General features: G+C 55.9%; 111 protein-coding genes, 3 tRNA genes and 1 pseudogene. 44 read left to right on the plus strand and 71 right to left on the minus strand.

Annotated elements, in window-relative coordinates; genetic code table 11:
• Positions 1–242 precede the first annotated feature (242 nt).
• The 12 genes from rpl18a to PHF39_RS05830 all read right to left on the minus strand — a co-directional run bounded on the left by rpl18a (position 243) and on the right by PHF39_RS05830 (position 6859).
• Positions 243–431, minus strand: coding sequence for a 50S ribosomal protein L18Ae (rpl18a, locus tag PHF39_RS05775; RefSeq protein WP_015285106.1), 189 nt, complete (start codon positions 429–431; stop codon positions 243–245).
• A 6-nt stretch (positions 432–437) separates the two neighbouring features.
• Entirely contained in the window at positions 438–1100 is a 663-nt protein-coding gene (locus PHF39_RS05780) for a translation initiation factor IF-6 (protein WP_300221430.1), read from the minus strand.
• A gap of 1 nt (position 1101) precedes the next feature.
• Positions 1102–1368, minus strand: a complete 267-nt coding sequence (locus tag PHF39_RS05785; protein ID WP_292415396.1) for a 50S ribosomal protein L31e — start codon at positions 1366–1368, stop codon at positions 1102–1104.
• Positions 1369–1371: 3 nt separating this feature from the next.
• On the minus strand, positions 1372–1524 hold the full coding sequence (locus PHF39_RS05790) for a 50S ribosomal protein L39e (RefSeq protein ID WP_300221435.1): 153 nt from the start codon (positions 1522–1524) through the stop codon (positions 1372–1374).
• Positions 1525–1536: 12 nt separating this feature from the next.
• Positions 1537–2127: an alpha hydrolase gene (locus PHF39_RS05795; RefSeq protein WP_300221438.1), complete on the minus strand. Its 591-nt coding sequence runs from the start codon at positions 2125–2127 to the stop codon at positions 1537–1539.
• Positions 2127–2465, minus strand: a complete 339-nt coding sequence (locus PHF39_RS05800; RefSeq protein WP_300221441.1) for a DNA-binding protein — start codon at positions 2463–2465, stop codon at positions 2127–2129. Before PHF39_RS05800 ends, PHF39_RS05795 begins: the two co-directional genes overlap by 1 nt.
• A gap of 8 nt (positions 2466–2473) precedes the next feature.
• A complete protein-coding gene (locus PHF39_RS05805; protein ID WP_300221444.1) occupies positions 2474–3067 on the minus strand; it encodes a 30S ribosomal protein S19e in 594 nt (197 codons plus the stop codon).
• A gap of 156 nt (positions 3068–3223) precedes the next feature.
• On the minus strand, positions 3224–3625 hold the full coding sequence (locus PHF39_RS13930; protein ID WP_366144185.1) for a YhbY family RNA-binding protein: 402 nt from the start codon (positions 3623–3625) through the stop codon (positions 3224–3226).
• The gene (locus PHF39_RS05815; protein ID WP_300221447.1) at positions 3609–3935 is read right to left on the minus strand and encodes a ribonuclease P protein component 4; all 327 of its coding nucleotides are present in this window, start codon (positions 3933–3935) and stop codon (positions 3609–3611) included. Before PHF39_RS05815 ends, PHF39_RS13930 begins: the two co-directional genes overlap by 17 nt.
• A 104-nt stretch (positions 3936–4039) precedes the next feature.
• A complete protein-coding gene (gene purN, locus PHF39_RS05820; RefSeq protein WP_300221450.1) occupies positions 4040–4648 on the minus strand; it encodes a phosphoribosylglycinamide formyltransferase in 609 nt (202 codons plus the stop codon).
• Positions 4645–5949 carry a hemolysin family protein gene (locus PHF39_RS05825; protein ID WP_300221453.1) on the minus strand — a complete coding sequence of 435 codons (1305 nt, stop codon included), beginning with the start codon at positions 5947–5949 and terminating at the stop codon, positions 4645–4647. The genes purN and PHF39_RS05825 overlap by 4 nt, the downstream gene beginning before the upstream one ends.
• Before the next feature lie 88 nt (positions 5950–6037).
• Positions 6038–6859, minus strand: coding sequence for a sugar phosphate isomerase/epimerase family protein (locus PHF39_RS05830; protein WP_300221455.1), 822 nt, complete (start codon positions 6857–6859; stop codon positions 6038–6040).
• Positions 6860–6901: 42 nt separating this feature from the next.
• Between PHF39_RS05830 and xseA the strand changes: the two genes are divergently transcribed.
• Positions 6902–8158 carry an exodeoxyribonuclease VII large subunit gene (xseA, locus tag PHF39_RS05835; protein WP_300221458.1) on the plus strand — a complete coding sequence of 419 codons (1257 nt, stop codon included), beginning with the start codon at positions 6902–6904 and terminating at the stop codon, positions 8156–8158.
• Positions 8142–8327 carry an exodeoxyribonuclease VII small subunit gene (gene xseB, locus PHF39_RS05840; RefSeq protein WP_300221461.1) on the plus strand — a complete coding sequence of 62 codons (186 nt, stop codon included), beginning with the start codon at positions 8142–8144 and terminating at the stop codon, positions 8325–8327. Before xseA ends, xseB begins: the two co-directional genes overlap by 17 nt.
• On the opposite strand, the gene PHF39_RS05845 is transcribed toward xseB, so the two are convergent.
• Positions 8302–8739 (minus strand): DUF371 domain-containing protein, encoded by a 438-nt coding sequence (locus PHF39_RS05845; RefSeq protein WP_300221464.1) that lies wholly within the window; start codon positions 8737–8739, stop codon positions 8302–8304. The two genes, xseB and PHF39_RS05845, sit on opposite strands and share 26 nt — an antisense overlap.
• A gap of 33 nt (positions 8740–8772) precedes the next feature.
• Here PHF39_RS05845 and PHF39_RS05850 point away from each other — a divergent pair, with 33 nt between their 5' ends.
• Positions 8773–9348: an HVO_0476 family zinc finger protein gene (locus tag PHF39_RS05850; RefSeq protein WP_015285091.1), complete on the plus strand. Its 576-nt coding sequence runs from the start codon at positions 8773–8775 to the stop codon at positions 9346–9348.
• A gap of 254 nt (positions 9349–9602) precedes the next feature.
• On the opposite strand, the gene PHF39_RS05855 is transcribed toward PHF39_RS05850, so the two are convergent.
• Positions 9603–10295, minus strand: a complete 693-nt coding sequence (locus PHF39_RS05855; RefSeq protein WP_300221468.1) for a hypothetical protein — start codon at positions 10293–10295, stop codon at positions 9603–9605.
• A gap of 143 nt (positions 10296–10438) precedes the next feature.
• Between PHF39_RS05855 and PHF39_RS05860 the strand changes: the two genes are divergently transcribed.
• The gene (locus PHF39_RS05860) at positions 10439–10912 is read left to right on the plus strand and encodes an Hsp20/alpha crystallin family protein (protein ID WP_300221469.1); all 474 of its coding nucleotides are present in this window, start codon (positions 10439–10441) and stop codon (positions 10910–10912) included.
• A gap of 79 nt (positions 10913–10991) precedes the next feature.
• Complete coding sequence (locus PHF39_RS05865) at positions 10992–11777, plus strand: CBS domain-containing protein (protein WP_300221472.1); 786 nt, start codon at positions 10992–10994, stop codon at positions 11775–11777.
• 258 nt (positions 11778–12035) lie between these two features.
• On the opposite strand, the gene PHF39_RS05870 is transcribed toward PHF39_RS05865, so the two are convergent.
• Positions 12036–13214 carry an NDP-sugar synthase gene (locus PHF39_RS05870; protein ID WP_300221475.1) on the minus strand — a complete coding sequence of 393 codons (1179 nt, stop codon included), beginning with the start codon at positions 13212–13214 and terminating at the stop codon, positions 12036–12038.
• 110 nt (positions 13215–13324) lie between these two features.
• Here PHF39_RS05870 and PHF39_RS05875 point away from each other — a divergent pair, with 110 nt between their 5' ends.
• Positions 13325–13591, plus strand: coding sequence for a hypothetical protein (locus tag PHF39_RS05875; protein WP_300221478.1), 267 nt, complete (start codon positions 13325–13327; stop codon positions 13589–13591).
• Positions 13592–13597: 6 nt separating this feature from the next.
• On the opposite strand, the gene PHF39_RS05880 is transcribed toward PHF39_RS05875, so the two are convergent.
• The gene (locus PHF39_RS05880) at positions 13598–15043 is read right to left on the minus strand and encodes a cobyric acid synthase (RefSeq protein ID WP_300221481.1); all 1446 of its coding nucleotides are present in this window, start codon (positions 15041–15043) and stop codon (positions 13598–13600) included.
• A 188-nt stretch (positions 15044–15231) separates the two neighbouring features.
• On the opposite strand from PHF39_RS05880, the gene yciH reads away from it, so the two are divergent.
• Positions 15232–15537: a stress response translation initiation inhibitor YciH gene (yciH, locus tag PHF39_RS05885; RefSeq protein ID WP_300221484.1), complete on the plus strand. Its 306-nt coding sequence runs from the start codon at positions 15232–15234 to the stop codon at positions 15535–15537.
• Between the two features lie 73 nt (positions 15538–15610).
• Here yciH and PHF39_RS05890 read toward each other — a convergent pair whose 3' ends face one another.
• The 5 genes from PHF39_RS05890 to PHF39_RS05910 all read right to left on the minus strand — a co-directional run bounded on the left by PHF39_RS05890 (position 15611) and on the right by PHF39_RS05910 (position 20823).
• Positions 15611–16645, minus strand: coding sequence for a type II secretion system F family protein (locus tag PHF39_RS05890; protein WP_300221487.1), 1035 nt, complete (start codon positions 16643–16645; stop codon positions 15611–15613).
• A 2-nt stretch (positions 16646–16647) separates the two neighbouring features.
• The gene (locus PHF39_RS05895; RefSeq protein ID WP_300221490.1) at positions 16648–17571 is read right to left on the minus strand and encodes a type II secretion system F family protein; all 924 of its coding nucleotides are present in this window, start codon (positions 17569–17571) and stop codon (positions 16648–16650) included.
• Positions 17564–19873 carry an ATPase, T2SS/T4P/T4SS family gene (locus tag PHF39_RS05900; RefSeq protein ID WP_300221493.1) on the minus strand — a complete coding sequence of 770 codons (2310 nt, stop codon included), beginning with the start codon at positions 19871–19873 and terminating at the stop codon, positions 17564–17566. The genes PHF39_RS05895 and PHF39_RS05900 overlap by 8 nt, the downstream gene beginning before the upstream one ends.
• 149 nt (positions 19874–20022) lie before the next feature.
• Positions 20023–20424 (minus strand): roadblock/LC7 domain-containing protein, encoded by a 402-nt coding sequence (locus PHF39_RS05905; protein WP_300221496.1) that lies wholly within the window; start codon positions 20422–20424, stop codon positions 20023–20025.
• 51 nt (positions 20425–20475) lie between these two features.
• Positions 20476–20823: a roadblock/LC7 domain-containing protein gene (locus PHF39_RS05910; RefSeq protein ID WP_300221499.1), complete on the minus strand. Its 348-nt coding sequence runs from the start codon at positions 20821–20823 to the stop codon at positions 20476–20478.
• Positions 20824–21085: 262 nt separating this feature from the next.
• On the opposite strand from PHF39_RS05910, the gene PHF39_RS05915 reads away from it, so the two are divergent.
• From PHF39_RS05915 to minD (PHF39_RS05925), 3 genes are all read left to right on the plus strand, one after another.
• The gene (locus PHF39_RS05915) at positions 21086–21772 is read left to right on the plus strand and encodes a hypothetical protein (protein WP_300221502.1); all 687 of its coding nucleotides are present in this window, start codon (positions 21086–21088) and stop codon (positions 21770–21772) included.
• A 212-nt stretch (positions 21773–21984) separates the two neighbouring features.
• Positions 21985–22383, plus strand: a complete 399-nt coding sequence (locus PHF39_RS05920; RefSeq protein WP_300221505.1) for a hypothetical protein — start codon at positions 21985–21987, stop codon at positions 22381–22383.
• A 71-nt stretch (positions 22384–22454) separates the two neighbouring features.
• Entirely contained in the window at positions 22455–23252 is a 798-nt protein-coding gene (gene minD, locus PHF39_RS05925; protein ID WP_300221507.1) for a cell division ATPase MinD, read from the plus strand.
• Between the two features lie 20 nt (positions 23253–23272).
• Here the strand turns inward: minD (PHF39_RS05925) and PHF39_RS05930 are convergent, their stop codons facing one another.
• The 3 genes from PHF39_RS05930 to PHF39_RS05940 all read right to left on the minus strand — a co-directional run bounded on the left by PHF39_RS05930 (position 23273) and on the right by PHF39_RS05940 (position 25944).
• Positions 23273–24073, minus strand: a complete 801-nt coding sequence (locus PHF39_RS05930; RefSeq protein ID WP_300221510.1) for a response regulator — start codon at positions 24071–24073, stop codon at positions 23273–23275.
• A gap of 52 nt (positions 24074–24125) precedes the next feature.
• Positions 24126–25232: a 4-vinyl reductase gene (locus PHF39_RS05935; protein WP_300221512.1), complete on the minus strand. Its 1107-nt coding sequence runs from the start codon at positions 25230–25232 to the stop codon at positions 24126–24128.
• A 100-nt stretch (positions 25233–25332) separates the two neighbouring features.
• On the minus strand, positions 25333–25944 hold the full coding sequence (locus tag PHF39_RS05940; RefSeq protein WP_300221515.1) for a hypothetical protein: 612 nt from the start codon (positions 25942–25944) through the stop codon (positions 25333–25335).
• 133 nt (positions 25945–26077) lie between these two features.
• Between PHF39_RS05940 and PHF39_RS05945 the strand changes: the two genes are divergently transcribed.
• The 3 genes from PHF39_RS05945 (at position 26078) to PHF39_RS05955 (ending at position 27945) form a co-directional block, all read left to right on the plus strand.
• On the plus strand, positions 26078–27289 hold the full coding sequence (locus PHF39_RS05945) for an A24 family peptidase C-terminal domain-containing protein (protein WP_300221518.1): 1212 nt from the start codon (positions 26078–26080) through the stop codon (positions 27287–27289).
• Position 27290: 1 nt separating this feature from the next.
• Positions 27291–27659, plus strand: coding sequence for a phosphoribosyl-AMP cyclohydrolase (hisI, locus tag PHF39_RS05950; RefSeq protein ID WP_300221521.1), 369 nt, complete (start codon positions 27291–27293; stop codon positions 27657–27659).
• 94 nt (positions 27660–27753) lie between these two features.
• Complete coding sequence (locus tag PHF39_RS05955; RefSeq protein WP_300221524.1) at positions 27754–27945, plus strand: hypothetical protein; 192 nt, start codon at positions 27754–27756, stop codon at positions 27943–27945.
• A gap of 176 nt (positions 27946–28121) precedes the next feature.
• On the opposite strand, the gene PHF39_RS05960 is transcribed toward PHF39_RS05955, so the two are convergent.
• The gene (locus tag PHF39_RS05960; RefSeq protein WP_300221527.1) at positions 28122–28784 is read right to left on the minus strand and encodes a DUF4013 domain-containing protein; all 663 of its coding nucleotides are present in this window, start codon (positions 28782–28784) and stop codon (positions 28122–28124) included.
• Between the two features lie 242 nt (positions 28785–29026).
• On the opposite strand from PHF39_RS05960, the gene PHF39_RS05965 reads away from it, so the two are divergent.
• A complete protein-coding gene (locus PHF39_RS05965) occupies positions 29027–29827 on the plus strand; it encodes a hypothetical protein (protein WP_300221530.1) in 801 nt (266 codons plus the stop codon).
• Positions 29828–29979: 152 nt separating this feature from the next.
• Here the strand turns inward: PHF39_RS05965 and PHF39_RS05970 are convergent, their stop codons facing one another.
• The 4 genes from PHF39_RS05970 to PHF39_RS05985 form a co-directional block, all read right to left on the minus strand.
• Positions 29980–30537, minus strand: a complete 558-nt coding sequence (locus tag PHF39_RS05970) for a hypothetical protein (RefSeq protein ID WP_300221533.1) — start codon at positions 30535–30537, stop codon at positions 29980–29982.
• A gap of 199 nt (positions 30538–30736) precedes the next feature.
• Positions 30737–31339, minus strand: coding sequence for a hypothetical protein (locus tag PHF39_RS05975; protein ID WP_300221535.1), 603 nt, complete (start codon positions 31337–31339; stop codon positions 30737–30739).
• A gap of 80 nt (positions 31340–31419) precedes the next feature.
• The gene (locus PHF39_RS05980; protein ID WP_300221538.1) at positions 31420–33045 is read right to left on the minus strand and encodes a putative manganese-dependent inorganic diphosphatase; all 1626 of its coding nucleotides are present in this window, start codon (positions 33043–33045) and stop codon (positions 31420–31422) included.
• A 139-nt stretch (positions 33046–33184) separates the two neighbouring features.
• On the minus strand, positions 33185–34675 hold the full coding sequence (locus tag PHF39_RS05985; RefSeq protein WP_300221541.1) for a DHA2 family efflux MFS transporter permease subunit: 1491 nt from the start codon (positions 34673–34675) through the stop codon (positions 33185–33187).
• Positions 34676–34802: 127 nt separating this feature from the next.
• On the opposite strand from PHF39_RS05985, the gene PHF39_RS05990 reads away from it, so the two are divergent.
• From PHF39_RS05990 to PHF39_RS13940, 8 genes and pseudogenes are all read left to right on the plus strand, one after another.
• Positions 34803–35321, plus strand: a complete 519-nt coding sequence (locus PHF39_RS05990; RefSeq protein ID WP_300221544.1) for a hypothetical protein — start codon at positions 34803–34805, stop codon at positions 35319–35321.
• 144 nt (positions 35322–35465) lie between these two features.
• Positions 35466–35795 (plus strand): hypothetical protein, encoded by a 330-nt coding sequence (locus PHF39_RS05995; RefSeq protein ID WP_300221547.1) that lies wholly within the window; start codon positions 35466–35468, stop codon positions 35793–35795.
• Between the two features lie 157 nt (positions 35796–35952).
• The gene (locus PHF39_RS06000) at positions 35953–36075 is read left to right on the plus strand and encodes a hypothetical protein (protein ID WP_300221550.1); all 123 of its coding nucleotides are present in this window, start codon (positions 35953–35955) and stop codon (positions 36073–36075) included.
• A gap of 290 nt (positions 36076–36365) precedes the next feature.
• Positions 36366–37475, plus strand: coding sequence for a hypothetical protein (locus PHF39_RS06005; protein ID WP_300221553.1), 1110 nt, complete (start codon positions 36366–36368; stop codon positions 37473–37475).
• 160 nt (positions 37476–37635) lie between these two features.
• Positions 37636–37926, plus strand: coding sequence for a hypothetical protein (locus PHF39_RS06010; protein WP_300221556.1), 291 nt, complete (start codon positions 37636–37638; stop codon positions 37924–37926).
• 107 nt (positions 37927–38033) lie between these two features.
• Positions 38034–39290, plus strand: a complete 1257-nt coding sequence (locus PHF39_RS06015) for a PQQ-binding-like beta-propeller repeat protein (RefSeq protein WP_300221559.1) — start codon at positions 38034–38036, stop codon at positions 39288–39290.
• Positions 39291–39457: 167 nt separating this feature from the next.
• Positions 39458–39646, plus strand: coding sequence for a DUF2683 family protein (locus PHF39_RS13935; protein ID WP_366144189.1), 189 nt, complete (start codon positions 39458–39460; stop codon positions 39644–39646).
• Between the two features lie 97 nt (positions 39647–39743).
• A pseudogene (locus PHF39_RS13940) lies at positions 39744–39905 on the plus strand (type II toxin-antitoxin system mRNA interferase toxin, RelE/StbE family); the annotation flags it as partial.
• Positions 39906–40341: 436 nt separating this feature from the next.
• On the opposite strand, the gene PHF39_RS06020 reads toward PHF39_RS13940, so the two are convergent.
• The 6 genes from PHF39_RS06020 to PHF39_RS06045 form a co-directional block, all read right to left on the minus strand.
• Positions 40342–40767: a hypothetical protein gene (locus tag PHF39_RS06020; RefSeq protein WP_300221592.1), complete on the minus strand. Its 426-nt coding sequence runs from the start codon at positions 40765–40767 to the stop codon at positions 40342–40344.
• Entirely contained in the window at positions 40767–41303 is a 537-nt protein-coding gene (locus PHF39_RS06025; RefSeq protein WP_300221595.1) for a winged helix-turn-helix domain-containing protein, read from the minus strand. Before PHF39_RS06025 ends, PHF39_RS06020 begins: the two co-directional genes overlap by 1 nt.
• Before the next feature lie 137 nt (positions 41304–41440).
• Positions 41441–41740 (minus strand): hypothetical protein, encoded by a 300-nt coding sequence (locus tag PHF39_RS06030; RefSeq protein WP_300221598.1) that lies wholly within the window; start codon positions 41738–41740, stop codon positions 41441–41443.
• Positions 41741–43006: 1266 nt separating this feature from the next.
• Entirely contained in the window at positions 43007–45007 is a 2001-nt protein-coding gene (locus PHF39_RS06035; RefSeq protein WP_300221601.1) for an ATP-binding protein, read from the minus strand.
• 281 nt (positions 45008–45288) lie between these two features.
• A complete protein-coding gene (locus PHF39_RS06040; RefSeq protein ID WP_300221604.1) occupies positions 45289–45975 on the minus strand; it encodes a DUF4276 family protein in 687 nt (228 codons plus the stop codon).
• Complete coding sequence (locus tag PHF39_RS06045) at positions 45972–47069, minus strand: AAA family ATPase (RefSeq protein WP_300221607.1); 1098 nt, start codon at positions 47067–47069, stop codon at positions 45972–45974. The genes PHF39_RS06040 and PHF39_RS06045 overlap by 4 nt, the downstream gene beginning before the upstream one ends.
• 369 nt (positions 47070–47438) lie before the next feature.
• Here PHF39_RS06045 and PHF39_RS06050 point away from each other — a divergent pair, with 369 nt between their 5' ends.
• The 3 genes from PHF39_RS06050 (at position 47439) to PHF39_RS06060 (ending at position 53567) form a co-directional block, all read left to right on the plus strand.
• Positions 47439–49394, plus strand: coding sequence for a PINc/VapC family ATPase (locus PHF39_RS06050; RefSeq protein WP_300221610.1), 1956 nt, complete (start codon positions 47439–47441; stop codon positions 49392–49394).
• A 22-nt stretch (positions 49395–49416) separates the two neighbouring features.
• Entirely contained in the window at positions 49417–52203 is a 2787-nt protein-coding gene (leuS, locus tag PHF39_RS06055) for a leucine--tRNA ligase (protein ID WP_300221613.1), read from the plus strand.
• A 95-nt stretch (positions 52204–52298) separates the two neighbouring features.
• Positions 52299–53567 (plus strand): WD40 repeat domain-containing protein, encoded by a 1269-nt coding sequence (locus PHF39_RS06060; protein ID WP_300221616.1) that lies wholly within the window; start codon positions 52299–52301, stop codon positions 53565–53567.
• A gap of 31 nt (positions 53568–53598) precedes the next feature.
• On the opposite strand, the gene PHF39_RS06065 is transcribed toward PHF39_RS06060, so the two are convergent.
• Positions 53599–54948, minus strand: coding sequence for a zinc ribbon domain-containing protein (locus PHF39_RS06065; RefSeq protein ID WP_300221619.1), 1350 nt, complete (start codon positions 54946–54948; stop codon positions 53599–53601).
• A 153-nt stretch (positions 54949–55101) separates the two neighbouring features.
• Positions 55102–55419 (minus strand): DUF5611 family protein, encoded by a 318-nt coding sequence (locus tag PHF39_RS06070; protein ID WP_300221622.1) that lies wholly within the window; start codon positions 55417–55419, stop codon positions 55102–55104.
• A gap of 34 nt (positions 55420–55453) precedes the next feature.
• On the opposite strand from PHF39_RS06070, the gene PHF39_RS06075 reads away from it, so the two are divergent.
• On the plus strand, positions 55454–56260 hold the full coding sequence (locus PHF39_RS06075) for a proteasome assembly chaperone family protein (protein ID WP_300221625.1): 807 nt from the start codon (positions 55454–55456) through the stop codon (positions 56258–56260).
• A gap of 6 nt (positions 56261–56266) precedes the next feature.
• The gene (locus tag PHF39_RS06080) at positions 56267–56668 is read left to right on the plus strand and encodes a DUF473 domain-containing protein (RefSeq protein ID WP_300221628.1); all 402 of its coding nucleotides are present in this window, start codon (positions 56267–56269) and stop codon (positions 56666–56668) included.
• 182 nt (positions 56669–56850) lie between these two features.
• On the opposite strand, the gene PHF39_RS06085 is transcribed toward PHF39_RS06080, so the two are convergent.
• Positions 56851–57915, minus strand: a complete 1065-nt coding sequence (locus PHF39_RS06085; RefSeq protein WP_300221631.1) for a PEGA domain-containing protein — start codon at positions 57913–57915, stop codon at positions 56851–56853.
• A gap of 168 nt (positions 57916–58083) precedes the next feature.
• On the opposite strand from PHF39_RS06085, the gene PHF39_RS06090 reads away from it, so the two are divergent.
• Positions 58084–58158, plus strand: a tRNA-Arg gene (locus tag PHF39_RS06090).
• A gap of 119 nt (positions 58159–58277) precedes the next feature.
• Here the strand turns inward: PHF39_RS06090 and PHF39_RS06095 are convergent.
• From PHF39_RS06095 to PHF39_RS06150, 12 genes are all read right to left on the minus strand, one after another.
• Entirely contained in the window at positions 58278–58901 is a 624-nt protein-coding gene (locus tag PHF39_RS06095; RefSeq protein ID WP_300221633.1) for a hypothetical protein, read from the minus strand.
• A 65-nt stretch (positions 58902–58966) separates the two neighbouring features.
• On the minus strand, positions 58967–59443 hold the full coding sequence (locus tag PHF39_RS06100) for a NusA-like transcription termination signal-binding factor (RefSeq protein WP_300221636.1): 477 nt from the start codon (positions 59441–59443) through the stop codon (positions 58967–58969).
• 15 nt (positions 59444–59458) lie between these two features.
• Positions 59459–59749, minus strand: a complete 291-nt coding sequence (locus tag PHF39_RS06105; RefSeq protein ID WP_300221639.1) for a 50S ribosomal protein L30e — start codon at positions 59747–59749, stop codon at positions 59459–59461.
• A gap of 26 nt (positions 59750–59775) precedes the next feature.
• A complete protein-coding gene (gene rpoA2 / locus PHF39_RS06110; RefSeq protein ID WP_300221642.1) occupies positions 59776–60951 on the minus strand; it encodes a DNA-directed RNA polymerase subunit A'' in 1176 nt (391 codons plus the stop codon).
• A 2-nt stretch (positions 60952–60953) separates the two neighbouring features.
• Positions 60954–63593 (minus strand): DNA-directed RNA polymerase subunit A', encoded by a 2640-nt coding sequence (locus tag PHF39_RS06115; protein WP_300221644.1) that lies wholly within the window; start codon positions 63591–63593, stop codon positions 60954–60956.
• Between the two features lies 1 nt (position 63594).
• Positions 63595–65409, minus strand: coding sequence for a DNA-directed RNA polymerase subunit B (gene rpoB / locus PHF39_RS06120; RefSeq protein WP_300221648.1), 1815 nt, complete (start codon positions 65407–65409; stop codon positions 63595–63597).
• Positions 65406–66974: a DNA-directed RNA polymerase subunit B'' gene (locus tag PHF39_RS06125; protein WP_300221651.1), complete on the minus strand. Its 1569-nt coding sequence runs from the start codon at positions 66972–66974 to the stop codon at positions 65406–65408. The genes rpoB and PHF39_RS06125 overlap by 4 nt, the downstream gene beginning before the upstream one ends.
• A gap of 9 nt (positions 66975–66983) precedes the next feature.
• A complete protein-coding gene (locus PHF39_RS06130) occupies positions 66984–67235 on the minus strand; it encodes a DNA-directed RNA polymerase subunit H (protein WP_300221654.1) in 252 nt (83 codons plus the stop codon).
• A 76-nt stretch (positions 67236–67311) separates the two neighbouring features.
• A tRNA-Lys gene (locus tag PHF39_RS06135) sits at positions 67312–67385 on the minus strand.
• Between the two features lie 125 nt (positions 67386–67510).
• A complete protein-coding gene (locus PHF39_RS06140; protein ID WP_300221657.1) occupies positions 67511–68146 on the minus strand; it encodes a response regulator in 636 nt (211 codons plus the stop codon).
• Between the two features lie 136 nt (positions 68147–68282).
• Positions 68283–68918, minus strand: coding sequence for a response regulator (locus PHF39_RS06145; protein WP_300221660.1), 636 nt, complete (start codon positions 68916–68918; stop codon positions 68283–68285).
• Positions 68918–69277, minus strand: coding sequence for a roadblock/LC7 domain-containing protein (locus tag PHF39_RS06150; protein WP_300221663.1), 360 nt, complete (start codon positions 69275–69277; stop codon positions 68918–68920). The genes PHF39_RS06145 and PHF39_RS06150 overlap by 1 nt, the downstream gene beginning before the upstream one ends.
• Before the next feature lie 256 nt (positions 69278–69533).
• Here PHF39_RS06150 and minD (PHF39_RS06155) point away from each other — a divergent pair, with 256 nt between their 5' ends.
• From minD (PHF39_RS06155) to PHF39_RS06180, 6 genes are all read left to right on the plus strand, one after another.
• Complete coding sequence (gene minD / locus PHF39_RS06155; protein WP_300221665.1) at positions 69534–70316, plus strand: cell division ATPase MinD; 783 nt, start codon at positions 69534–69536, stop codon at positions 70314–70316.
• 12 nt (positions 70317–70328) lie between these two features.
• A complete protein-coding gene (locus PHF39_RS06160) occupies positions 70329–70526 on the plus strand; it encodes a hypothetical protein (RefSeq protein WP_300221668.1) in 198 nt (65 codons plus the stop codon).
• A gap of 58 nt (positions 70527–70584) precedes the next feature.
• Positions 70585–70658: transfer RNA gene (locus tag PHF39_RS06165), tRNA-Pro, on the plus strand.
• Between the two features lie 30 nt (positions 70659–70688).
• A complete protein-coding gene (locus tag PHF39_RS06170; protein ID WP_300221671.1) occupies positions 70689–71549 on the plus strand; it encodes an ARMT1-like domain-containing protein in 861 nt (286 codons plus the stop codon).
• Between the two features lie 139 nt (positions 71550–71688).
• A complete protein-coding gene (locus PHF39_RS06175) occupies positions 71689–72147 on the plus strand; it encodes an NfeD family protein (RefSeq protein WP_300221674.1) in 459 nt (152 codons plus the stop codon).
• A 1-nt stretch (position 72148) separates the two neighbouring features.
• Positions 72149–73231 carry an SPFH domain-containing protein gene (locus PHF39_RS06180; RefSeq protein ID WP_300221677.1) on the plus strand — a complete coding sequence of 361 codons (1083 nt, stop codon included), beginning with the start codon at positions 72149–72151 and terminating at the stop codon, positions 73229–73231.
• Positions 73232–73441: 210 nt separating this feature from the next.
• Here PHF39_RS06180 and PHF39_RS06185 read toward each other — a convergent pair whose 3' ends face one another.
• From PHF39_RS06185 to rnhB, 3 genes are all read right to left on the minus strand, one after another.
• Complete coding sequence (locus tag PHF39_RS06185) at positions 73442–74680, minus strand: hypothetical protein (RefSeq protein WP_300221680.1); 1239 nt, start codon at positions 74678–74680, stop codon at positions 73442–73444.
• 63 nt (positions 74681–74743) lie between these two features.
• Positions 74744–76150 (minus strand): site-2 protease family protein, encoded by a 1407-nt coding sequence (locus PHF39_RS06190; protein WP_300221683.1) that lies wholly within the window; start codon positions 76148–76150, stop codon positions 74744–74746.
• A gap of 25 nt (positions 76151–76175) precedes the next feature.
• Complete coding sequence (rnhB, locus tag PHF39_RS06195) at positions 76176–76817, minus strand: ribonuclease HII (RefSeq protein ID WP_300221686.1); 642 nt, start codon at positions 76815–76817, stop codon at positions 76176–76178.
• Between the two features lie 54 nt (positions 76818–76871).
• Here rnhB and PHF39_RS06200 point away from each other — a divergent pair, with 54 nt between their 5' ends.
• Positions 76872–77540 (plus strand): TrkA family potassium uptake protein, encoded by a 669-nt coding sequence (locus PHF39_RS06200; RefSeq protein ID WP_300221689.1) that lies wholly within the window; start codon positions 76872–76874, stop codon positions 77538–77540.
• Here PHF39_RS06200 and PHF39_RS06205 read toward each other — a convergent pair.
• Both PHF39_RS06205 and PHF39_RS06210 read right to left on the minus strand, forming a co-directional pair.
• Positions 77529–78725 carry an NAD(P)/FAD-dependent oxidoreductase gene (locus tag PHF39_RS06205; RefSeq protein ID WP_300221692.1) on the minus strand — a complete coding sequence of 399 codons (1197 nt, stop codon included), beginning with the start codon at positions 78723–78725 and terminating at the stop codon, positions 77529–77531. The genes PHF39_RS06200 and PHF39_RS06205 overlap by 12 nt on opposite strands.
• The gene (locus tag PHF39_RS06210) at positions 78709–78891 is read right to left on the minus strand and encodes a 4Fe-4S binding protein (protein ID WP_300221695.1); all 183 of its coding nucleotides are present in this window, start codon (positions 78889–78891) and stop codon (positions 78709–78711) included. Before PHF39_RS06210 ends, PHF39_RS06205 begins: the two co-directional genes overlap by 17 nt.
• Before the next feature lie 271 nt (positions 78892–79162).
• Here PHF39_RS06210 and ppcA point away from each other — a divergent pair, with 271 nt between their 5' ends.
• Entirely contained in the window at positions 79163–80629 is a 1467-nt protein-coding gene (gene ppcA, locus PHF39_RS06215) for a phosphoenolpyruvate carboxylase (protein WP_300221698.1), read from the plus strand.
• Positions 80630–80694: 65 nt separating this feature from the next.
• Here the strand turns inward: ppcA and PHF39_RS06220 are convergent, their stop codons facing one another.
• The 3 genes from PHF39_RS06220 to PHF39_RS06230 form a co-directional block, all read right to left on the minus strand.
• Complete coding sequence (locus tag PHF39_RS06220) at positions 80695–82713, minus strand: monovalent cation:proton antiporter family protein (protein WP_300221701.1); 2019 nt, start codon at positions 82711–82713, stop codon at positions 80695–80697.
• 120 nt (positions 82714–82833) lie between these two features.
• Entirely contained in the window at positions 82834–83955 is a 1122-nt protein-coding gene (locus tag PHF39_RS06225; protein ID WP_300221704.1) for a PHP-associated domain-containing protein, read from the minus strand.
• Positions 83956–84021: 66 nt separating this feature from the next.
• Positions 84022–84639 (minus strand): SIS domain-containing protein, encoded by a 618-nt coding sequence (locus PHF39_RS06230; RefSeq protein WP_300221707.1) that lies wholly within the window; start codon positions 84637–84639, stop codon positions 84022–84024.
• Positions 84640–85138: 499 nt separating this feature from the next.
• Between PHF39_RS06230 and PHF39_RS06235 the strand changes: the two genes are divergently transcribed.
• Positions 85139–85603 carry a redoxin domain-containing protein gene (locus PHF39_RS06235; protein ID WP_300221710.1) on the plus strand — a complete coding sequence of 155 codons (465 nt, stop codon included), beginning with the start codon at positions 85139–85141 and terminating at the stop codon, positions 85601–85603.
• Between the two features lie 58 nt (positions 85604–85661).
• Here PHF39_RS06235 and PHF39_RS06240 read toward each other — a convergent pair whose 3' ends face one another.
• The 9 genes from PHF39_RS06240 to PHF39_RS06280 are packed head-to-tail and all read right to left on the minus strand — an operon-like array spanning position 85662 to position 91645.
• Positions 85662–86420 (minus strand): proteasome assembly chaperone family protein, encoded by a 759-nt coding sequence (locus PHF39_RS06240; protein WP_300221713.1) that lies wholly within the window; start codon positions 86418–86420, stop codon positions 85662–85664.
• A complete protein-coding gene (locus PHF39_RS06245; RefSeq protein WP_300221716.1) occupies positions 86413–86568 on the minus strand; it encodes an RNA-protein complex protein Nop10 in 156 nt (51 codons plus the stop codon). The genes PHF39_RS06240 and PHF39_RS06245 overlap by 8 nt, the downstream gene beginning before the upstream one ends.
• A gap of 6 nt (positions 86569–86574) precedes the next feature.
• Positions 86575–87360, minus strand: coding sequence for a translation initiation factor IF-2 subunit alpha (locus tag PHF39_RS06250; protein ID WP_300221719.1), 786 nt, complete (start codon positions 87358–87360; stop codon positions 86575–86577).
• A gap of 8 nt (positions 87361–87368) precedes the next feature.
• The gene (locus tag PHF39_RS06255) at positions 87369–87557 is read right to left on the minus strand and encodes a 30S ribosomal protein S27e (RefSeq protein ID WP_300221722.1); all 189 of its coding nucleotides are present in this window, start codon (positions 87555–87557) and stop codon (positions 87369–87371) included.
• Positions 87558–87563: 6 nt separating this feature from the next.
• On the minus strand, positions 87564–87842 hold the full coding sequence (locus PHF39_RS06260) for a 50S ribosomal protein L44e (protein WP_300221725.1): 279 nt from the start codon (positions 87840–87842) through the stop codon (positions 87564–87566).
• Between the two features lie 38 nt (positions 87843–87880).
• A complete protein-coding gene (locus PHF39_RS06265; protein WP_300221727.1) occupies positions 87881–88621 on the minus strand; it encodes a hypothetical protein in 741 nt (246 codons plus the stop codon).
• 35 nt (positions 88622–88656) lie between these two features.
• Positions 88657–89787 carry a DNA primase small subunit PriS gene (locus PHF39_RS06270; RefSeq protein ID WP_300221730.1) on the minus strand — a complete coding sequence of 377 codons (1131 nt, stop codon included), beginning with the start codon at positions 89785–89787 and terminating at the stop codon, positions 88657–88659.
• Positions 89784–91370 carry a tRNA uridine(34) 5-carboxymethylaminomethyl modification radical SAM/GNAT enzyme Elp3 gene (locus tag PHF39_RS06275; protein ID WP_300221733.1) on the minus strand — a complete coding sequence of 529 codons (1587 nt, stop codon included), beginning with the start codon at positions 91368–91370 and terminating at the stop codon, positions 89784–89786. Before PHF39_RS06275 ends, PHF39_RS06270 begins: the two co-directional genes overlap by 4 nt.
• Positions 91371–91375: 5 nt before the next feature.
• Positions 91376–91645 (minus strand): UPF0058 family protein, encoded by a 270-nt coding sequence (locus tag PHF39_RS06280; protein ID WP_300221736.1) that lies wholly within the window; start codon positions 91643–91645, stop codon positions 91376–91378.
• 75 nt (positions 91646–91720) lie between these two features.
• Here PHF39_RS06280 and PHF39_RS06285 point away from each other — a divergent pair, with 75 nt between their 5' ends.
• On the plus strand, positions 91721–92596 hold the full coding sequence (locus PHF39_RS06285; protein ID WP_300221739.1) for an ADP-ribosylglycohydrolase family protein: 876 nt from the start codon (positions 91721–91723) through the stop codon (positions 92594–92596).
• A 97-nt stretch (positions 92597–92693) separates the two neighbouring features.
• Here the strand turns inward: PHF39_RS06285 and PHF39_RS06290 are convergent, their stop codons facing one another.
• Both PHF39_RS06290 and PHF39_RS06295 read right to left on the minus strand, forming a co-directional pair.
• The gene (locus PHF39_RS06290; protein WP_300221742.1) at positions 92694–93140 is read right to left on the minus strand and encodes a UPF0179 family protein; all 447 of its coding nucleotides are present in this window, start codon (positions 93138–93140) and stop codon (positions 92694–92696) included.
• A 10-nt stretch (positions 93141–93150) separates the two neighbouring features.
• Positions 93151–94230, minus strand: a complete 1080-nt coding sequence (locus PHF39_RS06295; protein WP_300221745.1) for an NAD(P)-dependent glycerol-1-phosphate dehydrogenase — start codon at positions 94228–94230, stop codon at positions 93151–93153.
• An 11-nt stretch (positions 94231–94241) separates the two neighbouring features.
• On the opposite strand from PHF39_RS06295, the gene PHF39_RS06300 reads away from it, so the two are divergent.
• From PHF39_RS06300 to proS, 3 genes are read left to right on the plus strand one after another with little or no spacing between them, the layout of a single operon-like run.
• Entirely contained in the window at positions 94242–95108 is an 867-nt protein-coding gene (locus PHF39_RS06300) for a DUF63 family protein (protein ID WP_300221748.1), read from the plus strand.
• The gene (locus tag PHF39_RS06305) at positions 95101–95667 is read left to right on the plus strand and encodes a stage II sporulation protein M (RefSeq protein WP_300221751.1); all 567 of its coding nucleotides are present in this window, start codon (positions 95101–95103) and stop codon (positions 95665–95667) included. The genes PHF39_RS06300 and PHF39_RS06305 overlap by 8 nt, the downstream gene beginning before the upstream one ends.
• A gap of 11 nt (positions 95668–95678) precedes the next feature.
• On the plus strand, positions 95679–97115 hold the full coding sequence (proS, locus tag PHF39_RS06310) for a proline--tRNA ligase (RefSeq protein WP_300221754.1): 1437 nt from the start codon (positions 95679–95681) through the stop codon (positions 97113–97115).
• 151 nt (positions 97116–97266) lie between these two features.
• Here the strand turns inward: proS and PHF39_RS06315 are convergent, their stop codons facing one another.
• A complete protein-coding gene (locus PHF39_RS06315; protein ID WP_300221757.1) occupies positions 97267–97809 on the minus strand; it encodes a hypothetical protein in 543 nt (180 codons plus the stop codon).
• 216 nt (positions 97810–98025) lie between these two features.
• On the opposite strand from PHF39_RS06315, the gene PHF39_RS06320 reads away from it, so the two are divergent.
• The 3 genes from PHF39_RS06320 (at position 98026) to PHF39_RS06330 (ending at position 100293) form a co-directional block, all read left to right on the plus strand.
• Entirely contained in the window at positions 98026–98301 is a 276-nt protein-coding gene (locus tag PHF39_RS06320) for an acylphosphatase (RefSeq protein ID WP_300221760.1), read from the plus strand.
• A gap of 185 nt (positions 98302–98486) precedes the next feature.
• Positions 98487–98810, plus strand: a complete 324-nt coding sequence (locus PHF39_RS06325; RefSeq protein WP_300221763.1) for a hypothetical protein — start codon at positions 98487–98489, stop codon at positions 98808–98810.
• A 121-nt stretch (positions 98811–98931) separates the two neighbouring features.
• Positions 98932–100293 carry a YcdB/YcdC domain-containing protein gene (locus PHF39_RS06330; protein WP_300221766.1) on the plus strand — a complete coding sequence of 454 codons (1362 nt, stop codon included), beginning with the start codon at positions 98932–98934 and terminating at the stop codon, positions 100291–100293.
• 18 nt (positions 100294–100311) lie between these two features.
• On the opposite strand, the gene PHF39_RS06335 is transcribed toward PHF39_RS06330, so the two are convergent.
• Positions 100312–100715, minus strand: a 404-nt coding sequence (locus PHF39_RS06335) for a hypothetical protein (protein ID WP_300221769.1), incomplete at its 5' end; no start/stop codon positions are given.

Here is a 100715-nt window from a genome sequence, read left to right on the forward strand (position 1 = left end):
AGACCAGGTCGCCGACAAAGAAGATGCCAAGGTGGTGCAGGTCGTGGAATGCCAGGTAGTGGACGGTCATCAGGAGCAGCGTCAGGGTGACAAGTGCAAGCCCCACGAGCACCTTCCAGCGGGTGTCTTCCTTCATGCCGGAGATATCCGGCACGATACGTGATAATGAATCCGGTACCGGTGACCGTCTGGTCAGGGCCACAGGAAAAGACCGGATAAAAGGAGAGAAAATGTGATGGATGTTATGCCTTGACCGGCTTGACGCCGTCGACCTTGATGTAGCGGCGTTTCAGCTTGTGCTTGCTGCCGATCGTCGCAAAGGTGCGTTCCTCGGCCTGCTTCTCGTTGGGTGCCTCGACAACTTTCGTGTAGGGCATCCAGTCCTCGCCCATCAAAAATGAGCCTTTCACTTCAAACTTCTGATCTGCCATGTTGAATCACTCCAGAAAACCAAATACGTCTTCAATCCTGCCCAGTTCAAACCCGCTCGTGGCATTGCCCGCGATGTATCCCAGTTCGTTGACAAGGAGGCCGGTGCCGACAAGCCCGCTGCCCATGTTGACGGACCCGGTGCCCACCGGGACCTGTGCAATCTTCTCGAGCTGCTCGAGCTGCCGGTCGGTTGCCCGCGGGTGCACGATCACGCCCTTGTTGGTCGCAACCCCTGCCATTCCCACGGTCTTGACGCCGCCAAGAACGAGTGCAATGGTCTCGACGCCGAGGAACTCTCCGATGGCTTCCCTCAGGTCGGACGGCATGTCCGGGTGGACTGCGGCAAAACTGTCGTTTGCCATGATCACGTTCCCCGCCGCGTTCATCGACTCCGTCAAAAGCAGGACCTCGCGGTGCTGCGAGAGGATATCGATCTCCTCTTCGGTTGCAAGCCCCGATACAACCATACCCCGGCTGTTGCCGGCAACAAGCGAGCCGATGATCGAGCTCCCCTGTACGGTTGTCTCGACAAGTGTCACGCCGAGCGCGGCCTTGATGGCTGCCTTGAAATCCTCCGGTGCTTCGGGGGGGATAATGGCGATGTCACCGAGCACCCGGGCAAAAACCCCGATGTTCGGGTCGCCGTCGAACGTGATCGTCCTTTCCATCTTATGATTCCGGTGCAAGTTCTGCCTGAACCTGCCCGTCCTCCATCTTCATGGCACGGACACGGATCTTTGACGGCGGCTTCGAGCTGCCCCGCGACCATACCTTCTCGTTGATACCCTGGTCGAGTTTTACATCCTCGCTCTTCATGTGCTTGGCCAGGTACTTCCGGATGTCCTTGATAGCGCCGTTCGAGCGCTTCCAGCGGGGCATGCGGCGTGCATCCCTTAGGGGGATGACGTAGACGTGCTCTTCCATATTTCCTGCCATTGTCTACACCTTCAGCGTGCTCTTGCGCCAGTTGCGCCTTCTTGGGTGGTTCACAACCCCCCGCTTTGTCCTGACCATGACCCACTGGGGCACGCGCCGGTTCTGGTCGCATGCCTTCGCGAGCCGGATTTTCCTACCCTTGCTTAACTTGCTCATCGTTGTTCACCTTTAATTGTTTTTCCTGCCGACAACGAGCGACTGCTCGTGGTGGGACGGGAAGAGGGGTGCCGGATCGAGCCCGCGGGCCCGGATCGCGTCCCGGATCTCTGCTTCGTAGTCACCGTTTGTGATCGTGCCGGTCTCCCCGTTGTTCACCACGAGGAGCTGGTCCGCCAGCCGGTCGACTTCGCGCCTGGGGATGCCGAGCAGGGGCCGCACGTACGAACACCCTGTCCTGCTCATCAGGCTCTGGACCGCATCGCGCTGGAGCATCGGGACCCGGTCATCAAACCGTGTGCCGTCCCCGACCACGTCGTACTCCTCTGCGAGCGATTCCACGGCGGCCCGGTGGACTGCGTTGATGGCATCGTTCGGATACCCCTTTGCAATCACCAGGTCGGCCATTTCTTCAATCATTCCTTCTTTGAATACCCTCTTTTTCAGGGGGTAGCCCAATGCACCTGCCGCAGCCTCCACGGACGGGATCTGGCGGAGCGGGTCGAACACGAACGTGTTGAGTTCGACCTCGTAATACGTACCCAGCAGGATCGCTGCAAGGGAACTGTCCTTTCCGCCGCTGTACAGCACTCCAGCTTTCATTATCGTCTGGTGATGGAGTAATCCCGCTTTGCAGGCGCGAGCTGCCGGAGCAGCTCCTTAAGCTGTGCATCGGTAATCTTCTTCTGGAGCCTGCCACTCTGGGCAAGCGCCACAAGCTGCTGCTCGACCGCCCCGGCAAAATCGGGTTTGGTCAGCTTGATGGTATTCAGCCGCTCTCTTGCTTCGGGCTCGAGAACCTGCATGAGTATTATCTGGATCTGGGATTTCATCTTCTGCTGTCGCTCGAGCTCTTCCTGCATTGCCTGCTGGTCGCCAGCCTGCTGCTGGAGTTGGGCCATTCTGCGTCTGCGGAGTTCTGCCAGCTCGTCGTCTCCCATAATACACCTCACTGGGGTGCTTCTGCTTTATCTGCCTTCTTCCTGGCAGGCTTCTTCTCGGCCTTGGTGCCTTCGGCACCGTCAGCAGCTGCTGCAGCCTTCTCGCCCTTTGCCTTGCCCTTCTTGCCTTCTGCCTTCTTGGGCTCCTCGGCAACAGGCTTGACACGCTTGGGTACCGGTGCGGGCGGGTTCTTTAAGACTTCCTGCGAAAGGTTGTCCAGGAACTTCATGCCTTCAGGAGATACCCGGCGCCCGGTCTTGTCGTGGATGACGAGGCCGGCAGCCTCGAGCTGCTGGAGGGACTTACGGAGGATGGAGCCGCTGCCCTTGCGGAACGCGTTGGGCTTGGATCCGCGGTTCTTGTTGCCGCCGTAGAAACTCCGCATCCGTTCAACGCCCAGCGGGCCGTCGACATAGACGCGTCTCAGTACTGCTGCTGCCCGGATGAACCACCAGTCGGGGTCTTCAGGGGGCATCTCTTTGTGGACACCCGTCTTGGCAAAGGCAGCCCATGCGGGGGGAACGATCTCCTTCCGCTTCTTGAGCTCCTCGGCGACCCTCCTGATGATGTGGTCAGCGGGAACATCGTATACAGTCGTCATGTAATACCTCTACTGTTGATAATGAAATAACAGTCTTAACTTATAGGGCAGGAGGGTTCTTATATATTTCCACCGGCGAAAATAACGACGGAGATAGATGATCGGCCGGAACGGAAACAATGAACGCAAAAAAGGCTGCTTTTCCGGGTGCAGGGATCACTTCTTCCGGGCCTTCAGGGCACCGGTCTGGCGCGGTTTTTTGGCCGGGCCTTCCGTTGCCGGGGGCCGGGCTGCCGGTGCCCGCTTCCCGGACTGGACGGCTGCCAACCGGCCCTGGGTCCGGGCAGTCGTGCGGGCGGCCTTCTTCACCGGTGTTTTTCCTGAAGCCTTTTCGGCAAGCACGAGCGTCCTTCCCCGGACCTCCACGAGCCGGGCCTTTGCCCGGGCAGCAATCTCCTCAGGCTCGACCTCCGCGCTCTGGAGCCACTTTACCTTGATCAGCTTCCGCTTCTTCAGCTGGGCGACAATCTCCTCGATCATCGTCTCTGAGCAGCCCTGTTTGCCGATCCATACGGTCGGCTTTAAGTCCTGCATGGATCGGTCATTTGGTTCCGGCATCTGGTCTCACCACACGGTATCGCATCTTTTTGTTGCAGGAGCCGCAGGTGACAACAACATTGCCGTCGTGCACCCGTACCCGCATGTTACTGCCCGGGACAAGGAAGGCATAGCAGTGATGGCAGTACTGCCTGCGTAACTCCCGGTCGATCCGGACCCGCTGGCGCATCGCGATCTTCCGGGCGAGCTCCACGTACCGGTTGCTCCGGTCCGGGTGTTCAGGAAAGGCCTGCTTTGCCTGCGCGAACAACGCGCTGATACGCTCCTTTGCGATCTTCTTTGTTGCCGGGTTCTTGGATTTTGGCTTCATTGTCCCTGGTGCGGCTCCCGGTTGTGGTAATCATTCGGTGTCCCGGGTAATAACCTTCCGGGTCAGAAAAGCAACGGCGGCAGGAGAAGAGCAGGAGCCGGACCCTATTTCCGGATCCTGACGTTCCTTCCCACGATCTCCAGCTTGTCCTCGCAGAAGAGCCGGATCGCTTCGGGGAACGCGATATGCTCCTGTTCGAGGATCCGTTCAGCAAGGACATCCTCGTCATCGTCATCCAACACAGGGACGACCCGCTGGAGGATAATGGGCCCGCCATCCAGGCTCTCGTCAACGAAATGGACGGTGCAGCCCGAGACCTTCACGCCATAGAGCCATGCCTGCCGCTGGGCATGAAGGCCCTGGAAACTGGGGAGCAGCGCCGGGTGTATGTTTACCATCTTCCCGGGAAATGCCCGCACGATCTCCGGGCCAACGATGCGCATGTAACCGGCAAGGACAAAGAGGTCGGCATGGCACTCCCGCATCGCGGCAAGGAGGGCTTGCTCGTACGCTTCCCGCGCGGGGAAGGATGCATAATCAACAACCTTCACCGGGATTCCTGCCGCTTCTGCCCGCCCGATTGCATAGGCCTTCGGGTTATCCGTGATGAGCGCAACGCAGGTTGCCGGGATTTCCCGTGCTGTTATGGCGTCGATCACGGCCTGGAAGTTCGATCCCCGGCCGGAGGCAAGAACGGCAATCCGCTTTGTCATGCTTTCTCCCTTGAAGGTTCATCGCCAGCCTGCATGTTCCCGTTCCCGTGCGCTGTATGGACGAGCACTTTCACTTTCACGATCCGGCGGCCGTGCATCTGCATCACCGAGAGCGTGATATTCTGTTCCGGGAGCTCGGCTTTCTCCCCGGGATGGAGCGGCAGGTGGCCAAGCCGGTCAATAAGCAGGCCCCCGATCGTCTCATAGGACTCGTCTTCGGGGAGGCTGATCGCCATTCGTTCGTTGGCATCGTCGATCCACATCTGGGCGTCAACAACAAAAACACCCGGGGCAATCTCCTGGACATCGGGGTCCTCCTTGTCATACTCGTCCAGGATATCCCCGACGAGTTCCTCAAGGATGTCCTCGACCGTGACAATGCCGACGAAACTGCTGTATTCGTCGATGACGACCGCCATCTGGACGCGGTGAACCTGCAGTTCCTTTAACAGGTCGTCGATCTTCTTGGTCTCGGGAACGAAGATGGGGTCGTACATCACTTCGCTGAGGGTGGCGTCCTTCCTCCGCGAGACCATAGCGGCAAAGACGTCCTTGACATTCAGGATACCGGTGATGTTGTCGATCTGGTCATGGTAGACCGGTATCCGGGAGAAGCCCGTCTCATTGAAGATCCGGATGGCGTCGTCGAACGAGACCGTGTCCTCCATCAGGGTGATATCGACCCGGGGCGTCATGATCTCGCGGGCGGTGGTGTCGCCGAACTCGAGCACTGAATAGAGCATCTCCTGCTCGTCCTTTTCGATGGTCCCCTCTTCCTTGCCCACATCGATCCATTCCTTGATCTCCTCTTCCGTTACCGAGGGCTCTGCCGCGTCCTTGCCAAGCCCCAGCTTCGGGGTTACCCGGTCGACAATCCAGATGATGGGAGCGAACAACCGGGAAAGGAAGAGGATGATCGGGGCAACGGTAAGGGCAAATGTATCGGGAGCGCGCGTTGCATAGATCTTCGGGCCGATCTCGCCGAAAACAAGGAGGATGATAACGACAATCCCGGTTGCAATCCCGACCCCGATATCACCAAACCACTGGATGGCAATCGCGGTTGCCAGGGATGCTGCGGAGATATTGACGATATTATTGCCGATGAGGATCGTTGTCAGGAGGTGCTCAGGGTACTCTTTTAACGCCATGAGGGCATGCGACCCGACACGGTTCTCGTTGTCGAGGGTCCGGACCTTTGCCCGGGTCATCGAGATGAGCGCGACTTCCGAACTCGAAAAAAATGCGGAGAGGATGACGCAGATGATGAAAAGGAAGATTTCAAGTGCGTTTTCAATCATTGTCTTTCACAACGTGCGGGTGCACGATATACGACTTCGCCTGAAAGTGTACCAGTATATTCGAAAGCGAATTTAATAAAACCAGCGATTACTCCATACATTCCTGCATGAAGATGCGGTCGCGGGAAAGGATGGCAATCTTCTCTTCCGCTGAAAGAGGCCTCCCAAAGTTCAGGTCATCGATCTCGAGTGTCAGCGGGCCCCGGTACCCGATCTCCCGGAGAGCCTTCATGACCCCGGCCATGACCGGGCTCCGGTCAAGCGGCATATGGAGTGTCTTTCCGTCCTTGCGGCTGATATGCACGTTTGCAAGCCGGTCGCCGCACAGCTCGATATAGCGCAGCGGTTCCTCATCGTCTTTCGAGAGCGCGTGGGCAACGTCGAGGGTGAAATACAGCCAGGGCTCATCATCGAGCAGTTTCCGCATCCGTTCCGGCGTGCAGAGAAGCGAATTGACGATGGGCTCCATGTTCTCCATGCTCACCTTTATGCTGTCTTTTTGGGCAGTCTCGCGGACAACCGCGATGTACCGGGCAAAGCGGGCAAAGTCCGCCTCACCGGGGGGACGTTTTGCCGTGCGCCGCCCGGGATGGAGGGTAATGACGCGGGCCCCCATCTGCCCGGCCATCTCTATGGACCGTGCCGCATATTCCAGGGAGACCTCGGCAACATCGGGATTGATCGAGCACGGGTTCAGGTCCAGGATCGGGGCGTGAACGGTGAGCGTCTTGATCTCCGGATGGTTTTTGTGCTCGGTAACAACTTCGTGGACAGGGAGGTCCCGGAGCCAGAAATGCGGGGTCTCGATCCAGTACTCGATCGCGTCGAGCCCGGCCCGCGACACAGAGGAGAAGATCTCCGGGGTCGTGTACTCGTGGAAGACCATGCTGGATACGCCGAGCGGCACCATAACACTACTATTTGATATGCGGTTTTACCCTAATAGTTGTTGATGGACTGGTTCAACACCCCTGATGAGCCGGAAAAGAAGGCTGCACCGGCAGCCCCATTGCTCGTCTCCGAGCTCTCGGCCATCATCAGCGACCTGCTCGATGACCCCCGGCTCCAGAATGTCCGGGTCCGGGGCGAGGTGACCAACTACAAGCACCATGGCAGCGGGCACCGGTACTTCTCCCTCTCGGAGAAAGGTGGTGGAAGCACGGCAGCCGTGATCAAGTGCGTGATGTGGCGCTCGGATGCGGACCGGCTTGCCTTCCGGCCGGAAGAGGGAATGGAAGTCGTTGTAACGGGATCGGTCTCTCTGTATGCCCCGCATGGCGCGTACCAGCTCCGGGTGCGGTCCATGGAAAAGGCAGGGCTCGGTGAGAAGTACCTGCTTCTTGAGAAGTGGAAGAAGGAACTCGCGGCAGAGGGACTTTTCTCCCAGGAGCGCAAGCGGGATCTGCCCGCATTCCCGTTGCGGGTTGGGGTGGTCACTTCCGAGACCGGGGCCGTGGTCCATGACATCCGCAATGTCATCACCCGGCGTTACCCGGTCGAAATCATCATCTCCCCGACAGCCGTGCAGGGTGAGGAGGCGCACGGGGAGATTGCTGCAGCGATCCGGCGGCTCTCCGGGATTGCGGATGTCGTGATTGTTGCACGGGGCGGGGGGAGCTTTGAGGATCTCTTTCCCTTCAACCACCCGGATGTTGTCCGGGCAATCGCATCCTGCCCGGTCCCGGTGGTCAGCGCCATCGGCCACGAGGTGGATATCACGCTCGCAGACCTTGCTGCGGATATCCGGGCACCGACACCTTCTGCTGCCGCCGAACTGGTTGTCCCGGACCGGAACACCCTCCTCCTGCAGCTTGCAGAACTGAGGGACCTGATGGGATCGGCCCTCCTTGGCAGGCTGTCCTGGGCAAAGGAGGAACTTCTTGGCTTCCGCGACCGGCTCCGCCCCCGCCGGTTAGCGCAGAAGATCGAAGAGCGCCAGCAGTTTACAGCCGATCTCTCGGACCGGCTGGAACGGGCGTTTGCTACCCGGCTCGAACGGGAACGCCTCCTCCTTTCGGGGATGAAAACTGCCCTTGAGGGGCGAAGTCCCCGTGCCGTCCTCGCCCGGGGCTATTGCGTTGCGGAGAAAGACGGGACTATTGTGAAGAGCACCGGAAGGCTTGCAGAGAAGGACCGGCTCCGGCTCCGGTTTTATGATGGCAGCAGCCAGGTGATCGTGGAGAGGGTAGACCATGACGGAAACGTATGAAAAGAAGATTGAGCAGCTGAAGAAGATCATCGAGAAGATAGAAGACGGGAACACGAGCCTTGACGAGAGCATGAAACTCTATGAGCAGGGTGCGGCGCTCGTCAGGCAGTGCGAGACGATGCTTGCCGAGGCCGAGGTGAAGATCACGACCCTTGGCCGGGATGCGTGACGATCAGGGTAACAACCATCTCTTTTCCCGCTGCAAGGTTTTTTACCAGGTCCCTTGGGAGCGTGAGCGCCACCCGGTCGGAGAGGATGCCAATCGTCCTCCCGCAGACAAACGTGCTCTTTCTCCAGACCATATCTGTTGGGTGATCGAGTGTCATCTTCGCCGATCCCCGCGAGACCACTTCCGCGACAACGCCGTCACACGCAAGCCGCGTGTAAAGCACTGCGTCATCCCGGGCAAGCGCTTTTTTGAACTCGGGCGAGAGGCCGGCACACCCTTTGTCTGCCGCCACCCCGATGATACAGTTGCCGTTTTCCGTCAGGTGCTCCTCCACCGTGACCTCGAACGTTGTCGGGTGGGTGGAAAGGACAAGGGGGTGTCCCCGGCACCGTACATGTTCCTGCGCCGCCATGCTTTATCATGTGAGGGTTGCCATTGATATTCAATGTTTATCACCGCCCAATGCCCCGAATGCAAGGACGAGACCGAGCACGAGGTCTTATCAGAGTCCCGCGACCTGCTCGTGCGGTGCACAGCCTGCGGAAACCACCACCGGATCCCCAAGGAGAAAGAACCGCAGGTCCTCCTGGTCAAGGCGATCGTGTCCCGCGAAGGCACCTCGAAGAACTGCGGGATCGAGCTTGCAGAAGATGATGAGTGCAGTGTCGAAGACCATCTCGTTGCCGAATGCGGGGACGATGCGTTTGGCGTAGAGGTGACGGCAATCGAGTGCGGGGAGAAGCGGGTGAAACGGGCAAAAGCGGGAAAAATCACCACGCTCTGGACCCGTGCCATCGAGAATGTCGTTGTCAAGGTCTCCATCCACGACGGCTGGAAAACGATCCCCCTCTACATGGAATGCGACGGCGAACAGCCGTTTGTTGTCAATGAAGTCTACACGGCATCAGGAAAGCGGTTCCGGGTCTCGCACATCAAGCTCCGCGACGGCCCCCTCATGCGAAAAGAGGGATGGAAGACCGTGGCTCACCGGATCAAGAGGATGTACGGTACCCGCGTCTGACTGTTCCGGGGGAAACGGGGATATCCACAGCGACCGGGGGACTCCCGGGCATCCCGCGCGCTGAAGTCTTTTTTGCTTCTTTTTGAATCCTTGGCGATGGGTTTTGAGCTGCCTGATCGCCATCTCTTCTGACAGGGCAGAGGAAAACAGGAACGAAACCCGCTTCACCGGCTCATACAATTAAACAACCGCAACGGACCGCATTGTCCATTCATGGATACCCGCGGACAAGTGTCAGATAAAAAAGGTGATGATTACTGGTGGGAGGACTGGACTACGGTGACATCGACTGACGGGTAGCCGAAATCAACGACAACCCCGGCATCCGAGACCCGGACAACCTGTGCGAGCCGGACATACGAAACTGCTGAGGTGTTTCCAGCCATTGACTCGGGATTTTCCGATACGCCAAGGAGCAGCGAGTCGCCGGTTTCCAGGGACTTTATATCGATCTGGGTCTTTTCCAGGTCTTCCTGAGAGAGAAGTGTGGTCATGGTGCCGGATGTGGGTAAGATGACCTTTTTCTTCTCATTCGTCTTCATACCGACAACTGCATTGCTGATTGCAGTAAACTCGGGGTTGTACAGGGCGAACTCCTGGTAACTCCCGCCATTTACGGGCGAGTAGACCATGACCGGGTAGAGTGCCTGCCGGAAGGACTGGTTGGCAGTCAGGGTGAGCTGCTTTGCAAAGAGGAGCGAGGCCCCCTTGGCTACCTGTTCCTTATACACCTGCTGGTCGGTTGTCAGGAATGGTCTTCCGGTCGAGTCATAGATGGTATAGTCGACCAGGACCGAGTCCCCTGCTTTGACCGGCGCAATACCGGAGATCCAGTTCGTTCCCATGGAGGAGACCACCATGACAACGATAAAAAGGATGGCAGCGGCGACAAAGAGCGCTTTCTTCCAGGTCTTCACGGTCGCCTCTTTTCTTTTCTTTTCTCCCATGAAACTAATCCTCCTTACTACATCGCAACTGCACAGTATAAACTATTCCGAACCGGTTGGAATGACAACAATATTTATTAATAATAAATACTAACTTTAAGTTATCCCCACACCAGAAAAAGGGGAACAAAGGAGGCATGACCATGGTTTGGAGAAGGTATCCCATCGACTCCATCTGGCATGAGATGGACGAGATGCGGGCGGAACTTGACAGCCTGTTCCGCCAGATGTCGGAGGGAAACAGGCTCCTTCCTGCAGGAGGGATGAGCGACCGTATGCTTCCCGCGATCCGCGGGGAGTTCCGCGTAGACGTCCGCGACCATGACAATGACGTGATCGTTGTCGCAGACCTCCCGGGCGTTGACAAAGAAGCCGTATCGCTGCAGCTGGTTAATCCCCGGGCACTTGAGATCTCCTGCGAGAAGAGCGATGAGCGTGAGGAGAAAGACAAGGGCTTCTACATGCGGGAGCGGATGTCCGGCTCGATGAGAAGGATCGTCGCACTGCCGGCCGACGTAACGGACAAGGACGCACGCGCAAGTTTCCGGAACGGCGTTCTCGAGGTGACCTTAAAAAAGACAAAAGATGCAAAAAGATCACGGATCGCAATCGAGTGAATGTACCGAAAAAAATACCCTCTCAATCCTGCCTTTTTTACCGATGTGTTAAAGTGCCGGGCGCAGTAAAGCTGTACTGATGGACAAGAAAAAGGTCAGGGACTACATGACCTATGACGTCATCAGCGTGGACTTAAACGGAGCGGTAAGAGACGTCATTGACAAGATCCAGAAGACGAACCACGACGGATTTCCTGTTGTCGATGGCACCCGGGTTGTCGGGTATATCTCTGCCCGCGACCTTTTGTTTATCCAGGCTGACGCGCCCATTGACCAGGTTATGTCCAAGAACCTCATTGTCGCGGACCCGGACATGGATATCAATGATGCAGCCCGGGTCATATTCCGGAGCGGGATCCAGAAGCTCCCCGTGGTGGACGAGAAGAACAACCTGCTGGGGATCATCTCCAACGCCGATGTGATCCGTTCCCAGATCGAGCACGTCTCCCCGGAAAAGGTCTTCAATTTCATGTCCACGCTCAAGAAGCTGTACAACGTCGATCCGAGCCTTGACCGCGGGACACTTCCCGTAAAAGACCTCCTGCCCACCCAGTCCAAAGTGTACGAGGACGAACTGGAAGGCCGGATTTACGAGATCCGTAAGGGACTAGCCGAACCGATCATCGTTGTCCGGCGCCCGGGCAGGACTATCCTCGTAGACGGGCACCACCGGGCCATCGCGGCTAAAAAACTCGGGATAACAGCCCTCGATTCGTACATCATCGACATCAAGGAGGACATCGAGCTTGGCCTTGAACGTACTGCACAGGCCATGAAACTGAGAACACTCGATGATGTGCAGGTACTCGACTATGCACGGCACCCGCTTGTTGCGATCACGCACCGCATCGTTAAACGCGATTGAAATCGCGTTTCACCACTCGGAGGCCTGATGACCTCCTCGTTCGTTAAGCGTGATTGACATCACGCTTAACAACTCACAGGTCTGATGACCTGTTCGTTAGCGAAGAGAGACTGACATCTCTCTTCTTCACTCTCAGGTCTGATGAACTCCTCGTTCATTAACCGCGATTGAGATTGCATTTAACAGCTCGCATGCCTGAGGGCATTCATCGTCCATTTTACAGGAAAAGGGAGAGAGAAAGGATACTATTCCGGACACTTACGACCCGTTGCACCGCAGGTCGTACTTGTCGTTGAGCACATGCTCTTTCACAACAGTCTCTTCCGGCACGACAACCTCCGGCCAGAGGCGGGTCTTAGAGTGGACGACAACTTTGTTCCGGAGGACAACGCGGGGGCCGATCACGGTGTCGTTCTCAATGCTGCAGTGATCCCCGATATGCGTGTCGTTGTCCATGATGCTGCCGGAGACCGTGCTGTTTGCACCCACGATGACACGATTATAGAGTGATGACGAGAAGATCTTGGCATTGTTCCGGATGATGCACTTCTCGCCTATCGTAGTATACGGCCCGATCAGGACATTATCGCCAATCGTCGTTCCCGACCCGATGGCCACCGGGCCGATCACCCGGGTGTTCTTCCCGAGCGTGATGGACCCGCCAAGGTGGACGGGGCCCTGCACCTGTGCCCCGTGCATGGAGAGGTCGCCGATGATATCGGTGAAGTCGATACCCTGGAGCTTCCAGCGCTCTGCCTGCCGGAGGGAGTGGGGGCTGCCGACATCGGTCCAGTTCCCTCGTGCCAGCCATCCTTTCAGGGACTTGTTCTCTTCCATCAGCCGGGGGAAGAGGTCGCGGGCAAAATCATACTTGATGCCTGCCGGAATGTAATCAAAGACCTCGGGGCTGCAGACATACATGCCGGTGCTTGCGAGGTTGCTGAAGATCTCTCCCGGCCCCGGCTTCTCCTTGAACCGTTTTATCTCGTAGCTGGCATCGATCTCCGCAATCCCGTACTCACCCGGGTCATCAATGGAGATGAGACCGATGCTCACCGTTGCCTTCTCTTTCTGGTGGGCCCGGTAGAACTCGAGCACGTTTAAGTCCGTGACATGATCGCCGCCGACAATAAGGAAGTCCTGCCCGTCAAGGTGTTCCTGGGCGTTTTTCACGCTGCCGGCGGTTCCGAGCTTGGTCTCCTCGTGAACGTAGGTGATCTCGGCACCAAAGAGCGACCCGTCGCCCAGCGCTTCTTCGATCGCCTCACCCATATACCCAAGGGTAAGGACCACTTCCCGGAACCCGAGGTTTGTCAGGTGTGCAACAAGGTGCTGGATGGAGGGGCGGTTGACGATAGGGATACAGGGCTTGGGCCGTTCGAATGTAAGAGGGCGGAGACGGGTGCCTTCTCCCCCGCACATGATACACACCTTCATGGTACAACAGGTTTCGTTCCGGAATGGTTTAAGGCTGATGCTTTCCTGCTCCGTTCTCCATTTTTATATGCAATGGCGGGGAATAGCTGGTAAACAGTGACGGTGAACTCATGGCTGACGAGGAGTACCGGTTGTTACCGGCAATCAATGGTAAAGTCCAGTGCCTTCCGGAAAAGAAGGAGCCGCTGGAAAACTGCGGATTCTGCATCCATTGCCGGGAGTTCCGGGTGGGCAGGACGTTTGTCAAATCGCCGTCGCTGGCGTACTGCATGAAGTGCCGGGTCACCGAACGCGTGGACTATGCCAAAGCCGATGCCGTGAGATGCGCTGACCGCAGGGGCGAGGGCTTCCACAGCATCACGAATATTATCAGCTGATCTTTTTCAGGAGCCCCTGAGGAGGGCCACCACCCGTTCCATGTCCACATGCTTTTCAAAGTGGTCCGCGAGAGCATCATACGGGTCGCCTGCCGGTCCCCGGACCGGCTCAAACGGGATCCCTCTCCGTTCATGCAGGAATCCGAGCAGGGCGTTTACCGCAGACGGGTTCTGGAAGAGCCCGTGCATGTAGGTGCCAAAGACCAGACCATCGTCGCTCACCCTCCCGTCACCATAGAATGCCTCCCGGCTGCTGCCCTGTCCCGTGACTCCCATGTGGATCTCGTATCCTGTCACGGTGCCCATTGCCGAGAGGATGGGGGGAACGGGACTTGCCGTCCGGGTAACCTGCGTCGTGTTCTTGTCGTACGAGGTGAAGTGGGTGGTGCAGTCGAGAAGTCCAAGGCCGTCATAGGTGCCGGCTGCCGACTCGAACCCGGCATCGACCAGGTGAGTGCCAAGCATCTGGTATCCCCCGCAGATCCCGATAATGGGCACTTTCTGCCCGCGGACCCGGCGGAGTTCCCGGTCCGTACCGGCAGCTTTCAGCGCTGCAAGGTCCTCAATGGTATTCTTCGTCCCCGGGATGATGACGCAATCAAACCCGGCAAGCGATCTCCCCGGATCCACGTACTCCACGGAGGAATGCTGTTCCAGCAGCTCGAAATCTGTGAAGTTTGCAATCCTCGGCAGGCGTATGACGGCGATCCGGACGCCGGTCTTAGCTGCCTTCTTGTCGCCAATACAGAGCGAGTCCTCGCTTGGCAGGGGGAGGGAAACAAAGGGGACAACGCCCAGCACCGGCACCCCGCAGAGTTCCTCGATCTTCCGGATCCCCGGTTCGAATATCGATGAATCCCCGCGGAACTTGTTGATGATCACCCCTTTCACCAGCGGACGGACAGTATCCGGGAGGAGCTGGATCGTCCCACAGACCTGGGCAAACACACCTCCCCGTTCGATATCGGCAACGAGGATAATGGGAATCTGAAGTCGTTCGGCGAGGAGCGTGTTGGCGATGTCACGGTCATAGAGGTTCACTTCCGCTGCCCCGCCGGCACCTTCCACCACCACTTGGCCGAACTCCTCTTTCAGCCGGTTATAGGCAGAGACTGCCTCCTCCAGCAGCAGGGGCGTTTCGCGGTAATATTCCGTGATCGGGACGTCCTTGTACGGCCGGCCATGCAGCACCACCTGGGAGACGCAGTCCCCCTTGGGCTTTAAAAGGACCGGGTTCATGTCAGTGTGGGGGGTTACCCGTGCAGCAAACGCCTGCATGGCCTGGGCCATACCAATCTCGCCACCCAGGGGAGTAACAAAGGAGTTCAGGCTCATGTTCTGGGACTTGAACGGGGCAACCGGAATTCCCCGCCGGACAAGCGAGCGGCAGATGGCGGCTACCGTGACGCTCTTTCCCACGTGGGATGCTGTACCCACCACAAACAGCGACATGCTCTCGTATAATGTCTGCAGGGATCTTAATAACTGGTGCTTATCGTTCCTGCGTGCCGGAACCTGCAGGGGGTTCGGCCAAAAACGCCAGATCCTTGCTGACTCGTGATGTTGGGTAGCATATTGGACGTCTTTTGCCCTGGAGAATGCCAAACAATAAATAAAGAGAAACGTAAAAATACTGACTAATGATTGGTGGGATTTGCCCGACGTGTGGTCTACCTAAAGAGTTATGTATCTGTGAGGAGGTAGCAAAGGAACAGCAGAGGATCAATGTCAAAGTCAACAAACGCCGGTACGGGAAAGAAGTGACCGTCATCGAAGGACTTGATCCGACTGATATCGATCTCGAAGACCTTTCAAAATTCCTGAAAGGGAAACTCGCCTGCGGGGGAACCGTAAAGGTAAACTCCATCGAATTGCAGGGCAATCACCGGGACAGGGTGAAGGAGCTCCTCACCCTCAAGGGTTACAATATGGAAAATATCTCCTGATTCTTTTTTTATTTTTCCCTGAAGAGGGTTTTAAAAAAAGAGCGGGAAGCATCTCGCTTTGTCTGAGTAACAATCAGATGAAGAACCTGAACGTGACCCACGCGATCAGGACCATGATTGCTGAATATTTCAGGCCGCCGATGACCCTTCCCTCGCCCATCTGGCCGGCTACGAGCCCCGAGAAGAACCCCTGCATCATTGCGGCATGTGAGAAGAGCCGCTTGTACACGAAGATGTCGATCTTTGCCCCAAAACCGGTTGCACCGGATTCGACTGCCGTTGCCCCGGCCGTTGCCATCGTGGAGAGGAACGAGGAGACAAGGATGGCGATGACGAAGAGGAAGACAGCAAATGCGACGAGCACGATGATGACATAGATCATCATGTTGTTGGCACGCTCCTGCTGGAGGTTCACGACCTCGAACGTGTCCTTTGCGGCAGCCCGGAGCACCTCGCTGACATCGCCACCGGCCTTGCTTGCCTTTGCAATCAAATCCACGCTCCGGTCTGCAAGCCCTGTCCCCAGCCCTTTACCGAAACGATACAGGGCCTCGACGAACCCGACTCCCCAGGACATCTCGTTGTCCAGTTTCCGGATATGCGGGGTGAGGGTGCCGTACTCCGCGGCAGCCACGAGGTGAACGGCATTCGGGAGCGTCATACCGGAATCGTTCATGCCGGCAAGGTCGCGGAAGAAGTTCGGCAGGGCGTTTTCCAGGTTCTTCACCCGGATCTGTTCCTTTAAATCGAGAAGCGCAACGGGTATAATCGCTATCAGGACCGCAAACATCAGGAAGTCGTCAACGGAGGTGGCGGTAAAGAGCACGTTCATCCCGTAGTTCTGCACCATGAAGATGAACCCGCCGAAAAAGACCATGAGTGAAACGGGAATGCAGACGATAAGGATATTTTCCGGCCGCTCCGTCAGTACCTGGAGGGGGTGCTTCATGAATTTGCCCAGCCCGGCCCGGCTCTGACGTTCCTTTTCAAGCCGTACCGTGATCTGGCTGAGCTGTTCCTCTTCGGTAGAATTCAGGTCAGCACTTCCCGGCGCCGGACGGTCTTTTGCCCTGCCGGGCATCTTGTCGAGCATATCCTTGAACGCCATGGTCAGGTCTCCGGGGTCATTGTGCTGATCATGACGACAAATGCCAGGCTGCCAAACGGTATCATGATATAGACGATGGCATAGAGAAACATCGGCTTGTTGTCACCCGATAGTACGGACATGATGGACTGGAGGATGATCAAAAAGAGCGTCCCTGCCACCATTGCCGTGACATACGATTCTGCAATCAGGGCTAAAAAATCGAGGAACTGCTTCTGTGTCTGCCGGTTCTCGAGGGCATACTGGTCCGCCTTGGTCCGGAAATAATCTGTCAGGTTGCCCCCGCTCGAGATGCTCGCCATTGCGCCCTGCAAGAACTCCTTCATCCGCTTGCTGGGAGTGCTTGCCGAAACGAGGCGCAGGGCATCGATTAAGTCCCTCCCGAAGATATCGATCTCCCGGGCAACATACCGGGCCTCGACCGAACTCTCACCATAGATGGGGCTGTCCCCAAGAAGCCGGAAGACTTCAGCCGGGGTGATGCCTGCTGTCGACATCGATGTGACGTAGTTGATCGCGTACGGAAGGCTTGCATCGATCTTGCGCTGCCGGTTGCCTGCCTCGATGCCAGGATACATCAGGAATGCTGCAAACGTGAGACCCCCAAAGACCAGAAGCGAGAAGACCGTGATGACGATGGTCCCGATGATGAGGCTGTGCTGCGAGAGGACGAGGACAAAATCCGGGACAGCACCCTTGTACTGGATCAGGTTCGGGAGCTTAAGAAGCCAGGTGACAAGGCCGATCACGGCTGCCATGCAGATTCCGACGAGAATTGCACTGACAACAGCGGTGGAGAGGTACACTTCGAACGGTGTCTTGAACCGGGCCGAGATCAGGTCGTTTTTCAGCTGGGCGTAATCGTTTCGCTTCGCCTTCATCCGGTTGCCAAGCAGGTTGAAGCAGAACCGCTCGAAACTATTCATAGAGGTCCTTCCTCACTTTCTCAATAACCGTCTCAGGGTCGCGGTGGTAGGAGATGAGGGTCTTTGCCACATCCTTGTAATGGCGGATCTTCTTGATGCGCATCCACTCGAGGACTTCCTGCCTGCGCTTGAGCTCTTCCCGCATCCGTCCCTCATCCCAGCCTTTGGCCTCCATGATCTCTTCGAGAAGGTAGGACTTGCCGGAGTAGGTGTGCTCGTCCGTGGCTGACCGCCACTTGAAGACCTCGTTTGTGATCAGCTCGTTTGTCCTCGGGTCGATATCGAGGATCTCGACGATCTGCTTGTTCCGCCGGATACGTTTACCGCCGACCCGTGCCTGAACCTGCACGCAGATGAAGTCCAGCGCCGAGAGCATGTTCCGCGGCACGTCCATGGGCGGGTTCTCGATACGGTGGACAACACTGGCCACCGAGTCGGCGTGGGTGGTGGAGTACGTAACGTGGCCCGTGCTCATGGCCTGGAAGAGGGTCTGGCACTCCTTGCCACGGACTTCGCCCACGATGATGTACTCGGGCCGCTGCCTCATGGCCGCACGGAGGAGCTCGTACATGTTGATTTCGCCCCGGCCCGCCGTATCGAACGAATCGCGGGTCACGCTCGGGATCCAGTTCGGGTGCGGGAGTTTCACTTCGCGGGTATCTTCGAGCGAGACGATCTTGGCCATGGGCGGGATGAAGAGCGAGATCGCGTTCAAGGCCGTGGTCTTCCCTGATGCCGTCCCCCCGGCAAAGATGGCCGACTTCCCGTTTTCCACGGCAAGCCAGATGTACGCGATCGAGAGCGGTGCAAAGGTGTGCCACTCGATCAGGTCGGTTGGCGTGATCGGCTCGTCCTTGAACTTACGGATGGTGAACGTGGACCCGTGGGCCGTCACTTCCGTCCCGAGAGTCATCTGGATACGGGAACCGTCCTGCATGCTTGCATCGAGGATCGGCTCCGCGATGGAGATGTACTTCCCGGCCCGCTGCGCGAGTTTTGTCACAAACGAGTCCAGTTCCTCGGCAGAATGGTAGGCAAGCGTGGTCTTCATCGACTCGTAGCTGGAATGGAACGCGAAGATCGGCGTGTGGACGCCGTCGCACGAGATATCCTCGATGTACTTGTCGTGCATGACGGAGTCAATGATACCGTCGCCCAGGAAGTCCTTGTGCATGTTGTAGTGCAGCTTCTCCTTCTGCACGGGAGTGAGCCGGATGCCATAATCCTGGAGGACTTCATTGGTCGCCTCGCGGAGTTTCTTTCGTGCTTCATCACGGGTGATGTCCTTGGTGTTGATATCAAGGGTCTCAAACAGGCGTTCCTTCACTTCCTTTAAGAGGTCCTTTTCCTGTTCTGCCAGCACGGGCTCGATGACGTTATACGTATACTCGTGGGTGGCATGGTCGTAGATGATCCGGACATACGCATACGGTTCGTTGACCGGGTAGAGCTCGATCTCCTCGATGCCGGGCCGGGGCGTGAAGGAGAGGTCGACGAGCGGGCCGTGTTTTTTGGCATCGTACTCCTCCTCCTCGGTGCGGATGGCGGCAAAGAGGCTCCCGATGCTGAACTTCTTTGCTACAGGCTGAACCTTTGCCTCTCCGGCAGCAACAACATCCCCGAGATCCAGGTCCTTGAATCCCGCCTTGGAGAGTTCCTTCTTCCAGATCTCATCAAATTCATCCGGAAGGCTGCCAATCGATTGCCCGTCATAGGCACTGACACGGCTGTGGAGCTTGAGTTCTTCGACCTCGAAGGTCGCGCTCTTCGGGAGGATCAGGCCGGAGATGTCGGTGATCTGGTCCACGGAGATGATCTTCTCATCGGCATCCGTTCCCGGCTCAGACGGGGGCTGCCGGGCAGGATCTGCGGGTACCGTGGGCTTTGGCCTCTTCCTCCACAGGGATCCCCGGGGATCCTCGTCAATAATCTCGACAACCGGTTCAGCGGCAGGCGGGAGATCGGGAGATACCGGGGCAGGCGGCTCCTCTTCTTCCAGCAGGTCATCAAGGGTTACCACCGGAGGTGCCTGTTGGTCTTCCTTCGGTTCTGCCGGTGGAATGATGGATGCTGATGATGCAGGGGAGGGGACTGCAGCCCGCTTCTCCCCCATCCCCAGCTTCTTCATGAGGAGTGAGAAATCCCCACCGGAGGAGGCGGGTGGTTCGGCCGGTGTACTGGCCGGACTTTTCGCTGCCTCGCCGTCCTTCCCCCCCGCTGGAGGGGCCTCCTTTTTCACGGCCCCGATCTTCGTGAGCAGCCCCTCAAAATCATCAACAGGTTCATCCTCTTTGTCAGCCATACCGGATCTCCCTCTCCGAACTGTGCATCAGACCCCGCCACCCCGTCAGCGCTACCCTGGTACAAGATATTCTGCACCCGGCTCTATGTATACTCTCTGCAAAGGAGAGGCACACCGCCGGAAGGTACACGTTCTCCTGACAGCGGCGGTCAGGAGGATGAATGATCCCGCCCCCCGGAAACGCCCAATTCCTTCTGGATACCCCGGAGCAGTACCCGGATCAGCCCGAGCTGCGCATCCGAACGGGTAAGAACACAGAGCGAAAGGTCCCCGCACGGGGCGATGATGCATTTGTTCTGCCCTGTCTCAAGGATCAGCTGGTCGACGCTGCCGATTCCCAGCTCGCTGGCGACCTTTGCACCTGCTCTCAGGAAATCCTCTGCAAGTGCTGCAACGTGCTCGAAGTCCTCTTCGCCAACCGACTGTACCGGGAATCCTTCAAAGAACGCGGACACGGCAATCACACCGGGCTGGTTGCGGATCTTCAGGAGCTGTGCCTCATCAGGCAGCCGGAGACCGCGTCCGGCCCCTTCATCCCGTGGACTCTTCATGATCTTCCGGTCGGTTCCAGCAGGAAATTCCATACAATGGATGGTTTTTTTTCAGAGAGCTGCGACAATGCGTTCCTTGTTCTTCTTCAGTTCGTACCGGATCCTTCCGATATTGGCCGTGGTGTCAGCGACTATGGCGATGAGTTCATCGGGTGAGAGGGGAGAGAGGAGGACCGGTCCCTTCTCGCACTCGACAAGCATCTGGGAGAGTTCGCCCTTGCCAAGCGAAGTTCCCATTGCTTCTGATGTGCCAAGTCCTGTTGAGGCCATGGCACCCAGTGCCTCGATATCCACCTTTCCCGAGACAGCGCTCTCGATTACAAAGCCGTCTCGTCCCACAACGACTGCAGCTGATACGCCCTCCAGCTTCAAAAATTCCTCCAGCAATGGCTTCAGCATGGTTCACCAGATATAAATGAATCTTTCTTGCTCTTTTCCTATTAAAACATTGGTCTTTTGTGATCGCTGAATCACACGGCTGGATGGGTAAAATACACCAGATTTCAGGCCAGTTTGTCAATGACCGGGGACATTTTGCACCCATAACGCCTCCATTTTATTAAAACCGGAGGATACCGGGATTATTTCCGGTAATCCTGCGATACCTCCTCCAGACGCTCAAAAAGAAACTATATAGCGGGATATCTCGTACCACTACTCAATGCAGCTCCCGAGAGGCACGTTCCGGGAAATACGGAAGAAGGTCATCCTGCAGGATCTCCTCTCCGAATTCGAGGATACCCGGTTTACCGGCACCTGTGGCATTGTTGCCGGGCCGGCAACCGGTTCCTTTGTTTTCCAGAACGGGGCGTGTATCCTTGCCAGGTTCCACGGGCTGACCGGGGATGCAGCAATTCGGGAGATGCAGCAGTCTTGCCGGGATGCCGTGGATGTGATCATCTCGACACTGGACGAGCCACAAATCAGGCTCGCCCTGGAATTCAACCCGGCGTGCATTGTCCTGACCGAGCCGGTATCGGATACCGGCAACCACCCGCCCGGGCACCAAACCGCCCCGGCCCGGACCATCCCCCCCGTGCTCCCTGCCGCTCCCGCTGCACCCGCACCATCCCGGCCGGGCAGGCGTGTCCTCATCGCGAGAGAAGAACCGTTAACAAGACAGGATGGCGGGCGGACGCCTGGTGCTCCTCCTGTCGCAGCCCGCCTGCCCCCTGAAAAACCCGTGCAGGCGATGAAGGCCGCTGATCCTGCCGCAGAGCATGAAGATATAGAGGGCGAGATCGATGCCCTTGACTCCATGGACCTCGATCTTGTCACCTCACGGATCCGGAGTGAGTGCAAGACCCTTGTGAAGCAACTCGACCTCGATCACCTGCTCGACCGCTGAACCCCTGGAGTTGATCCCCGATTACCTCTGACCTTCCCGCACCGGATATCCTCCTGTTTCTTGGAGCCGGTCTCGTCATCGTCCTAGTCATCGCCGCTATTCTCTTCCTCCGGTCCCGTGCCGGGGGACAGGCATCATCCGGCCCTACCCGAAAGAAGGGGAAAGACGCCACACGTGTCCGAAGGCTCGATTACCAGCCTGCCGCCAGGCCTGTGACACCCATTATCCGGCTGCCAGTCCCAAGGCAGTCACCGTCCTCCCCAACACCACCCATTCCTGCGGCTGTAAGCATAGTCGATGGCAGGACCGATATCGCTGACAGCACCCGGGCGCTGGCGGAGAAGTACTCCCTTGCGGGGTTTACGCTTGCAACCACCGACGGCCTCGTCTTTTCCACGAGTGGGAACCCCACGGCATCGGAGGATGCTGCCCGGTATGGTGGAAGAGTCCCGCCGGACGGGATACCAGAGGAAGCTGGCGTCACGCTCTTTTGCCTCACCCACCAGGGCACAAGCCTTTCCGGCATCATCCGTTCGGACCGCCCGTTGAGCGAGGATGTTGTCAGTTCCATCGGCAAGGACACCCAAGAGATTTTAAACCGGTGGATATAACACGAATATAAGCGGAATCCGTGACGATCCATCACGGATTACCGATCATCTCCCTTCATGTCAGGTCCCATATGGTAAAGGTTTATACAATCGCTTCCGGCAAAGGTGGGACAGGAAAGACCACCGTATCTGTCAATCTTGGTACCATGCTCGCCCAGCTCGGCAAGGAGACCTGCCTCATGGACGCCGACATCGGGATGGCAAATGTCGGGCTCATCCTTGGCATGCAGGACGTTCCCGTAACCCTCCATGAGGTCTTAGCCGGGACTGCGGAGATCGTCGAAGCAACCTACAGCGGTCCCGCCGGCTTAAAGGTCATCCCCAGCGGCATCTCCCTCCAGGGGTTCCAGCAGGCTGACCCGGAGAAGATTCGGGACGTCATGGGCGAACTGGTAAAAAAGTTCGAGTTCCTTTTAATCGACGCACCAGCCGGCATCAGCAGGGATGGCGTTGTCCCCCTTGCCGTGGCTGACGAAGTTATTCTTGTCGTCAACCCGGAACTTTCCTCCATTGTCGATGCCCTCAAGACCAAGATCCTCACCGAAGTTGTCGGGGGGCACGTCCTCGGTTGCATCATCAACCGCGTCGACCAGGAGAAGACCGATGTCATCACAAAGAAGATGGAAAAAGTCCTCGGCGTCCCGGTGATCGGGATCATCCCCGAGGACACCAACACCCGCCGGGCATCCTCGGCAAAAGTCCCGATCGTCATCAAGTTCCCGTCCTCCCCTGCATCGCTTGCCATTAAACGGATTGCTGCGGACCTTGCCGGGGTCAAAATGGCCGAGGAGAAGGCGTCCCCGACTGCGAAGGAAGGGTTCGTTGACCGGTTTACACGGGTGCTCTTCAAAAAGAAAGAGAAGCAGTAACCTGGCCTCTTTTAACGGTATTACCGCGGTCTCATCGGCTTGATCCGGATCTGGTCAGGCGGCTTCTCTTTTGCGTACAGGAAGACACCCAGCATCTCGTGCTTATCATCCTTGACGGGGCGGACGGTTGCAATAACGCTTCGGAGGCCCCCGTGCCTTGTCTGGAGAAGCGTGTTGGTCTCCCGCATGATGACCACCATCTGGCTGACAACCTCCGGCACCGGGTCAGGGATCTCCTTTCGCGACGACTCGTTCAAAAGCCGCATGGTATCGCGCCAGTGGTGCATCAGGACATCGCCCGGAGAAAGGCCCAGCATCCGGAGGGCGTACGGATTGTAGAAGACGACCCGTCCCGACAGGTCAAGGATCATGACAAGATCCATGGCTGCAAGGATCGTCTTCGGGTTCCCTACGGGATACATGTCCAGGAACTTTTTCCGGATCGCATGGTTGTACAGCGCAAGCCCCACGTTCGAGATGAGTTCCTTATCCGTAAACGGTTTGAGGATGTAACCGAGCGGCTGGGCGCCCTTTGCGCGTTCGATCAGCGTATCGTCGCAGTGAGCTGTCAGGAAGACAACCGGTACCTGGAAGAGCTGGAAGATAAACCGCGCAGCCGTGACACCATCCATCTTCCCGGCAAGGGTGATGTCCATCAGTACAAGATCGGGCAGGAGTTCAGCCGCCATGATGATCGCTTCTTCGCCCGATGATGTCTCTCCGGCGATGACGTACTCCTTTCTCTGGAGCATGGTACTGATGAGGTTCCGGATGATCTCATCGTCCTCGACAATGAGGATCCGGGAGGCTTGCGGCGGCATAATGTGTCTGAGGTTTAATAGGTTTTTTGGGAGATGTTATTAAACAGGCGGATTAGGATCGGTTCGTGATGGAAAAGACGCAATGGTCGTCACCTTTAGACTTGCACCTGATCTCCTTTGCCTGTACCTTAATCCCAAACGCTCCCTCGATGATACCGGCAAGAAGGCCTGCCGTGCAGAAACAGACGTTTTTGCCGGTGGCGCCAAAGGATTCCGACTCCACGGTGTGGGAGAGGGTGATCGTCTTGGTCTTGCTCGCTTCGTCCCACTCCTCGCTGACAAGCCTGAACCAGCCCATCTGCGCATAAAAAGCAAAGGCCATGTCAGAGAGTGTCTTCGGGTTCGTGATCCCCATCTTCTTGTAGTGCTCTACGTTCTCCTTCCCCATGTCCATGTAAGCCCGGTAGTTCACCCCGTTTGCCGGCGCCTCCCCCATCGTCTTTTTGAGCGACTGTGTCATCGACGTGAAGATGAACCGGGGCATCATGACAACCGGTTCATCGATGAGCTGGATCGTTCCCTGCAGGGGCTTGTGATCGATGAATTCAGTGATTGCCGACTCGCCCTTCACGACGGCTTCGGCCTTGAACTTCCAGCTGGGCTCCACCTGGTCGCAGACAAATTCACAGTACGGGTCTCCCTGTGCATGGCAGCTTTTCTCCAGGCAGTACCATGTCCTGCCGGTTACCGCTTTGAGCACCCCCTCGATCCAGCCCTGGTGGATCCCGCAGACCGGCATATTCCAGTCTTTCAGGACCTCGGACTCAAAGGTCTGCTTTGTCCGGAGCACGATCCGTTTCTCACCTGCCTCCACGAGCTCCAATGGTGCGCCCCATCCCTGCTGGTGCTGGAGGGTGAAGACCAGCATCACGAACTCTGCCGGCGTGAGATCCATGCCCTGTTTTTTCAAGAAACTGGAAAGGCCCACCGAACCCTGCCCTACTGAGCGGAAGAGTTTCCGGACTGCCTTGACCGCGAGTTTCCGGTTCAGGCTGGTCTCGTACATATCGTAGATCGCCCGCACCAGGTAATTGGGATTGCCGGCCGTCCGGACACCAAAAACCGAGTAGATCCCGGCAGCGGGATCGAGTTCGATATAGGGAGCGATCGTCTTCTCGCCCTTCATCAGCGCCTCGAAATCTTCACGCCCGATCTTCATGGGATAGTGTTCGGCCACGGAAAATTAAAGCATTTCGAAACGTCCGATAGGGAAAAAAAGCCTGATTTGGAAATATTTTGATTGCGTTATGTGCCAAAGGTTAAAGTTCGATAAGGATCTTCTGGTTATTTTCCCTGAAGTGAAGAGTAAATACCCGGATCTGCCGGCTCCTGTCCTGCACGATGCACTCGTAATCGCCATGCATGAGGCGGAACCCGGCGCTCCCGGTACCGTCCGTGAAATCACTCCCCAGGACCCTGCCGTCTTTCCGGATAGAGAGGCGGACTCCCTGCTGCGGCTCATGGTTTTTCATAAGGACCACCGTGAGCCTGCCCACGCCTTCACTCTTCACCCCGATCTCGGGGATCGCCTTGCTGAGGCCCTGCCTGAGACGGGTTGCATCGAAGACCCGGCAGCCCATGACAAGCGCTTCGGCAATATCCGGCTTCACCTCGTACAGCGTGAACTGGTCCATCCGTGTCACCAGGATCACGGCCTTGTCCCCGAAGAGGTCCCCATTCTCGTCAGAGAAGATCGCACCCTCCGGTTCCCCGCGGACAAACGCGAGGCAGCCGATGGCCCCGTCACCGCGGGCAACGGCAAGCCCGAAAAATCCGCTACCTTCGGCCATAGGGAAGATTCCGGGGAGAGGGGACATCCCCCGCTCCCGCGCTTCCAGGAGAATGGTATCGATCATCTGCCGGACTTTCATGCACGTTCACCTGCCGGCAGAGGAGATGCCCCGGGTATTCTGGCATCTATCACCGGTTCTTTTGTACGGTTAGGCGACCCGGGCAGATATAGGTACCCGGCCTCATCGCTATGCATAAGTGGTCAAAAAAACGATGGTACACCGGATTATGGAGTTCTTCCTGCCGATGGTGGTCTCGGCTGTCGCCGTCCTCGCCACTTTGATCTATGCATCCCTGCTTGACATCCGAGACCGTCGCGTGCCGTTCATCACCTGGCTTCCCATGCTTGCGATCGGCGTTGCCTGTACGGCTGCGCTCCTCTGGCAGAAAACCGCTAACGCGAGCCTTCTTGCAGGCTACCTTGCCCTTGTTACAAGCTTTCTGTACGCAGACTACCTCGACAACCGGGGACGCACGGACTCACGCGGCCTGGCAGGCTATTATGCAAATGAGAAGATCTTCTGGTATTTTGTTCCGGTCCTTGTGCTCCCGGCCCTCTCCTGGTTCGTTCTCACACCGTCCGTTTCGTTCCTGATCCTGCCCTGGTACGCGATGTTCGCCGGGGTCCTCGGGTATGTAACCTGGATGGAATATAAGGGATGGCCCAGGCCCCGCCGGAAGGGAAAGAGAGGACAGGTGCCCCGCGGGCCGGACATGAGCGAGATGCTCGGCCGCTGGTATTTCGTTCTTATCATCCTCATCTTTGCCATTGTTTCGGCTATGATGATCGTTGGCCCGGGCGGCTGGGGGTCGTCAGCCATCGCCCTGCTGCTCATCACCGTCTTTGCCGGGGTTTTCTATATCTTTGGCCGGATGCACCTCTTTGGCGGCGCTGATGCCTGGGCGCTCATCTTCATCGCATTCTGTGTTCCGCTTTTCCCGTTCACCCCGATTCTCGGCAGCTCACCGCTCGGCTTCCTTGCCTTCTCGGTACTGATCAATGCCCTCATCCTGAACCTCGCTGCACCCGTAGGCATCTTCCTTATCAATGTTCTGCGGGGCAACCGGGCTCCCCTCATGTACCTCTTCTTCGGGTTCCCGGTAAAGGGCGACGAGATCCAGAAGGAGTGGGGCTTTGTCATGGAGGATTTCGAGGAGAAGGACGGGAAGGTCAACCGTAAGTTCATCGGGTTCTTCGATGCCGTGAAACGGATGTACAAAGGAGAAGGCCGGGTCTACACAAAGGACCTCCGCGAGCACCCGCAGGAATTTACACACGAACTTGCCATCTATAAGAAGGCCGGGACGGTCTGGATCTCCTATGCTGTCCCGTTCATCATCCCCATCGCGGCAGGGTTTGTCACTGCAGTCATCTTCGGCGACTTCCTCTATGCCCTGATGAGAATACTCACCGGAGGAATCTGATATGCTTTCCCTGAAATTTACCGACGGGCTGATCCCGGTCATCGTGCAGGATGCACAGAGCCGCGACGTCCTGATGATGGCCTATGCAAACGATGAGGCAGTCCGCCTCACGCAGGAGACCGGCTTTGCGCACTATTACAGCAGGAGCCGCAAGAAACTCTGGAAGAAGGGCGAAGAGAGCGGCCACTTCCAGAAAGTGCTCCGCATCCTTGCCGACTGCGACGAGGACTGCCTCATCTACGAGGTGGAACAGACCGGCGCTGCCTGCCACACGGGATACCGTACCTGCTTCTACCGTACGCTTGACGGGAATGTTGTCGGGACAAAGGTCTTCGACCCCGAAAAAGTCTACAAAAAGCCCGGGCACTGACCTCCCTGCCCGCCATCATCTCACATTATTTTTTTGGCACACGGGCAGCTATCCGGCACAATGCTCATAAGTTCCGGGCACAGAAACGAAATCTGTGACCCGGCGCCATCACCAGGATGTCTCCCGCTTCGGAAAGATTGTTACCGCAGCCACTATCCTGCTTGCCGTCCTGCTGGTGGTTGTCTTTACCGTCCCGTTTTTTGAGGACTGGATCTACCTGAAATTTTTCTTAATCTGCGGTCTCGCCTTAGCCAATCTCGGGATACTGTACCTGATCAGGTGCTGAGGAAAGCATGATCCGGTGCCCCGGATTATCACAATGCACACGAAGGGGAGCGATACCTGCAATGCGTGAATACACTTCTCCCGGGACACCGTACCGCAGGCACAGCAGAACAGCGGCTCGTCCTGCACCCGGCACAATCCGGATGTGCGAAAAAAAGATTCAGGAATGAAATTCCCTTACATGGAATCTGCCGAGTCGTAGACCTGGCATAAGTAGCGGGACATCAGGAGCGTTAAGGGTGCCATGAGCAGGAACTCGAGGATCAGGCCCAGGTACGGGCTGATGATGAAGTTGAGGCACTCGATAACGCCGAAAAAGATCAGTTCGACAACCGTGATGACAATCATTGCAATGATGTAGCTGGCCCACCCGATCTTGCCGATGGTACCGAGAATGGCGCTGAAGTTGAACGCCTCGCCCATGCTGCCGGTCCGTGCGAACCGGATGATCCCGATCGTTGCAAGGAGCCCGGTGATGATGGCCACGACCAGGAGCACAACGATGCCGATGAGTACGCCGCCGATGATCTCCATCAGTGCCGCAGGGTTCATGACGTAGGCTGAAACGCCGGCCCCGATCACGAAGAAGGCGATGAGAATGCAGGGGATTGCCCAGATGATGCTGATGATGGCGTACTTGATACCATCGACGATCAGGGTACCCCACCCATCAACATCGGGTGCCGGCTTCTCGCCGCGGAATACCTTCAGGCAGTATCCCAGCAGGGGGATCGTTAAGAGGAGCGTTGCGATCAGGAACAGCAGGTACTGTTTCCACTTGCCGACAATGGCGTTCTTTGCATAAGCAAAGGAGTCGCCGAGCATGTTTGCGTAATCCATTGTTGTGTTTCACCTGTTACCGTATGACCGGTTCCCACTATATTCGGCGAACAAATATTAAAGCATGCGGGAAAGCCCGTTTTGAAAACGCATTTGTTAAAATGCGTTTTGGTCGGATTCCCCGCGTTTCTGCGGATTGCGCTGGATGCGCGAACAACGGATCCCCCACACCATGTGCGATCAACGGAAGCGCTGCACGGAAAGGATCAGGCTTAACACGGTCCCGGCATTACCATAGATCCATGCGAAAACCCGTTACCGGCAGCGCTGGCCTGTCGTGTGTCCTGTTCCTGGCCCTGCTCCTCCTGTCAGCAGGCTGCATATCCGGATCCAGTGACGGAGGGAGACCTGTCATAGCAGCAACTGCTGTCCCGGATGTCACTGTACCAGAAACCGTGCTGGTGACGCCTCCCGCACCCACGCTGCCACCAGCGGAAACGGCCGCGGTTGTCACATCCGGCCCGGAGGCTGCCCGTACCCCTGCAGCAACGCAGACATGGGTTGTCCCGACCTATGGCGCAACCGGCGATCCACGGATAATTATCCTGCAATTCCAGAAGGAATACTTCAATGCAGACCTTCCCGACTGCGGCATGGAGAAGTTCTTCCCTGAAGCTGCCGGTAATCCCGCGTACGGTATTTCCGGCCGCCACGGTACACTCGTTGCCTACTCGGAAGAAGAGATCTTCAGGTTCATTGGGACAAATGCCGTGACAAACGTTACTACGGTCGAGGCCGGGCGGAAGATCACCGATTACATCGAACCGGCAACGCTGGGGGGGCCTGCCTGTTCCGGGACGGTATCCACCCCGACATGGAACTTCGTCCTGATCAATGCCACCATCATGGGAAGAAACGCCCTCCCGGCAGAATACGCGATCGGATTCAATGTGCGGTCAAAAGGTGTTGTCGTTGCGCAGATCCGGGCAGACCGTAGTCTCACGCTTGACACCCCGGCAATCTTCGCACTCTATGTCCCGCTGAAAACCGCCGAGATGGAACGATTCGACTCTGTCGAGATGGTTTTTGTACGGAAACCTTAAAGCGGGGTCTCAAGAAAGCGGAGTCTCTCCGCAGGGGAGAATTTCCGTACTGGCAAGAGAAAAACAGATACGTTCGTCAAGATCGAATACGCAAGAAAAAAAAAGTGAGGGCGGTGACGCCCTGCCGGAAGATCGTGTAGTTTCGGGCTGGATTACCCGAGGATTGCACCCGGCTCAATGGTCCAGGCAACGTGATAATCCGGTTCTGCGCCGATTGTGCCATCGGGCCCGGACTTCTCGAAGAAGTACACGTCCAGCACCGCACCCTTGGAGAGGACACCAAGGTCCTGGTTTGTCAGCCGGTCGATATAATCGCGGGCGGCTTCCGTATCCCCGGGAGTGATCCATGCCGTGCGGGCGCCGCTTCCCTTGTGCGAGACATTGATCCCGCCATAGGAGTTCCCGTTTGCGTCCGTCAGCTTCGAGAACCAGACAAACATCACCGGTTCCGTCCCGGTATTTTTGGCAGCCACATAGATCGTCACGGTCCGGCCGGTCTCGTTCTCTGCTTTTGCATCAAGTTCGATGCTGTGGATGAAGGCGTTAATCGTCTTGTTCCCGGACCCGAGGGTAACGTTTCCCGACATGGGGAGGACTTTTTCTCCAGCAGGTGTGCCGGTTGCAGCGGGGAGAGCCGCCGGGGCTGAACAGCCGGCGGCAATCAGCATACCCGCGATGACAAACATAAATGCGAGTGTCTTCAGTGTCATAGCTTCCCAACTTCCTTTGTTGCGGCTGGAATGTTTCTCTGCAAAGTTGAAAAATGCACCCATCTTTTCAGGTCGTCCAGAGAACTCCCGCGATAAGGGCCCTCGCAGTATTCGCGTTTTACTCTCTGCACGGTGATTCCATCATGAAAAGAGTATGAAAGAATTTTCACTTCCTGCTCATCTTCCGACAAAAGTCGTATTATTTCTTCGGTAACTCCGTCGGCACCGGAAGCACACTGAGCAGCCCAAAGTAGACGGCGGAGATAAAAAGCACATCAAGCCAGAGCGATGCCATCATGAAGACAATGTAAACGGGTGAATGGACCGTATAGACTATCTCCCCAAACCCGGATCCTGATACGATCAGGTCGATCAGGTTCCCTGAACCGGGAAACCGTGAGCCGAAGAACGGAAGCGGTCGGTCCGGCCTCACACCGTCCAGGATAGTAAAATAGGTCATGAAATTTCCGATGAACGCAAGAAGAGAGAGGGAAAGCCAGTTGTCCCCTTGTATGCCCGGTTTTTTAAACCAGCAGTATGGGGTGACAACTGCCAGAGTTACGAGGAGGAACATGATGGAAAAGACGGTCAGGGTCCCGGCAAGGACTCCGGCACCGGACAGCATTCCACTGACTGAAAGCCCGCAGGTGATGATCAGGACAATGACTGCAACAAGGACCGGAAGGTACACCGACACCGGGTCTGCCAGTTTTCTCATGCCCCTCAGCGCCAGCCACGGTCCCGCAATGGCAAAGGCAACAAAGAGCGCGATGAGGAGGAGCGAGATTGGATCCATAAACATAAAGAAAATATAAATTTAAAGTTAATAAAAACAATTGGTTTCAAACCAACAGGCCAACACGACAACTATTTTGGAAGAGATCATTTCTCCGCAAAAGTACGGAGCGTCTCCCCCAGCCACGGGAGGAAGTCCTTCTTCCGTGACATCACGCCATCGAGGTGGACCGGCAGGGGCCTTCCAAAGATCGCGGTGAGCAGATCAGGATCCCCCGCACCATAACAGTCACTCGCGTTGTCCATGACGCTCGTGAAGAGGGCAAAGACAATGTCGGCCCCGCTCTTCTCCTGCAGTGCCAGGAGCTCTTTTTGGATCTCCTCCGCCCGCACCGTGTTCCATGAGAACGACGGCACCATCACCTGCGATATGATCACCTTCTGGCCGGAGAGGTCGAACACCTTGGTATCCCGCGAGAGGATTGTGGCAAGGGACACTCCCGAAAGGTCCATCCCCTGCTCCAGCAGTTCGATACCCAGTGCGCCCGGGTCTTCGCTGGAAACCTTCGCGAGGTATTCCACTGCATCGCGGTCGGTCGCTGTAGTGGTGGACATGCGCAGCCCGAGCGTGTCAGAGAGGACACCACAGAGGAGAATTCCTGCCACGGCTTTTGTCGGGGGGCGGCCGGAGTCGCGGAACTTCATTGCGATGATCGTTGAGGTCGAACCAACGGGATCGTTGAGGAACCGGATCGGCTTTAATGTCGTGATTGTCCCGAGCCGGTGGTGGTCGATGATCTCAATGATCTCCGCTTCCCCGATCCCTTCCACGGCCTGCGATGCCTCGTTGTGGTCAAGAAGGATAACGGGCTTCCGCACATCGTCAAGCAGGGTTGTCCGGGTCAGGACACCGGCGAGCGTCCCCTCTTTGGCGACAACACAGGCAGCCCGGAATTTCGAGGATGAGACCACCTTCCGCGCCCGTGCGAGCGTGTCATCGAACCTGAGGACCGGCACCTCAGTCTCCATCACCTCACGGGCCGGCAGCGTGAGGTTGATCATCTTGCCGACACCGAATGCGTCGAGGTCAGTGGAAAGGACAGAGACACTGCGTTTCTTTGCCTCGGAGAGGACGCGGTCGCCCACGGGAGCGCCTTCAGCAATGATCAGGCACGCAATACCTGCCGAGATGAAGGCCAGCTGGGCAGGCTCATCATCGCCCACCACCGCGATATCGTTTTTCGTCATCTTCGCGAGGGTGACGTGCAGGGCGTCGATTGCAATGTAGACCCGTCCTTCAAGGATCTTCCTCGCCGCCACACGGATCTCTGCGCTTAAGATCCGGGCAAGCGTTTCCACGGGAATGGGCGTGACGGTCAGTTCCGAGATATGGATCTTCCGCAGGTAGGCACCGGCAAGGGCGTGTTCGCCGATCATCCCGACCGGCCTTCCCGCCTTGTCCGTGATAACAACATTGCGGATCCCTTCCTTTGCCATCAGGGCTGCAACGTCAATGGTCGGGACGTCCTCGTGAAGCGAGAAGACCGGCTTGTAGGTGATATCGGAGAGCCTTGGCTCGACCGACTCGACAAGGACGGGTCCTGCGACACCGAAACGCCGGAGCATCCACCGCGATTCCGGGTCGAATTCCCCGCACCGGGCCGGGATGGCACGGCCGGGAAAATCGCGGTTTAAAAACTCCGCGTAGCCGATGACACTTGCTATGCTGTCCGAATCAGGCTTCTGGTGGCCGAATATGCAGATAGGGGTCATGGATGATGCACCCCCGGCGGGCCGGGATTTCAGGCAGTAATGGGCGCTCCCGGGTCTTAAGGTACGGGGCGGGTTGCGAAAGGGACCCGTGGTACTGGAAAAAAAGAGGATATATACCGGCCGCCGTTCCCGGCACTCCTTACTCCCTATTCCTGACCAGGACCTTTTCCTCGGCAGCATAGTCCGGGTGGACCTCTTCTTTTACCGCAATGGAGAGGACGAGGATGACAATCCCGAGAATCAGGGAGAGCATGAAGGCAATGTCAAAACCGACGGAGAGTACCTCCATCTTGATGGTGGCGGGCGCTTCCATGGTGATCTCATGCCTCTTCGCGATCAGGATGATACCGAGGATCAGGAGCGCATTGTAGGTCGCAATGCCGATACACATCGGGCCGGTCCGCTCAAGGCTTGTCAGGCTTGAGAGCATCCCCGCCTTTGACTTGGAGACCGACATCATGATCATCGTGGTGATCGGGCTGACGATCAGACCGAGCCCGAACCCGATCAGGGCAAGGGCGATAATAACAAAGCCCGTGGGTGTGTACGTCCGCAGCATCGTCATCAGGAGATACCCGAGGACGAGGGGAAGGCTTGCAAGGATGCAGAGCCGGCGCGCGCCCACGCGGTTGTAGCTCACGCCTGCAATAAGGCCCGCCACCATCATCGCAAAGGAGAGGGCTGTCATGATCAGCCCGGCTGTGGAGGTGTCGTAGCTGCGGACATACTTCAGGTAGAATGGCAGGAGGTAGTTGATCCCGGAGAGGCTGAAGAAGACAAGGATGAGGATCAGGTTCGCGATCACAAAATTCCTCTTTTTAAAGAGCCGAATGTCGAGGACCGGGTCTTGTGCAGAGAGCTCGTTTTTCACAAACCATCCCAGCGAGACTGCCATCAAAACGGCCATGCCAAGGATGACCGGTGATGTCCAGCCGAAGACAGGACCTTCTGAGACAACGAAGACCAGCGAAGCAAGCGCGATGAAGGCGAGCACGGACCCCAGCCGGTCGAACCCTCCCTCGTGCTGCACCGGGCAGCTTGCGGGGATCACTTTTGCCCCAAGGAGGATCGCGACAATGCCGACCGGGATGTTGATGAAGAAGATCCAGTGCCACGAAAGGTATTGCGTGAGGAGGCCGCCAATGGTGGGGCCAAGCGCCGTGCCGAGCGCTGCAATCATCATGATGATACTCATCGCTTTCCCTTTCTGGTCAGCTGAGACAAACGTAGAGATCATCGCAGCGGCAACCGACATGAGCATCGCGGCACCCACGGCCTGGAACATCCGCGACGCGATGAGCGAGGGGAAACCGGCAATGAACTCGGGCAGGAAACCGCAGAAGAACGAGCCGATGGTGAAGATGACAAACCCGGAGAGGAAGAGCCGTTTGTACCCGAGCGTGTCGGAGACTTTCCCGAAGACGAGCACGCAGCCGACCAGGACGAGGAGGTAGGAGGTTGCAACCCACGAGACGGTGCTGGTCGAGACATTGAACGATTCGGAGAGTGTCGGGAGCGCAATGTTGACGATCGTGCCGTCAAGGCTTGTCATGAACATGGCAAGCGAGATGGAGAAGACAAGGAGGGCAAAACCCTGTTTCTTCGCGGTGCCGGTGACCGGATTATCCATTTGTTGGAGTTGTCGGTGCTGCTACATGAGGGTTGCGGAACCGTTGCCGGAGTGCAGAAAAAAAGAGCGGGTGGCTTTCGGAACTGTTCCGGAGCGTTTATCATATCTGCAACACACCGTTTCCGGCATGAAGGAACCGGTATGCCATGAAAACTATCCCGTCTCCACCGTGATCGTCTCAAACCTCGTGCCGGTCCTGACATGGGCGACCGGCGCATTCGTCCTCTCCCGGATCGGGCTTTCCTGGGCCCTGCTCTATCTCCTCTTTGTCTTTGCGCTCGAACTCCGGCTCGTGAGCGGGCATTGCCGGGACTGTTATTACTTCGGCAGGACCTGTGCCTTTGGCAAGGGCCGCCTCAGCGCACTCTTCTTCCGGAAAGGAAACCCGGAGCGGTTCTCTCAGATGGCGCTCTCCTGGAAGGATATTGTGCCGGATTTCCTCGTATTCCTGGTCCCGTTCATTGCGGGGATTGCCCTCCTTGCACAGGAGTTTTCCTGGACAATCCTGCTCTCCGTCATCGTCCTCCTCCTGCTCGGATTTGCCGGCAATGCGTTTGTCCGGGGAGTCCTCGCCTGCCGGTACTGCCGACAGCGGGAAATGGGCTGCCCGGCCGAGCGGCTCTTTGATGCAAAGAAACCGTCATGAGGGTCTCCGGACTGTCACCGCAAACGAGCCTTGCCCGCTGGACAGTGCCCGTTATCCGGGAGCGGCCAGCGCCCGGGGACATTTCAGAATCTTTTTCGTCTGCTGCGCCGACAGAGATTTACCAGAACCCCGATGTGATCCTCCATGAACCGCCGCCCTCTCATCCTGATTGTTTTTGTTGTTGCAACCATTCTTTTCCTCACTCCCGTGCAGGCAGCGGACCCGTCCGGGGACGAGATGCTCGTTCAGGCGCAGAACCTGAGCCTTGAAGTACCCCCGATGGGCGCCGCCCTGCCCGGCTCGCAGGAGTCCATGGTGGAGATGGTCGGGTGGCTGAATTCCTGCAGCCGGGCGCTCGTTGGATTCTTCAACGATACCATGGACCTGCTCGGGCTCTCAAACACCAGTTACGTCAAGGACATGAACAAGGCCTTTGAGCCTGTGCTCAATAATCCGCCTGCCATCCACAAGTAACCGGAGAGGGGGCATGCCGGCTTTTTTGTGCTCCAATACGTTCCGGTCTTTCCTTGCCGGCATTTCTTTCCTTTCCAGCTCTCTTCCTGCACGCAAGGTTTATCGTCCCATCGTCCAAGAGGAAACTATCACGCGGACGCGTGAGGGAGGTCTTGTTATGAGTGACGTGAAATCCAGCGATGCAATGGCGAACCTGGTGAAGTTCATGATCTTTCTTACAATCGTTGCCCTGCTGGCAACGCTCGTGATCTACTTCACCGCTGTGGCACCCTACCTGTAGGCAGTGCTCCTTAATGGAATTCAGTTAAGAGACTGGCTTTTTGGGCTTTGGCCCGGCCACCCTTTTTCGGAGAAAGATCCGAAGAACACGAAGAATGCATTTGACAGGAAAGGCAAAAGATCAATTCCTGTGGAATGAGCGGGCAGCGTGATATCATGCATTCTCAGGACAACTGCTTTCCGGCACCGGGTTCTCGCATGACAGTGTTCATTTCAAAACACCCCGTTGTGGCTTTTTCATTGCAGGAAAATTATGTAATGCATAAATAGAAAACGCTCATATATTTTATTATGAGACTGACCCCGCTGCTCGTGACACTCCTCCTTTTTTCCAGTTTCGGCACAGTATCCGGATTCCTGCAACCCGCTGGCGAGCCCCTGGCCATGGGCGGGGTGCAGCCCGGCATTGCCGGGGCGGTAACGATAATCCCCCTCAATCCCCCAACAGCAGGGAATGATCCGGACTTCCGCTATCACCAGGGCGATACGATCACCTTTGCCGGTACCAACACCATGTCCGGGACAACGTATCTCTTTCTCACCGGGCCCAACCTGAAGGTCAACGGATCGCAGATCCAGAGCGCTTACCCGCCAGCCGCAGAAGTTATCGAAGGCGATCCCTTCACGTTTGCAGCGGCGGCCGTGGGTACGGATGGTCGCTGGACCTATGCATGGGACACGAAAACGACCACCCTTGCCCCCGGTACGTACACCATCTACGCCGTGAACGGGCCGCACGACCGGAATCATCTCGCAAATTCATCCTATGGCACAACTTCGGTACTGCTCGTAAAACCCGGAACTCCAGCCATTGTCCGGCAGGAGAGTTTCACGCTGGAAGAGGAGATCCGCGTTCATCCCAGCGGACCGGTCCAATCCGGAACGCCCGTGACCATCACTGCCACCGTCCATCTCCCCATGGGCGGGAAAGAGACATTTCCTTACGACCACAACCTTGTCCTCACCACGGGACTTGAGAACCCGCACTGGTCCTACTCCCTTGTCCTTGACGGTATTGAGAACACGCGACCGGTCCCACCCGGCGCGATGCTGAGCCTGAGCGGATTCGAACTCTCCTACCCGGGTGACCTGAACGAAGAGCGTGTTGTGGTCACGCTGCAGGGCACAGCACCTGTTGTGCGCGAGGGGATAACCAGGAATGCAATACGGATTTTTGTTGTGGGCCCTGACGGGAACATTGTTCCCAACAGCACGGTTGTAAGGGAGATCACAATCCTGCCCCTGACCGGGACAAGACCCTATGATACACCGACAACGGCGCCCGGCATGCCGGGAGTCCCGGAGCCCACTACGCAGAAGGGGAGCCTGGGCCTGGTTGTTGCGATATGCGGGATTGTTGCGGGATGCGGAATAGTGTGCAGGATCAGGAAGCAGGCGTGATCCTGTGCCGGAACAAGGGAGAGCACCCTCGATGAAAAGAGAAGACGTGAGAACGTATCTGGAACCGGCGTTTCGCGTTTGTCTCCTTGGGCTCTTCCTGGTGAATTCGGCAATCTTTTTTTTCGTATTCGTTATCAACTGGGAAGCCATTTTTTTCGGTATGAGAGTCGCGGGTCTTCCGGCAGGGATTGTCCTTTGTATCAGGGCACTCATCCCGGCCATCCTGGCATTCATCCTGATCCAGCGCCCGGAGAAACTGATGCATGTCGCCCTGGTATCCGTGGCGTTTTTCGGTTTTCTCTTTCTGGATTCTTCGGTCACAATCCAGATGAATACCGGAGGTACGGTTATGTTCGGGATTGTCCCCCTTGTGGGGGTACTTATCCCGGCGATTGTTGTTGTCGGTCATTTTCTTGTTGACCGGTGCGGGAGCAGCGATGACGTGTATTGAGGGGATTTCCTTTATTGACTGTGAAGGATCGCCCTGTCGGTCAGCTGCCGTGATGGAATGGAATCCTTCCGATTTCCCATAATCCTGAATCAGCAAAGGAGAGTCTCATGAAGACTAAAATCCTGATCCTTGCGATAGTCCTGTTCAGTCTCATCCCCTTCGCATCAGCCATTTCTTCACAATCCTGCGATATCTTCAGCATGGCGTTAAGTGGAGATTCCGTAAAGACGGATGTATCCGGTAACGGGAACACCATCGCTGTTGGAGGCGTAAACGGAATGATCGGATCGTTTACACCCGATGGATCGCCCCGGTGGAGTTACCGGATCAGCGATCCGGTCACCGGCATCGCCACATCCGATGATGGCCGGTTCATCGCAGCCACCACATTCTCCGGAGATCTGTATTACTTCGATGACAAGGGCCGCTTTCTCTGGAACATTTCCGGGTTTGGATGCAACAGCCAGGTCGCATTATCCGGTGACGGGCAGGAGGGCTATGTCTTTTCCCGCAGCCCTACACGCGATTTTACCGGGAACACGGTATTCCATTTCTCCGGCAACGGATCGGTCCTTTCCCGCCTGCCCATTCCTGCGCCGACGAGTTACGCTCTTTCAGCGGATGGTCGCGTGGCCGTTGTCAACTCCGGCGGAATACAGGGGCGCAATTCTGTTGTTGCAATTGATGATGATGGAATCCGGTGGCAGAAGATACGCCCGAACCCGTGGCGTGTCCCGCTTGTCGCGGTTTCCGATAACGCTAATACGATCGCAGCCGCAGAACCGGGAGAGCTGACGGCATTCAGCGGTCATGGAAGAGAACTGTGGAATATCACGACGAAGTATATCGCACGGAGTGTCGCGGTCTCTGGTGACGGGCAGTATATCCTTGCAGGGACCCAGTACCAGGTCGTGAACTTCAACCGGTCGGGATCGCTGGTCTGGGAATATCCTGTCCCGGATTATGCCGGCCATGTCAGGGCATCCAAAGATGGTTCGAGGATCGTTGCGACAACGCGGCAGACCCTGTATTATCTTGACCATGATGGTACCGCACTCTGGCAGTACGCGATGAAAGACTGGACGGAAAGCCTGTCGATATCCGATTATGGAGATGTGGTTGCAGCCGGGACATACAACAATACATTCACGCTGTTCGATGGCCGAGGGAACGCAAGGGAGATTGTGTTGGACACGGTCCCGGTTATGCCGGTTGTGACAAGAGCGCAGGAACCGAACGTGAACACATCTGTTGCACCGACACGGTCACAGGCTGCTGCCATAAGTCTCGTTATCGCAGTGATCGGACTCGTGGGAGGAGGAATATTATTGCGGACCAGGAAATCATGCACAAAAACATATTGAGTTCACAGAAGAAAATGGGGAGACAGCAATGAATTATCGCGAGAAAGAAAAAACCGCGAAGAAGAAAAAAGGCAGCCTGAATAAAAATTCGGAACAATTCACTTCCGCAGACTCATGAAGGAGTCTTTGAATCTTCCCCCTGTCTTCCGGACCGGAAGGTCGAGCAACTGCTATCCGACATTGTTGCCCGTCTCGAACGCATCGAAGAAAAGATCGATGAGAATGTCTATCCTCCGGAATCGGCGATCAAACCGGAATTCATCAGGAGTGTGAAGAAAGCGCAGGCGGATATCAAAAAAGGGAACGGGAAGACATACGAATCGATGGATGCTTTTATTGAGGCCATCCCGGAATGACCTGCACCATAGTCGCGACTCCAGATGTTGAGATTATCTTAAGAAAAATGGGAACGAAAGATGCCACCCGGTTTGCACAGCTTGTGAAAAAAACTCAAGAGAAATCGGGGATAACCCGGAGATTGAAAAACCACTTCGTCACCCCATGCAGGGTTTACGGCGTTTGCATATCGGCCATTATGTCCTGATATATAAATTTGAACGAAAGAAGGAATTGATCACACTCGTGGCGTATACTCACCACGATAATGTCTATTGAAGATATAGGCTGATCCCATCCGGCCCCATTTCAGCCCCGGATCGCCCTTTCCGGCACCCGGAACATGTCTCATTCGCGTTTATGCATGTCCTTAATCTCAGGAAAACGCCATTTCAATCCATTATCGCCAAAATAAATCCAAATCCCGCCCGGATCGCGTGTCTCTTTAGGCGCTTTTGTACAAAGAAAGTCGCCCTGGCACGAGCAAAAGGGCTGGGGAAGGGGCAATCCGTCGTCCAAAAGCGTCTATGAGCGTCCCGCTTTTTCACGACGGGAAATGGCGTTGGGTGGGGGGATTCGTCCCCCGATCTGAAGTATTTATCCTCCACGGGATACCGGAGGGGGGAAACGGAGCCCGCAGAGGGGCCGGATTGGTGGGTTTCATGGTGCGATTTTTTAGAGAGTGATTCTTGGCAGAATGGAACATAAAAAGAAATTAAATTATGACTGTGCCTTTCTCTCGCAGATAGTTTCCAGGACCGCTTGATATGTATGCGGCTGTCAGGATCTGTTCAAGTGCTTCCTGAGTCTTTGGCATTTCTTCCTCGAATGCATCTGCGAGCATCAGTAAGCCTTTGTGGAGTTCATTGAAAATTTTGTCATCGAGCGCAACAGTCTTATCCCCACTTTTCAACATTTTCAAGCGTTGCATGAGTAAATGATAACTGGTGTTAAGGACGAAATCGGCAAGAAGTACATCCCGCGAGAATGAATACCGGAAAGTGCGGCTGGTAATACCATAAGCTCCCGAGAAATAGTAGATCTTTTTCTCAGGATCTTTGGTTGTTTTCATGAGCCGGGCAACTTCACGAATTTCCTTAACCAATTCCTTCTTAAAGAAACTCTCTCGTTTTGCTGTCATTATGCACCACTTCCGATGGGAATTCGGGGATAAACATTCAATTCATAAGGCTTTGCAATCTCGTTTTCTGTCTTTGCCTTCGCATCTTCCCACTGATATTGTGAGCCATACGATCCGGGCCATTCAAGGGAGGTTGGTTCTCTTTCTTCATTCCGATGAAGGATTATCTTATCTGCTCCATTCTTTTGCCGCTCTGTCGCTTCTACCCGCATCCGCTTTTCATGCGCCTTGAGGATCTCTTTGAATTCTTCTTCCCCGATTACAGATTCAATGAGCGAGTTGTCGAAATCTTCAAGGCGTTGTATCAGTGATGATTCCTCATTGATCGAATAAAGCCAAGTCCGGCCATCCTTCCGTATTTTTACCATGCCACGATCTGAGAATTTTTTCATTGCTTTTGAGATTGACTGCCTTGTGAGCTTGACTTCATCTTTCAGCTCTTTCATGTCAAATTCAATCCCATACATAGGCAACAGGAACTGCAGGAGCCGTGTCTCGCAGGTATCCCCAAATAAACCCTCAAACGGCTTTTTCATTATAATCACATTTTCAGGATGCTTTCTTATGTCTTCACAGAGTAATCGACAATTTCAAGCATTCACAAATTTCTTCCATGATGTTCGTATACAAGGTATAAAAGTGTTGTTAAAAAAAGTTAACAGTAACGGCAACATTATTCGAGATGAAAAGTTCTGCCACCACCAAGAGGGGCGATACGATACTTATGTTTTATCAGAACAGTGTACGTCTTGCTTTTCTCTAAAATGTAGAATTTTGGTTCGTCTTTTTTTACTGCTGCAACAATTCCCTGATTCTTTAAATGTAAAATTGCTTCTTCAAAATCCTGAGGGTATTTCTTCCGCAATATTTTCTTAAGTTTTTCACTGTGATATCCCGCATTGGATTTGAAACATTTGTCACGGTATAAAATATTGAGAATGTGGACCTCCATATCCGTGCAATCACAGGACATGATTATTATTATAGTTCAGAATGATATAAAGGTAATATTTTTGTACTTGCAAAAAAATTTCAAATATTGCTATTCAAATTAATTGCATACGTAAAAAAAGGATTTGGAGAAGTCTCCATCAAGCATTCTCTATCAATAGCTCCCCGACAAACGCCTGCTGCATCAACCTCCCGCACACTCCCGCTATCTCGCGGCCTGCTTCCTCGTTCACGCGGAACTGTTCCCATCTTGTACATCACGGGCAAACTCCTGTAGCAGAGCGGGAGTGGCTGGTGTGCTGAATCTGGCCCAAGTCTCCTGCAATTGAGGGCACGGTGATTCCGGCCCCATTTCAGCCCCGGATCGCCCTTTCCGGGGCCCGGAACATGTCTCATTCGCGTTTTTGCATGTCCTTAATCTCAGGAAAACGCCATTTCAATCCATTATCGCCAAAATAAATCCAAATCCCGCCCGGATCGCGTGTCTCTTTAGGCGCTTTTGTACAAAGAAAGTCGCCCTGGCACGGGCAAAGGGGCTGGGGAAGGGGCAATCCGTCGTCCAAAAGCGTCTATGAGCGTCCCGCTTTTCACGACGGAGAAGCACGGTGCAGGAGTGCTTTTATCCTCCTTTTCGGCGAGTTAGTCCTCCACATAACAGGCCGACACCGACGGAGCCCCGACACCACTCCGACGGAGGGGCTCGGATCAAACCCCCCTCCCGGTTCGTTTCATGTGCTCCTGCCAGGAAAAAATGGCGATCGGCAGTTCGAAGAAGGCCTTCCCGGCCTTCTTCTCTAGCTCCTACTGCCGTTCCGGCAGTAGTCGCTCATCCAAAAGGCACCAATTAGGCCATTTTTGGAGCGTGATATCAGCCCCATCCGGGGAAAATATCCTCAATTATCGGATATTTTGAAAATGGTGTGTCGTAATTCGCGATAAAATGCGATTTCCAGAAAAGCGGTTTTTCAAAATGAGCCCGGATCTGAAAACGGGGCGAGTATAGGGGAGATTGGTTTTAGAGGGATTGAATCTATTTTATGATGCAGGGCTCCGACGGGAAAAGAGGTTGAGATTTATTTGGGCACAGACCGGTCACGGACACTTTTGAAGAGGCCGGATCTGCACTAGTATATAGGTAAAAATATAGGTAAAAACCAACTTGAATAAAACAAAGTTTTGCGACGAGGCCAAGTGGGCACCAATACATAGGGGGGATTTGGGAAAAGCTTCGATAGGTGAAAGATAGGGGCAAATACTGATGGATGTGGGGATGAATTAGATGAAAAATTTAGAGACCTAATTTTTCAAAGAATATTTTATGACGCTTTTTCACATCAATGATTATTTTGTCAAAGGCTAAAATTTCTGTATGAGCATTCAGGAGATCATTGTAGAAATAATATCCTAGATTATCTTTCAACGTTGAGTATCTTGCATTTTCTGCATATTTCCTAATTTCTTGGTTGATATCACAAATAGCATAACAATAAAATTTCGTTGATCCATTTGTCAACAAATCTCTTCCATTAGGTAGTTTGACTTTCTGCCCTCTAATATCTCGGACAATATCATACATTTGTCCTACTGGATCCTTGTCAAATGAGGGGCGTTGCGGTTTTTTAAATTCAATAATTGATACCGCTCTTGCAACATTATCATCATCCTTTTCTGAAAATATGATAACATCAGGACGTTTTGAACTATCAGATGATGAAATTTTTTTCAGTTCAGGATCAGAAGATGCAAATTGATGAAATGTCAAGTTTTCATCGACTATCCATAAATTGTGATCTTCGTAAGTCAATTCGTCAGTATTGGTTTTTCTTGGAAAGATGATATCGTGGATAACTGACTCATTGTGATATTTTCCTTCACCATCCAGCTGGAGTTTTTTCTCCAAAAGATCAATTATCATCTTACGGTATAAAACGCAGCCTGCCAATTGATCCTTACTAAACTCCTCAATTTTACCAACGAGATCCGGATATTTCTCTTTTATTTCCTCCAAACTCTTTCCCTGAGATTTCAGGAGATTCTCAGTATCCTTTTTTATCGTTAACTCTGCCTTTCCTTTATATTTGCAGAGAATCTCATGCAACTTCTCATCTGAATTGTTTAGCTCGATTTCATCTAGGGCTTCAGGGCAATATTTTACAACCGCCCTTAACGTTGGATTCTTGGTTGCGACGAAATCGGAAACGAGCTCTGTTTTTCGGGAGTACAATGACTCAAGATAATCTGATAAAAAAACTTTCGAACGTTCAAGAATTCCATTCTTGATGGTCGTGATAGAGATGATATCATCATCAAAAAAACTGTGGAGATTCCCGTCATCGGGCAGATCAAATCCCGTGCGATTACTTGTCACATGTGAATCAAGATATGGACTTGACACATAAGCTACATAAATGAACTTCTCATCTTCACCATCAAACTGGGCTGAAGTTCCCAAATACTGCTGGATGGGATACGCCACCACGTCCCGAAAATCAGCACAAAATACAATATTATGCATCTTGTTGTATGTTTGATACAATTTGATATGTGAAATTTGAAATTCTTTTCCTGATATTGTCGCATTTTCTTGTGTAATATCCGGTTGAATATTCTTGAATTCATCGTCAAGATAGAAATTCTCATCATTATCATTCACAACGATTTTAGGAGCGATCCCTCCGATATAATAAGACAGGCAATGTTCCAAGATGCGTTGAGCAATTTTTTGAGTTGTTTTGTACGCACTGGGTTGTTTCCGGTACTCTTCCTTAAAACCTATTAATTTGACAACGGTCTTTTGGGGTGTTTTTGAATCGACAGTATCATTGAATGCTTCATCGATCCCTCCTTTTTTAGTGAATTTAATACGACGCTCTTTTTTGATCTTTTCATCTTCGTAGACACTAAATATCTCGACTCTGTCGAAAGCTTTGAGCCAATAAAACCGGCCAACACCTTTCCCGCCTTTACTAATTTTATATGTGCTATCTGCGGTACAAAATGAATCAAAATTTTTCTTATCGAAACCTATTCCATTGTCTTCGATTTCAAAATTTTTTATAACACTAACTTCTTTTTTATCGCCAGGATTTTCATCAAAAGATGCTTGAACACTTCTCTCCCGGATAATCCGGACTGTAATTTCTCCACGTTTTGATGAATTTCGTTCTTCAATTGCGTGAATGGAGTTTACAATTGCTTCGAAGACAGGGAACAATGCTTCGGTTTTAAAATGAGAGAGATTGTTAATTTTCCCTTCTAGATCTGTTTTTAAAAAGGTATTGGACATCATGTTCAATTCAACGCAGTATAACTTAAAAATTTACATAAAATAATCTTGAGCGTGCGCAGGGAGAAAGTGGAAGATATTTTGATTATGCCTTTTGCTTCCTCTCAAACGCCCTTGCTATCAGTCCCTCACACAACCTCTCAATCTGCCGACCCGAAATCACCTGCAGATCATGATCCCTCTTAACCTCTTCAACGTACGGGTGAATTGCTGCTTGAGGAAGTGGGTAATCCTATCAGATATAACTCGCTTTTAATCAGACGTTAATTTGCCTTGATTGAGAATTATTGTGAAAGCGATTCTAACTTTTTTAACCATTTATCGAAATGAGCACACTCTTTCCGCATTGTGCCAATTCCAATATTTTTTGCAATTATAATTCCATCGGTTGGCTTCTGAAAAGAGGGATAGATCTGAAGAATCCGTTTCGACGGGGCAGTGGTGGGATTGTCATTGATATATTCTGGCGTGGGAAATCCCGAGCGTATTGCCTGTAACCTACGAAGATGAGAAGCTGTACTGCCCGAAGCGATCATTGACCTATGAATTTGTTCGACATTACTGAAAAGGGCTGCTTCAAATTCATGTAGTTGTATGTTTGGAATAAATTGGGGATTGTTAATATCCTTTGCTAATTCTTCTTCAGCCATCTCAACTTTTGAATATGGATCTGGATTGTGAATGAATTTCACTCTGTTAGGGAAATCACTAGGTAATGCATAAAGATCGACCATAGTCGTAACATATGCTGTTGTATCCTGCCGGAGCCATCGTACCACATCTTTTTTTAAGTGATCATACTTGCAAAAACCTCCTCGATAGGGCCTGCCTTTGCAATAACTTGTTGTAATACTATGAGCGCGAACATCAAAAATTTTGAATTGCTGGAGGTGATCGACAAGGAGGGTATTAGCAAAGGTCTCTTCAGTTTGACCTTCGGTAACAATATTTATCCTTATTTCAGAAGTCATTGGGAGGGTCTCCCCCCGATAATATTCTTCTCCCACAGTTCTCCTACCGAGTAATCCTCAAGCCAAGATGCAAATTCTTCGGGTTGGAGTCGTTCAATGATGGTTGCTTGATTCCGGCGATTAACAACAAGTAGGTCTCCTAGTTTAAACTGATTGACCAAAGGAACAGATTGGGTTGATATAATAATCTGTGTTCTCGTAGCGGCGCTCTTTATCAGAGATGCCAAGGTGTTTATCGCATAGGGATGCAACCCAAGTTCTGGTTCATCAACAATAATCGTTGATGGAGGTATCGGCTGGAGGAGTAATGTTGTGAGACAAATGAACCGTAATGTCCCATCTGACAAATGATATGCGAGGAAAGGATAATCTGATCCCTTTTCCCGCCATTCAAGTTGAATCTTCTTCTCATTTTCCGGCATTGGTCGAAGAATAAAGTCATCAAAGAATGGAGCAACCAGCTGAATTGTATCACGGATTTTCTGGTAATGATCGGGGTGTGTTTTCTTTAATCGATAAAGATACGCTGCAAGATTTGCAGCATCAGATCTTAAATAAATATTATCATTAATGTCTCCCTGCCGTTTTACGGGAGCCGTATCACTTGTATCATGGAAATGATATACTCTCCAACTTTTCAGATACGAAAGAACATAATTGGAGATTCTCTTCGGGCTTACATCCAAAGAGGGCCTTTTTAATAACGTCTCTTGATGCCCGGTACCCAATGAGCGCCAAAGTGGATTGTCGTATATGCTCTTATTATGAAATGCAACTTCCTCCGTTTCGAAAATAAATGAATCGTTTCTCGTGGGAGCTAATCTACATTGATACAAATTCGCCCCAAAATTCAAAGTAATTTCCAAAAGGGGAGTATGTTTTTGGCCATAATACAGAAATGAATCTGCACCTCCAGATTTTTTTACGTGAAGATTCAGATTTTCTTCTGTAAGCTGATTAAGAAATTTAAAAATAGAGATAAAATTCGTTTTACCTGATCCATTGGCACCAATGAGTACGTTGAGTGAATTGAGATCTAAGTCAAGAGCTTGTATTGATTTGTACCCTTTAATCTCGATTTTTGAGAGAGTCATAATCAACCGTTAATAATACTAAATTACTTGTCGAAATCATAAAGCAGTATCGTTATCTATTCGAACAAGAAGGCACATTCAATGTAAATGTTGTACGATAATGACCCTATCTCACACCACGAATTCCTAGCAAACACATTCTGCAGCAGCCCCCTCACACCTTCGGCACTGCACCACTCCCGTCGCATTCCACTATCATTTATAATCTTGTTGGTAACATACAGTACACCATCAACGATATCCCATCGTTGAATAGCTGTGCGTCCGCTCCGATAGGTGTGGGATGCAGGAAAGAGCCGGGATGCGTGCTGCGCATTCCTGATGCGAATATGATAGCATACCATAGAAGACCATACAAGAGGATATCATATGATTTTAGTACCAGATACGAGCGTCCTTATCGACGGGCGCATCACTTCGATGATACAGGCCGGTGAATACAAGGGTGCAACAATAATCGTGCCGGAAGCCGTGGTGGCGGAACTCGAGGCCCAGGCAAACAACGGGCGCGAGATCGGGTTCTCGGGGCTCGGCGAGCTCCAGTCGCTGTGCAAGCTGGCAGAAGAGAAAACAATTGAACTGAAATTCTCCGGTGTGCGGCCTTCGCTTGAGCAGGTGAAACTTGCAAGCGGCGGCGAGATCGACGCGATGATCCGGAGCATCGCGATTGAGAACAAGGCGCGGTTCATAACAAGCGACAATGTCCAGGCCGAGGTTGCCCGGGCAAAGGGGCTCGATGTCATTTACTTAAAACCGCAGGTAACCGATTTTGTCCCGCTCGGCATCGACCAGTTCTTTGACGAGCACACCATCGCGGTGTTCTTGAAAGAACGGATCAGCCCGATGGCCAAGAAGGGCTCCATCAATGATATGAAACTCGTGAAGATCCGCGACGCCCCGACTAGCGAGTACGAGCTCCGCATGCTTGCGCAGGAGATTCTCGAGCGGGCCAAGCGCGATCCCGACGGCTTTATCGAGATCGAGAAGCGGGGCATCACGGTTGTGCAGATCGGCTCCATGCGGATCGCGATTGCGCGAAGGCCATTCTCGGACGGTATGGAGATAACCGCCGTCCGCCCGATCGTTGACGTGGCGTTAAAGGACTACACCAAGTCCGACATCATCACGAAACGGATCACGAACGAGAAGCGGGGCATGCTCATTATCGGGGCTCCGGGTGGCGGCAAGACCACGCTCGCCCAGAGCCTTGCGACCTATCTCTCTGACAGCGGCTTTGTTGTCAAGACCATGGAGGCTCCCCGCGAGCTCCAGGTGCCCGACCAGATCACGCAATACACGATGCTCGACGGCTCCATGCAGGCAACGGCCGACATCCTGATGCTGGTCCGCCCCGACTTCGTCATCTTCGACGAGCTCCGGAACACCGAGGACTTTGCCACCTACGCGGACATGCGCCTTGCGGGCCTCGGCATGATCGGGGTCATCCACGCAAACGGCGTGCAGGACGCGGTCCAGCGCTTCAGTAACCGCGTGGACTTCTCGGTCCTCTCGCAGATCGTCAACACGATCGTCTTCGTGAAACAGGGTGTCATTACGCGGGTCTACGATGTCGGGTTCACCATCAAGGTCCCCGAAGGCATGGGAGACGAGGTGCACATCCGGCCCGTGACCACGGTCACCGACCACGAAACGGGCGAACTCGTGCTCGACATCTTCCGGTACGATGGCGAGACCATCGTGATGCCGGTGATGGCGGGGCGGAACGCCCCTGCTGCAAAGCCCGCACCGGCACCGGTTCAGTTTGCAGCCCAGCCGGCTATCCCGGCTCCCGCTGCAAAACCAGCCCCCGCTCCCGAACCCGCCCGGAAAGAGACCGACGACAGGCCCGGCTGGAAACTCTCCGAGAAGGAGATCCAGCGTGAGATCGGGCGCTACACCGACGGTTTTGTGGACGTCCAGATGATGAGCGACACAAAAGCTGTCGTGTATATCGATGACAAGGACGTGCCTGCTGCCATCGGCAAGGGCGGCAAGAACGTCTCGGCCATCGTGAACAAGCTCGGCATCGGGATCGACATCAAGCCCCGGTCCGACTTCGAACGCCAGCAGGTGCAGGCGCAGAAGAGCGATGAGGAGTACAACCTCGGCGGCGGGATAAAGATCCAGACCGACAAGAAGCAGCTCACGATCATTGCCCCGTCCGAAAGCGGCAAAATCGTGGACGTCTTTGCCGGGAAAGAGTATCTTTTCACTGCCACCGTCAACGAGCAGGGCGAGATCAACCTTGCCAGGAATTCAAGCATTGCGCAGGAAATGCTCCGGCGCCATACAAACAACGAGGTCATCAAGCTGAGGCCGGTATAACCACCGGGAGCAGGTGCATAGAGTGAGCCAGTTCAATCTTTCCGCCTTTGAAGAAGAGGCACACGAACAGTGGACCCATGCCTTTGAGTCCAACCCGTCAGCACTGGAAAAATATTACCTGAACGTAGCCTTTCCGTACCCGAGCGGCGCCATGCACGTGGGGCACGGCCGGACGTACATCGTGCCGGACGTTATCGCACGCTTCTGGCGCATGCGGCAGAAACAGGTGCTCTTCCCGATGGCGTTCCACGTCACGGGAGCGCCCGTGGTGGGCATCTCCAAACGGATTGCAAACAAGGACGAGAAGACCATCCGGCTGTACCGCGACCTGTACCGCGTGCCGCAGAACATCCTCGACCAGTTCACCGACCCGCTGACCATTGTCAGGCACTTCGCGGACGAGTACCAGCGGGTCATGACCGCCTGCGGCCTCTCGATTGACTGGCGGCGCCGGTTCATCACGGTGGATCCGACGTACTCGAAATTTATCGAGTGGCAGTGGAAGCACCTGTACGATGCAGGCCACGTGATGAAGGGCGCCCACCCGGTCCGGTACTGCACCGTTGACGAGAACCCGGTCGGCGATCACGATCTCATGGAAGGCGACAAGGCCGAAGTGATCAAGTTCACGCTCGTCATGTTCCGGTTCGGTGACGCGTTCATCCCCTGCGCAACCCTCCGTCCCGAGACCATCCACGGCGTCACGAACCTCTGGGCCAACCCTGACGTCACGTACGCGAAGATCAGGCTCGACGGAAAGCCATGGATCGTCTCGAAAGAGGCAGCCGAAAAGCTCGCGCTGCAGGACCACACGGTCGAGATAACAGGAGAGATCACGGGAAGCGATCTCGTTGGCAAAACGGTCAGCCACCCGCTCTGCGGCGAGGTCCCGATCCTCCCCGCACCGTTCGTTGATCCCGATATGGCATCCGGCATGGTAATGAGCGTCCCCGCCCATGCACCGTTCGACTATATCGCCCTCCGCGACCTCCAGCAGAAGGGGCAGTACACGGAGATCAAACCCATTCCGCTCATCAAAGTCGAGGGCTACGGGGAGATCCCGGCGCAGTATGCTGTCGAGAAGGCCGGCATCCAGAACCAGATGGACAGCCGGATGGACGCGCTCACGCAGGAGATCTACTCCGCCGAATTTTCCAAGGGGAAACTCTTCGACAAATACGGCGGCAAGCCCGTGCGGGTTGCCCGTGAGGAAGTTGCCGAACTGATGCAGCAGAAGTATGACTCGGTCGTCATGTACGAATTCGACCAGAGACCGGTCGTCTGCCGGTGCGGCAACCGGGTCCGCGTGAAGATCCTCCACGACCAGTGGTTCTTAAAATACGGTGACCAGGTATGGAAGCAGGAGGTCCAGGACCACGTTGACACCATGGCGCTCGTACCTCCCGAGGTCCGGGCCGAGTTCGACCGTACCATCTGGTGGCTCAAGGACTGGGCCTGCACCCGCCGTGTCGGCCTCGGGACCCGGTTCCCGTGGGACACGAACCAGCTCATCGAGCCGCTCTCGGACTCGACCGTGTACATGGCGTACTATACCATCGCCCACAAGGTCCGCGAGATCGAGCCAAAGCTCCTCACTCCCGAAGTCTTTGATTACATCTTCCTCGGGAAGGAGTCCGAAGACCTGCCAGAGAAGAAGAAACTCGACGCCATGCGAAAGGAATTCCTGTACTGGTACCCGTACGACTTCCGGTTCTCGGCAAAGGATCTCATCAGTAACCACCTCACCTTCCAGCTCTTCCACCACTGCACGGTCTTTGCCGGGCAGAAGGACAAGCTGCCAAGGGGCATGGTCGTCTTCGGAATGGGCCTGTTGAATGGCGCCAAGATGTCAAGCTCGAAAGGCAATGTTTTCCTGCTCGAAGACGCTGTGAAGGAATTCGGCGGCGACACGGTCCGGATGTTCTTGATGGGCAGCGCCGAGCCGTGGCAGGACTTTGACTGGAGAAACGAGCTCGTGCTCTCGACAAAGAAGCAGATCGAGCGGTTCTACAACACCGTGATGGAGATCAAGGACGCTTCCGGTGAGCCGCACGACATCGACCGGTGGCTCGCGAGCCGGCTCCAGATGCACATAGCAAAGACCACCAGTGCACTTGAGAACTTCCAGACCCGGCAGGCCCTGCAGGAAGCATACTTCGGGATCGAGACCGACCTGAAATGGTACCGCAGGCGCCTCCCGAAAGACTGCGATGGCAGCCGCGAGCTCCACGAGCTCTGCTCGGTCTGGGTGCGGCTCCTTGCCCCATTCATCCCGTTCACGGGCGAGCACCTCTGGAAGGAACTCGCGGGCGAGGGCTTAATCTCGTTTGCCCCGTGGCCGGTGACAGACGAAAAACTCGTAAGCCCGAAGATCGAACTTGCCGAGGAGCTTTTGGCCCGGACAGTCGAGGACATCGAGTCTATCGTGAAGCTGATCCAGCTGCAGCCCAAAGCGATCACGATAGCCCTTGCTCCCGAATGGAAGCACCAGATCTTCCGGATGATTGCAAAGGCAGAGGACAAGAACACCGTGATCAAGGAGATCATGAAGGACGAGTCCATGCGGAAACGCGGCAAGGAGACCACCGACACCGCAAAGCAGTGCACCACCCTCATCCACCGCCTGCCCCCGTACGTTGTCGAGCCGCTCGTACAGGACCCGATCAACGAAAAGGCCGTCTTCGATGCGGCAAAAGCATTCCTCGAACAGGAGTTCGGTGTGCCGGTCCATGTTGTCATGGCAGAAGAGGCCGGGCATGTCAAGGCACTCACGGCGCTGCCGTTCAAGCCGGCGATCATTATTGAATAATTCTCTTTTTCACCAACCCGCCGTTTCATTCGTATAACCCCGGGGTTCCACTCAAATGATAACCCGGGGGAGGATACGTTTCTTTCAGATTCATTATGTCCACGGGCACACGGATACTCGTCCTCTCAAGCCTCTTCATCCTTGCCGCAAGCCTTGTCGGCAATGCCGCAGCCATGAGCATCGGGATCGACTGGAAGCAGTCTCCTTACCTTCCCGAGAGCGTCTTCTCCGGAGTCACGATAACCCCGGATGCATCCATCGCGTTTGCCGGGGGCAGCCAGATCCTGGTACGGAACTGGAACGGGAGCATGCGCTGGGGAGGCCAGCCCGGGTTCATCACCTCCATGAGTCCTGACGGTGAATGGATCGTAACAAGCAACGGCGTCACTGCAACCCTCTACAACCGGTCCGGCCAGGAGATGTGGTCCCGGAGCATGGGCGGGGCAGTCAGCGCCGTGGCAGTAGCCCCAAAGGCTGTGTTTGTCGTCACGGCTGACGAGATGGGGAACTGGATTACCTGGAACCGGAACGGGGAACTCTTACACCGGAACAAGACAGAGATCGCAAAACGATTAGCCATTGCACCTGCCGGCAACCTGATCGTTGCCGCAACCGAGAACGGCCTGCGGTATTACTCTTCCACGCTCACGCCCCTGTGGACCGACCCGCGTGAGGGGAGCCTGGACGAGCACATTATCATTTCAACAGACGGCTCGACCATCCTCACGTACGGTGGCCGACGGCTCTCATCGCTTACGCCCGAAGGGGAGCTCAACTGGCAGGTAGACGTGTCCACGGCAGCCATCAACGATGTTGCGTGCAGCCAGGACGGTTCGTTCATCGTAGTCGGCAGTCAGGACAATGCAGTGCGGGGGCTTGACCGGTACGGGAAGATTCACTGGACCTTCAAGACCGCCCAGTGGCCCAACGCTGTCGCGACATCGGCAAACGGGGTTGTTGTTGCCGCGGGCGTAAATGACGGGAGCGTCATCATCCTCGACCATCACGGTAAGGAACAGACAAGGAAGCAGTTCGATCAGCGCATCCAGCCGCGGACGCTGGTCATGAACCGCGACGGGACAAAAGTTGTTGTTGCTGACCAGCGCTACCTGTACGGCCTCTCCCTGCATGATGACAGCGCGTCCGAGACCCCGGACGAGATGATCTTTGTCGCCACCCCGCTCAATCCGGTTCCCAGGACCACAGAGCCGACACCGGTGCCCACGACCGCGATACCGGAAGTCACGATGCCGGAAGAGGCACAACCGATCCCGGTGACAACAAAGTCATCCCCATCCGGTGCATGGGTACTTCTTCCGGCAGGCGCGGGAGCACTCTGGCTTGCCGTGCGGGGCCGCAGCTGAACAGGGGGTGCCGGGGTGAGTGCCCACAACCTCAGGTCCGCCGTGAGAAGGAGACGATCCGGTCGATCAGCTTGTACTGTTCGCCCGAGTAGAAGAGTACTGTTGTCACGACCCGTTCGGCACTCCGCGTGCCGGTCACGGTGACCTCGGTCATCCCCTGCGACGGGAGGAGGTGGTCGGAATCGGTTGTCCCGTCCGGGTGGAATACTGTCACTTCAATATCTTTTACTACGTTCCGCGACGGGCCGGCGACGCTGACCGTCACGTCCCCGGTCACGACATCTTTGAACACCTCAAAGTGAAGCGTGTACTGGGGAGGCAGGACGTCGACCTGCTCCGGTGTTTCAGTGGCAGCAGTTGGAGCGGGGACTGCCGGCGCGGGAGCAGCGGTTTCTGTTTCAACAGGTTCTGGAGAGGGGGTTGGGGCGGTTGTTACGACCGTCGTAACAGTGGCAACGGGCGTTGCCTGCATCCCGGTTTCCTCTGTTCCGGACGGGCCGGGACCCGTCAGCAGGGGGAGCAGGGCCACAAGCGCGATGGCAATCACGATGAACGCGGCAATGAGCCCGATGATAAAAAAAGTCTTTTTTGAAGGGGCAGGTTTTCGTGGTGCCGGGGTTTTTGTTGCGGCTTCTTTTTTCGGTGTTGTCGTGGCGGCGGCAGGACGTTTCTGTGGAACAGGGCTGGTTGGTTCTTCCGGCTCGAGCCCGAGGAGGAGTTCGTCCACCGGGCCAGTACACGATTCTGTTGCGATCATCGCAGGCGCGGATTCCTCTGTCACAGATTCCGGTGCTTCTTCCGGTTCTTCCGCGAATTCTTCTGCTGGTTCTCCCTCCAGCACATCTCCCGGTTCTTCTCCAAATTTGTCTTCCGGCCCTTGTGCCGGTTCTACCGCGGGTTCTTCTGCCGGTTCTTCTTCAAACCTTTCTTCAGATCCTGGTTCCCGTTCCTGGACCGGTTCTTCAGTAGATTCTTCTTCCGGTTCGTCCCATGACTCAACTTCCTGAACGGGTTCCGGTTCGAGTCCCTCGTCTGTGACCGGTTCCACAACACCGGCATGCGGGGCTGCCACAGTAACCGGTTCTTCTGTTACGATGAGTCCCCGGGGGAGGACGGGTTCTTTGGAAACGGGCCGGGCACTGGCAGGAGGAGACGGGGCGGGCGGTTCTGGTTTCTTCACCGGGTCGCCGCAGTTGTCGCAGAAGCGTGCATTGGGCAGGAGGGGCGTACCGCAGGAACGGCAGACCGGTGCCTGGACCGGGGCTGATGGAGGGGGGATCTGCTCACCGCATTTTTCGCAGAAACGGTTGCCGGCAATGACCGGGGAGTTGCAGGCAGGACAGGTGGACGCGACCTCAGGCGCCCGTTCTTCGCGCATCATGGGTGGTTCCCTGTAGTAGAATGGTGGGACTCAAAGCTGATAAGTGCTGACATTTTTGTACGGTCGAAGGAAGGAAGAAAAGAATGTCGGGTATTGGAGGTCATCCTGTGCACAAGGATATGCGAAGGTTCACCCCATTCTGTTTGAGGGTACCTATTCCTCGGCAACGCTCTTGGCCCGCTTGACCCGTTCCTTGGTGGAGAACCCGGTAACGGCGTCAAGGAACTTCCGGAACCGCTTGTTGGTGTCGATGATCACGACATCGGTTGCGCCCAGGTCGGATTCGGTATCAATGGTCACCGTCTTGCCACCTTCTCCCATGATCACGTCCAGCCGCTTCAGGGCGCCAAATGTAATCCGGTAGCCCTTGCCGGTCTTTTCGGGCGCAACGCCAAAACAGTTTTTCAGTTCCGCGATGGCCCTCGTTTCCAGGTCCTTGGTGAGCCCGCGCTTGATGGGATACTCTTGCATAATACTTTTTTAGTACTTGGTCTATGTTAAAGTAATGACGGCAGATGCACCCGAGCTTGGAGACCGGATCTCAAAAAAGCTGGACAGTGTCCACGCGGATCTTGTCACAATCGCCTCCAGAAAAGACCTCAATATCATCTCGCAGCCGCTTCCGGAGAACGGGGCTGTCCTGCTGGGCTTCCCTGGCAGCGGCCTTGTCGGGACCATCGCGCTCCAGTACCTGGTCGACCAGCTCGAATTCGAGCAGGTCGGCTCCATGAACTCCCGCTACTTCCCGCCGCTCGCGATGATGAACAAGGGGCTCATCAATGACCCGGTCCGCATCTATGCCAAGAATTCCGCCGACATGAACCTTGCCGCAATCGTTGCCGACATCCCCATCGCTCCCCCGATCTGTTACGAGATCGCAAACGGCATCATGGACTGGCTGGAGACGTTCAAGCCAAAAGAGGTCCTGACCATCGCCGGTATCGTAACAAACGAGCCGGAAAAACGGGTCTTCTCGGTTGCAACCACACCCCAGGCACTTGAGCGGATCCAGGACATCACCCTTGTCCTGCCTATCGGGAGCATCTCGGGGATCGCATCCAGCATCCTCACCGAGTGCAAAGCGCGGAAAATCCCGGCAATCGGGCTTTTAGGCGAGACCGTCAATGCACCCGATCCGCGGGCATCGGCGTCGACAATCGAGGTGCTCAATAAGATGTACAACCTTGCCCTCGAGACGCAGCCACTTATCGAGCAGGCGGTTGAGATCGAGCAGAGCATGGGCAAGCTTGCCGAGGAAGTGCAGCAGTCCGCGGAGACGAGCCCGAAAAAAGATCTTCCGATGTATGGGTGACCTGCCATGAAGTGCGCTGCATTAACCAGTATCTCTCCCGACATCATCAAAGAACTGAAGTCGGGGAGACCGCGGACGATCGAGCTCCAGAGCACACACAACATCGTCACGGTTGCCGAGGTCGAGCCCGGCCCTGACACCCACATCTTCATGACCTCGACCGATATCGAGGACCTCTCCCCGGGCGACGCGGGGATCTGCGTCTTTGTCCTCTCGACGAGCCTCTCTATGAAACGGGTTGTGGAGTTCTCACAGGGCGGGACCGTGTACGAGGAGCGGGAGCGCGTCTCTGCAAGGGTGCAGGTGAAGTTCTGTGCAACCTCGGTCATCAAGGGGGTATACCGCGACGGGCTGATGAAGCCAACGTCGGTTGAAGTCCTCAAGTCCTGCTGTTACCACGCGGGGTGACAGGATCTCCGGCCCCACGATAACTCTTTTTTCAGAACTTCTCTCTCACACAGGCAACCCGGCCCTCCATACACCACGACAAGGGTAACTCACCGGAGAGATTCATCAGCACCAGCAGGTAGTGGTGTCTTGCAGTTATACGAAGATCTCAAAAGAAAAAAGAGAGGTAAGATGGGGGCGCGTTACTTCCTGCGCAGCGCGATCAGCGCAAGGCCGATACCACCGACAATGACAAGCGCATCCAGCGGGGATGCGGGGGTGGGGGTGTCGCTCGGCCAGGGTGTCGGTGTCGCGCTCGTCTGCTTTCGTGTCACTTTGATGGAAGTCGGTATCGTGGTAGGCGCTGAGATGGGTGTTGCCGTGGTGGCGGTGGTTTTGACTTCGAGGTTTGCCGAGAAGGACTCGGTCTTGCCGGATGTCACCTTTACCGATCGCATCCAGTCAGCGTAACCGTCTTTTTTGACCATGAGTTTGTAGGTCCCGACATCAAGATCATTGAGGGTTACGGGCGTTTTTCCCTTGCTCACACCGTCAAGGTAGACCGTTGCCTCCGATGGCGATGAAGAAACCTCGATTGCGCCAACCGCATCGCTGGTAACCTCGAATTCGACATCATCATCACAGACAATCTTTCCGAAATCGTCTTTTACGCAGACCTCGTACTTGCCCAGTTCCTTATCATCGAGATCGAACGTTGCATTGACTTTTGTCGCTGACTTGACGTCAATATCCTTTTTGGTGATGTTACCCTCATCGGAGTTGTGGAGGTACACATCCGTGATCTCCGAGAGGCCGGAACCAGTAATCGCTATCTCGACATCATCCGTGTTCGTCCGGGCCTTAGTCGGGTTCACGGAAGAGAGCGTGATTGCGGGACGGAGCGTGATATCTGTCCCATAGACGGTATCGGGGATGTCGGGGGAGGTGATCACGAGTTTTCGCGAGGCTTCGGTATTGCTTCCCAGACTGTCGGATATCTTGGACCTGGAGAAGATACAGACAATCTGTGACGCGGAAACGGAGTTTATTGTCGCAGTTTCGTTGATATCCGAACCCGATTTCATGAGCTTAATAACAAGGCTGCTCTGTGAAGTGATATTGAAGTCACCAGTGATCGTGAACGTGACCGACGAGTCCGTGTAGGCGACTTTCGGCGTTACTTCCGAGATACTGGCCGAATCGGCAGCAACAGGAACCGTGATAAGAAGCAGGACGAGCAGACTAAGTACTATGCTGATGGTCTTCATGGAAAAACACCTACTAATCGTATCAGGTTAGAAGATAGGAACCCAGTTAAGATATATTTTTTTAAATTTATTCGGTGGCGGGCTCCTCGCTACATTCCCCGCTTAAATGTTTAGGGGAACTGCATGACACAGATTAATTATCCACGAGCGCGAAATTACATGGCACAAGGGCCTGTGGCTTAGCCTGGACATAGCGCCGGGCTTCTAACCCGGATGCCGGGGGTTCGAATCCCCCCAGGCCCGTCCCTGTTTTTCCAAATAAATTTTTAGGAATGTCCGGAAGCGGGACTAACACTGTGTATATAAACACGCAACCTGAAAGTCATCGATCCATGAGCTGGTGACATCAGATCGCTGACATCTCAGGATATAACTTCACCAATAAAAGAACGCGATGCTGCCATCAGGATCATAATCCCGAGGATTGTTGTCCCTAAACCGTACAAAATCATCACTCCCTCCAAGAAGGGATGCTTAAATACCTGCTGTGAAGTGATCCCGGTCGTAAACGCAGCCATATCCAGCAGAATGGCAAGGGAGACCATACTGACAAGCCCGGAGAGTATCGCAGTGACGATATTCAGCTCACGTTGCTGACTCAAAGACAAAAGCATGATTGCCACGAGAGTAGTACAGGGAGCAAGACAGAGCAGGAGAGCAATCCCCAATCCAGTGAGGAACAGGGAATATGGATCTCCTGGCATAACAAGAGAGGGGACTGCGGCAAAAACGGTTCCTGCAATTACGGTCCCTGCAACCAGCACGCCGGCAAGTGGCAGACCGAGATACCAGGGTCCTGAGATCCCGCGGAGGGCATTAAGGGAGACAATCCATCCGGCCGAAGAGATAATCCCGAGAATAAGAAAAACCAGATCGAATGAATACCCGATGACGGAAAACATGCGGGCAACAATGAGGAGGGCCAATATGGGAAGCCAGAAAAAAACCGCTGTGGTAGCTGCAAACGCTGATCTGAATAAATCCATGGAGAATATTAAGTACGTAATTATAAATTTAAAGCGTTTTATCGGAACCGGATCTAAAAAAAGAATTACAGGTTGTCCTCTGCACCGGCAGGCTGCCCGTCCATCGGCTTTTGCAGGATCTGGACATCGGCGATGTTGTGCTGGCGCAGGGCGAGTTTCTTTGCCTTGAAGATGTTCTTGCCTTCCTTCCCTATTGCAATGCCGCGGTCCTCGTCCCGGACTTCCACGGTTGCAGTCTTCTGCTCATCCTCGCCCTCGAAAAGGATGGAGGTGACCTGGGCGGGCAAAAAGCAGTTCTTCAAAAACTGCTCGGCGTTGCTGTTGTATTCAACGACCTCGATCTTCTTTCCCATGACCTCGGAAGCCTTCTTGATCGAGGCGCCCTTCTTGCCAATCGCAAGCCCCATGTCACCCGGATTGATGACAAAGATGAGCCGGGCGTTGCGGTCATCGACCACGCAGTCGCGGCTTCCCGCACCGGTCAGGCTCTCGAACTGGGAGATCAGGCGCATGCAGTCTTCGGTCAGTTTTACTTCGACCATAGGGTGCACCTGACGTTACGCCCTCTTGAGGGAGAGGATATCTGACTCGCCTGGGCTGACGATTGCAAGGGTGCTGACCATGAACGGCTTACCGCAGGCCTTGCCGAGCGCAACGCTCGATCCCTCGAACGTGTGGATGAAGAGATTCTCGTTCGTGGAAAGTTTCTCTTTAAAGGATGCCGGACAGTTGCCGGCAACGACGATCATCTGGGCTTTGCCTTCCTTGATGCATTTCTCGGTGTTGTTCTGGCCAAGGATGACGTTTCCTGTCTTGATTGCTCTTCTGAGTGAAGCATTAAAATCCATGTACAATTCCTCGGAGGTTTGTGCAATTAATTCTCGTTCTGCCTGATTGCTATCAGTTTTACATCGCCGGTGCCCAGCTGGATTGGCTGGCCCACGATGACGTTCTCGGTTACGCCGCTCAGTTCATCAACTTCATTTGCGACGGCCGCGTCGAGCAGGTGGTTGACGGTCACTTCGAATGCCGCACGGGAGAGGACGCTCTCCTTCTCGCCGGCGATACCGTGACGGCCGATCTGCTTGACTTCGCCTTCCATGCACATCATGTCCGAGACGAGCATGAGGTGGCGGACATCCACGGCGATACCCTGTTCGTTGAGGGTGGATACCGCTTCGTGGATGACCGCATTTCTTGCTGCCTCGATACCGAGCACCTGGGCGATCTCGCTGATATTGTTGGTGCGGGTCCTTGTCGTGTCCACGCCAACGACATCAAATACGTCCTTAAGATTGGATCCTTCAGTATAAAGTATATACTCCCCGGTCTCCTTCCGGACGACGACACGGATGATGTCGTCAATGCCCTGCACGATGACGTTCCTGACGTGCTCGGCAAGCTGGAAGAGGTTCTGGTAACTCTCCTTGTCCTTGGGCATGAAGATGATCGTCGCGGATGCCTCGTCGATCTCGTGCTCGAAATCGCGGTAATGCCGCCGGTCGCGGATCTTCTTGGGGGCGACCTCCATGATCTCGGAGGGCGCGATCTTGCGCTTGTCGCAGACCTTGGTGTTTAAGTGGACGACAACCTGCATGTTCTCCATATCGGTCGTAATGTCGCCGAACTCGTGGAGCGGGGCCGCCTCAATCTGCCAGCTGACCTCCCGGGCCCGGTCACGGTCGTTCCCGTAATCGGGCTCCAGGAACACCGTCATGGTTGGCGTACTGGGCTCTTTCCTCGCATCCATGATCTCGATGAGACGCGGGAGACCGAGCGTAACGTTGATCTCGGCCACACCGGCGTAGTGGAACGTACGCATCGTCATCTGCGTGCCGGGCTCACCGATGGACTGGGCGGCGATGATGCCGACTGCTTCGCAGGCTTCGATCCGGGTGCTCTGGTACTCGTTTAAGACCCGTTCAAGGATCTGCTTGAACTGGGCGTCGGTGATCTCCTTGCCGTCAAGATACTTCCGGAGCTGGTCCTTGGTCTTCTGGGGGAGGGCTGCTGCCTCGATCTTCTTGTCGTACTTTGCATCGAGTGCCATAATTATACCTCCTCCTTGAGGATACTCTCGACAATGCCCTTGACATCGACAGGATCACCAAATGCGCTCTTGGTCGGGTCAGTGCCGTCCTCGCCGTACTCGAACTGGATGATCTTGCCACCCGTCGAACGCACGGTGCCATCGTACGCCACCTTGAGGTCCTGCAGCGCATTGATCATCCGGCGCTGGAGGTACCCGCTCTGGGATGTACGGACCGCAGTATCGACAAGACCTTCACGACCACCGATTGCGTGGAAGAAGAACTCGGTCGGGTTGAGGCCCCCCTTGTAACTGTGCTGGATGAAGCCGTGGGCGTCCGAGCCGCGGTCGCCCTTCTTGAAGTGCGGAAGGGTGCGGTCATCGTACCCACGGACGATACGCTCACCACGAACCGACTGCTGGCCGATACAACCGGCCATCTGGGTCAGGTTCAGCATGGAACCACGGGCACCGGAGACTGCCATCACGACAGCACTGTTGCCAAGACCCAGGTGGCGGCCGGCGATCTGACCGGTCTGGTCACGGGCTTTGCCCAGCACCTGCATGATCTGCATCTCGAGGGTTTCCTCAACGGTACGGCCGGGCATCGGTTCGAGCTGGCCGTCCTCGTAGATCCGGATACGCCGCTCGACGTCGAGTGCTGCATTCTTCAACACTTCATCAATCTGCCCGTACTCGGTCTTGCTCAGGTCTTCGTCATCGATACCGAACGAGAAGCCATCCAGCATGATACCGCGGATCGAGAGCTTGGTGAAGTCGTCGATGAACTTCGTTGCCCGCTTCATGCCCTGCTGGCGGATGATACGGTTGACCACCTGGCCGTCGAATGCACCAATGGCCTTCTTGTCGATGGTCCCCGACTCCAGCTTCCCGTCGATGATGCGGACGTACGCATCGCGTTCGCACATCTCCTTTTTGCAGGTGTCGCAGTTCTGGCAGGAACTTGCGTGGAAGACCATGTTGAGGCTTTCCGGAAGGATGACCGAGAAGACCTGCTTGTTGCTCCAATACTCAACACCGTCCTCAACCTTCCCGGGCTCGGGCATGCGCTCGATTTTGGTGTAGCGGAGAAGATAGAGTGCCTGTTCTTTCGTGAACCAGCGGGTGTCGTGGGTGAGCATGAAGATACCCGAGACGTGGTCGTGGATACCACCGATGATGGGGCCGCCGAAGCGCGGGGAGAGGATGTTTTCCTGCACGGAGATAAGGATAGATGCCTCGGCCCGGGCCTCTTCTGTCTGGGGCACGTGCATGTTCATTTCGTCGCCATCGAAGTCAGCATTGTACGGCGGGCAGACCGCGGGGTTGAGCCGGAAGGTCCGGCCTTCCATCACCTTGACGCGGTGGGCCATGATACTCATCCGGTGCAGCGAGGGCTGCCGGTTGAAGAGCACGACATCGTCATCGCGGAGCTGGCGTTCGACCGTGTAACCGGGCTCGATCATGTCCGCAACGGTGTCGAGGTTGTCAGCACCAAGGCGGAGACGGCGGTTGTCCGGGCGGATGACATAGTTCGCGCCGCAGGGCGAATTGACGTCCGGGCGGGTCGGGCCGTTCCGGACAATCTGGCGGAGTTCTTCGATGTTATAGGGAGTGACCCGGACCGGAACGGTCATCTCGTTTGCCACGGCACGGGGGACACCGACCTGCGAAACCGAGAGGTTCGGGTCGGGAGAGATGACGGTACGGCTCGAGAAGTTCACACGCTTGCCTGAGAGCGAACCACGGAACCGTCCGTCCTTACCCTTCAGGCGCTGCGAGAGGGTCTTCAAGGGCCGGCCGCTGCGGTGGCGGGCCGGGGGGCAGCCAGCTACTTCGTTGTCAAGGTATGTAGTCACGTGGTACTGCAGGAGTTCCCAGAGGTCCTCGATGATGAGCTGGGGAGCGCCTGCGTCCTGATTCTCCTTGAACCGCTGGTTGATACGGATGATGTCCACAAGCTTGTGGGTGAGGTCGTCCTCGGACCGCTGGCCGTTCTCGAGAATAATGGAGGGTCGCATCGTGACCGGCGGAACCGGCAGAACGGTGAGGATGGTCCACTCGGGGCGGGCAACATCGGGGTTGATGCCGAGCGGGATTAAGTCCTCGTTCGGGATCTTCTCGAGCCGCGCGCGGATATCGGCGGGAGTGAGCTTATGCTCAACTTTCTTCCCGTCTTCGACCATGACCTCGGAGAAAGTGGTCGGCTTCTCGAAGTTGATCTTGAGCTGCTGTTCGCCGCAGTGGGGGCAGATGCGCTCCTTCTTGACGTCCTTTTCTGAGAGGAGGTCACCGGTCAGGTCGTCTTCTGTTCCAACGACTTTCTCGACTTCCTCGGGGGAGAGAAGCACACGGCCGCAGGCACGGCAGGTGACACGGAGGAGTTTTCTTATGAGCCGTGTGTACCCGACATGGATGACGGGCTTTGCAAGCTCGATGTGGCCGAAGTGGCCGGGGCAATCGCTCGCCTTCTGGTCGCAGGTCTTGCACCGGAGGCCCGGGTCGATGACACCGAGGTTTAAGTCCATGAGCCCCTGGGGGTAGGGGAACCCGTCGTCATCGTAGGTGTCGGCCCAGATGATCTTGCGGACGCTCATCTCCCGGATCTCTTTGGGGGAGAGGAGGCCGAACTCGATCTGGCCGATTCGTTTTGGGGATGGCATGTTACACCACGTCCTGTAACTTCAGCCTGGGTGCTATACCCATGCTCTTCATCTCGTCAAGCAGGAGCTTGAACGCGTAACTCATCTCGACCGAGTAGATATCGGTCTCGTTCCCGCAGGCAAGGCAGCGGGTCATGTTGCGCTTGCGGTCGAGCATCGCAACCATGCCGCAGTGTGCGCAGACGTACTCCTGCACCTTGTCCGACTCGTCAAGGAGACGCTCCTTTAAGGCCATGGCGGCGCCGTGGCCGATCATGACATCGCGCTCCATCTCACCGAACCGGAGACCTCCCTCACGGGCACGGCCTTCAGTAGGCTGGCGGGTTAAGACCTGCACCGGGCCGCGGGACCGTGCGTGCATCTTCGAAGATACCATGTGGTAGAGTTTCTGGTAGTAGATGACACCGATGTAGATATCGGCCTTGAAAACCTTGCCGGTGATGCCATCATACATGACCTCGCGGCCATTGTGGGAGAAACCCAGGTTCTTTAACGATGCGCGGAGGTCAGCCTCGCGCTCGCCGCCGAACGCGGTTGCATTGATGCGCCGGCCTTCGAGCGATCCTACTTTGCCGCCGATCATCTCGAGCATGTGCCCGATGGTCATCCGGCTCGGGATTGCGTGAGGGTTGATCACGAGATCGGGAGAGAGTCCGCTCTCGGTGAAGGGCATGTTCTCCTGGGGGGTGATCAGGCCGACAACCCCCTTCTGCCCGTGGCGGGACGCGAACTTGTCACCGACTTCCGGCACACGGAGGTCGCGGGTGCGCACTTTCACGAGCCGGGAGCTGTTCTCGCCCTCGGTGATAATGACAGTGTCAACGATACCGTGCTCGTTGGAGCGCATCGTGACGGAGGTGTCGCGGCGTTTCTCGACTGCGATCAGCTCGCCTGAGGGTTCTTCAAGGAACCGGGGCGGGGAGGTCTTGCCGATGAGGACATCCTTCTCCATGACAACGGTCTCGGGGTTGATGACACCATCTTCGTCAAGGTTCTTGTAGGACTCGGCACCGTGGGCACCGGCAACGTCCTCCTCGGGCACCTCGATGCGGTCAATCTGGCCGCCGGGGTACCGGCGCTCTTCGCCTTCGTAGGTCCGGAAGAAATGGGACCGGCCAAGGCCGCGTTCGATCGAGGCCTTGTTGAAGATGAGCGCATCTTCAATATTGTACCCTTCGTAACTGAGGATGGCAACAACGAAGTTCTGCCCGGCCGGGCGGTCATCCGAGCCGATCAGTTCGGAGGTCTGCGTGTGCGTGAGCGGTTTCTGGCAGTAGTGGAGCAGGTGGCCGCGGGTGTCCGGGCGCAGCTTCATGTTGGCGGCACCGAAGCCGAGCGCCTGCTTGACCATTCCTGCACCCATCGTGACACGGGGACTGGCGTTGTGTTCCGGGAACGGGACGTGAGCTGCACCAATACCGAGGATCAGGGAGGGGTCGATCTCCAGGTGCGTGTGCTCGGGCGTTGCGTTCTCGGGGTTCATTGCGATATAGAGATCTTCCTCCTCCTCCGCGTCGATGAACTCAATCATCCCGTGCTGGACGAAGAAACCAATGTCGATCTCCTTTTTTGCAAGGCGCGCAAGGTCGTCGTCGGTGATGAGCGGTTCGCCGTTCTTTAAGACGATCAGCGGGCGGCGGGCGCGGCCGCGGTCGGTCAGGATCACGACATCCCCATTGTATTCCTTGTGGGAGACATTCACTTCCGGCGAGAGTGCTCCCTGCCGGCGCATGTTCCGGATATTTGCGACAAGCGCCTTCGGGTCGTCGACAAGGCCGATGAGGGCGCCGTCAGCGAATACGCGTGACTTCTTCACTGGACCTCACCCCGGATGTGCTCGACACCAAGATTATGCAGGATGCGCATGATCTCTTCCTCGTCATCGACACCTTTGCTGATCTCCACCATCTGGGCGAAGTTCTTGACAAGACCGCAATTCGGACCTTCGGGGGTCTCGCTCGGGCAGATCCGGCCCCACTGGGTCGGGTGAAGGTCACGGGCCTCGAAGTGGGGCTGTGACCGGGAGAGCGGGGAGATGACACGGCGGAGGTGCGAGAGCACGGCCATGTGGTCCACGCGGTCGAGGAGCTGGGAGACACCGGTCCTCCCGCCCACCCAGTTGCCGGTGGCAAGCGGGTGGAGGAGGCGCTCGGTCAGCACGTCGGCGCGTACTGCAGTTGCAATCGAGAGATCGCGGTGGCGCATGCTGGCGCGCTCGAGCTGGTACTTGATGTCCCGTGTCAGGCGGTTCAAGGAGATACGGAAGAGATCCTCCATCAGGTCGCCGGCAAGTTTCAGGCGCTTGTTCGAGTAGTGATCCTTGTCATCGATCCGGCGCTTGTTTAAGACAAGGTCGAAGCAGGCCTCTGCCATGCGGCCAAGGAAGTGGGCCTTTGCAAGCCGGACCGAGAGGACTGCCTCCAGGTAGCCCTCGTCACCCTCCTTTAAGTGTGCCGGCATCGCGTAGTTGAGGTGCGGCAGGAGGTAGTTGTCCAGGACGAACTCGGCGCGCTTCCTCTGGTAGTCCTTGGTCTGGTTCGGCGCGAGTTTCTTACCGACATACATGATGCCCCCATCGACCGAGTCGCACTCGCTCTCTTCGAGGTTCTGCATCATGAAGGTCAGGATGTCCTCGTCGCTTGAGACAGCGTTCACGACTTCCTGGTCGTTGGTCATCCCAAGCGCCCGCATCAGGTCAACGAACTTTAAGTGGCCGGCAACAGACGGGAAGGAGACCTCAAGGAGGTTCTTCTTGTTCCGCTCGACAACAACCAGCGCGCGGTAGCCGCGGAACTGGCTGAACACCTTGGCTACGTAGATACGCTCATTGTAGCGCTCGGTGAACTCGGTCATGATCTTGTTGGACGCAAGGTCCTCTAAGGTCATGAGCACGCGTTCCGTGCCGTTCACGATGAAATAGCCGCCGGCGTCGAATGCGTCCTCGCCATGGGAAACACGCTGGTCATCGTCCATGCCATAAAGATTGCAGGCAAGCGATCCGACCATGATCGGGAGCTGCCCGATGGTCGTGATGATCGGATCCTGCCGGTCATCGCCACGCACGAGCGTCAGGCCGAGCTGGATCGGCGCAGCATAGGTCAGGTTGCGGAGACGGGCCTCGCTCGGGTAGAGTTCTCCCTGCGAGCCGTCTGCCTCGCGGACGAGCGGCTTCTTCACCTCGATGCTCCCAAGTTCGACCCAGACCGGGTCATTGTTCCTGCCCCGGTTCTCGATGTCGGTCTCGATGATCCGCTGCTCGTTTACCACTTTCTGGAGATTATATTTTAGGAAATAGTTGAAGGAGTCAAGCTGGTGGCGCGCAACATGCTCCCGTGAAAAATATGCCCTCGATAAAATACTTCTGTCAATCAGACTGACCAACCCCAACGATCACTTTTTCGGTTTCCTGATCACGAGCCGGTATGCCTCGGCCCTGCCGGCCGTGTGGCTCGTCCGGATGATCCGTATCACATCATCAGCTTCGGCGCCGATCATTTTGACGGCAGGATCGTCATGATAGATTTTTGGTAATTGTTCTGTTGTAATGTTGTAGCGGGAGAGGAGTTCTGAGACCTCATCCTCGCTCATGATTTGATGATCCGGCACCATCACGTGCTCTATCACATTCAGTTTGGTGCTCAATGAAAAACCCCCTCAAAGATGAACAAATTTCCTCTCAGATGCATCACCGCAAAAATCCCACGATTGCTCGTGGCAACGGGCCCGGAGGGATTTGAACCCCCGACCACCTGGTTAAAAGCCAGGCGCTCTACCGAACTGAGCTACGAACCCACGAATACTGTACAGTCCAAGATGTACAGCATTATAACAATGCCAAAAAACTATTTAAATATTCTCCCTGTAGCTATTAGGCTTTTGCTTATACTCATACGAAGGAGCAGGCGCTCCCGCGTGCATCAGGGCGCTGGAGAGGTGGGGATCTTCCCGCTCAGTTCCTTCAGCCGGACCTCATCAGCCTGAATCTTTTCTTCAAGCTTCCTGATGGCGGCAAGATCTTCGGCCGGCGCATCGCGCCCCACGTTGCTCATGTCGCACGCTTTTTTGAGCACGCAGAGCAGGTTTTTGTCCACCTCAATGCTTTTCCGGAGTGCGGCATATTCGTCTATGATCCCGCTCTCAACGCCGGCCGCTTCTGCACCCTGTTTCTCCGCTTTCACGTCACTCCTCCGGGTGAATATACGCTGGATAGCATCCAGGAGCTGTGCCGGGTTTACCGGTTTTGAGACAAAGTCCTCGATATTGATGGCGTGCTGCTGTGTTTCTTCAGGAGTGATCTTCTTTGCCGAGAACATCAGTACGGGGATGTCCTTTGTTTCGGGAGATGCCTTGAGACGGTCGAGCGTCTCCCAGCCGTCCATCGGCTCCATCATGATGTCAAGGAGAATGAGATCCGGTTTCGTGGTGGCAAGGAGCGCCAGGGCTTCATCGCCGCCGTGAGTTGCTATCGGGTTGAATCCTTTCCGCTTGAGGAGGGCAACAAGCCCGTCCACGATATAGGGACTGTCATCAACAATCAGGATCGTGTCGTCCATTGCCTAATCCCCCCCTGAAGCCATCGCGGGTATACAGCAGGACAGTACAAAGAGTGGTGATTCTCCGCCTGCATCCCGTGTGCCGGGTAGTATATGACCCCATAGTATTTCAAAGGTACCGGATTTCCGGCAATGGTCATTTCGGCTGAGGGGAACCGGACAGTTCTCCCTTGATCTGCTGGAGGCGGGACTCCTGGAACTTGATGTTCATTTCCATGCTCTTGATGGCACGGGAGATCTCGTCGCTGACCCGGGCCTTGGAGTCATTGAAGTTGTAGGTGGTCTCAAGGATCTTCATGAGACGTTTGTTGACATCGATGCTTTTTGAGAGCCGGGCATACTCGGAGATGATCTCGGTGTCGAATCCCGACTGCCGCGCCATGTCCATGTCGGACTTGATGGACTGCCTGCGGGTGAGGACATGCTCGATTGCATCGTACAGCTCGCGGTGGGTGATGGGTTTTAGGACGTAGTCCTCGATGTAGATGCCGTATTCCTGCGCCTCGGTCGGGGTGAGCTGCTTTGCGGTGAGCATCAGTACCGGGATATCCTTTGTTGCCGGGTTCTCCTTGATCCGCTCGAGGGTCTGCCATCCATCAACGGGTTCCATCATGATATCCAGCAGGATGAGATCGGGAGTAACTGTTTTTAAGATCTCGATGCACTCCTCCCCGCCATACGCGGCAACGGTACGGTATCCGCCCCGTTCCAGCATGGTAACAAAGACATCGACAATAAACGGGCTGTCATCAACAACAAGGATCGTAAACATCACATTACCTCCCCAATCTTTTTTGCCACAGGCAGCAGCGCAGTATGGACCGCACCAGGGTCTGCTGAATCAGCAAGGATGACCGCAATAAGGAAATTCTCCCCGGCACCCATCACGATGATCGTGGTATCCGTTGCGCGGATGGTGATGGATTCCAGGGATTTCATCTTGATGATGCTACCGACAGACTCAGCAGATGCCAGGATCGTTGCGGAGAGAGCGCCAAACCAGGGTTCGTTCAGGTCGCGATCAAAATGCTTTCCGGCAATGATCCCGTCTCGTGAGACAAGGGCACAGGCGGCCACCCCGTTTATGGACCGGATCGTTTCAATAAAGGCAGAGATTTTCTCTTTCAACATGCTGCTGCTCCTGCTGCTGCATAACCCTATATTATTGATAATATCCGATAGAACCATAAATACATATTCTTTTTTCTGGTTCTGCGATTACGCAGATTTGCGAAAAATAACAGGCAAAAAGGAGTATGCTGGGAATCGCGGAATTCTTCTCCGTGTTTTTGTTTCTTTCGGATTGCATTGCCGAAAGCCCCAGAAAAAAACAGCAAATCCATACGGATAAATACCTTTTTTGCCAACCGGACCGAATAGTGCTCAAATGATTCGGGCCTACACCATCACTTCCGGGAAAGGGGGCGTCGGGAAGACCACGCTTACCGTCAACCTTGGCATATCGCTTGCCCAGCTGGAACGGGAGACCTATATCCTTGATGCGGATATCGGTATGGCAAACATGGCCCTTATCCTGGGGATGGACGATGTCCCCGTCACGCTCCACGAGGTCCTTGCCGGGAAGGCAGATATCGAGGATGCGGTTTACGAAGGCCCCGCCGGGGTAAAGGTGATCCCGAGCGGGATCTCGCTGCAGGGGTTCCAGCAGGCCGATCCTGACAAACTGCGGGATGTTATGCATAAGCTTGTCGACCGGTGCGAATTCCTCCTTATCGACGCCCCGAGCGGGATCTCCAAGGAAGGAGTCGTCCCGCTCTCGGTTGCCGATCAGGTTATTCTCGTTGTCAATCCGGAACTTGCTTCCATGGCAGATGCCCTGAAAACCAAGATTCTCTGCGAGGTCATGGGAGGCCAGGTGTATGGTGCAATCCTCAACCGAGCCGGGGAGGAACATACCGAGATCCGCTCCCACAGCGTCGAGGATGTATTGGGTGTCAGGGTCATCGACGTGGTACCTGAGGACGCAAGCGTGCGGAGAGCCGCAGCATACAAGTCGCCCTGCGTCCTGAAGTACCCGACGGCACCTGCAACGAAGGCGTTCAAGCGGATCGCTGCCCAGATGTCGGGCGTGGACTACGACGAATCGCTTGCCGATGATCGGCGCGAGGAGAGCTTTGTGGACCGTCTTGCACGGGCGGTATTCCGGTAACGGGGGCAGGCTGTGACATACGAAGGATACATGCTGGTCTTGTTTGGCGCGGTCATCGTGATCCAGCAGTTAATCATCTACCTCATGTACGTCCGGATCCGCCAGCTCCTCCACGAAGTCAACAGCATTGCCGGCAGGATGAAACTCACCGACACGGAGCTGGAGAACCTTATCTGCCGGGTCGAGGAGTTCAAGAAGAGCAGGATCTGACCCCCCGCACCTGCGAACGATAACATAGATAAGTGATATCATCCAACAGTATGAGAGCGGGGCCATAGGGTAGCCTGGCCATCCTAGGAGACTGGGGGTCTTCTGACCTGAGTTCAAATCTCAGTGGCCCCATTTTCGTGTTGTTTTTCTGGTGTTCCCTGCATGAAGATTACCGATACCTGCACTGACTGCCTCCTCTCCCGTGTCAGCCTGGAGTGTTCCCTCTGCGGAGCGGATGTCCCCCTGACCAAAGAGACCATACGTGCCTGCCGGCAGGTCATGGAAGAACTTCGTAACCAGCCCCACTCCCACCCGCAGATCGCAACCCGTATCCATCGCAGGGCGTACGAACTGCTCGGGAACCTCGACCCATTCGATGATCTCAAGCGTTCCGGCAACCGCCAGGCAATGGACGTCTGCCGGCAGGTGCGGGGGAACCTGCATACCTTCCGCGACCACGTCCACGCGGCGGTCATCGCAAACATCTTCGATTATGCAGTAAAGGGGCATGAGGTTACTGACGATTTTTATTCGTTCTTCACTACCGAGATCCAAAAACAGCTCTACATTGACGACACGGAAAAGATCCTCCCTCTCTGCCAGCGGGTTGTGTATCTTTCCGACAATTGCGGCGAGATCGTCTTCGACAAGTTGCTTATCCGGTATCTCAAGTCACAGGGAGCACACATCACCCTCGCGGTCAAGGAGACGCCAATTTTAAACGATGCCACCCTGGAAGATGCCCGCGCCCTCGGGCTTGACAGGATGGTCGACCATCTCACGTCATCGGGTGGCGGCAACCGGGCAGAGATCGGGTTCAACAGAGACCTCATCCCTGACGACCTGAAGGAGGCTGTCGACACCTGCACGATCATCATCGCCAAGGGGATGGCGAACTTTGAGTCCATCTCGGAGATGGACGACCTTCCGCCCGTTGCCTACCTCCTCGCTGCAAAATGCGGCCCGGTAGCAGCCGAACTCGGGGTGCCGGTCGGGGTAAAAGTAGCAAAGTTGCGGATGTGAAAAACGCCAATTTCCTTTACCGGACAGCTGCGCTTTCACACGACAGAGGGGCAGAAAACCTCTTTTCAACCACAAATTTTAATAAATGGCCGGAGATGATGTCCTATACTTTAAATCAGCCGGCAACGGAACAATAACCATGGTACTTCTGGAAGGAATCGCCCTTGGCTGGCTCCTGATAGTCCTTGGGGCAGTCCTCCTCCTCGTGGAGGTCCACAGCCCCGGGTTCTTTGCCACCGTGCCGGCAACGGTCATGATCATCTTTGGGATCCTCCTGCTGCTCGGCATGGATATTTTCCACAACGGGTGGGGCATCCTGATCGGCGTTGTCGTTGCCATTGCAGCCGCAGCGTTCACGGTATGGATGTACAGCCGCATCACCACAGATGAGAGCCCGACCACCATCAGCCGCGACTCGCTCGTTGGCAGGGAGGGCCGTGTCATCAGGGACGTTAATCCGGACTCACTTTCCGGAAAAGTCATGATTGGGACAACGCAGTGGAGCGCAAAGTCAACCGGGCAGGTCATCCCGCCCGGAAAGAACGTGAAAGTCATTGACTCGCAGGGAGTCCATATCATCGTCGAAGAGGTAGCATAACATGGTATCATTCATCGAAACACTGATCGTCATATTTCTCGTACTTGTCATCATCGCGATCTTCGCAAAGGGTGTCGTCATCATCCAGCCCTATGAACAGGGGCTCCTGATACGGCTCGGCCAGTATATTGGCAGGTTGAATCCCGGCTTCCGCTGGATCGTCCCGTTCATCTCTGAGGTCCACAAGCTCGACCTCCGTACGCAGGTGATGGATGTCCCGAGCCAGGAAGTGATCACAAAGGACAACTCCCCAACAAATGTCGACGCGATCGTCTACATCCGCGTGATCGATCCCGAGAAGGCATTCTTCGAGGTATCGAACTACCGGATTGCAACCATTGCCCTTGCCCAGACAAGCCTCCGTGGCATCATCGGCGACATGGAACTCGACGAAGTGCTCTACAACCGGGACGTCATCAACACCAAGCTCCGCGACATCCTCGACAGCGAGACCGACCAGTGGGGTGTCAAGGTCGAGCGCGTGGAGATCAAGGAAGTCGACCCGGTCGAGCAGGTCAAGAGCGCGATGACCGAGCAGACCGCAGCAGAACGGGCCCGCCGTGCAGCCATCCTCCGTGCAGACGGGGAGAAACGCTCTGCCATTCTCAAGGCAGAAGGTCTCCGCCAGAGCATGATCCTGGAAGCGGAAGGCGAGCGGCAGAGCAAGGTGCTCCGTGCAGAAGGAGAGCGGCTCAGCAGGATCCTCCAGTCACAGGGAGAGGCACAGGGGCTGCGTATCCTCTCGGTGGGTGCCGCGCCGCTTGACCGGAAGGCTATTACTGTCCTCTCGCTGAATGCACTCAAAACCATGTCAAACGGACAGGCCACCAAGATCATCTTCCCCTTCGAGGTCTCCGAACTGATCCGCCAGGGTGCAAAGTTCCTTGGTGCAAAGGATGAGACCGCTGACGAGATCTCCGGCAGGCCGGTCATGGACGACACGATTCTTGGGGATATCCCGAAGCGTGAAGCGGTTGATGCAATCTTAAAGGAGATCCAGGACGCCATCCCGCAGGTTTCCGAGGACGAACTCAAGGACACGAGCAAGCGCAAGGTCTCGCAGCCGGAGAAAGGTCCCGAATAATTTTCACACTTTTTTCCGAAGTTTCCCGTATTAATCTGCTTTCGGGTCATCTCCTCCCATCGTTTCCTATCCTCACCATATACATGGCCGCACCTGATAGGCTGAAGCAGAGGTCTGTCGCACTAACCGGATAATTCGAAACATCGGTCAGATCGCCGGTTCAAACTGAAGATCCAGATACCTTGCTGGAGAAAAAACAGAGAGAGGTGATTATACCGGGCCGGATGGAGGAGTGCAGACTCCTCCTTTGCAGGTGAGCCCGGAGGCACAGTCAGTGCTCCCACTGCACGATGCACCCGGGGCCCCGGTATTGCCCGGTCCACCAGTTCCCTGCATAGCAGCAGGAGCGCCGGTCATACTGGCCGCCGGTGAGGATGTCACGGACTTCGGGTCAACACAGTACCCGCCGCTGCATGCCAGACCGCCCGTGCAGTCGGAGCTTTGCGTACAGTCCTTGTTCAGATCGGTTGTCTCGGTCCATTGCCCGCAGTTCATGCACGGCCGACAGGCATGATAGGTCCAGCGGGTGCCGGGATCCTGCCCCTTGAGCGATTTCACGTATTCGGTTTCCTTGTAGTTGACCAGTCCCTGCCCGATGTTGATGTACCCGTGCCCGATCTGGACTTCCCAATAGTCATGAGAGGCTTCAGAATTCTTCCACATGAGCTGGTACATGTTCCCGGCCCTGAACATCTGCTTGCCATCGATGTTCAGGTATTCTTTCCTGATGACCGAGTAGAAGTACTGCCGTGCTCCCTCCTCGGACATCGTCAGGGTCGGGAGGGCCGCGGTCATGGCAGCCTGTGACGGAGCGGAGAAATTCGCACAGAAAATTGTCAGGTCATACTTGTCCGTGCTGAATGTAGAGGGCGTTTCCAGGCCGAGCGTTGCACCTTTTCCCTTCGGGACGCTGTCCCAGTACCCGAACGTGCAGTACATCTTCCCGGCGCTATACTGCGGGGCTCCCTCTCCCTGCCACCCGGTCTCATCAACACCGGGACCGAAGGCTGTCCCGATGACGTAGTAGGTACCGGCAAACGGGTTCCCCGCGGGCAGGGTCTTGGTCATCCAGTTGATGCCCCGCGCCTGTGCCGGTGGGCTGACCAGAACGGAGTTCATGACTGCACCCATCTTCTGTTTGATTGCATCATCAGCACATGAGGTTCCTGCGCCCATCTCACCGGTGCCAGACGCTGCACCTTTCGGTGCACCGCCCATTGCCCCGCCGCAGGCTGCCGGATTGGCGCTGCAGAACTGGTCGCATTCAGTCGTGTGCTGCTGGCAGTATGCAGCACAGCTACCCGCTGAATCGCAGCCACCCGGACCTTTTACTGCACCAACCGGCCCGTTCGTGCCTGGTTGTGAACAACCCGCAATCAGACAGGTTACCACAACAAGGATCACCAGAACAATCCATGGTAAAGTGAAGACATCCCTGAATTTAACCATAGAAATGATGGTGCACCCTGCTGTGATAAAATAATTTTGAAATATAATGGGGGCGCGATGTGCTCACATATGGAGGATCTTCGGCAGCAGGAAGATAGCGAGGATCACAACCAGCATCGCGTAACTGACCGCTGCAACCACGTGCCCGGAATACTTCAGCAGTCCTTTTTTGTCAAGGATCCGGTCAACACCCTCCTTCATGATATACCCGCCATCGAGCGGCACCAGCGGGAGGGCATTGAAAGTCCCGACAACCAGGTTCCACCAGCCGCACCAGAAGAGGAGCTGGATAACGAGCCAGAAATGCGGGAAGGGTGTGTTCCACATGACCGAACCTGCACTGTCGTTCATCAGGATCATGAACGAACCGTACGTAGCGGGGTCGAGGATCACCCAGATCGGGATGGCAAGGAGAACGAGGAATCCGATTGGGGAGAGCAGGTTGTCAAAGATCCGTTTCAGCTGCCCGGCATCGTAATACGCCTCGCCCATGAAGCCGCTGGTCTTGTTGCTGAGCGCCGCCGGCCATGCGGAAAGGGTCAGCGAATAAGGAGCTGCTACCCCGTCCTTCTCAACAAGCAGCGTTACCATATCCCCAGGCCGGGAAGAGTTGAGGACCGATGAAACATCGTCCCGTGTGGATATTTTCATGCCGTTCACCTCCTTGATCACCGAATTCGCCGGAACACCTGCGAGAGAGGCCGGGGTATCGGGATAGATGCCGCTGATAAGCGGCGTCGAAAGTGGGACTGCAAGCCCGAGCAGGATCACGAGGAGAGAGAAACACGCGATACCAAGGACGATATTGTTGGTGATGCCGGCACCGAACATCCGCATCTTTGCAAGGCCTTTTATCTTCTCCTGGTCCTCTTCGTCCGGCTCCACAAAGGCGCCGATGGGAACAACCGGGATGAGGATCCCCATGGATTTCACGCGGATCCCCTCGATGCGGCAGAGAATGGCGTGGCCAAACTCGTGGACCACCATAGTGACAATGAGGCCGAGGAGGACAGCGATGGTCAGGGGAATAAACTCATTGACCCCGGGGATTGCAAGCACGTTCCGGAGCTCGTTGACCGCTGTTGGCTCGGGCTGGTGGACGATCGTTGTCTGGAGCGAGAGGACGAGCATGAAGGTCATCAGCACCGAAACCACGATGACCATCACAACCCCGATTGTGCCGTAGAACCGGAAGAACCGGCTATAGCGGGTGAACCAGTCAAAGAACCCGACCCGGTCCGTCTTGATCGCCAGGATCGGCCCGTAAAAGACAACGTGGTCTTCCCAGAGCCGGAATGTCTTGAAATAATACGCGATCATCGCGTAGACAGCAATGATGACACCAACGATCAACAGCCAGTCCATTATCATATAAGGCAGTTCCGGAAAGATAAAGGGCTTCTGTTTGCCGAAGGTCGAAGACCTGAGGCAGGAGAAGAGCCGAAGGCTCTTCGACTTGTCGAGGGTCATCAGACCCGAGAAAAGACAAATGTAATTATCCGAAATCCATCAGACTCTTCTGCGATCTCCGGGCAAGGATCGCACCAACCGTCTTCCAGCTCTTCCGGGCTATCGGGGGCGGTATCCGGTGCTTGTCAATCCAGTCATTGAGGAACCGGATCGTGACCGGGTCGGACGGGTACCCGCTCCCCAGCTCACCGTATTTCTTCGAGAGCGTGGCAATCACCCGGTCCCTTGTCACCTTGGCGATGATACTCGCCGCGGAGACCACGGGGAACTTCTCATCAGCATGGTGCTCCGAGACGATCTCGCAGTGGTTATCCAGGTAGCTTTTGACCATCTCGGCGTACCGGAAGATATTCACATCGCAGGCATCGACATAGGCGCAGTCTGGTGACAGTTTCCGGATGACCTGCGCATGGGCACGGGCAACCGCGGCGTTCATGGTCATCTCGGTACGGATCGCGTCGATCTCGTTTGCGTCGAGCCGGACGGTTGCGACTTTGCACCGCTTTTTAATCAGGGAATAGAGCCGTTCACGCTCCTTTGCCGAAAGGAGTTTCGAGTCTTTCACCCCGAGGTCGTCGAGAACATCTTCCGCCGGCACGGCAACTGCCGCAACCACCATCGGACCCAGTACCGAGCCTTTGCCTGCTTCGTCGACCCCGCAGATCACACCAACCGGTTGATGCGCAAAATATTTCAATGGCGATGATGGTAACCGGTAGTCATGTATATTGTCATCGTGGGGCTTGGCGGGATCGGAAGGAACCTGGCCCGGCAGTCAGTCGAACATGCACACACGGTCGTCGTCATCGACCAGGACGAGGCCCGGTGCAGCGAGCTGCTCGAGCACTACGATGTCATGGCCGTGACCGGCAATGCCACGGATAAGACCGTGCTTGAGGAGGCGGGTATCGATCGTGCGGACGCCCTCATCGCGACAACGAGCGACGACTCGGTCAACCTGATGACCTGCTGGCTGGCAAAGAAGTTCCGGGTCCCCAATGTTGTTGCCATTGTCAACCAGTCATCCCACTCGGATTTCTTCAAGGAGGTCGGGGTCCGGATCAGCGAGAACCCCGACGAGCTCGTCGCGGCCCGGCTCTATTACTGGACACAGAACCCGCAGCTCCAGCAGCTCGCATCCATCCCCGGCGGCACGATCTTCGAGATCGTTGCAGAAGCAGGCGCACCTATTGTCGGGCGCGAGATCCGTGAGCTCAAGGTTAAGGACTTCGTCTTCATAGCGATCCGCAGAGTCGGGGGAGAACTGATCATCCCGAGCGGCAACGTGAAGATCCAGCCGGGTGATATCTTTACGGTGTTCACGAAAAAAGAGGCCGAGGACGACTGCCTGCGGCTCCTCAACAAGCAGCTCAAAAAATCAGCGGAGTGAGGCCGCAAGGGCCCCGAGTTCCAGAACCAGTTTCGGGTTCACCCGGATAATCTCTTTTACCAGGTTTAAGGTGGTGAACTCCGTCATATCGATCTTCGAGACCGAGTGGATGATCTCGTTGAGTTTCTCATCGGGCTGTTTGATCAGGTATTCCTTGATGTGGTAGTTGCGGTCGATGGTCTTTCCCATCTTGGAGGCACGCCAGGCCTTGTCGTAGGCCATAAGGGCTTTCTTCGACACATCGCCCTTGCCGATGCAGTCGGCCGCGGTCTGTGCCGCAAGTTTACCGGTGAACATCGCATTGTAAATCCCGCCACCGGTCAGGGGGTCGACAACACGTGCAGCGTCACCGGTCAGCATCAGGCCGTCAGCAACTGTGCATTCGAGCGGCCGACAGACCGAGACGCCGCCGGGGATGTACTCGATGGTCTTTCCCTTCGGGAATGTCTTTTTAACATACTTGTCAAGATAGTCCTTTGCCCGGTGCCCTTCCCCGCTCTTCTTGCCGGAGATCCCGATCCCGACATTCGCCGATTTGGGCCCCTTGGGGAAGACCCACAGGTACCCTTCCGGGGCAACCTCGTTACCGAGATAGAACACCGTGGATTCCGGGTCGATGTCGATGCCGGTCATTACGTACTGGACACCGCTCATGATCTCCCGGACCGGCACGGTTGTATCGATCCCGCACCATTTCGCAAACTTCGACTCAACGCCGTCAGCAGCGATCACGACCTCTGCACGGACGCTCGTCATCTTGCCCGCATGATCGATTTTTGCGCCTTTTACCACCCCGTTCTCCATGATGGGAGCTGCAGCCCGGGACTTGACGGCAACGTCCGCACCGGCATCGGCTGCCCGCCAGACCAGCTCGCGGTCGAAAATCTTCCGGTCAAGGACATACCCGACCTTGCCACCGGCCATCTTCGAGGAGAGCTGCATGACGAATCCATCGGGAGCAACGATGGTTGCACCGGTCATCTCCGCAGAGATCCAAGTGGGGTCCGGATCGATGAATTCGGTAAGCGCTTCCTTACCGATCCCTTCTGCGCAGCGGACTGGTGAACCGATAGCGGGACGCTTCTCAACAATACAGGCAGAAAGACCTTTCTCCACGGCGGTCTGTGCTGCGAGTGCGCCTGCAGGTCCTCCACCGATAACGAGGACGTCATACCTGCTTTTCATGGACAACCTCCAGGGCCCCGAGCGGGCAGACCTTTGCACAGACTCCGCAGCTGGTGCAGTTCTCTTCAACGGACAGGTACGCATCGATCAGTTCAAGGGCGCCTTCTTTACAGACCGAGACGCAACATCCGCAATATCCACAGATATCCCGATGTACTTTGAGCATTGAGAGATCATGTTGGTTTTTTCCTTCATTAATTGTTATGATTCTCTGGTGCAGCCGGACCTCCGGAGTTGTGGCATCTTCGGGATGAATGGGGAGTATGTCGGGATCCCGCGGAGAATTCTTTCAGGCCCCCGGACAGGGACCGGAATCCCGGTCGGGCACTTCACGGAGCATTTCCCGGAGTTCGTCAACCACAAAAATAAATATGGTTGACGATAAAACTTCACCGGCGCAAGACCGGGAACCATTCCCGCACGGCCGGTGTTTACCCATGGATGAACTGCCCAGGATCCCCCAGTGTATGAGCACCCAGCACCCGGACAATGTCCATGTTCCGTTTTTCGCAGAGACGTCCGAACTTGGTGGCGAGGACGAAGTGAAGGAGGCGTATTACATCTATTCGCATCTCGGTTGCCACGAGCAGATGTGGGACTGCGAGGGAAAAGAGGTGGACAATTTTGTGGTCAAGAAACTACTGACAACGTACTCCCCGTTCTTTGCCGACAATATCCTCGGGAAGGATATTTTCCTGACTCTCCGGGTGCCAAACCCCCATATCGAGAAAGCCGAGGCAAAGATCCTGCTGGAAACCCTGGAGAGCATTCCCCGCTCCTTCGATGTCGCCCGGATTTTCTATAAGAACGATATCCCTCCCATCTTCGAGGTCATCCTTCCCATGACCGACACCCATACGGCCATCGACAATATCTACCAGTACTATGCGGACTTCGTGATTGGGAAGCAGTTCAAACGGCTCGGGGGACGGGATACCACGATTGCTGACTGGATCGGAACATTCTCCCCCAAACATATCAACGTCATACCGCTGTTCGAGGACCAGACGAGCATGCTGTCGGCCCATACAACGGTGGGACGGTACATCCTCGACAAGCACCTCCCCTACCAGCGGGTCTTTCTGGCCCGTTCAGACCCTGCGATGAACTACGGGCTTGTCAGTGCCGTGCTGCTCAACAAGATCGCGCTGGCAAACCTCCACCGGTTGTGGGAGGAGACCGGCGTCCCGGTATATCCGGTCATCGGCGTAGGCTCCGCCCCGTTCCGGGGGAATCTGCGGCCCGATACGGTCGACCGGGTATGCGCCGAATATCCCTCCGCGTACACGTTCACCATCCAGTCTGCGTTCAAGTACGATTATCCTCCTGACGAAGCAAGGAACGCCGTCCGTGCGCTGGAGTCGCGGGCGGTATCCACCCCTCACCATGTCGATGAAACGCAGTGCCTGCAGATCATGGAACGCTATACAGAGGCCTATATCCGCGAGCTCATCCCCCTTTCGGATATCATCAACCGTATCGCCGGGCATATCCCCGGTCGCCGAAAACGGAAACTGCATATCGGATTGTTCGGCTATTCCCGCAATACGGGAGGCATGAAACTTCCCCGCGCCATCACGTTCACGGCGGCCCTGTACTCCATCGGGATACCCCCCGAGATCCTCGGGCTCTCGGCACTGAGTGACAGGGATCTGGACTTCGTGCGCCGGATCTATGTCAATTTTGACCGGGACCTCTGCGATGCGGCCCGTTACCTGAACCCGGACTCGCCCTATCTGGGTGAAGGGATGAAAGATGCCCTCCTGAGCATCACCGGAGACAGAATCAACGATGACCACCGCCAGGCAACGGAGAACATCCTAAGGGCCCTGCGCGAGAGCCGGACTGCTGAGATTCAGTCGGATATCCTGCATGCAGCCAATATCAGGAAATTCCTCGGGTAGGCAGAGACTGCCGGAATGAGGCCCAACGCAACCGGACCGTATTGACAGAGTGTTCCTTTCGGTGCTTACCTGCTACCGGGAGAACCCGACAAGAAGAGACCGGTACCCTTCGCGATATCCACAGGAGAGGCATAGATGATCGCGATGTCGCCCGCATGCAGTTCCGTCTCTCCCGAAAGACCGGTAATGGTCTGGTCGCCCCGGCGGATGGCAAGGATCAGGAGGTTGGTCCGTTTCCGCAGGTTGTACCCACCCAGGGTCATCCCGTCGAGCGCCGAACCCGGCTCCACCATGAGCGACGCAATGGTAATGTGGGGGATGTGCCGCACGAGATCGGGAAGCGTGGTTTCCACGGTATTTCTGGTCCGGAGCATCTGGTAGCCATCGGCACGGACGTCATGGATAAATGTCTCGATCTGGTCACGGGGCACGAAGTACTTGTGCAGCACGAGCGTGAAGATCTCCACTGATGTCTCGAACTCCTCGGCGATCACCTCATCGGCACCAAGGGAATGGAGGTCTTTTGCCTCGCTGACGTACCGTGTCCGGACAATGATGGTGAGCGCCGGGTTGAGGCTGTGGCAGAGAGCAACAATCTTCCGGGTGGCAATTGGATCGTTGATGGCAACAACGGCGATCCGGGCTGCCGGGACACCGGCATGCGAGAGGACCCCCCCGGCAGTTGCATCGCCAAAGACAACGGATTCCCCCTCGTTCCGTGCGGCTTTCACAAGGTCGGGGTTGAGTTCAACGATGGTATGGACAACGCCCGAGCGGGCTGCCGTGCGGGCAAGGTTCCTGCCCGTGACACCGTACCCGATGATGACCAGGTGATCGGTCTTTTCCGGACTTTTCCCGTTCTCGTCGACAATGCACGTGCCGCGGGCTATCCGGGCCAGCGACGGTTTGCTGCAGAGCCACCCGGTGAGCGGCTGGCCAATCCCGAGCACAAACGGCGTGGCAGCCATGGTCATCAGGGCAACGATGAGGAATGTCTGGTAAATCCCCGAGGGAATAATGCCGGCAGAAAAGCCGCTCTGGGCGATGATAAAGGAGAACTCACCAACCTGTGCCAGGGCAAGGCCGGTCATGACCGCCGTACGCAGGGGATAGCCGAGAGCAAGCGGGGCCGCAGTGGCAAGCAGTGCCTTTGCGAGGATGGCAATCGCGATCAGGAAGAGGACAATCCAGATATTGGCAATGAGGAAGCGGATGTCAACGAGCATTCCAACCGAGATGAAGAAGAAGCTGGTGAAGATGTCGCGGAACGGGAGGACGATGCTCGTTGCCTGGTGGCTGTATTCGGATCCCGATATGATCAGGCCGGCGAGCAGGGCGCCGATGGCAAGGGACATGCCGGTGAACGAGACCATCCAGGCAACGCCAAAGCAGGTCAGGATAACCACGAGAAGGAAGAGCTCCTGGTTACGGGTCCGCGCGATCTCGTGCATCACGCGGGGGACGATCCATTTCGCGAGCACGATGAGGACGAGGACGATGGCAAGGTCCTCGATGACAAGGGTGACAAGGGCTTCCGGGGAGAGGAGGGGTGTTGTGTCCTGCAGGGGAATGCTTGCAAGGAACGGGATCGCCATGATCATCGGGATGGCCATCAGGTCCTGGAAGATAAGGATCCCAAGCGCGATGCTCCCGTGGGGCGAGTCCATCTCGCCGCGTTCGTGGAGGATCTTAAGGACGATGGCCGTGCTTGACAGGGAGAACAAAAAGCCCATCAGGATAGCCTGGTTTACCGAAAGACCGAGGACAAATGCAAGGCCGAAGAAGAAAGCGAACGAGAGAAGGACCTGGAGCATCCCGCCAACAATGGCGATGGCGCGGATCTTCCAGAGGTCCTTGAAGGAGAACTCAAGACCGATCGTGAAGAGCAAAAGGATGATGCCGAGTTCCGCGAGGCTTGCAACCTGGTCCTGCCCCTTGATGACCGAAAGACCGTAGGGACCGACAATCGCCCCGGTGAGGATGAAGGCAACAAGCGGGGGCACCTTGATCCGGTTGAAGACCATCCCGACAAAGAGCGCAACGGCAAAAACAATAAGGATATTTGCAATCAGTCCGAGTTCCACAGGTCTCTCTTCCTGTTAGTAATGATGCAGGGATCGGAAAAAAAGGATGTGCCCGCTGTCAGGTCCCCGGGGAGCCTTATGAGAGAAAAACGATGAGTGCCAATGGGGGATCAGCTGTTTTTACCCAAGCGAGAACGTCCCGTACTTCCCGCCCCCGCCCGGGTGCAGCACCACCGTCCCGCTGCGGAGCGCCTGCACGGCATCTCCCACCTTAAGGTGGAGTGCGCGGATCTCGGGAACGGGGACATCGATGAGGACAGCAATCTCATTGCCGAAGGTTTCGATGAACCGGGAATAGATGGCTTTGCACTTCTTCGTGTTCGGCGATGATGCCCCTTCCATGGTCTGGATGATCTGGGCGAGCGGGATGACACGGACATACGGGGGACGGGGACGGGCCTCGCTCCCGTGCGACAATTCCTTTGCGCGGTCGGACACTCCTTTCTTGATGATCCCACCGTCCGCGGGACATCGCCACTGGTGCCGGACTGCATCTTCGAGGGAATACTGCGTGTAACAGCGGGTGCAGGCCGTGCGGTTGTACTTCCCCTCTTCCGGAAAGAATCCGGCATTCATCTCGATCGCTCCTTTGCGGATTGCATCAAGGACTCCTTGTGCCCCGGATCGGTTGAGCGTGATCCGGTTGAACTCCCTCCCGAGCTTGTCCGGGTACGGGCTGTGGGCATCGGAGTTTGTCAGGAAGGGCACATCATAGAGGTCCGGGATCGCCGCCCCATAGGAGCTGTCCGCGGAGAGACCGAGCTCGAGGAAATCGATCTTCGCGCTGCCATAACAGGCCGAAACGGAGTCGAAGTACGCGTACATCGCCGTCCACGGGGTGAAAGCGTGGGCGGGGCCGACCAGTGCACCGACATCGTGGGCTGCATTCGCGATCTCCTCGCCGCTGAGGTAGACATGCGGCCTTCCCGCGGTGACAAAGCTCTTACAGGTACCGGCAAGCAGGTCGCGGAGCTGGTCGAACTGGTCCGGATCTGCGGCAAGGATAACGTGGTGGACGCGGTTTTTGTCCTCTATCTCACCCTGCGGGACAATCACAATGCCACTGTCGTTTTCATAGAACGGCTCCCAGCCTTTCAGCCAGTCCGGCTGGAGGGCATCCCCCGTGCCGAGGACCTGCATGCCCTTCGTTACACAACCACGGATCAGCTGTTCCGGCTGCATGAACCGGGAGACCGCAATAGAGAAGGGGGAGTGGATATGGAGGTCGGCGGTGACGTGCATTGTTATCAGACTATTGGAATAGAAAGGGGTTAAAACCACGGGACGGGAATTACGGTAACCCGGCCTTCATTCGGTATTGGAGAGGCGTTTTTTCAGTTCAATGGCCCCTTCCTTTCTTGCCTCCAACAGCGCAGAGATGAAAGCATCGGAAAAGACCAGCGCAAGCGTCTCGAACATCGTCCCGAGCGGGGCAAAGGAGGCCTCTATCGACCGGTACTGCCCGGTCACCTGCCGTTTCTCAAAGGTCTCGGTATCGCCATGGTAATACCCGGTGAGGTCCCCGAGGTTCACGACACAATCGGCCATGCGGCTCATGGTCGATTCGGGAGAGGCCGTGACAAGGCAGACATTACCCCCAAGCCCTTTGACCGTTTCGCAAAACGTTGCCATGGTGTGGGTCTCCCCGGATCCGGAGAACATGACCAGGGTATCGGACGGGTGGAGGGCCGGGGTGATGGTCTCCCCGACCACGTAAACGTCAAATCCCAGGTGGAGCAGGCGCATGGCAAATGCCCGGGCGATGATGCCGGACCGCCCGGCCCCGGCAACGTAAATCCGCTTTGTCGAGAGGAGGCGGTTGAAGAACGCCGAGGTCTCCTCCCTGCTGATCATTGCCGCGGACTTCTTGATCGAGTTAGCCATCTGGTCCATAAAGAGGGGAATGTCGGAGAACTCTTCGGTCATGGTACTACCCGGATATTTCGGATGATCCGATATCAGGGTATCGGAACAGGATCCTGCGGGAAGATGAACGGGATTTGGACATACTATACAGAAGTGGATGGGACAGAATTAATGGGGGGTGGGGGGTCGGGCGGTGTACTTCTTACAACACGCGACTGTTGCTGCTGAGGGGGCCCGGTGGGATGATGGGAACGATTTCCGACGGTAATCTGCACCGGGACACCAGTATCGTTGTTCGAGAATAGATGCATCCGGTCCTGTTGGAAATTTTTGTACACCGCCCGACCCCCCCAACCAGCCTTTGAAAAAAACGGAATTTCCCGGGACATGACACCATTTTCACTTCGGAAAACGAGTATCAGCAGGGCAGTTTCAAGTTTTCCCGGGTTGAAGGGGTCGGACGGTGTACCTTTTTTCCCAACCACACCAAGGAGGAAACTATCAGTACCCAAATACTCATCACCTCCCGTGACAACGTCCCAATCAAGGTGAATCCCTGATGCAGGCAGGCATGATACAATCCGGTGACACGGCCTTGAACTTCTCCTTAAAGGACCAGAATGACAAGACCTTCGATCTTTACGAGCAGGCGGGAAAACGCGTGCTGCTCTCGTTCCACCCTCTTGCATGGACAGAGTTTTGTGCAGCGCAGATGAAGTCGCTCGAAGAAAACCGGAGAGTGATCCTCGAAAACAACTGCGTACCCGTAGGGATCAGTGTTGATTCTGTTCCGTGTAAAACTGCATGGGCACAGAGCCTTGGGATACAGGAGACGCCGCTCCTCTGCGACTTCTGGCCGCATGGTGCTGTTGCCATGAAGTACGGGATATTCCGCGACGCAAACGGCTTCTTTGAGCGGGCGAACATCATTGTTGATGAGAAGCAGCGGGTAGCGTTTGTTAAGGTCTACCCGGTGCATTCCGTGCCGGATATCGGGGAGATTATCGCATTCCTGAAACAATAACCCACAACAGCCGTAAGAAAAGAGAGCCTTCAACGGGGCGGCTGATCATCCCGGTCCCTTACCCGATATAATTCAGTTCCTCATCCTTCCCCTTCTCACCCTCGACCATGCTCTCGATGGCCTTCTCCATCTCCGCGGCACGGTCGTTGAGCTTGGTCGGGTCGACAGGCAGGTCGATCAGTTTCGAGAGCACGGAAAGGACGCTTGCGGCTGCCATCGGGTCCACGAGATATCCGCTCGTCTCACCCATGAGGCAGACCGCATCGATCCCCCGCACGGCGGAGAGACCGAGGATCAAACCGGCGGCGCCGACAATCCCGCCGCCCGGTTCGTCGCGGTCGAACGTGACGCCGGCGGCTTCCAGCGGGGGACGGAGCTCTTTCTTGTTCACTGCCCCGAGTACCCGCGGCCCGTTGACGAGGTGACCTACGCCAAAACCGCCGAGCGTGTAAATCATCCTGACCTTCAGCTCTTCGGCAATATCGCAGTAACAGTCGGCAAGGATATAGTGGCCTTCCCCTGATGTGCTCTGGTGGTCACCGACAACGAAGACGACATCGCGCTTCCCCTCCTCACGGTAAAGAAAGATCTCATTTCTCGCCATCCGTGCAAGGCCGTCCTCTTCGAGAACAACCTGAGGGGGGAAGTAGATAGAGTGGATCTCCCCGATCTTCCTGGCCGAGAGCATGTGGATCATGTACTCGGCCACAAGCTTTCCCACCTGCCCGATGCCCGGGAGCCCTTCAATCAGGATCGGATCAAAAAGGGTTTTTTCCGGATAGCCCTCGGCATACCGGACCGTTATGTCCTCAGTCATGTTTTGCCAGCCTGCGGTACCTGCCATACTTGTCCACGGGTGAAAAACGCGCCGGGTGGGCAACAGTTGTCGGTTTCCCGCAGGCAGGACAGGTTAAAGAAAGGGTATAGATATGGTCTGCCGGGCAGTGCCGTATACGGCCGGTCATTGTGTGTTACTTCCCGGACTTCGGTTTCTTGACGAGCTTGCCCTCGCCACCAGCCTTCTCGAGGACTGCAATCGCTGCATTGGCAGACTTCTCGATCGCTTTCTCGGCAGCCTTATAATCCGGGGCCTTTACCTTGATGCGGTACGTGGGTGCGCCAAGGTATAACAGTTCAATCTCTGCCCCGGCACTCTTTGTAGCATTCGCCTTCTCAAGAGCCTTCCTTATTACCTCGACGCCGTCCGGTCGGGTCGATTCCAGGATAAGGTGGCCGGTCACCTCGACATGGGGGACCCTGACACTCTCGCCGGCCACTTTCTGGAGGATCTCGGAGATCTTTTTGGAAAAACCGAGTTTCTTTACCGTTGTCTCGGGATCAATGACAAGGTCTTCGAAGACCGGGTAGAACGCCCCGTACTTCTTGTAAATGACGTCCTCGATCGATGCAAGGGGCTCCTTTGTCTGGTCTGCGACAAAACCAAGCCACTTCTTTGCCTTGGACTCGTTCTTCCAGTCGCGGATCTTTTCGCGGCGCTGGTGCTCGTTGACGTCTTTTAAAGAAAGATCGATATGGCCGCGGGACCGGTCAACGTTGAGGACCTTGCAGACAATCTTCTGGCCCTCGCGAATATGGTCGCGGATATACTTGATCCAGCCAGTGGCGATCTCTGATATGGGGATGAGCCCCTGGCGGCCGCCGTATTCATCGAGCGAAACGAAGGCAACGAAGTCCTTCACGTTCTCGACCGTGCAGACGACCAGTTCCGATTCCTGGGGCCACTCCCTGTCTGCCATGAGACGACTCACTGGAGCTCTTGGACGATCTCGGCCTTGATGTTCGCGCATCCGCCTGCGGGTGTTGCAAGCTCGCTGCCACAGACTACGCACTTTACGACCGTGCTGGCCTTCTCGAAGACGACCTGTTCGTTCTCACAGTCGGGGCACTTTACCTTGAAAAATTTGCTCCGGTTTTCCCTGATCTGGCTTACCATGTTCGTTTACTCCGTCAGTTCGAATTTCGCGACACGGTAACCCTTGCGCAGGTGCGCCTTCTTGCAGGTGACACAGCGGTACCGGACGTTGATCTTCTTTGTCGGCTTGTCGCCACCGGGTACCTTGGAGAACTTGCCCCGGTTCCCGACATGGCCCCTTCGGGCTTTCTGCCGGTCAATCCAGTGGAGACCGGTTGTCTTGCCCTTCTTTACCTTCTCGACCTCGTGCTCCTGGTGGCTCCTGCAGAAGGGGCAGTAGGTCGTAAATTTTGCTGGCATCTTCATGAAAATTTCACCGATAGTCCTGATGACGAATACCTATATTATTTGCAGAGGTTGATATTTAAGACTATGTTGCGCTCGGTAAGGACCGCAGCATTCCGCTCGGGAAGCGTCACTATATCTCCCTTTGAGAGGGTATAAACTCTCCCATCCACCCCCATGAACGTGTCCATATCCTGGAGAACCCGCACGAGGGTGCAGGGATGGGTGATCGGTCCTGAACCGGCCGGGGCTGCAGCCACGGGGACCGGTGCCGGCCCTGCCTGTTCTGCCGGGGCATCTGCTTCTTCTCCTATCTCCGCTGGTTCAGAGAGTTCCCCGGGATCACCCTCATCGCTGACCGTGACAGCTGCGGTTGCTGCAGCCGGGACTGGAGCACCATGCCGCGGGGAGGTTATCGGCACATGGGGGCGGTTCCGGATAAGGTGCCCCTGCGACTGTTCGATCGCGGCCGTGATCTGGTCGAACATCTCACGCTCCGCCGGGATCATCCGCTTCACCTCTTCGCGGTCATAATAATTACCCTCGGCATGCATCACCGTGAGCGCGAGGATCTTCCGGGTCCTTAAGGAGAAGATGTCCTCGAGGGTCTCCCGGATCGAGAGCGTCTCATCGATAAGTGAACGTGCCTCGTCGGAGAACGGGTCTTCGAACTCGTAGACTTTCTTTGTGATGGCCGCAAGCTCGGCATGCCCTTTCTCGTAAAAATCGGGAGAGACCGATGTCAGCCTCCCGGTCTCCCGCTCTGAAAGAAGGATGCTGCGCAGGTCATCGAGCTTCATGGTTACGTCCCGGTATTATATATTGATCCTATTATTTATGCGATTTCCGCTATGCCGCGGCAGCAGAGAAAGACTGCCACCGCTTCCGGTACTGTAGTGATGCCCTTTTGGATCTCATAAGTGCTTCCGAGCATCGGCATTTTCAGCGGGAATTTTGCATCCACCTTCACGTCGCGTGTCCCGAACACGACCGCGTCGGTGAGCGGCTCGAAATCATGCAACTCACGGAGCTCAAGGGGCTGCACCCGCATCCCGCTCCCGCCGTGGAGGGAGGTGGGCATTCGTATGAGGCGCTTCGTGTCGGTCGTGACCGGTTCGTCGGCAAGGGCTGCCCGGGAGAAGAGCCGCTTCTTGAACTCCCCTTCCTGCTGCTGGACAATAAGGGAGAGGACACGGTTCTTGAGGATCATCGGGGAGGGCCGGTTTGCGATGTCTGCTATAATTTCCTCCCGCTTCTTCAGGAATGTGGCTGCGGAGTCCTTTCCGATCCCTTCGATTGCAGTGAGATGGGCGACGGCTTCCGGTTCCGGAAGCGTACCTATCCAGCCGAGATATTCGATGAGGGCTCCACGGTACCGCTCCGGCCAGCCCGGTGCACCTGTAAGCCTCCCCGAGAGCATGGCCGGGGGATCGATGCCGATACCGCAGACGTAATCGATCAGTTCCCGTCGTTCGGAACTTCCCCAGTTCCTGAACGCGATGTCGCGCAGGTGGACATGGTAGCCCCGTCCCCCTGAAAACACCAGGTCGATGGTCTTTGGATCGATCCCGAACTCATCGATCAGCATCGAGAGGAGTTTTTCTGTCTCTTCCTTTACCCGGGAGAGCATCTGGTCATACGGCCCCCGCACAATATGATCGGCATCAAGGTCGAAGATCAAATCGGCCCCGCACCAGCCCTTGTCTGCCATCGTCCCGGCATCGGGCTTCTCGTAGTATGCCGTCGAGTAGTAGGCGTGCTGGGGGATGAGGTTCTGGATAAAGGAGACCATCTCGCCGCTGCCGGGAAAGCCGATGTGCCGCCGCATCCGGGTCTCGGCTGCGCCCGGGTTGAAGAGGATGAAGCCCCACTCGCGCTGCACGATGGACGGCGGAGCGACAAGGACCGTCTTCATGTAATACTCGGTAAACCGCTGGCGGAGGAATTCGGCTGTGGCCGGGTTCATGACAACCCCTTGATCATATAGGGCCCTCTGCGTTCATATCCCTGCCTGCGGTAATACGGTCGGACACCGATGCCGCTCATGATGGCAAGATTGTGGTAACCGGCGGCCACTGCAATTTCCTCGGCCCGTGCAAGGAGCATCTTCCCGAAGTTCCGGTGCTGCCACTCCTCGGATTCGGCATCCTTTCCCACGGGAACGAGGCTGCCGTACACGTGCAGCTCGCGCATAACAGCCGCTTCTTCGAGCTCGGGGCGGTAGACCTGCGAAGGGAACCGGAGCCGGGAGAAACCGATGAGGGAATCATCCGAGACCGCCGAGATGAAGTGTTCCTTTCCTCCGCAGGCCTCGTATACCAGGACACGGATCTCCATCTCCGCAAGGGAGGGAAGACGCCCGATCTCCCGGCACCGGATGCACCGGCACCGTTTTCCGAGCGCCTTCAACCGGTTCTGCGCCAGTTGCCGGAAGTTGGAGTGCGGGGAGCCGGCAACGATCAGCTTGGCCGGGATATCCCGCTGGATCCGCTGGAGCCGCGTATATTCCGGGATAAGGGACTTCCCGTATGCGATCAGGTCGATAAGTTTCTCCTCATCATACGGGGAATATCCACCCCGTTTCCAGAGATCCTCAATCTCGGAACCCGGGGTGACTAAGGTCGGGTAGATCTTCAGGAAATCGGGGCGGAAGCGCGGGTCGGCAAAGAGTGTTTCGAACATCTGACGATCCGCTTCCATGGTAGAGGAGGGGAGGTTGGGCATCATGTGGAAGCCAACCTTGAGCCCGGCGTCACGGAGGAGCGTGTTTGCTTCAACCGTATCGGCGACCGTGCAGCCCCGGCGGTTGAATGCGAGGATGGCATCATCCGTATGCTGGACACCGAGTTCCACTTTTGTTACGCCAAGGTCAAGCATCCGGTCGATGTGTTCCCGGCGGCACCAGTCAGGCCGGGTCTCGAAGGTCATCGCAACGCACCGGATCGCAGATATCTCATTAGCCGATTCGACAGCATCCACCGGCAGGTGCTGCGGTGCAGGTGTGTTTTCCGGGTAGGTGTTCATCGCCTCGATGCACCGGGAGACGAACTCCTCTTGGTATTCGACAGGGCGGGCAGTCATCGTCCCGCCCATCACGATCAGCTCCACCTTGTCCACGCGGTGTCCCAAGATCTCAAATTGTTCCAGTCGTGCCTGTACCTGCCGGAACGGATCATACTCGTGTTCGCGGGCCCGTTTTGCTGCCGGTTCCTCCCCGGTATAACTCTGCGGGGAGTGAAACGGGTGGTCCGGCCCGCCCGGGCAGGGAAGACACTTGCCATGGGGGCAGGGATACGGGGAGGTCATCACGGCAACCGGGGCAACGCCGGACAGGGTGCGGGACGGTTTGACAAGCAGGATCTTCCGGAGAGTCTCGTACTCCTCCGGGCGTGCAGCGGAGAGGATCGCGGAGTTCTTCGGCACTGCCGGCAGGGAATACTTCCTGCAGGTTTCTATCTTAGCCGCAACAACGGTGGCATCGTTACAGGCACCTTCAGGAATGGTGAGGAGGCGGGAGATAATCTCCCGGAGAGCAGATTCCTCATCCATGAGAATTAATGTTCAGCTGCAACTTTCTGGGAAGCAGACTCAGGAGAATAGTTCACCACAGGCGGGGCGGGGCGGTGGTGGATATAGGTTACGATCTCATCCCCGAGCGTGAGGAGAGCATCCTTATGGGCTTTCTTATCCTTGTGAATGTGGACAGGAGAAATTTCCAGGGAATTGTAACGTTCAGTTCCGATCTCTTCGTTGCTGACGCCCTCGTAGTACTTCTTGATGTGGATCATCAGCATATGTAAATGCAGCAATTCTTCCTTTTGCACACTATCACCTTTTCCAAAATGATCCTTTTTTTGTGGGGCAGATATATCTTATTGGTGAGGTTTATATCAGGAACAATGCGGCATGAGGGATCGCTCATTGGACTCGCTGTTGGCGACGCGTTGGGTGCGCCCTTGGAAGGATCTCAAAGATCTGAAGTCTGGCTTACGCAAATGCGGCCCGGCGGGCGCCATTTCCGAAAAGCCGGTGAAGTCACGGATGACACGCTGCAGGCTGGTGCAGTTGCAGAATCGCTCGCCGTATGTGGGCGCTTTGATGAAGGCGACCTGATAAAAAAATTATCGCTGGGATATATACAACGTCCGAAATGGTATGGTCCGACATCCTCCCGGTTTTTCGATCTGGTGCTTTCCGGGACCCCGCCGCACCGGGCCGCACGGATCGTTCATACTCAGAACCATGGCAGCCGGTCCAATGGCAGCGTGATGCGGGGCTTCCCCCTTGGTATCTTCTTCCCTCCACCAGATATAATCTCAATGAGCATCCGCTGCTCTGCCATAACGCATCACGACCCGGTGGGAGGGCACTGTTCAGCGTTCCTGAACCTGATGGTGAGCGAGATGGTCAGGGGCGTTCCACGGAAGACTGCATTCCGGCACGCCCGTTCGCTCTGTATATATCCTGAGGTTCACGCAATCCTGGGCAGTTACGAACAGTATGATCCTGAGCCTTCCTTAGATTGTGTACTCTGCTCGCATGCAGCGCTCCGCTGTTTCATGGATGCCCGGTCGTTTGAACAGGCAGTCCTCTCCGCGGTAAACCTTGGCGGCGATGCTGATACGGTCGGTGCCTGTACCGGTGCACTGGCCGGAGCGTGCTGGGGGCTTGAAGCTGTTCCAATACGGTGGCGGCGGGATCTTGAAGGGTACGAAGAACTTGTCAGGCTGGCGGAGCGGGTCTGGGCGGCACGAGCGGACAATATGGTGCGATAAGTGATATTCGCAGAACTATCAGATCTCCGGGTTCATCCCGAATGCTGCGTTGAGCAATTGATGATGAATTCAAGAGGGAAACTAAATAAAAAAGGGTTTACGCCGGCTTGATCTCCACAAGCTTCAGCACCCGGCCCTTATCGCAGATATTTGGCGCATTGCCAAGGACATCTACGACAATATACTTCTCACCCTCGACAATCCCTTCCGGGCGGCAGAGATCAAAACTCCGGCAGTCATGCTTGTTGCAGGAGAACTCGGGCTTGATCTTGGAGTTGATGATCGCCATCTCCGGGCTGATCAGGAGGGTGATCGGGGCCTCTGTCACCTCAACCGCCGTTGTCCCGTTAAGGTGAACCGTACAGTCATGGTGGGTTGTCCTGATTGAGACGACACGGTATTTCCGGCCTTTCTGCAGGTTGTTGCAGGCTTTCTTCACTTTACAGGTCCCGCATTCAGCTGCTTCGCCTTCGTAAATGAACTCTGTCCCCGGCTTCGCAAGCACCGTTCCGACAAGGGTCACTTTTGTCTTTGCGTCCGTCATACCATCCACCTTATTCCATATACAGCATCCGCACCAGGTTCTCTGCCGATTCGCGGGTCAGCCCCATATCGAATATGGTAAAGCGCTCGGGACGGATATCCTTTGCCATCAGGAGCGCTTCCACCGCCATTCCATCATCAATGCCCACGTCTTTTGGGGTGACCGGTGCACCGATACTCTTCAGCGATTCGCGGATCCCCTTCCAGTCCCCGCCATGGAGGTACATCGAGATGATCGTGCCGATCCCGCAGCTCTCGCCATGGAGTGCCTTGCCCGGGGCGATTCGTTCAAGGGCATGGGAGAACTTGTGCTCCCCCCCGCTTGCCGGGCGTGAGGACCCGGCAATGCTCATGGCCACTCCGCTGGACACGAGTGCTTTCGTTACGATCCATGCCGATTCCTCGCTGGACGGCTTGATGAGGTGGGCATTCTTCACTAAAATCTCCGCGGTCATCTTCGACAGGGCAGCCGCGTACTCGCTCACCTGTTCGCCTTTCACCCGGTGCGCGAGTTCCCAGTCGAGGATGGCAGTATAATTGGAGATGACATCCGCACACCCTGCTGCAAGGAGGCGGTGGGGTGCCTGTGCGATGATCGCGGTGTCTGCCACGATGGCAAGGGGAGGGTGAGCCTGGAGTGAGGAGTGACCCCCCTCGATGGCAACCGATGCCCGGGCTGAGGCGATCCCGTCATGCGATGCTGCCGTAGGCACGGATATGAACGGGCGGTCGAGGTTGAACGAAACGATCTTTGCGGTATCGATGACCCTCCCCCCTCCGACACCGATAAGGAAATCCGCATCTGCCGCCGCCTTCTCGGCTTCCTTGATGAGGGGGAGGCTGATCTCTTCGGCAAAGAACGGGACAACGGACCGGTTACCAGAAAGCACATCCCGGACCCGGTTCCCGGCAAGCTCCATCGTGTTCTTCCCCGAGATTAAGAGCGCTTTCTTACCCAGTTTCAGGTCATCGCAGACAGAGGGGAGTTGCTGGAAGACATCATGGCCAATCACAACGTCGCGGGGCAGCTGCATCCACCGGGACTTGTCAAAGACCTTCTCTTTGAGTAATTTTATTGCATCTGCGCTCATTGTAATCATGGATGATTAGTGATTTCATCTACAAATACTACATCGATCCCATCAGGCTCGGGCAGCCCTATAATGTTGTCGATACGCTGACCTACGCCCTTATCCTTGTCGCCGGTGTTTACCTGTTGTACCGCTGGTTGTCCACGTCCACGTGGCTCTCGGATATCGGGTTTACCATTGACGCCACCTTCATCCTCTCGACCATCCCCTATGTCATTCTCGGTGGCGTCATGCGGGTCATCGAAGACACCGGCATGATCACCGGTGACTTCAAGTATTTCCTGATAACCCCGCTCATCTATTTCGTCCTCTTCTTCTTTACGATAGGCATGCTCTTCCTCTCGCGGTACCTCACGCTCCAGGGGTTCACAAAGAATTACCTGACGTTCTATTTCTGGGCTGGTGTCTCCTCTGTCGTTGTCGCCTCGCTCATCCTTATTGCCTGGAGCACGACACACCACGGCATCGATTTCTACGTGCTGGGCGTGATCCCGCTCATGGCCGTTGTGGCAACGGCCCTTGTCTGGGCGTTCATGCGCTATGTCTGCCGGTGGGAGTATGTGAAGGATCCGCTGTACATCACCCTGCTCTTCGGTCAGCTCCTCGATGCCAGCGCCACCAGCTTCGGGATCGACCTCCACCCGTCGCTCCAGTACATCGAGCAGCATGTGGTCGGCTCCCACCTCATCGACCTGACCGGCACAGCATTCGTCATGTATCCCTTGAAACTCATCGTCCTCTTCCCGGCAGTCTACATCATGCAGCTCTACCGCAAGGAAGCCAACACGGCATTCTGGCACCTCGTGCTGCTGGCGATGATCGTTGTCGGATTTGCACCCGGTATCCGCGACATGGTCCGGATGGTCCTCTATGTCTAATTCCCCGCTCGCCAATGCCCTGGTAATCACACTTCTCCTCTTTTTTTCCACCATGTGTGTCGGGTGGATAGGATCTGCCCAGAACCCGGCCATAGGAGAGCAGCTGATGGATCTCTTTGCCAAGGAGGTCGCAGGAGAGATCACCAAGGATAACCCGGTGGACATGTGCGCCAAGCTTTTTGTCAATAACATCGGGGCCTGTATCCTCCTCTTCCTTGGAGGGGCATCCTTTGGAATCCTGACCATTTTCATTATGAGCCTGAATGGTATCGTCATCGGAGCGATCATGGAGATCGTCCACGAGACCCACTCACCCCTGTTTGTTGCCGCTGCCCTCATCCCGCACGGCATCTTCGAGATCCCGGCATTTATCATCGCGGGGGCACTCGGGATACTCCTTGCACAGGGCCTCATTGCCGAATGGTACGGTGAGGGAGACACCGAAAAAGAGGCGGCCCGGTACGGCAGGCTCTTTGTACTCTCAGTCCTCCCGCTTGTTGTTGTCGCCGCCTGTGTCGAGGCTTTTATTACGCCGGTTATCATACAATTAGTAGCTTAAGAGGACACGAGATGGACGACGATACAGGTACCCTGCCGACGAAGCAGGACTTTTCCGGATGGTTCAACGATATTCTCTGGCGGGCCGGGATCATGGATGTCCGCTACCCGGTCAAGGGGCTGTACGTCTGGTACCCGTACGGGTTTGCGATCCGGAAGTTTGTCTATAACCGGCTCCGGGAACTCCTCGACCGTGACCACGAGGAGACCCTCTTCCCGCTGCTCATCCCAGAACAGGAGTTCATGAAAGAGGCGGAGCACATCAAGGGCTTTGAGGATGAGGTCTACTGGGTCACTCACGGGGGAACGACCCCGCTCGATGTCAAGCTTGCCCTCCGGCCCACGAGCGAGACTGCCATCTACCCGATGTACGCCCTCTGGCTCCGCTCTCATGCAGACCTGCCGATGAAGTATTACCAGATCGTCAACACGTTCCGGTACGAGACCAAGCAGACCCGGCCGCTGATCCGCCTTCGGGAGATCACCTCATTCATGGAGTCCCACACGGTCCACGCCACCTGGGAGGAGGCCGAAGCACAGTGCGAGTACGAGCTTGGCCTCACGAAGGAATTCTACGACGGTCTTTGCATCCCCATCACCATCTCGAAGCGGCCGGACTGGGACAAGTTCCCGGGGGCTGACTACACGATCGCGGTGGACGCCATCATGCCCAATGGCCGCACCCTCCAGATCGGGACTGTTCACCACCTCGGGACGCACTTCTCGAAGACTTTCTCCATCAACTACGAGGACAAGAACGGGGAGCAGCAGCTCGCCAACCAGACCTGTTACGGGATATCGGAGCGGTCGATTGCCGCCCTCATCTCCATGCACGGTGATGACAAGGGGCTCATCCTACCCCCCGCCGTTGCACCGGTCCAGGCAGTCATTGTCCCGATCACCATTGGCAAACGCCACGAGGATGTCCTCGCTGCGGCAAAGAAGCTGGAGTCAGACCTGAAGGCAGCCGGTTTCCGGGTAAAGATGGACACCCGTGACATGCGGCCCGGTGCCAAGTACTACTGGTGGGAACTCCGCGGAGTACCGCTCCGGCTCGAACTCGGACCCCGCGATATCGACGGAGGAAAGGTCATGGCCGTGAAGCGGACGGGAGAGAAGACATCCATCGAGCTCGCAACCGTCTGTGAGGGAGTGACCCGGGTGCTTGCGGAGATTACGGAAGCGATCCGTACGAAGGCCGAAGAGCACACGAAGTCCCACCTTTGTTCGGTTGATTCAATGGAATCTCTCAATACGGCTCTCAACGAGGGAAAGGTTGCCGTTGTCCACTGGTGCCGGGAACGCGAATGCGGCGATGCCATCGAGGAGAAAGCAACCTCTTCCATCCTCGGTACCGAGGTACGTTCACCCTATGTGGCCGCAAGCGACGGGAAATGCATTGTCTGCGGCAAGCCGGGCAAGGCAACGGTTGTCGGGCGGACCTATTAACTTTTTTACAGCCCTTTCAGGGATCTCTCATCTCCTGCATGCCGGGAATTGCGCTCTTGCCGGATTACAGGGATGCACCCACCAGTACAAGTAACGGTAATCCGGTACCAAACCTGAAAAGAAGATAGGATCCGATCCCTTCCGCTTCACTTCACGCGGGTGTGAGGAGATTGCCCTGCGCTGCGATCTCGGCAGGGGCAAACCGCCGGATTGTCAGGGGTGTTGCTACATCGGGAGCCCGGATAACGATGACCACCATCCGATTGGCAGGCAGGTATGCACGCGGGTTGAGCCGTATCACGAACCGCTCTTTGTCCTCGATCCGGTTATTCTGGTCGCCGATCTGGTCCACCACATTCAGGATCCCCCAGCAGCCCATGGGGGGATCGCCCCAGTAACTTTCTACCGGGATTAACGACTCCGTCTTGATGGTATCGGCGTAGACTATCGAGATCTTCTCCATATCAATGGGTCGGGCACCCGGGACGAGAGAAACCGTGAAATCGATGGTGTCGATGGTGCCCCCGGCCAGGCCGTCGCCGGTCACGTCCCCGACAAGGACCAGTGCCTGGCCCGGGAGGGGTGGCTCCGCTGAGAGGGTCTCCGTGATCGGCGAGAGATCCTCTTCGGTGCAGCCGGCAAGAAAAACAGCTGCAACAAGGAGCGTTACGATAATGAAAAACTGGTATTTCAAGGCCTGTTACCTCTGCCTTTGTACTGCGATAAAGTGGGGGCTGGATCCTATAAAAACATGTTACCCTTCACAAAACTATTCCGGATCCAGTTCCTGCGATGACCTTGAGCCGATGAGATCCCCGGCCTTTAAACGATCCTTTTTTGCCCGCCACCCTGTGCTTCGCCGGTACAATATGCCAACATTTATGATTGCTTATCGTCAGAAACGTAGGGTATGGAGCGGATCACCGCCATTGCCAGGGGCCGGGTGCAGGGCGTAGGATACCGGCATTTCGTGGAGACCTGCGCCCATGCTACCGGCGTGCACGGGTACGTGAAGAACCTCCCGGACGGCACCGTTGAGATGGTTGCCGAGAGTTCCCCTGCGTCGCTTTCAAATTTTATCAGGTATGCACATGCACGTGACAACCCGGAGATCCATGTGGAGCAGATCGATGTGTCCCCCGGTCCTGCCACCGGGGAGTACCGCGGCTTCCGGGTGGAGTGGTAGATCCAAAGAGCGTACCTCTGCTTTTTTCATCGTGCCCCCGAAAAAATCAGGTCTCTTCGTCTATCCGACCACAAACCTGTTCTCGGTCGCACAACTACTCTCATAAGAGTATAATGACTGCTCTTCCCAGGAAGAAAAACCATCGATTCTCTTCCGCTCTTGTATTTTTTCTTCTCTGCTCTCTCGTGATACCGGGATATGCAGGCCCGGAGCCCGGTAATCCACCCGTACTGGTTCGGCAGGGGATTGACACGAATTTCACCAACCAGTCATTTGATGGAGGGGCGGAAGTTGCGCGATTCACCGTGACGCCGACGCCGATTGATCTCTTCCGGGCCGAACTGGATGTGGAGACCTTACCCGGTCCACGGTACATGGCATTTGGCCCCAGTGTCATCGGGATCTCCGTGGATCCCCGGTTCCTTGCAGTATGTTTCGCGGTAGTACTGATCGCACTCGTAATCTGGTTTGTCAGTTTCCGGAACAGGGATGACGAGAGAGAGGAATAACAGATTCGGCTCCCCATCCGCTCCGCACCGTTGCAGGGGTCCTGCACCATCCTGCTTGCACCTTGCAGTGCTGCACCATTTTTTACCTCCTTCCATGTACCACTACTACCAGGAATAGATCATGGCAGGTATGGATGAGAACAAGCCCTATCTTCCGGAGCGGTACCGGCAGAAGATCCGCGAGAAAAATCGCAGGCGTGCGGCGGTCAGGATCCTCACCATTACCCACATCCTTGTTGTAATCGCAGTCCTCGTCTTCTCCCTTTCCGGGCTGTCATGGGCCGGTCTTCCTGCGGCGCCATTCTCTCCCGCTTCACGGCCGGCACCCCCGACAGGTGTTGTCACAACCGTATCTTTGGATTCGCAGGCAAAAATCCCGTCACAGGGTACAACCAGAACGTCCTTACCGCCGGCGCCCCCTGCCGCAGCCCCGCGTGTCGCAGGATATACCATAGGACCGGGTGTCCCGCAACAGGAGGGCAGCGGTTCCCTCACTCTTGTGCAGGCAGAAGCCGCCCTGCGCAGGTATTGCCCTGAAGATATGTTCACCATCAGCAGCGTGAACTATTCGGCTGGTTCAGCACGGTCCCTTTTCGGGTTCACTTTGCGGCAAACAGGCGGCCAGGCGCCTCAAGAGGACCTGGTTGTTTTTATCAACGCTGCCACAGGGATGCCCTGGTCGGCAGGGGAAGATACAACCGTATTCCCCAAAGAGATGGTCGCTGAAGTCGTCCTTGGGGAGTTCCCGCATGAGGATATTTCCTCGCCGGGCATCTGGTACGATAACAGCCCGCGCGAGGGGGATATCTGGAGGTTCACCCTTGCATCCGGGAACATGACGCTGGTCTCTGGAGCCGTGGATGCAACATATGGGGAGATACGGAAATTCTCTCGGAACATCCCTGCCTTTGGGAGACCTGCCGCCCCTGCCATTACCAAGGAAACGGCGCAGGGTATTGCCGGCAGGTACGTCACTGACAGAAACAGCGGTCTTTCCCTTGTCCTCACCTCATCGCGGTATGACCGGTGGGGAACGGAGTCGGTGCCTGCCGCTGGTGCGTACACGTTCTTTTTTGAGCGCCGGCATCTCGATTACCCCGTGGACACCGACGGCATATCCGTGGTTGTCGATGCTCTCACGGGCGAGGTGATCGGGTATGACAAGCAATGGACAACCCCGGAATACGCATTCTCCCAGGCAGTCGTCCCGACTATAGCACGGCATGAGGCTACCTATGCTGCCATAGAGGCTGCAAGGGCGGTGTACCCGGAACAGATCGGGAGCGTCCGCATCCTCTCGTCGGAATTACGCTGGAACAACGGGCAGATGAAAGGAACAATCCCGCGCCCGGGATCCGTCCCGCTGGCATGGAAGATTGTCTTTGATGACGAAATACTCCGCACCAACGCATCACTGGCATCGAGGATTGTCTGGATCGACATCCAGACGGGGAACGTAACGGTGATCGAGTACCGGCACTAAAAAGAGAACCTGAAGCGCTCAACACTTGTCGCAGACAAATCCGACATTGAGCGCCGTCTTCTTCATGTCGCCCTGGATCTGCTTCTTTCCGCCGCGAATGAACCAGCGGTGACACTTCGCGCAGTATTTCGGGAGAATCCGGTCCCACGGTTTCATCGGGACCTCCAGGACAAAGCCTGTCCGCGACCACTCTTCCGGGGATTTCTCGGTATTCTGGCTGTAGGTGGTGACCAGTTCCATAACCTGGTGCGGGGGGACACCGAGGTCCACGAACTTCTTGAAGACAAAGTAATTGAAGATGAGCCACGAGAGGTCGGAACGGTCGAGGATCCCCTCGTACTCGCCAAACGTCTCCTCGAAGTCCTCGAGCGAACAGCCACAGAGAGGGCATTTCCCCCCTACGAGCTCATCGAGAAAGACCT

The organism is Methanoregula sp. (assembly GCF_028712425.1).
Lineage (GTDB): Archaea > Halobacteriota > Methanomicrobia > Methanomicrobiales > Methanospirillaceae > Methanoregula.

What these genes read in the sequence shown, in the direction of transcription:
- PHF39_RS05870 (WP_300221475.1), bottom strand. Translation starts at nt 13,214, where the DNA reads ATGAAGGTGTGTATCATGTGCGGGGGAGAAGGCACCCGTCTCCGCCCT.
- PHF39_RS06235 (WP_300221710.1), top strand. Translation starts at nt 85,139, where the DNA reads ATGCAGGCAGGCATGATACAATCCGGTGACACGGCCTTGAACTTCTCC.
- xseA (WP_300221458.1), top strand. Translation starts at nt 6,902, where the DNA reads ATGGACTGGTTCAACACCCCTGATGAGCCGGAAAAGAAGGCTGCACCG.
- PHF39_RS06210 (WP_300221695.1), bottom strand. Translation starts at nt 78,891, where the DNA reads ATGCTCAAAGTACATCGGGATATCTGTGGATATTGCGGATGTTGCGTC.
- PHF39_RS06240 (WP_300221713.1), bottom strand. Translation starts at nt 86,420, where the DNA reads ATGACTGAGGACATAACGGTCCGGTATGCCGAGGGCTATCCGGAAAAA.
- PHF39_RS06185 (WP_300221680.1), bottom strand. Translation starts at nt 74,680, where the DNA reads ATGGTTAAATTCAGGGATGTCTTCACTTTACCATGGATTGTTCTGGTG.
- PHF39_RS06035 (WP_300221601.1), bottom strand. Translation starts at nt 45,007, where the DNA reads ATGATGTCCAATACCTTTTTAAAAACAGATCTAGAAGGGAAAATTAAC.
- PHF39_RS05945 (WP_300221518.1), top strand. Translation starts at nt 26,078, where the DNA reads ATGGTACACCGGATTATGGAGTTCTTCCTGCCGATGGTGGTCTCGGCT.
- PHF39_RS06010 (WP_300221556.1), top strand. Translation starts at nt 37,636, where the DNA reads ATGAGAGTCGCGGGTCTTCCGGCAGGGATTGTCCTTTGTATCAGGGCA.
- PHF39_RS06225 (WP_300221704.1), bottom strand. Translation starts at nt 83,955, where the DNA reads ATGCACGTCACCGCCGACCTCCATATCCACTCCCCCTTCTCTATTGCG.
- rpoA2 (WP_300221642.1), bottom strand. Translation starts at nt 60,951, where the DNA reads ATGGCACTCGATGCAAAGTACGACAAGAAGATCGAGGCAGCAGCCCTC.
- PHF39_RS05825 (WP_300221453.1), bottom strand. Translation starts at nt 5,949, where the DNA reads ATGATTGAAAACGCACTTGAAATCTTCCTTTTCATCATCTGCGTCATC.
- rpl18a (WP_015285106.1), bottom strand. Translation starts at nt 431, where the DNA reads ATGGCAGATCAGAAGTTTGAAGTGAAAGGCTCATTTTTGATGGGCGAG.
- PHF39_RS06265 (WP_300221727.1), bottom strand. Translation starts at nt 88,621, where the DNA reads ATGAAGCTCGATGACCTGCGCAGCATCCTTCTTTCAGAGCGGGAGACC.
- proS (WP_300221754.1), top strand. Translation starts at nt 95,679, where the DNA reads ATGGACGACGATACAGGTACCCTGCCGACGAAGCAGGACTTTTCCGGA.
- PHF39_RS05785 (WP_292415396.1), bottom strand. Translation starts at nt 1,368, where the DNA reads ATGGCAGGAAATATGGAAGAGCACGTCTACGTCATCCCCCTAAGGGAT.
- PHF39_RS05975 (WP_300221535.1), bottom strand. Translation starts at nt 31,339, where the DNA reads ATGTTTATGGATCCAATCTCGCTCCTCCTCATCGCGCTCTTTGTTGCC.
- PHF39_RS06200 (WP_300221689.1), top strand. Translation starts at nt 76,872, where the DNA reads ATGTATATTGTCATCGTGGGGCTTGGCGGGATCGGAAGGAACCTGGCC.
- xseB (WP_300221461.1), top strand. Translation starts at nt 8,142, where the DNA reads ATGACGGAAACGTATGAAAAGAAGATTGAGCAGCTGAAGAAGATCATC.
- PHF39_RS05790 (WP_300221435.1), bottom strand. Translation starts at nt 1,524, where the DNA reads ATGAGCAAGTTAAGCAAGGGTAGGAAAATCCGGCTCGCGAAGGCATGC.
- PHF39_RS06085 (WP_300221631.1), bottom strand. Translation starts at nt 57,915, where the DNA reads ATGAAGACCATCAGCATAGTACTTAGTCTGCTCGTCCTGCTTCTTATC.
- PHF39_RS06170 (WP_300221671.1), top strand. Translation starts at nt 70,689, where the DNA reads ATGAAGATTACCGATACCTGCACTGACTGCCTCCTCTCCCGTGTCAGC.
- PHF39_RS06005 (WP_300221553.1), top strand. Translation starts at nt 36,366, where the DNA reads ATGAGACTGACCCCGCTGCTCGTGACACTCCTCCTTTTTTCCAGTTTC.
- PHF39_RS05880 (WP_300221481.1), bottom strand. Translation starts at nt 15,043, where the DNA reads ATGTCGCTGTTTGTGGTGGGTACAGCATCCCACGTGGGAAAGAGCGTC.
- PHF39_RS06115 (WP_300221644.1), bottom strand. Translation starts at nt 63,593, where the DNA reads ATGCCATCCCCAAAACGAATCGGCCAGATCGAGTTCGGCCTCCTCTCC.
- PHF39_RS06070 (WP_300221622.1), bottom strand. Translation starts at nt 55,419, where the DNA reads ATGCAAGAGTATCCCATCAAGCGCGGGCTCACCAAGGACCTGGAAACG.
- PHF39_RS06060 (WP_300221616.1), top strand. Translation starts at nt 52,299, where the DNA reads ATGTCCACGGGCACACGGATACTCGTCCTCTCAAGCCTCTTCATCCTT.
- PHF39_RS06290 (WP_300221742.1), bottom strand. Translation starts at nt 93,140, where the DNA reads ATGACGGACGCAAAGACAAAAGTGACCCTTGTCGGAACGGTGCTTGCG.
- PHF39_RS05865 (WP_300221472.1), top strand. Translation starts at nt 10,992, where the DNA reads ATGGACAAGAAAAAGGTCAGGGACTACATGACCTATGACGTCATCAGC.
- ppcA (WP_300221698.1), top strand. Translation starts at nt 79,163, where the DNA reads ATGGATGAACTGCCCAGGATCCCCCAGTGTATGAGCACCCAGCACCCG.
- PHF39_RS05845 (WP_300221464.1), bottom strand. Translation starts at nt 8,739, where the DNA reads ATGGCGGCGCAGGAACATGTACGGTGCCGGGGACACCCCCTTGTCCTT.
- PHF39_RS05940 (WP_300221515.1), bottom strand. Translation starts at nt 25,944, where the DNA reads ATGAAAGTCCGGCAGATGATCGATACCATTCTCCTGGAAGCGCGGGAG.
- PHF39_RS06025 (WP_300221595.1), bottom strand. Translation starts at nt 41,303, where the DNA reads ATGAAAAAGCCGTTTGAGGGTTTATTTGGGGATACCTGCGAGACACGG.
- PHF39_RS06320 (WP_300221760.1), top strand. Translation starts at nt 98,026, where the DNA reads ATGGAGCGGATCACCGCCATTGCCAGGGGCCGGGTGCAGGGCGTAGGA.
- PHF39_RS06080 (WP_300221628.1), top strand. Translation starts at nt 56,267, where the DNA reads ATGAAGTGCGCTGCATTAACCAGTATCTCTCCCGACATCATCAAAGAA.
- PHF39_RS06230 (WP_300221707.1), bottom strand. Translation starts at nt 84,639, where the DNA reads ATGACCGAAGAGTTCTCCGACATTCCCCTCTTTATGGACCAGATGGCT.
- PHF39_RS06030 (WP_300221598.1), bottom strand. Translation starts at nt 41,740, where the DNA reads ATGTCCTGTGATTGCACGGATATGGAGGTCCACATTCTCAATATTTTA.
- PHF39_RS05895 (WP_300221490.1), bottom strand. Translation starts at nt 17,571, where the DNA reads ATGAATAGTTTCGAGCGGTTCTGCTTCAACCTGCTTGGCAACCGGATG.
- PHF39_RS05800 (WP_300221441.1), bottom strand. Translation starts at nt 2,465, where the DNA reads ATGGGAGACGACGAGCTGGCAGAACTCCGCAGACGCAGAATGGCCCAA.
- PHF39_RS05855 (WP_300221468.1), bottom strand. Translation starts at nt 10,295, where the DNA reads ATGGGAGAAAAGAAAAGAAAAGAGGCGACCGTGAAGACCTGGAAGAAA.
- PHF39_RS05850 (WP_015285091.1), top strand. Translation starts at nt 8,773, where the DNA reads ATGTTTATCACCGCCCAATGCCCCGAATGCAAGGACGAGACCGAGCAC.
- PHF39_RS06285 (WP_300221739.1), top strand. Translation starts at nt 91,721, where the DNA reads ATGCGGCATGAGGGATCGCTCATTGGACTCGCTGTTGGCGACGCGTTG.
- PHF39_RS06330 (WP_300221766.1), top strand. Translation starts at nt 98,932, where the DNA reads ATGGCAGGTATGGATGAGAACAAGCCCTATCTTCCGGAGCGGTACCGG.
- PHF39_RS06020 (WP_300221592.1), bottom strand. Translation starts at nt 40,767, where the DNA reads ATGACAGCAAAACGAGAGAGTTTCTTTAAGAAGGAATTGGTTAAGGAA.
- PHF39_RS05965 (WP_300221530.1), top strand. Translation starts at nt 29,027, where the DNA reads ATGCGAAAACCCGTTACCGGCAGCGCTGGCCTGTCGTGTGTCCTGTTC.
- PHF39_RS06300 (WP_300221748.1), top strand. Translation starts at nt 94,242, where the DNA reads ATGATTAGTGATTTCATCTACAAATACTACATCGATCCCATCAGGCTC.
- PHF39_RS05890 (WP_300221487.1), bottom strand. Translation starts at nt 16,645, where the DNA reads ATGGCGTTCAAGGATATGCTCGACAAGATGCCCGGCAGGGCAAAAGAC.
- PHF39_RS06255 (WP_300221722.1), bottom strand. Translation starts at nt 87,557, where the DNA reads ATGGTAAGCCAGATCAGGGAAAACCGGAGCAAATTTTTCAAGGTAAAG.
- PHF39_RS06180 (WP_300221677.1), top strand. Translation starts at nt 72,149, where the DNA reads ATGGTATCATTCATCGAAACACTGATCGTCATATTTCTCGTACTTGTC.
- PHF39_RS05860 (WP_300221469.1), top strand. Translation starts at nt 10,439, where the DNA reads ATGGTTTGGAGAAGGTATCCCATCGACTCCATCTGGCATGAGATGGAC.
- PHF39_RS06270 (WP_300221730.1), bottom strand. Translation starts at nt 89,787, where the DNA reads ATGAACCCGGCCACAGCCGAATTCCTCCGCCAGCGGTTTACCGAGTAT.
- PHF39_RS06295 (WP_300221745.1), bottom strand. Translation starts at nt 94,230, where the DNA reads ATGAGCGCAGATGCAATAAAATTACTCAAAGAGAAGGTCTTTGACAAG.
- PHF39_RS06100 (WP_300221636.1), bottom strand. Translation starts at nt 59,443, where the DNA reads ATGGTCGAAGTAAAACTGACCGAAGACTGCATGCGCCTGATCTCCCAG.
- PHF39_RS06175 (WP_300221674.1), top strand. Translation starts at nt 71,689, where the DNA reads ATGGTACTTCTGGAAGGAATCGCCCTTGGCTGGCTCCTGATAGTCCTT.
- PHF39_RS05915 (WP_300221502.1), top strand. Translation starts at nt 21,086, where the DNA reads ATGCAGCTCCCGAGAGGCACGTTCCGGGAAATACGGAAGAAGGTCATC.
- PHF39_RS05960 (WP_300221527.1), bottom strand. Translation starts at nt 28,784, where the DNA reads ATGGATTACGCAAACATGCTCGGCGACTCCTTTGCTTATGCAAAGAAC.
- PHF39_RS05995 (WP_300221547.1), top strand. Translation starts at nt 35,466, where the DNA reads ATGAACCGCCGCCCTCTCATCCTGATTGTTTTTGTTGTTGCAACCATT.
- PHF39_RS05970 (WP_300221533.1), bottom strand. Translation starts at nt 30,537, where the DNA reads ATGACACTGAAGACACTCGCATTTATGTTTGTCATCGCGGGTATGCTG.
- PHF39_RS05910 (WP_300221499.1), bottom strand. Translation starts at nt 20,823, where the DNA reads ATGCTGAAGCCATTGCTGGAGGAATTTTTGAAGCTGGAGGGCGTATCA.
- hisI (WP_300221521.1), top strand. Translation starts at nt 27,291, where the DNA reads ATGCTTTCCCTGAAATTTACCGACGGGCTGATCCCGGTCATCGTGCAG.
- purN (WP_300221450.1), bottom strand. Translation starts at nt 4,648, where the DNA reads ATGACAAAGCGGATTGCCGTTCTTGCCTCCGGCCGGGGATCGAACTTC.
- PHF39_RS06260 (WP_300221725.1), bottom strand. Translation starts at nt 87,842, where the DNA reads ATGAAGATGCCAGCAAAATTTACGACCTACTGCCCCTTCTGCAGGAGC.
- PHF39_RS06140 (WP_300221657.1), bottom strand. Translation starts at nt 68,146, where the DNA reads ATGGACGACACGATCCTGATTGTTGATGACAGTCCCTATATCGTGGAC.
- PHF39_RS05905 (WP_300221496.1), bottom strand. Translation starts at nt 20,424, where the DNA reads ATGAAGAGTCCACGGGATGAAGGGGCCGGACGCGGTCTCCGGCTGCCT.
- PHF39_RS06065 (WP_300221619.1), bottom strand. Translation starts at nt 54,948, where the DNA reads ATGATGCGCGAAGAACGGGCGCCTGAGGTCGCGTCCACCTGTCCTGCC.
- PHF39_RS05980 (WP_300221538.1), bottom strand. Translation starts at nt 33,045, where the DNA reads ATGACCCCTATCTGCATATTCGGCCACCAGAAGCCTGATTCGGACAGC.
- PHF39_RS06305 (WP_300221751.1), top strand. Translation starts at nt 95,101, where the DNA reads ATGTCTAATTCCCCGCTCGCCAATGCCCTGGTAATCACACTTCTCCTC.
- PHF39_RS05830 (WP_300221455.1), bottom strand. Translation starts at nt 6,859, where the DNA reads ATGGTGCCGCTCGGCGTATCCAGCATGGTCTTCCACGAGTACACGACC.
- PHF39_RS06000 (WP_300221550.1), top strand. Translation starts at nt 35,953, where the DNA reads ATGAGTGACGTGAAATCCAGCGATGCAATGGCGAACCTGGTGAAGTTC.
- PHF39_RS06245 (WP_300221716.1), bottom strand. Translation starts at nt 86,568, where the DNA reads ATGACCGGCCGTATACGGCACTGCCCGGCAGACCATATCTATACCCTT.
- PHF39_RS06205 (WP_300221692.1), bottom strand. Translation starts at nt 78,725, where the DNA reads ATGAAAAGCAGGTATGACGTCCTCGTTATCGGTGGAGGACCTGCAGGC.
- PHF39_RS06075 (WP_300221625.1), top strand. Translation starts at nt 55,454, where the DNA reads ATGACGGCAGATGCACCCGAGCTTGGAGACCGGATCTCAAAAAAGCTG.
- PHF39_RS05935 (WP_300221512.1), bottom strand. Translation starts at nt 25,232, where the DNA reads ATGAAGATCGGGCGTGAAGATTTCGAGGCGCTGATGAAGGGCGAGAAG.
- PHF39_RS05875 (WP_300221478.1), top strand. Translation starts at nt 13,325, where the DNA reads ATGGCTGACGAGGAGTACCGGTTGTTACCGGCAATCAATGGTAAAGTC.
- PHF39_RS06150 (WP_300221663.1), bottom strand. Translation starts at nt 69,277, where the DNA reads ATGTTGAAAGAGAAAATCTCTGCCTTTATTGAAACGATCCGGTCCATA.
- PHF39_RS05795 (WP_300221438.1), bottom strand. Translation starts at nt 2,127, where the DNA reads ATGAAAGCTGGAGTGCTGTACAGCGGCGGAAAGGACAGTTCCCTTGCA.
- PHF39_RS05930 (WP_300221510.1), bottom strand. Translation starts at nt 24,073, where the DNA reads ATGCCGCCGCAAGCCTCCCGGATCCTCATTGTCGAGGACGATGAGATC.
- PHF39_RS05815 (WP_300221447.1), bottom strand. Translation starts at nt 3,935, where the DNA reads ATGAAGCCAAAATCCAAGAACCCGGCAACAAAGAAGATCGCAAAGGAG.
- PHF39_RS13930 (WP_366144185.1), bottom strand. Translation starts at nt 3,625, where the DNA reads ATGCCGGAACCAAATGACCGATCCATGCAGGACTTAAAGCCGACCGTA.
- yciH (WP_300221484.1), top strand. Translation starts at nt 15,232, where the DNA reads ATGATTGGTGGGATTTGCCCGACGTGTGGTCTACCTAAAGAGTTATGT.
- PHF39_RS06040 (WP_300221604.1), bottom strand. Translation starts at nt 45,975, where the DNA reads ATGACTTCTGAAATAAGGATAAATATTGTTACCGAAGGTCAAACTGAA.
- PHF39_RS05990 (WP_300221544.1), top strand. Translation starts at nt 34,803, where the DNA reads ATGAAGGAACCGGTATGCCATGAAAACTATCCCGTCTCCACCGTGATC.
- PHF39_RS06250 (WP_300221719.1), bottom strand. Translation starts at nt 87,360, where the DNA reads ATGGCAGACAGGGAGTGGCCCCAGGAATCGGAACTGGTCGTCTGCACG.
- PHF39_RS05780 (WP_300221430.1), bottom strand. Translation starts at nt 1,100, where the DNA reads ATGGAAAGGACGATCACGTTCGACGGCGACCCGAACATCGGGGTTTTT.
- PHF39_RS06015 (WP_300221559.1), top strand. Translation starts at nt 38,034, where the DNA reads ATGAAGACTAAAATCCTGATCCTTGCGATAGTCCTGTTCAGTCTCATC.
- minD (WP_300221507.1), top strand. Translation starts at nt 22,455, where the DNA reads ATGGTAAAGGTTTATACAATCGCTTCCGGCAAAGGTGGGACAGGAAAG.
- PHF39_RS05985 (WP_300221541.1), bottom strand. Translation starts at nt 34,675, where the DNA reads ATGGATAATCCGGTCACCGGCACCGCGAAGAAACAGGGTTTTGCCCTC.
- PHF39_RS06145 (WP_300221660.1), bottom strand. Translation starts at nt 68,918, where the DNA reads ATGTTTACGATCCTTGTTGTTGATGACAGCCCGTTTATTGTCGATGTC.
- PHF39_RS06045 (WP_300221607.1), bottom strand. Translation starts at nt 47,069, where the DNA reads ATGACTCTCTCAAAAATCGAGATTAAAGGGTACAAATCAATACAAGCT.
- PHF39_RS06050 (WP_300221610.1), top strand. Translation starts at nt 47,439, where the DNA reads ATGATTTTAGTACCAGATACGAGCGTCCTTATCGACGGGCGCATCACT.
- PHF39_RS05805 (WP_300221444.1), bottom strand. Translation starts at nt 3,067, where the DNA reads ATGACGACTGTATACGATGTTCCCGCTGACCACATCATCAGGAGGGTC.
- PHF39_RS06190 (WP_300221683.1), bottom strand. Translation starts at nt 76,150, where the DNA reads ATGACCCTCGACAAGTCGAAGAGCCTTCGGCTCTTCTCCTGCCTCAGG.
- minD (WP_300221665.1), top strand. Translation starts at nt 69,534, where the DNA reads ATGATTCGGGCCTACACCATCACTTCCGGGAAAGGGGGCGTCGGGAAG.
- PHF39_RS06105 (WP_300221639.1), bottom strand. Translation starts at nt 59,749, where the DNA reads ATGGATTTTAATGCTTCACTCAGAAGAGCAATCAAGACAGGAAACGTC.
- PHF39_RS06095 (WP_300221633.1), bottom strand. Translation starts at nt 58,901, where the DNA reads ATGGATTTATTCAGATCAGCGTTTGCAGCTACCACAGCGGTTTTTTTC.
- PHF39_RS05900 (WP_300221493.1), bottom strand. Translation starts at nt 19,873, where the DNA reads ATGGCTGACAAAGAGGATGAACCTGTTGATGATTTTGAGGGGCTGCTC.
- PHF39_RS06275 (WP_300221733.1), bottom strand. Translation starts at nt 91,370, where the DNA reads ATGGATGAGGAATCTGCTCTCCGGGAGATTATCTCCCGCCTCCTCACC.